We start from the raw sequence: 115,343 nt of genomic DNA on the forward strand, positions 1-115,343 counted from the left end.
ATTTAAAACTGAATGAGATCGGTGCTGCTCGTTGGAGAAATTAATATCTATAACCTATGAATAATAGTGTTCGGTTGTATGTGTTTAGAAATATATGGTGGTTTATATATGTACTGTTGTTAGGCTTTTCTTCCTGTTCAGAGGATAGCGAAGAAAAGCCAAAACAGGAGGAAGTATTATTGGCCCCTCAAAATATTAGTATACAACCGGACATTTCTACTGCAAAGGTGACATGGAATCCTGTACAGGGAGCTGTCAGCTACCACGTGGAAGTTTCTACTTCCAACACTTTTACCACAATAGTAGCGACATCTAGTACTGTAAATGATGTAACTTATACGTTTCAAGCTCTTACAGCTCAAACTACTTATTATGTGCGTGTGCGGGGAATCCAGGATAAGCCTACGCTTATACAATCACCCTGGGCTATCCAAAATTTCATTACAAAGAGCCTACCGGCTGAAGAAGCTTTAGCGTTTCCAGGAGCTATGGGATTTGGAAAATTTGTGACAGGAGGTAGGGGCGGAAAATTAATTAAAGTAACTAATCTAAATGATTCTGGATTGGGGAGCTTACGTGATGCAATCAATCAAACAGGTAAACGTATCATCGTCTTCGACGTATCTGGAAATATTAAATTGCAAAGTCGATTAACTATTCGCAACGGTGATGTGACCATTGCCGGACAGACAGCGCCTGGAGGTGGGGTTTGTTTGCAAGATTATGAGGTGTATGTGGATGCTGATAATGTAATTGTGCGCTTTATGCGATTTCGTCTAGGGGATGTGACTAAGCAGCAAACAGATGCTATATGGGGACGTTATCGCCAAAATATTGTTATTGATCACTGTTCGATGAGTTGGTCAATTGATGAATGTGCTTCGTTCTATGCAAATAAAAATTTCACCATGCAATATTGTATTCTTTCTGAAAGTCTGAATAAGTCCGTTCATGAAAAGGATGATCATGGGTACGGGGGTATCTGGGGTGGGCATCGCGCCTCCTTTTACTATAATTTATTGGCGCATCATAATAGTCGAAATCCGAGATTTGATGGTGGTAATCGGCCAGGAACTGGTGGATTGAGTCCCGTTGGAAAGGATCTAGTAGATTTTAGGTACAATGTATTGTACAATTGGAAAGGAAATTCGATTTACGGTGGCGAAAATGGCGAGTACAATATCGTGAATAATTATTTCAAACCAGGTCCAGTCACGCCGACCAATAGGCAAGCTCGTATTTTGGAGGTGTCGAAAGAAAATAATACAAATTATGCGCCTGGCTATGGGAGATTTCATGTCACAGGTAATTTTGTGTATGGTAATTCAATCATTTCTAAAGATAATTGGGCTGGAGGTGTGGTATTCAGTTCAGGTACGAATCAATCTCTAGTACAGGCTTCACAAGCTTTTGAAAATCTGATAACAGGAAGCGAAACTACTGCTGAGCAAGCTTTTTTGACTGTTTTAGAAAAATCTGGAGCTTCTTATAAGCGTGATGTAGTCGATACACGTATTACAAATGAGGTGAAAACTGGAACACATACTTTTGTCGGATCAAAAACTGGTTTTTTAGGAATTATAGATTCTCAACAAGATGTGGGTGGCTGGCCGACTTTAACAACACAATCAGTGCTTCAGGATACAGATAGTGACGGAATGCCTGATAACTGGGAAAAATCTAAGGGCCTTGATCATACAAAACCGAATGCAAATGGTCGTGATTTAAGTTCGGTGTATGATAATATTGAAGTGTATTTTAATAGTTTAGTTTCTACTTTGTACTAATTCTGAAATAAAAGAATCTATTTTATTGACAGTAGGTGTGAACCAAGGGTGGAAATACCAAAATGTGTGCGGTGAATTTTCGAAATTTAGTTCGTCACAAGGAATATTCCATTTACGATATTGGTCTGTAACATCATTTTTGCCCGCACTGAATCTCTTGTAGCTACTGGTAATAAAAAGTATAGGAGCAGATTGAGCTGTGATATTGTACAAAGGTGAAGCGACTTTCCAGTTGTTAGCTGCGGTAATACGATCGCCATCTAACCATTGTGCAGCCATGGTTCCTTCTTGTGCATCTGGATGTGTAAAAGACAACAGTCCATCGATGTCAATTACGCCTGCTATTTTAGTGTTTAGTAGTTTGTTATTAGTTATGGATTTATTCAAAGTGCCAACAAGCGCTGCTAATTGTCCACCTGAAGAAGTACCAAGGCAAAATACCTTATTAGCATCAATTTGGTATTGAAACGAGTTGTTTTTTATCCATATTATGGCATCTTGTATATCCTCGACAGCAGCTGGATATGGGGCTTCTAACGATAATCTATATTCTACAGTAAAACAGGTAAATCCTTTTTCTGCTAAGGCTAGACTAAGTTGATGCATATGTGTTTTGTCGCCAGAACGCCAGCCGCCGCCATGAATTAATATTATAGCAATGTTATTCTTATCGGCTTTGGGTTCAAATATATCGACATATAATTTACGTTGTTGTAGTTTTTTGTAAGCAATATTTTCATAGATCTTCACATTATCTGTTGCGACTTCCGCCACTTGGATGTCAGGAAATTTTTTTCTTTCCTTTTCGTACGTACCTTTTACTGTAAAAGATGAGTCTCTCGGGATAATCTGGCCGTTCGCAATGGTCGGAAAATACACGAAGCCCCATAAGCTGATCAACAAGAGGTATTGATGCATACTTTATTTTTTAGCTAATGGGTCCCAACCTTTAAGGACATTTTGGATATTATATTTTTTTGCTTCTTCATCAGTCAGCTGGTGAGACCATTCTACACGTTGTGATAGATCTTTAGCGCCTTCTCCTGTATTTTGGTATTCGGCATAGTAGGTGGTTTTGTATTTATCTGGGAAGTTTTTGTCGCCAGCCCAAGGATCCCAAGCTTTAGCTGTGATATGGCTGCCTAAGCTACATTGTAAGAATATTGTCTTGGCATAAGGGCGCCATGGTCTTCCTAAATACACTTTGTTCACATCGTTCCCTTGAGCGATCAAATTACAGTTGTAAAAAATCAAACCAAAGGCATCATGTTGTGTGGTAGAGGCTGCGGTGATATACGAATTGGATAAACTCTCAATAATGCAATTTTGAAAATAGGCCGTTGAGGCACCAAAAATATAGTCTGTAGTACCCTTAATATGTGTGTTATTTACAAATACCCTAGCCCCTGCTTTGGATAAATAGAATGAATCTTGATTCCCAAAAATATTACAATTCAAGACTTTGATACGATCTCCAACGGTATGCAAGGCAACAGCTTGTCCTACACGTCCTGCTGTATTTTCTATAGTTAAATTCTCTACGGCACAGTCATCACCCTCAATGCGGAGTGTATAAGATGTATATGTAGAATGATTTTCTTTGCCATTGATATCTTTTGTAGGCATCTTCTTTCCAGAATAATCATCATATCGGATAATCGTATTTTCTTTGTCAAATCCCCTAAGAATAATATTTCTCTTATTAATTGGAATGATTAATTTTTCAAAATAGGTGCCAGGATGTATTTGAACCACTACAGGGTATTCTGCAAAATCACGTACGTGGTCAATAGCATCTTGTATTGTTGTAAAATCCTCTGTGCCATCAGTACTGACACCTATCTCAAATTTATTGTCAATAGTTTGTCCTTGTGAGCGTAGGGTGAATGGTAGAAGAAATATACCTAATAGGCAATAAATATGCTGAATTTTCATGGATGATTTATTTTATTGGTCATAACAAGAATACTAAATATCCTTTATCACATCAACCGCAATTTATGCAATCGTTCTCGATAACGTTTTCGTATTTATTCTATTGAATACTAGCTTATTGATGGTAAATTGGAGTTGGAAATAACCATTATGAGAAACAGTTTTTACGTAGCTACTGCTTTTTTATTAGCATTCGTGTTGTTGAGTTTTAATCAATTTCAGAAGATAAATGTATGGATGATAGGCGATTCGACAATGGCGATCAAGTCTTTGAATAAGTACCCTGAGACAGGATGGGGTGTTGCATTTGCGACTATGTTTACTGAAAAGGTCGAAGTGCATAATCATGCAAGGAATGGACGTAGCACTAAATCTTTCAAAAATGAAGGCTTATGGAAAGCGGTTTATGATAATATTAAACAGGGTGATTATGTCTTTATACAATTTGGACATAATGATGAAAAAGTAGATAAAGAAGGTGTTGGGTCTAATCCTGTACAATTTGAGGCTAATCTTAGAGAATATGTCGAGCTGGTAAAAGCAAAGAAGGCTAAACCTATTTTATTGACTCCTATTGCTCGACGAAAATTTGAGAACGGTGTCTTGATAGAGACGCATGGTGACTACGGTAATATTGCGTGTCAATTGGCTAAGAAAATGAAGGTACCATGTATTGATATGCGTAGTATTACTAATAGTTTGCTTTCAGAAATGGGAGAAGAAAAGTCAAAATCTTTATTTCTTCATTTAGATAAAGGGCATAAAAATTATCCGAATGGAGTGAGCGATAATACACACCTTAACGAATATGGTGCTTCGACACTTTCTAAATTAGTCGTAAAGGAATTGGAAAGACAGAAAATACCACTTAAAAGGTATTTGAAATAGCAATATACTGACAACGATTGCATAGAATCTACTTTTATTTAAGGTTGGAACACTGTAAAATTGTTGAAATCGATAACCAATTAGATTTAAAATATGATGACGTTAATGAGATTTATGGGTAAGCCTAATACTTTTTTAGGGGTGTTTTTAGGAGTAATCTTTGGATATACTGCTATAGCTCAAACAAAGGAACCTCCTCGTCCTATTATCAAAACCACATCTTTTCGTGCAGATACAGTTAATGTAAAAGATTTTGGTGCTGTAGGTGATGGTCAATTTTTAAATTCAGAAGCAATAAATAAAGCTATTATTACAATAAACCAACGTGGAGGTGGAGTCGTGCTGGTTCCGGCAGGATTGTGGTTGACTGGACCTATTGAGATGAAAAGCAATGTTAACCTACATGTTTCTAGGGAAGCAATCTTGTTGTTTTCTAACAAATTTGATGATTACAAAATCGTAGAATCCAATTGGGAGGGCCAGCCGGCTTGGCGCAATCAAAACCCAATTTCAGGTAAAAATCTCGAAAATATTGCGATTACTGGAAAAGGAATTATCGATGGAAATGGAGGTGTTTGGCGTATGGTCAAACGCAATAAGATGACAGATTCACAATGGAAAAATTTAGTAGCGTCTGGAGGTGTTGTCGATGAGAAAACTAAAATTTGGTATCCCTCTGAGGGATCGTTGCGTGGAGCATTAGAAAATCGTGCTGGTATTAAGAAACCGGGGTTAACGAAAGAAGATTTTTTGGATGTAAAGGATTATTTAAGACCCAATCTTTTGGTTTTTACACAGTGTAAAAGAATATTAATTGAGGGTGTTACGATACAAAATTCAGCTGCTTGGAACTTACACCCATTGATGTGCGAGGATTTGATTCTGCGAGATATATTGGTGCGAAATCCGTGGTATGCTCAAAATGGCGATGGTGTAGATATTGAATCATGTAAAAATGTGTTAGTTGAGGATTGTACATTCGATGTTGGGGATGATGGTATATGTATAAAATCGGGGAGAGATAAGGCTGGTCGTGACCGTGCTATGCCTACGGAGAATGTAATTATCCGTCGTTCTGTAGTGTATCATGCACATGGTGGTTTTGTGATAGGGAGTGAGATGAGTGGGGGTGCGCGTAATATTTGGGTTGAAGATTGTTCATTTATTGGTACAGACATAGGTTTGCGCTTCAAAACTAAAAGAGGTCGTGGTGGTGTCGTTGAAAATATTTTTATCAATAACATCAATATGGTAGGTATACCTGGTGAAGGTATTTTATTCGATATGTATTATGAAGCAGTGGATCCAATCATTCTTTTGGGGGATAAAAAAGAAGAAATTAAGGTGGTAAAGTTACCTGTGACAGAAGAAACGCCCCAATTTAAGAACTTCACAATTAAAAATGTCCATATCAATGGAGCTGACCAAGGTATTTTCTTGAGAGGCTTACCTGAAATGCATGTGAAAAACGTGTCATTTGAAAATATAAATATAGAGGCTGATAAGGGAGTTGAGATAATTTCTTCTACTAATATTTCACTAAAAAATATTAGGGTTAATGCTAAAAATACTAATCCTTTAGTTGTTGTCGAAAACAGTGAAAAGATAGCGTTTGATGGATTACAACCAATGGGCCCAGTAGATTTATTGATGCGTGTGTCGGGCAGCGAGACGAAGGATATTCGTGCTATTAGGACAGATTTAAAAGGAGTTAAAAAGAAAAGTGAATTTGTGTACGGAGCTACGGCAAAGGCACTAAATATGTAGGAAGATATGAGAGGAATATTAGTTACTGTATTGTTTTTTGCGTGGACTGTACAATCTTTTGGGCAAAAACCTGAATACGAGCGTATGGCTAATACGGCGATGGATAAAGTCGTTGTAGAGTCTAAGTTTGCAACAAATAAGGGATTAAAGTGGACATATGATCTGGGTGTACCATTAGAGGGTTTGTTGGAGGTTTGGCGTACAACTGCCAATGGGGATTATTTCAACTTTGTCAAGACGTGGATGGATAAATATGTAGATAAAGAAGGGAATATTCTGAACTACTCTGCGGAGGAATATAATATCGATCATGTTAAAAACGGCAAAGTTCTAATAGCTCTATTTAAAGCTACTGGAGATAAAAGATATTTAAATGCTTGTCATCATTTGTTTGCACAAATGAAAACACATCCTCGAACTAATGAGGGCGGTTTTTGGCACAAGAAAGTTTATCCGTATCAAATGTGGTTAGATGGTTTGTATATGGCACAACCATTCTTGACCGAATATGCTACTTTGCTTGATAAGAAGGAATTGTATGATGATATCGTCAATCAATTCGTGTGGATGGAGAAGAATGCAAGGGATCCTAAAACTGGACTTTTATACCATGGCTGGGACGAATCGCGTGAGCAACGTTGGGCTAACCCGCAGACGGGTCATTCTCCTCATTTCTGGGGCAGAGGAATGGGCTGGTTTGTATTTGCGCTAGTTGATGTATTGGAGTATTTCCCTGAAGATCATGTAGGTCACCAAAAGATAGTTGGGATTTTGCAACGCACAATGGATGCTATTGCTAAATATCAAGATCCAAAAACTGGTGTTTGGTATGATGTGGTGGATCTAGGTCATCGAGAAAAAAATTACCATGAAGCTTCTGCTTCAAGTATGTATACATATGCCATGATTAAAGGTGTACGCAGAGGTTATTTGGGAAAAAAATTCATTCCAAATATTGAAAAGGCTCGTGCTGGATTACATAAAGAATTTGTAGAAGATGTTTCTGCAACACATATCAATTTGAAAAAAAATGTAGCTGTTTCAGGTTTAGGCGGTGCTAAGAAATATCGTGATGGTAGCTTTGAGTACTACATGAGTGAGCCCGTGATATCAAATGATCCTAAGGGTGTTGGTCCCTTTATGTTGGTAGAAATTGAATATGAAAAATTAAAAAAGGCGCAAGCCATAGGCAAATCTCCTTTGGTCACATTGGATAATTATTACAACAATGAGTACAAAGAGTTTGTTCCAGGTCTCAAGAAATCATATCACTATTTGTGGGATGGTCAGGATTTCAATGGTTTCCATATTCTAGGTTCTATATTTGATGGATATGGGGCAAAGCTTTCGACATTACGAGATGCGCCTACAACTAAGAATCTAAATGATACCGACATCTATATTATTGTTGATCCAGATAATGCAAAGGATGCCGAAGCCCCAAATTATATGAATCCGAAAGAAGCACAAGCAGTTGCTAATTGGGTTAAAAAGGGTGGGGTTTTAGTTTTGTTACTCAATGACAAAGGGAATTGTGATTTGGATAAAATCAATTTGTTGAGTTCTAAATTCGGTATCACCTTTAATGATGATAGTAGAAATCGTGTACAAGGAAGGAATTTTGAGCAGGGGGCACTTTTACTTCAACCTAACGAAATTTTCAAGAAAACATCAAAACTGTATTTGAAGGAAATTTCTACTATTAATGTTGCTAAACCAGCAACTGCTTTAGTACAAGATGCAGGGGATGTAATTATGGCAACAGCTAAATATGGCAAAGGAACTGTGTTTGCTTTAGGCGATCCGTGGCTGTACAATGAGTATGTCGATGGGCGGAAATTGCCAAATGATTTTCAAAACTTTTCTGCAGCCAATGAGTTAGTAGAATGGTTAATAAAACAAGTTAAATGATGAAAACAAGGGTATTGATTAGTTTGATAGGGCTGCTAACAGTATGTAGTTGCAAAGCTCAGAAACAAGATTCTAAGCAGACGGATCGATGGGATCGTATATTGGTTTACCAGCTTCCAAATGGAGGGTGGCCAAAGCACTATACAGATGGTAATGCTACAGACTATTCAAAATCACTGACAAAAGATATTCTAAATAAGATTGTCAAGGAGGACAAAGCTGCGACAATCGATAATCGCGCGACAACGAAAGAGATAGAGGAGCTAGTAGAAGCTTATCAAAAAACCGGTAAAACACCATACAAAGAGGCTGTAATTCGTGGAGTAGCCTACTTGCTAGCGGCACAATATGCTAATGGTGGTTTTCCGCAGTATTATCCAGACACCAAAGGGTATCGTAGTCAAATTACCTTTAATGATAATGCGATGATTAATGCCCTTACTGTATTACGAAATGTAAGTAATACCGAAGACGGGTATAATTTCATATCAGAAGAGATGCGTCAAAAAGCTAATCTTGCAGTACAAAAAGGTGTCTCTTGTATACTAAAGACACAGGTCCTTGTGAATGGTGAATATACGATATGGGCTGCGCAGTACGATGAGCACTTTAAACCTGCTCAAGCACGTAAGTTTGAGCCTGTGGCTCTGGCAACTGGCGAATCTGTTGGAGTTGTACGTTTTCTCATGAAAGAGAAACCCACTCAAGAAATCATTACAGCAATAGAAGGTGCTGTAAAATGGTTTGAAAAAAATCAAATTGCAGGTTATTCTTTCGAAATTAAGCAGAATGCTAATGGTAAAGTTGAGCGTAATTTGGTCGTAAATCCTGATGGGGTGGTTTGGAGTAGATTCTATGAAATTGGCACTAACAGACCAATTTTCGGAGATCGTGATGACGCTGTTCATTATGACTTCAATGAAATCTCTGAAGAACGAAAGAATGGATATTCGTGGTACGGTAACTGGGCTTCGAATTTGCTACAAAGTAATTATCCTAAATGGTTAAAATCAATTAATTCAAATACTAATAAATAACTCGAATAAATACATGAAAATATTGTCTACCGAAATACTTCAAGACATATCTGCCGAAAAAGTACAAATTCCAACTACTGAATCTTTTGCATATCCTGAAAAGGTTATTCAATTTGGTACTGGAGTATTATTGCGTGGTTTACCTGATTATTATATCGATAAAGCGAATAAGAAGCAACTATTTAAAGGGCGTGTAGTTGTTGTTAAATCTACAACTACAGGTTCTGTGGAAGATTTTTTAAGCCAAGAAGGACTGTATACGGTTTGTGTGAAAGGAATTGAGGATGGTAAAGAAAGAGAAGAGTACATCATCAACAATTCTATTACTAGGGTGCTAGAGGCTGCTTCTCAGTGGGCAGAAATTTTAAAGATAGCTGAAAGCTCAGACTTAGAAGTAATTATTAGCAACACAACAGAAGTTGGTATTGTTTCGAGTGATGACAAAGTAACCGATTTACCTCCATCATCTTTTCCAGGAAAATTACTTAATCTTCTATACCACCGCTATCAGACGTTCAATGGCGATACATCAAAAGGATTAGTGATTCTTCCTACAGAATTAATCAGTGATAATGCGACCGTATTAAAAGATATAGTGTTAACATTAGCTGAAAAAAATAACTTGGAAGGGAGTTTCATACATTGGTTGTCTGAAGCAAATGACTTTTGTAATACATTAGTTGATCGTATAGTTCCCGGAAAGTTGCCTGAGGAGGTTCAGATGGAAACGAATAAGCAACTTGGTTACAGCGATAATCTAATGATTATGGCAGAGCCTTTCAGGTTGTGGGCTATAGAATCCTCATCAGATCGCGTGAGGGATAAGTTGTCATTTGCTCAAGCTGATGATAGCGTTTTAATTGTTCCTTCGATTGTTAAATATAAAGAGATCAAACTTCGTTTGTTGAATGCAACGCATACATTCACTTGTGCTGCAGCTATATTGGCAGGATTCAAAACAGTGAAAGAAGCAATGCAAAATGAAATTTTCAGATCATATGTGCAGCAGCTGATGAGACAAGAAATAGGTCCTTCTATTGTCGGATTGGAGATTACGGAGGAAGAAGCTAGACAGTTTTCTGATAAAGTTGTTGATCGTTTTAGTAATCCTTTTTTGGATCACCAATGGACAGCAATTGCAATGAATTATAGTTCAAAAGTAGCGATGCGATGCGTGCCTTTGTTAGGGAAATGGTATGCTAAATTTCAAAGTCCTCCAAAATTAATGGCTTTTGGAATAGCTGCTTTCCTAAAAATGCATGTCCAGCAGGAAGGAGTGTCTACAGATGACATTATTAAAGATCAAAAAATATGGGGCGCTGATCTGACAGCTTATCCCCAATTTGTGAATACAATTAACGATAATTTAGAGAAGATTGCTTCGCAAGGTATTGTTAAAACATTATCGGCTATTAAGTAAATGAAAGCAAAGGTATTACGAATTCATCCCCAAGACAATGTGCTTGTTGCGTTGAAAGATTTGAGTAAAGATGAGCGTATTGTATATGACGGAATAGAATATATAGTAACGGAAGAGATTCCTGCTAAACATAAATTCTTTATGCAAGATATGCAATCACAGGACGAAGTGTATATGTATGGTGTATTGGTCGGAAAAGTACAATTTCCAGTTCTCAAAGGATCTAGAATGAACACTGAAAATACTAAGCATGCTGTAGAACCTTATGAATTTAGACCTTTTAATCAAGAAGAATGGAAGGCTCCTGATGTGTCAAAATTCAAAGGAAGAACTTTCAAAGGTTTTGTAAGAGATGATGGAAGAGTAGGGACTGCAAATTATTGGTTATTTATCCCAACAGTTTTCTGTGAAAATAGAAACTTAGATATTATCAAAGAAGCATTATATGATGTGCTTGGCTATTCGGTTTCGGACAAATATAAAAGTTTTGCTAATGATCTACTATCAGCATATCGAGAAGGTCAAGATCTTAATTCATTAAGTTTGGATCAATTAAGTACGCCAGTATATACCCAAAAGCGTGTTTTTGAGAATGTTGATGGGATTAAATTTTTGAATCATCAAGGTGGATGTGGTGGTATTCGTCAGGATGCAGCCGTTTTAGGAAAGCTTTTAGCTGCGTATGCCGACCATCCAAATGTAGCTGGAGTTACAATTTTAAGTCTTGGGTGCCAAAATTTGCAACTACAAGAACTTGTGGATGAAATCAAACAAAGAAATCCAAATTTTAATAAACCATTATACACTTTCGAGCAGCAAAAGTCACTAAGTGAGGAGAGCTTGGTTAAAGAGGCTATTAAAAGGACTTTTGAAGGATTGCAACAAATTAATCAATTTAAAAGACAGGAAGTGCCTATTAGTAAGTTGACACTGGGTGTGAAATGTGGAGGAAGTGATGGATTCAGTGGTATCTCTGCTAATCCAGCTGTTGGTTATGCTTCTGATTTATTGGTGGCACTAGGCGGTAAAGTATTATTAGCTGAGTTTCCTGAGTTATGTGGGGCTGAGCAAAATCTTATTGATCGCACAATTGAGCCCGAAGCTTCTCGCAAATTTATTAAACTTATGAGGGCATATAGTGAATCTGCAGAACGCGTTGGTTCAGGGTTTCACATGAATCCTTCTCCAGGGAATATCCGTGATGGATTGATTACAGATGCGATAAAAAGCAATGGTGCCGCTAAAAAGGGAGGAACCTCGCCTGTGGTTGATGTATTAGACTATACAGAAGAAGCAACGAAAGAAGGCTTAAATTTGGTGTGTACACCAGGAAATGATGTAGAAGCTACCACAGGAAAAGCAGCTTCTGGTGCTACATTAATATTGTTTACTACAGGTCTAGGTACGCCAACAGGCAACCCAATTTGTCCTGTTATTAAGGTCGCTACGAATAATGATTTAGCCAATAGGATGGCAGATATTATTGATATCAACACAGGGTCTGTGATTGAAGGCGAGAAGACCATTGAAGAGATGGGCGAAGAGATTTTAGAATATTGTATTCAAGCAGCGAGTGGCGAAGTTACTCCAAAGGCTGTATTATTGAATCAAGATGATTTTATTCCTTGGAAAAGAGGCGTTAGCCTTTAAATTATAAACGATTATGAAAAATTTTTTGGACGAAAATTTCCTATTACAAAGTAAGTCTGCACAGGAGTTGTATCACAACTACTCCAAATCAATGCCGATTATTGATTACCATAACCATCTAATTCCAGAGCAAATTGCAAATAATACACAGTTTGAAAACATCACACAGGTTTGGTTGAATGGTGATCATTATAAGTGGCGAGCTATGCGCGCTCACGGGGTGAATGAAAAATACATAACGGGAGATGCAACGGACAAGGAGAAGTTCCTTAAATGGGCTGAAACAGTCCCTTATACAATGCGAAATCCATTATATCACTGGACTCATCTCGAATTGCAGCGCTATTTTGGTATCCATGACTTATTAAGCCCTGAGACAGCTGAAGCAATTTGGGAAAAGACAATGGAAAAATTGCAATCTTCAGATTATTCAGTTCGTGGGTTGCTTAAGATGATGAATGTACAAGTAGTATGTACTACGGACGATCCTGTAGATAGTCTTGAGTACCATCAGAAGTTTGCTAGTGAAAATACCTCGTTGCGTATGCTGCCTGCTTTTCGACCTGATAAGGCTATGAATTCAGATGATATTAAAGCGCTAAATTCATATATCAATCAGTTAGAAGCTGTAGTAAGTAGATCTATCGGTTCATTACAAGATTATTTAAGTGCTTTAAAGGAAAGACACGATTTTTTTGCAGCAAATGGTTGTTCAGTGTCTGATCACGGTTTAGAACAGGTATATGCGGAGGATTATACAGATGAAGAAATTGCAGCTATTTTTGCTAAGATTAGATCTAATCAATCGCTGTCGACGCTTGAAAATCTGAAATTCAAATCAGCAATGTTGATTTATTTTGCGGAATGGGATCACGAAAAGGGCTGGGTTCAACAGTATCATTTAGGAGCATTGCGCAATAATAATTCACGTATGCTGCGTGAGCTTGGTCCAGATACGGGCTGGGATTCTATAGGAGATTTCAGTCAAGCACGTGCTTTATCTAAGTTTTTAAATCGATTAGACAATCAAGATAAATTAACTAAAACCATTATTTATAACCTCAATCCAGCGGATAATGAATTGATGGCGACAATGATTGGAAATTTCAACGATGGATCAGTGGCTGGGAAAATCCAATTTGGATCGGCTTGGTGGTTCTTGGATCAAAAAGATGGGATGACCAAACAAATCAATGCGTTGTCAAATATGGGCTTGCTGAGCCGTATGGTAGGTATGTTGACGGATTCACGTTCATTTCTATCTTTCCCTCGTCATGAGTATTTCAGACGTTTGTTGTGTGATATTTTTGGGCAAGATATCGAAAATGGAGAACTTCCTAATGACATCGAGTGGGTAGGAAAATTAGTTCAAGATATCAGTTATAACAACGCTAAAGAGTATTTCAAATTTTAATGTATTTAGGTCTCATACACCTAAAAATAAATAAGTTAGTCGTTAATAATGTGTAAACTTAAAGTGGGTATGGGCATGGATTTGTCCGTACTTACTTTACTTTTTGAAAAAATTTAGGTATACTTACCTAAATTACCTATTTATGTCTTTTGAAAAATATACGCTTAAAGATATTGCTAAAGCACTCAATTTATCTACATCTACTGTTTCCCGAGCTTTAAGAGACAGTTATGAAATTAGTGAAGAGACCAAAAAGAAAGTATTAGCATACGCACAGGAGATTAATTTTCAGGTTAACCCAATTGCGCGTAGTCTTAAAGAACGTAGAAGCAATACTATAGGTGTTATCGTTAGTGAGATCTCAAACAATTTTTTTTCTCAAATAATTGAAGGAATTGAGTCCATCGCGTATGAACGCAATTATCAAGTCGTAATAACCCAGTCGCATGAGATAGTGAAACGCGAAAGAACGTTAGTAGAACATTTATTCTCTCGTTCTGTGGATGGTTTACTAATGACATTGTCTTCTGAAGATCATGAAGCTCAATACTTAGAGCAACTTGTTAATCGTGGTTTTCCAATTGTGTTTTTCGATCGAGTGCCCGAAACATTTAGTGCGCATAAAGTTATTGCTGATAATGCGAAGGGGGGATTAGAAGCTGTAGAGTATTTGGTACGTAAAGGCTGTCGAAAAATTGCTCATATTACAGGTAATCATAATCTTTCAACGAATAGAGAACGATTAGAAGGTTTTAAAAAGGGGTTGAAATCTAATGGGTTTCCATTTGAAGAGAGAGCCGTAAAGTATTGCCAAAGTGGAGGTTCCAATCAGTTGGAGATGGAGACTGCTATTTTAGAATTGAAAGACTACGAATATGATGGGATATTTATATCAGGGGATAGATTGACAACTGGATACTTGCAAGCATTGAATAGGCTAAGCCCACACAGTATTCGTGAGCATAAAATAGTTGGATTCACGAATTCCAAAGTGGTAGATATTTTTAACCCGGCAATTACGGCGATCAAACAACCAGCAATAGAGATGGGTCAGCGTGCTGCACGACTTTTGATTGCGCAAATTGAAGCGAAGTATCCTATAGAAGATTATGAAACGATTATACTTCCAATTGAAATGGTAGATTAATTGTTGGCATTAAAATTGCATAATTCTTAACGTTTTTAAAGAACTTAAATAATGGGAATTGGCACACGTTTTCGTGTGCCTTTTTGTTATCTTTAATGTATCTCTAATGGTTTGAGTATGAAATATATCTGTGTCGTCTGTCTTTTGATTCTTAGTTGTTTTACATTTGCGCAAGAAATTAAAAAATCTAATTGGATTGTAGGTCCCTCTATTGGTTATCAGCATCAAGATAAAAATTTCTTGAAGGCCTCTTTTTGGGCGCTTAAGGATGTGGGGTATGCAAATTATTTGCGGTTTGACGTTGGCGCAAACTTAACTTTTCAAGATAAAAAGGCGCACATAATACCAGAACTTGGGACCACATATTATTTAAGTGCAAAAGGTGTTTGGCCATTTATAAAAGGAGAGGTAACACCGTATACATTAACGCCGAAATTCGGATTAGGATTATTCAATATAATAGAAGTTGCAGCTGGCTATGGATTTGAATTACAACAAAAAAAGAACTTAACTCCTATCAAAGGTTTCAGCTTTAGCCTTGGTGTAAGCCTTCCTCTCAATTATCATTTATATTAGTCAAAATTTAGGTGAATGTTTACATTTGCCCTACAAGTCCTCATAAATGAATTCATTTAGACAGCTACATCAACCGACAAGCCGAATCATTCATCTTCATCAAAAAGATTATTTATTCTTTGGTGGAACAGCATATTTTGGGTTGTTAGTTAGCCAAGAATATCAAGCTTTGATCCAAGAGGGATTTTCTATATATGGCTTGAATAATGGAACCTCTAGATCTAACAACGTACAATTGGGAATTTATGATGAAGGTGAGGCGGTGCTGGCAGGGAGATTTGGACAAGAAGATGCTGCTTTGTTCTCTAGTGGCTATCTTGCTGCACAGGCTGCGGTAAAAGCTTTTGCTAGAAACAGAGCTGTCTATTATGCGCCAAATACTCATCAGGCGCTTTGGATAGACGAAAAGCCTACTGTTTATCAGTCAGACTTTAAGGAGTGGATAAATCAGGTAATACAAGATATAAATGAGTCGACAGAAACTGAAGTTTTGATTATTGCTAATGCAATGGATAATCTAAAACCCGAAGTTTATGATTTTAACCAACTTCGTAATATAATTCCTTCAAAGAATGTTGTGTTGATATTGGATGATTCTCATGGATTAGGTGTCGTAAATAAGAATGGAGTGTCATCCAAAATTGTCAATCTCGCTTATGCACCTCATATCTCTACAATTATTGTTGCCTCACTAGCTAAGGGTTTGGGTACCGATGCAGGGGTGGTCTTAGGTAATAGGCATTTAATTTCAGAAATAAAAAAAACTCCAATTTTTATGGGGGCGTCACCAAGTAGTCCCGCGTTTATATATGCCCTGACTAAAAGTGAGTCACTATATGATGAAGCTTTTGATAAATTACATCAAAATATCAAAGAATTGACGAGTAGATTGAGTGATAATTCGCTGTTGAACTATGAGGAAAATTTTCCTGTCTTTACATCTTCTGACTCAAATTTGTATCAATATTTGTTTCAAAACGAGATGATCATATCAAGTTTTCCCTATCCATTGCCCTCAAGTCCGCTGTTAAACAGGATAGTGCTCTCTTCATTACACACGAAAGCGGATATAGAGAAATTAACAGATGTTTTACAGTCTTATGTCTAATAATAGTTTGAAAATCAACTAAATAATTGTAGATTTGCGAACTATTTTTGATGTGGCATAGGTAGCTGTTGGGCTTAATCGTTTGATTATTAAAAAAATATGTTTGATAAATAGTGCGAATTATTTTTAAACATCATGAAAAAACGATAATTTTGCATCCCCAAATGTGGGTAGTGGAGAAATAAATTATTACAGATTATTAGATATGACTAAAGCAGAAATTATTGCAGAAATCTCTACCAAGACTGGTTTAGAGAAGGTTGATGTACAAGAAACGGTTGAAGCGTTCTTCAAGGTTGTTAAAAATGCGATGATTGAGGGTGAAAACGTATACGTTAGAGGTTTTGGAAGTTTTGTGGTGAAAAAAAGAGCTGAGAAAACAGCACGTAATATATCAAAAAACACAGCTATTATTATCCCTGAGCACTTCGTGCCTAGCTTTAAACCTGCAAAAGTTTTTGTGGAAAAAGTGAAAAATGGAAATAAAGTAAAAAAATAATTTAAATTCGCTTTATGCTTAATACCAAACAAATAGTTGTAGTTGTAGTTGTGATCGTGATGATTGGGGCCTTGTTGGCACAACCTATTAAAGGTTTGGTAGATAAGGATGAGCAAAATACTGCAGCGGTTGCTGAAGAATCAGCTTCATCAATGTATACATTGAAAAGTGTTTCTGAATTAGCTAAACAAGGTATCAATGCTTCATTGGCTCAAGAAATTTCTACTATCGAACAACAGGTAGTAAAAGCTGAGGGAGAGGATAAAGTATCTTTGTTGCAGTCGTTAGCAAATAAATGGGAAGATTTGGCAAAACCAATCCCTCAGGGATTCATCTATAAAGAAATCGCGGAGTCTACTCCAGCGTTGGAATACTGGGTGAAGGCTGGTGATGCTTTCCGTACGGGGTATACTAATCAGCAAGATACAGCTTTAGCTTCTGCCTTGAATAAATTGGCTATTGAATCTTATCAAAAAGCAGTAGATTTGGATGCTAATAACTTAGCAGCTAAAACTGGATTAGGAGCTTCATTGGTAACAGGTTCGGCCAATCCAATGGCAGGTATTGCTTTATTGCGCGAGGTAGTGCAAGCAGACCCCAAAAATTTAGATGCTAACAAAACATTAGGTTTGTTTTCTATGCAGTCTGGTCAGTTTGATCGAGCGATCGATCGCTTCAAGACTGTCATTGAAATAAAAGCTGATGCTGAATCGTATTTCTATTTAGCTACAGCTTACGAAAAAATTGGTCAAAAGACAGAAGCCATTGCTGCTTACGCTAAGAGTAAAGAGATGGCGGCTGATCCGACCCTATCTCAATATATTGATCGTCAGATAGAAGAATTGAGTAAATAATAATTAACAGATTTTTTTAACATTATTTAAAAACATTAAAGCTATGCCAAGCGGAAAAAAAAGAAAAAGACACAAAATGGCTACTCACAAACGTAAAAAGCGTTTAAGAAAAAATAGACACAAGAAAAAATAGGTCTTGTTGGTCGTCTTAAAGATTTATTTAATCTAAAAAGACAGTATACAATCTATGAAAAACTTCGGTTATCTTCATAGATTGTATTTTTTCATTATACAAGTTTTTTATGTTTCATAGGGAAATCATGTTGAAGCGCGAGGCTTCGGCATCCCAAAATTTGAGTAGCTGTTGGTAAAGGAATTAATTATCGATTCGACTCCTGAAAACGGAGTAACTATTGCTTTACTACAGGACAAGCAACTTGTTGAACTAAACAAAGAGCAGGCAGGCAATCATTTTTCGGTAGGGGATATTTATCTCGGCCGTATCAAAAAGATTATGCCTGGATTGAATGCAGCATTCGTAGATGTAGGCTATGACAAAGATGCTTTTTTGCATTATCTAGATTTAGGTCCACAAGTACAATCCTTACTTAAGCTTACGCGAGTAGTAAAGAATGGCAGTTATCAAGAGAATCTGCTAAATAGTTTGAAACTTGAGAAGGATATCGATAAGGCTGGTAAAATTTCAGACGTGCTTAGTCGCAACGTCATGATTCCAGTACAGATAGCTAAAGAGCCGATATCAACAAAAGGGCCTCGATTGAGCTCAGACTTGTCTATAGCAGGTCGATTTGTTGTGTTAGTGCCTTTTTCAAGTTCGGTTTCCATTTCCAAAAAAATCAAAGCAAGTGCCGAGCGTACACGTCTGAAAAAGATTGTGGAAAGTATTAAGCCAGCGAATTTTGGCGTAATCATTCGTACGGTATCTGAAGGTAAAGGAGTAGAAGAACTACAAAAGGACCTTCTGGATCTGATTGCAAAATGGGAATTGTTTACCAAGCGCCTTAAGAATGTAGAGCCTCCTCAAAAGATACTAGGTGAGATGGATAGAGCATCTACCATTTTACGTGATATCTTGACTGATGAGTTTACACATATTCATGTGAATGATTCCTCCATATATGAAGAAGTTAAATCATATGTGCAAGAAATCTCTCCAGAGCTGGAAAAAATAGTCAAATTGTATAAACACAAGGAGCCTATTTTCGATCATTTTGGTGTAGAGAAACAGATTAAGGCGTCTTTCGGCAAGACGGTTAATTTACAAGGAGGTGCATATCTTGTCATCGAACATACCGAGGCATTGCACGTCATAGACGTAAATAGTGGTAACCGAATTGCTAGTAAAGAAAATCAGGAAGATAATGCGCTATTGGTAAATAAGGAGGCGGCAAGAGAAATTGCACGTCAACTACGTTTACGTGATATGGGCGGTATTGTGGTCATCGATTTCATTGATATGCACAAGCCACAGAATCGTAAAGATCTGTATGTCTACCTGAAAGAATGTATGAATGAGGATAGAGCTCGTCATACGATATTACCACCAAGTAAATTTGGGTTGGTACAAATTACACGTCAGCGTGTACGTCCAGAAATGAGCGTCGTGACTAATGAAAAATGTCCAGCTTGTGATGGTACGGGAGAAATAAGATCAAGCATCGTATTGCTTGACGATATAGAGAATAACTTAAGTTTTATCCTCGAGGAACAAAATGAGAAAGGAGTGACACTGTGTGTACATCCTTATATAGACGCCTACATTACGTCTGGTTTGATTTCACGTCGATTGAAATGGTTCTTTAAATATGGGAAATGGATTAAAGTAAAATCAAATCCTGCCTATTATTTAACGGAATTTCATTTCTTCAATCAGAAAGATGAAGAGATTAAGTTGTAAGATGAAAGAAATTGAAAAAGCGGTACCTGATAAAGGTGCCGCTTTTTTTTTGCCTTTTGTAAAAATTTTACAATCATTTGTTATGTATGACATATGATGTGTAAATTGGCAAATCTTTTTAATATTTATGATTTCTAAAATATTATTTACCAAATCATTGTTTAGAAAGATTAATACGACTAACTAACATCTAAAATTTTAAACATAAACCAAGAAAGGTAATCATGATTAAAAGGCTTATAATGCTAACTGTTGTTATGGGAAATATAATTTTTTCTCATGCACAGCAATCCAAACCAAATGTTGTTATTATTATTTCGGACGACCATTCTTACCAAACTATTGGTGCATATGGATCCAAAATTGGACGTACGCCACAAATTGATCGTATAGCGAAAGAAGGACTAATATTCAATAATGCTTATGTGAATAATTCCATCTGTGGACCAAGTAGAGCGACTTTACTTACAGGCAAGTACAGTCACAAGAATGGTTTTAAGGATAATGAAACCTCTCATTTTGATTTTTCTCAAAATCTATTCGTAAAGGATTTACAGCATGTGGGCTACAAAACAGCATGGATTGGTAAAATACATTTGGGTCATCAATTGCAAGGATTCAATTATTATGATATTCTGAATGATCAAGGGCATTATTTCAATCCTGATTTTATTTCAAATAAGGGTACAGAGCGTGTTGAAGGCTATGTGTCTGATATTGTTACAGATAAGGCTATAGATTGGCTGGATTCCATTGATACAAAGGATCCTTTTTGTTTAGTTATTGGTCATAAGGCAACACATCGTACGTGGATGCCAGATCCTAAAGACTTTGGTGCATATGATAATGATACGTTCCCATTACCAGAAACATTTTATGATGATTATTCCACTCGAAAGGCTGCTGTAGGACAGGAAATGTCTATTGATAAAGATATGCGTATGGGTTACGATTTGAAAATGTTCGAATCCTGGGATAAGATGATGGCTGATGGCAACTTTAAGCGCATGAATGAAGAGCAAAAAAAGCAATATGCGGCTTATTACCAGCCTATTTATGAAAAATTACAATCGGATAAATTATCAGGTAAAGCTTTGGCAGAGTGGAAGTACAGAAGATACATGATCGATTATTTGAACACTGCACAATCCATGGATCGTAATATCGGAAGAGTGTTGGATTATTTAAAGGCAAATAACCTGGAGCGAAATACGATTATAATTTATTTATCGGATCAGGGATTTTACATGGGTGAGCACGGTTGGTTTGACAAGAGATTTATGTATCAAGAGTCATTCCGCACGCCATTTATCATGAAATATCCAAAGCTAATAAAGAATGGAGTTCACACGAATGCAAGTGTCGTCAATGCGGATGTTGCACCTACATTATTAGAATTGGCTGGTGTTAATAAACCTAGCGACATGCAAGGTAAGTCTTTTGTTCCAGTTTTAAAATCGGCTAAGAAAGAGCATAGAAAACAAATATTCTATCATTATTTCGAAAATGGCGAACATGCTGTTTCGCCACACTTTGGTGTGAAAGAAGGGCGCTATAAGTTGATTCGCTTTTACAAGCGCGTAGAATCATGGGAACTTTTTGATCTGCAAAAAGACCCACAAGAAATGCGAAATATGTATGATGATCCAAAGTACAAAGGCGTTGTTAAGAAAATGAAAAAGGCTTTATTGAAACAAATCAAAGAATTTGATGACAAAGAAGCTGCGGATATTTTTAACAAGGAAATTTAAAATTTTATTTATAAGAGTGCTTAATGTGAGTTGTGGGTAAAATATAGATTCTATCCACAATTCTTTTTTTAAGTAGTGGTAAAGTCTAATTAATTATCGATGAGTTAGTTATAAATTGTTTTGGTCTTTTTTTTCATAAAACTAATTTGAATACGTATTGATCCCAACTCTATAGGAGTAGGTTCAGAATACGATAATTTCAAATTTGATATAGCAACGAAAAAAAAATATAAAAATGCAACCACTGCTATTATGTATTATGTATTATATATTATATATTTATAACCAAATATAAATTATAGATAACCAGTAATTTATTTGTTGTGAGCAATATAAGTTTCAAAAATTTGGGTGATGAAGAATTGTTGAAGAAATTTAACGATGGGGTTTATGATGCATTTACAGAAATTTATATAAGATATAGTCCTGAGTTATATCGGCATGCACTCAAGATGCTGAAGGATAGAGAATCTGCTCAAGATGTTATTCAAGAGGTATTTACGAATTTATGGATTAATAGGAATTCCATTGTATTCAATAGCTCTCCTAAAAGTTATTTGTATACATCTGTTAGAAATAGAATTCTGGATATAATAGCAAAGGAGAAGTCTGAAAACAAATATATAGCATCTCTTGATCATTTTATTCAAAGTGGAAATTATATTACCGATAATTTGATCAGAGAGAAGGAGTTAGAATCCGTAATCAATCAGGAAATATCAAATCTACCCGCCAAAATGCGTGTGGTATTCGAATTAAGTCGCAAAGAATATAAATCATATGCAGATATTGCGCAAGAATTGGGTATGGCTGAGAATACTGTTCGGAAACATATTACTAAAGCATTAAGTAGACTAAGACCTAGGATCTCTGATTTTTTAATTTTAGCCTTTACTCTTAAATATTTTTTTTAAAAAATATTCCCCTTAAGTACTACTTTCATATTACTTACCCGTCTCATCTAATATAACGGGTACACAACCCTAAATTTATGATGACCAACAAGACAGCAAAGGAGCTTTTAGCGAAGTATAATTCAGGTACCATATCTGATGAGGAATTGGCTGTTTTAGAAAGTTGGTATAATCAACAAGCTAAAGAGAACACTGATCTAGTGCTGTCTGACGAAGAAATTGAAGAGGAGTTAATAAAGATTTCAAAAAATCTTCAATTTTTAAAAAATGATACATCGCATGTTCATATCGGTAGAAGTAAAAGATTGTGGTATATAGCTGCTTCTATCCTAATTGTTTTCACATTTGGTATTTCATATCTATTCATCAATCCTAAATCAGATTCATCTAATCTTGAATTAACAGGATCTATGCCTGAAAACAAAAAAAATGATGTTATAATTCCTGGCGATAAAAGGGCAATTTTGACATTAGATGATAATACACAAATTGTTTTAGATGATGTTGAAGCAGGTGATATAAAGGCAACTAGCAATGTGAAAATAAGCAAAACCTCAGCGGGTCAGTTGATTTACGATGTTAGTTCTGCTCAAGCGGATGAAAATATTCCAAGTGGATATAATACAATAAGTACTCCTGCTGGAGGGGAATATCAAGTAAAATTATCGGATGGCACTTTCGTGTTTCTTAATGCTAAATCTTCTATTAAATTTCCAACCATATTCAGAGGAGATGATAGACGTGTGGAGATATCTGGTGAAGTCTACTTTGATGTGAGTCATAATCCACAAAAACCATTCATAGTTCAAGCGGGAGATCAAACTATAAAAGTATTAGGTACGGAGTTTAATATTAACTCATATTCTAAAATAAAAGGTATAAAAACCACATTGATTGAGGGTTCTGTGCTGGTTCGGTCTAATTTGAAAAATATTAGTAAAGTATTGAAGCCGGGGCAAGAATCGATTCTAGATCAGAATCATAGCAAATTTTCTGTTTCAAATGTTGATTTGGAAAGTGCTGTTGCATGGAAAAATGGCTATTTCATTTTTCAAGACGAGGAATTAGAAGATATCATGAACCAGATATCAAGATGGTATGATGTTGATATCGAATATAGAAATATTAACAAAAGCACACAATTTGGAGGCGCTATTTCGAAATATAGAAAGCTGGAAGATGTGTTGAGTCTTTTGGAATTGACAGATAAAGTAAAATTTAAAATTCAAGGAAGGAGGATTATAATAATGAATTGAAGTTTACTTTATAAAATATGAATTTATAAAAAAAAGTCTTGAAGTGCTGGAACACAACAAGACTAAAGATAGGTTCATTACATTCTCATTGCTTAGATAGAAAAATTATAAACCCGATTTTAAAGTTATGAAATTTAATTGTTTAGTTCCAAATGGGGAGACCTATTTGAGCTATAAAAATTTGTTGATTATGAAATTGACTATAGCACTCATTCTAGTTTGCTTTTTTCAATCGATTGCGAACACTAACGCTCAGCGTATCACACTTTCTGAAAAAAACGCTTCTCTTGAGAAAATAATAAACCAAATACGTAAGCAAAGTAAATTTGATTTTGTATTTCATTCATCTGTAATGAAAGAGGCTAATCCTGTAAATGTTTCTGTGTCAAATGTTAGTTTGAAAGAAGCATTGGATGTAGTGCTTATAAACCAATCTTTAACCTATACCATCAAGGATAGGGCGGTCGTAATCAAAAAAGGCCAGCAAGCAGATGTGATTGATATTAAGGGTACTGTTATCGATGAAAACAATGCGCCTGTTTTAGGTGTAAATGTTAAAGTTAAGGGGGCAAAAGAAGTTACTACTACAGATGTAAATGGAAGTTTTGTGCTGAAAGGCATTAAAAAGAATTCCGTTATTCAATTTTCTTTCTTAGGATATGAAACTCTTGAGATGCCTGCTGCCGTTAATTTAAATGCAGTCCGTCTGAAAAGGATAAATGCTGATCTAGATGAAGTAGTGGTTGTAGGGTATGGTACCATGCGCAGAAGCGATCTTACAGGATCAATCTCAAGTATAAAGCCAGATGAAAAGGACGCTTCAAAATCTCTGTCTGTTGATAATTTAATCCAAGGTAAGGTAGCTGGGGTAAATGTTAGTGGAGGTGTGGCAGCGCCAGGTGCGGCACCAAATATTGTTATTAGAGGAGCTAATTCATTACGTGGAGATAATCAACCTTTATATGTTATTGATAATATCCCACAAGGATCAGTTGGTTCATTTGCAGGAAGTGCATTAGGTGGTGGTGATTTTGATATTCAACAAAATCCGTTAACAAATTTAAGTCCTTCAGATATTGAAGATATTCAAATATTAAAGGATGCATCTGCTACTGCAATTTATGGTTCTAGGGGGGCCAATGGAGTTATCCTTATTACGACCAAAAAAGGTAAAGCTGGAGCACCAAAAATCAACCTTACATCAAACTATACTGTAGCAGAAGCTACAAGATTGAGACCCATGCTTAATATTGAAGAATATGCAGCCTATAGAAATGAAAAAAATGGGGGTACACCAGTTTTTTATAAAGAGGGCAATGAGATGCGTTATGTATTTGGTGGTGAAGTATATGATCCGAATGTAGATTCTACGTACCGTGTAGTGAGAGGAAGGAACTGGCAGAATGAAATTTATGGAAATCCACTTTCTCAATCATACAACTTATCAGTAAATGGTGGTGATAAAGTTAAATACTACATTGCTGGAGATTACAAGGATATAAAAGGTGTTGTAAAAGAAACTGGATTGAAACAGGGAGGATTACGTTTGAATTTAGGAGGAAATTTGACGCAAAAGCTTATTTTCAATACGTCCATATCTGCTAATCTAAAGACAAATAATATGATGGCAGGTGGAAATACGAAAGGTGGAGCTACAGGTTCTATCACACGTTCTGCCATAGATTCTGCACCATTTGAAATGCCAGCAGATGATCCTACTTTAGCACAAAATGATGAACTTCGCACTACAGCGCTAGCTTGGTTAACTGATTACGCAGATTTGGCTGATGAAAAATCAATTCGTGCTTCAGCAGATTTGACTTGGAATTTTGCGAAAGGTTTCTCTTATGTCATGCGTACTGGTGGTAATATTTTGATGCAAGACCGTACAAAATGGTATGATGAAGGCATCTGGTTAGGTTTAAATAATAATGGTTATTTAGGCAATTCAAATCTTAATAGTAATAACTACACAATCGAGAACTTAGTTAACTACAATGGTGATTTGGGTAAGATTGGTAAAATCTCTGCAACTGCAGGTGTTACTTATGATGATTACAACTGGTTAAATAGAAATATTCTAGCTTCTAACTTCGATTTTAAAGGTTTAGGAACTAAAGGGTTGCATATGGCAACCAACCAAACCATAGCGTCACCTAGTCAAAGTGACTATCAATTGTTGTCGTATTTGGGGCGTGTAAATTTATCTTTTTTGGAGAGCAAGTACTTAGTTACTTTAACAGCTCGCGCAGATGGAAGTAGCAAATTCATTCCTGATAATAGATGGTCTTTATTCCCTTCAGCAGCTGTTGCTTGGAGAATTAATCAAGAAGAGTTTCTTAGTTCTGCCACTTGGGTAAAAGATTTAAAACTACGTCTTGGATATGGTAAGACTGGTAGCCAATCCATAAATCCGTATAGCACAATATATAACTATACGCAAACTAGAGAATACACAGGTACTAATGGTACATTGAACAAAGCAATCACAGTTTCTAATTTGTCAAATAGTGACCTTATTTGGGAAACTACCTCAGCTTACAATGCTGGTTTGGATTTTAATTTTTGGAATGGCCGTTTAGGTGGTAGTTTGGAGTATTATTACAAAGAGACTTCTGATCTTTTAATTAATAAAAACTTAGCTCCATCTGCAGGGTTCTCAGCAATAACTGTAAACCAAGGCGCATTAAGTAATAGAGGGTTCGAATTGGCATTAAATAGCGACCTGATCAAAAATGATAATTTATTGTGGCAAATCTCAGGTAATATTGGCACTAATGCACGTAAAGTATTGTCGTTGGGCTCTCCTTTAATGGATTTGGGCACAGTCAAAGGATCGGGGTATTTAGGTAATTCGATAGGGGATCATTTCGGTGTAGCCAACATATTTTTAGTAGGTGAGGCTCCTGGATTGTTCTATGGTTTTAAAACAGATGGTATTATTCAGACTGGTGCGACTAATTTACCAAAGACTACATTGTTTAATATGTTGCCTGGAGAAATTAATGTAGTGGATACGAACGGTGATGGTGTGATAAGTGCGCTAGATATGACGATTATCGGAGACCCGAATCCAGATTTCAACTATGGTTTTCAGACATCGTTGAACTATAAGAAATTTCAATTTTCTACTTCTTTCTACGGTGTAAAAGGTGGTGATATTTTGAATGGAAATATCCGATATGAGGAAACTCCTGCTGCTAATACACCTAATCTTACAAGTGAGGCGTACAATAATGCTTGGCGGGTAGATGCACCTAATAATTTGTATCCTTCGTTGACAAGTTCAGTTAAGAATTACATCTATGATCGATTTGTTGAAGATGGTAGCTTCTTGAGATGCGGCGATATTACATTAGGTTACACATTTGATAGTGCTTCATTAGGCAACAAAATAGGTTCTATAAACATTTTTGGATCGGTGAAAAATGCATTTGTAATCACAAATTATTCAGGATACGACCCTGAGATGAGAACTTTTTCTTTTGATGGTTTACGTCCAGGAGTCGATTTGAATTCTTTTTCAAATCCTAGACAATTTGTGTTTGGTTTTAATGTTAAGTTTTAATGAGTACTGAGATGAAAAAAATTATTTATATATCAAGTCTTTTGAGTGTATTATGCTTGACTTCATGTGAAAAATTATTGGACGAAAAGCCAGAATATACAGTAAATAGTATTACCGCTTTTGAATCGGAAACTTCCGCAAATATGGCATTACAAGGGTGTTATGCCTATTTAACAGAGTATAATCTGTACGGTCAAAATTTCCAAGAGCTTTTAGTAGGTTCAAGTGGTTTGGCATATGGTCAAAATAATAACATTGGTTATGCAGAATTTGTATCATTGAATATTAGTGAAACGAATACCACCGTATCATTAAGTTGGTCTGGCCTGTACAAAGTAATTAGCGAATGTAATTATTTGATCGCTGGTGTTGAGAAAAGTAATTTGAGTGATTCTTTTAAAAGCCAAGCTATAGGTGAAGCTAGATTCTTAAGAGCTCTTTGTTACTTCAACTTGGCAAATCTTTTTGGTGGTGTGCCTTTACGTATCGACCCAACGACTTCAACTACTGTCGATTTACCAAAATCAACTCGTGCGGAGGTGTATGCACAAGCTGAACAAGACTGGAGGTATGCCGCAGAAAACTTAAATATAGTAAAAGCTTCTGGTCGTGCAAGTAAGTATGCCGCCTATGCTTATTTAACCAAGTTATATTGGACACTTGCTAGTGCCGAGGGAAGTTCATCTGCTAATTGGGCAAAAGCTAAAGAGGTGGGTGATCAAGTGATAGCCCTCGGTGGGTACAATCTAGAAGACAAATTTGCCAAACTGTTTGAGAATAAGTCATTAGGTTCTGTAGAATCAATTTTTCAAATTAATTTTTCATCCAATACCAATGGATATGGAAATAGAGGGAATTGGGTGTTCTCGCCGACTAACTCTTCTAATCCAGGTATTTCTTGGGCGAGATATCGCGCTTCGAAAGCTTTCTTTGATCAATTCAAAGGGACGTATCCAGATGACCCAAGGTTAGCGACAACGTTTATGGTTCAATTTAAATTAATTAAAACGAACAATACAGTACATTATACTTACCCATATTTATATGGTGCGGCAACGACAAATACATTGCCTACAGACTCAGTGAATTATGCTACACTGGAAGATCCTACTAATCCAAAAGTGTCAGAATTGTCCGATGCCATGCAGGCGGCTTTTGTAAGAAATGGAGGAAGAGATTATAGCTGGCCATACTTTAAAAAACAGTATGATGCTACTGCTACAGCACAGAATAGTAATAAAAACTTATTGGTTTATCGTTATGCTGACTTCTTGCTTATCATGGCTGATGTAGAAAACGAATTGGGGAATAATTCTGAGGCTATTAGCCATATCAATAAAGTCCTTACAAGAGCACGTAATTCTGCTCCTAATAGAACATATCCCCAGAATGTAATTACGTCTTCACAGTCAGAATTACGTGATAAAATTTTCTATGAGCGCTTGTTTGAGCTGGCAGGTGAATTTGACAATTTCACTGATATCAGAAGACGTGGGGTAGAGTATTTCGCAAAAGTATTGGAAAGACATGATAACCATCACATCACTAGAGCACAGGTTGAGTACAATAAATCTTTAAACAATAATCTAGCCTTTATGGATTATTTGATATTGGAAAACGTTAACAAAAATGAACTTTTGCAAAGAAATTTGCTTTTACCTATTCCAAGAAATGAGTTAAATACCAATGGCGGTTTGACAAACGAAGATCAAAACTACGGTTATTAAAATTTAAAAATGGCAATGTCCAACTACCCAATAAAAAATAGGGTAGTTGGATAATTGATCTTCTGTTTATACGCTAAATAGGAAATTGGCCTCAGAAAAAACTAGCTATGAAAAACCTAATAAGAATATTTCCGACACTACTGTTGGCAATATTTGTATTGAAATCTTGCGCAAATAAAAAAATATTATCTCAGTCTAAAGGTGAGGTTAAAGATTCTACGAGTTTCACACTGATATGGTCAGATGAGTTTGCAAAAGATGGCTCTTTTGATTCTAATAAATGGAGTTACGCCAAACGCGGTAGAGTTGCATGGAATAAATTCATTACACAAGATGAAGCATACGCTCATCAAAAGAATGGCAATCTGGTTTTACGAATGGATAATAAACAGATTCCAGGGGACACAATAGCATATCATTCTGGAGGTGTACAATCATCAACCAAGTTTAATCTTAAATATGGTAAGATAGAAGTCAAAGCGAAATTCACGCAAGGCAAAGGTTCCTGGCCTGCGATTTGGATGATGCCCGAGCCTCAATATGCCAAGGGTACTTGGCCAGAGTGCGGCGAAATCGATATCATGGAGCATGTGAATAATGAACCAGTCATTCATCAGACATTGCATAATGCTGCGCATACTGCAAAATCTGGCGTAAGCACAGCTTCAAAGTCATCCAATTATAACGTAAACGACTACAATACTTATAGTATGATATGGACTCCTGATGTTATCGAGTTTTATCTGAATGAACAGCTGACCTATTCCTACTCCAGATCACAGAACTGGAATAATAAGGAATGGCCTTATGATGTGCCTTTCTACATCATTCTTAATCAGGCTGGTGGAGCTGGATGGCCAGGAAAACTTGATGAATCTGATTTGCCCTTTCAGATGGACGTAGATTATGTACGTGTATATGATTTACCATTAAAAGAAAAAATAAAATTCGGACTACCCAAATAGAAAATACATTATAATATGAAGAAGATAGCAAGCTTATGCGCTTTCGCATTACTATTCTTGAATAGTGTTTATGCTCAAAATTATATAAAACTTAATCCTAGTGATACTGAGGGAGAGCTTGTCCGCAAGGCAGCCTCCGTCAAGCCGACTACACGCCAACTTAATTGGCAGAAGTTAGAAATTACTGGATTCGTGCATTTCGGGATTAATACATTCACAGGTAAAGAATGGGGCGATGGAACCGAAAGTCCTACACTGTTTAATCCTACAAAATTGGATACCGATCAGTGGGTACGCATTGCAAAAGAATCAGGTATAAAACTGTTAATCCTTACTGCAAAACATCATGATGGCTTTTGTCTATGGCCAACGAATACTACGGATTATTCCATAAAAAAATCACCCTACAAGAATGGACAAGGTGATATTCTCAAGGAACTGGCAGAGTCTTGTAAGAAATACGATATGAAAATAGGTGTATACTTATCACCTTGGGATAGAAATGCAAAATCATACGGTAGCGAAAAGTACAATGAAATGTTTCGAAATCAACTTAAAGAGGTCTTAACTAATTACGGAAAGATTGACGAAGTATGGTTTGATGGTGCGAATGGTGAAGGGCCAAATGGTAAAAAGCAAGAGTATGATTGGGCTTCATACTACAGTGTGATTCGTGAGCTTCAGCCTGAGGCTGTAATAGCTGTTATGGGACCAGATGTACGTTGGGTAGGTACGGAGACGGGATACGGTAGAGACACTGAATGGTCTGTAGTGCCTACAAATAACTTGGACAAAAATAAAATCGCTGAAGGTTCGCAGCAGCAAATGAATATTAAACCTGCAGGTGATATGCGTAGAAAAGATGTAGGTAGCCGCGATGTGATTAGAAAAGCTGAAGGATTAGTATGGTATCCTGCTGAAACTGATGTATCCATCAGGCCAGGATGGTTTTATCATGAAAATCAAAATTCGAAAGTTAAATCGCCTGAAAAACTGTTAGATATTTATTTTAACTCTGTAGGTAAAAACGGTGTTTTACTTTTAAATATTCCGCCAACAAGAGAAGGTTTATTTCATGCTATAGATGAAAATAACCTGATTGAGTGGAAGGAACTTAGGGATTCTATTTTCGGGACTAATTTACTATTTCAAAATGGTGACAAGCTTAAAAAGGATAACAACCGAATTCAGAAAAAGGATGATGGCGAAAAGATTTGGACTACAATACAGGAAAATCAACAGTTAGTTTTTGAATATTCTTCTAAGAAACCATTCAAAACAAACATCATTCAATTGGGTGAATATATCAAATGGGGACAACGTGTTGAAAAATTTGAACTTCAAATTTTGAATGACAACAAATGGACTACAGTTGCAACAGGCACTACCGTGGGGTACAAACGTATTGTCACATTCCCAGAAGTAACTACTAATCATGTTCGAATCGTTATAAAACAATCACGAGTACAACCTTATATTGATAAAATTGGACTCTACCACTATGAAGGTGTTGACCGTTTAGAAGGGAACACGGAAAAGAAATAACATTTATAGAGACAACTTCGTCAGCACATTCGCTCATATAGACTTTATGAGCGGGTGTGTTTCGGATTAGTTAATTATTGAGATGGAACCACTTTTAGAAAGGAGGTATGTGACTGCTATGCGATAACACATTCATAAAACGGAATTAAAATAACGTAGAGTTTAATTTAATATAGCTCTTCAACTTATCAATTTAACCAATTAATTTATGATAAAATTTTTAACACCTCCTTTCCATGCTGTAAAAAGGAGAAACGCGTCTGTATTTACAGTTATAATGACTGCGGTGGTAACATCCAGTTTTGCAAATACCTTAAACGTAGATAAGGGAATTGTCAATGCAAATACGTTTAGAAATACTGGAATCAACAGCTCCCAGTTGCTTTTGAATAATAAACAAACTACTATTCGTGGAAAAATAGTAGATAAAGATAATAATGCTTTAGCTGGTGTGAATATATCAGTCGCTGGCTCTAAAGAATCAACGCTTTCTGCTGCTGATGGATCATTTACTATAAAAGGAAATATTGGAACAGAATTAATTTTTTCTTACGTAGGGTATAATAAAGTCGAATATAAAGTTGAATCTTTAGATGACAACATGATCACTTTAATGGAGAATAGTGAAGTGTTGGAGGAGGCTGTGGTTGTAGGTTTTGGAACGCAAAAAAAATCTAGTGTTGTAAGTTCTATTACTAGTGTAAAAGGTTCTGATTTACGATTCCCCACAAGAAATTTGACAAATAACCTTGCTGGTCAACTACCTGGTTTGATTGCTATTCAACGTTCTGGTGAACCAGGTTATGACAATTCAGAATTTTGGATTCGTGGAGTAAGCTCCTTTTCTGGAGGAACGAGTCCATTGGTGTTGGTTGACGGTATACCTCGCGCGATGCAAGATATCGAACCCGACGAGATAGAGACTTTCACTCTTTTGAAAGATGCAGCAGCAACTGCTGTATATGGAGCTGAGGGAGCCAATGGTGTAATCATTATTACGTCTAAACGTGGTATAAGTCAAAAGACTCAAGTCAACTACAGAGGTGAATATAGCGTAATGAAACCGACAAGATTACCAGAGTTTTTAAATTCTGCTGACTACATGATGCTTTATAATGAAGCACTGAAGAATGAAGGTTCAGCGATAATGTTTTCTGATGAATTAATAGAAAATTACCGTAAGGGCGAAGATTTGGATTTATATCCGAATACCAATTGGTTAGATCTGATGCTAGATGATAAAACCAAGAATATGCGACATACACTAAATTTCAGAGGGGGTGGTGATATAGCTAAGTTCTTTGTTTCAGGCGCATATTTTTCAGAAAGTGGGATTTTTAAACAAAATGAGCTTGCTGAATACAATAATAATATTGGACTTAAGCGCTATAATTTGCGTTCGAATATAGACTTGCAGGTCACAAAATCTACTTCACTATTTGTTGATTTAAGTGGTCAATATCTTACCACCAATTATCCTGGTGTTGGTACAGGTTTGATTTTTCAACGAATGACAACAATTCCTTCGTACATCATACCGGCAATATATTCGGACGGAACAATACCAGGCCATCCACGTCCTAGTGGAAACCGTATAAATCCTTATAATTTACTAATGGAGTCGGGCTATGCTAAGGAATGGCGATCAAGTGTACAATCTAATGTGGGAGTGAAGCAAAATTTAAATTTCATCACCGAAGGATTAACAGCGCAAGGTAATATTAGTTACGATGCAGTTATGAATTATTACATGACACGTACGAAAACTCCCAAGCAGTTTTATGCAACAGGTAGGAATCCAGATGGCTCTTTAATCTATCGTGAAGTTGTTGCTGGAAATCCTGATTTTGGAGAGCCTTCTGAAACCAACAATGGGAATAAAAACATCTATTTAGAGATGTCTTTAAGATATAATCGAAAATTTCTTGAGAAACATGATGTAGGAGGGATGTTATTGACTTATCAGAAGGAATCGCAATTGCACAGTGAGGCATTGGCATTTCGTAAGCAAGGTTATGTTGGACGTGTGACTTATGGATACGATAATCGCTATGCGATAGAAGGTAATTTTGGTTTTACGGGGTCAGAAACTTTCGCGCAGGATTATCGTTTTGGATTTTTTCCAGCTGTAGGAGCTTCTTGGACTATTAGTAATGAACCATTTTTAGGTGATAATTTTAAATCCGTTGTAAATAATTTACGTTTAAGAGCATCATTGGGTCGTACGGGTAATGATAATACGGGTGGTGCTAGATTTTTATATAGAGGAACATTTGCAACAGGAGCAGCAGGTTATCCTTTCGGTATCGGTGGATCAGGCACACTGAATGGATTGGCTGGCCTTATAGAAGGACGTTTTGAAGCGCCTTATTTGTCTTGGGAAATTGAAGATAAAAAGAATTTGGGTCTAGAGATAGGTCTCTGGAATAATAAAATCGATTTACAGGTTGATTATTTTGATAACAATCGTTCTAATATTTTATTACAAAGACGTACGGTATCAGCGGTAGCAGGATTTCGTCAAAATCCATGGCAAAACTTTGGGAAAGTTTCCAATCAAGGTGTGGATGGAAGCATAAATATTAGACAGAAAATTGGTAGTGAATTTATTTTGAGTGCACGAGGAAATGTGACGTATGCTCGAAATAAAATAATCGAATATGATGAGATTCCACAATTATACCCATGGATGAACGATACAGGTAATCGCTTAAGAAGTTGGAATTTGTATATAGCTGATGGATTGTATAAGCATGATGATTTCATTATCACAGATAATAATGGAGTCAAATCCTATCAGTTAAAAGATGATGTAGTAAGTTCTACATTAAGTTCAAATATTCGTCCTGGAGATATAAAATATCAGGATTTAAATGGTGACGGTATTATTAATCAATACGATCAAACTAAGCGAGCAGCCAACCCCAATGTGCCTGAATTAATTTATGGATTTGGTTTGTCAGGGGAGTACAAAAGCTTCTATGCAAATGTGTTTTTTCAAGGTGCTGGAAAAGTTTCCACAGTTCTTGGCGCCAATTCGCCAGCTGGATTCTTCCCTTTCCAATGGGGAGTTGATGAATCAAACCTTCGTGTTCAAGCGTTAGACCGTTGGACAGAAGAAAACCCTTCTGATAATGTATTTTACCCAAGGTTACATTCTGCAACTTTTGCAAACAATTCTGTGGCAAGTACTTGGTGGTTAAGGGACGCTTCTTTTATACGATTGAAAAATGTTGAAATAGGATATAGATTTAAAGAAACAGGACTCTCAAAATATGGATTAAAGTCAGGTAGGATTTATTTGAATGGAAATAATATTCACGTGTGGGATAACATAAAAATGTGGGATCCTGAATTAGGTAATGCAAATGAAGGTCTTAATTATCCAATACCATCAGCCTATACATTTGGACTTGAATTTAACTTCTAAAAAATAAATTATGAAAAAGATACGTAATACATATAAAATGATGCTCGTTTTAGCTTCATTAACCTTAACCAACTGCAATAAAGATTTTTTAAACGTTTCGGATGAATTAGCAGGTCAACTGACCATGACCGAAATTTTTGAAAATGCGGGATATACTAGAAATTGGCACCGCAATATTTTTACAGGTATTCCAAATAGCTCAGGATTGATTTTAGATGTTGGCGCCTTAACAAATCCATGGACAGGTTCGTCAGATGAATTAAAAATGGCACAGGGAACCTTAAGAACATTGAATTCAAATGGATTTAACTCGGGAAATGCACCTTTTCATAGATGGGGTGGATTGTACACATTAATCAGACAAGCCAATCTCTTTATAGAAAATGCAAAGGAGATCCCACAATCAGGCGATACAGATTTTATTGATGCCACTGAATTAAAGAAGATGAAAGCTCAAGCGAGATTTTTACGAGCTTATTATCATTACCTATTATTTGAGCAATATGGACCTGTGCCAATTATGGAGTCGTCCATTATTCCTTCATCAACTGAGATTGATTTCGAAAGAAATTCTGTGGATGAAGTTGTAGATTATTTGTATAAAGAATTGACGGAAGTTTCCGCAGAGTTAGACGAAAATTTATCAGATCAAAATTATTTAGCACTACCAAGTAAAGGAGTAGCATTAGCGGTGAGAGCAAGATTATTGATTTATGCGGCAAGTCCTTTGTATAATGGTGGGTATGAAGAGTCTTTGGCTGTTACAAACCCATCGGGAAAAAAACTTTTCAGTCCTGCAGATCCTACAAAATGGAATAAGGCAGAATTAGCGCTAAAGGAATTTATCGATTTCGCAGAATCAGGTAAGTATGAGCTTTATAAGGCATATACTAATGGTGCATATGATCCAGATAAATCGTTATATGAATTATTCATAAAGTATAATCCTGAAATAATTTGGGCGAATCCAAATCATTCGTGGGGCGCAGTGAATGGTGAAGGTGTGGACAGAAGATCAACACCAAGGTCGGAGAATGCCGGTTTTGCGAATATTGCTGTAACACAAGAATTGGTCGATGATTTCTTTATGAATGATGGTCTACCGATAGAAGAATCTCCAAAATACAGTGAAAATGGATTTGCCGTTGCTGGTGATGATGTGACAGGACGCACTGAAGTAGGTACATATAAAATGTGGGTCAATAGAGAGCCTCGATTCTATCAAACCGTTTTTTATCACGGTCGTAAATGGCATTTAACAAATAGAGTAGTGAAATTTAACCGTGGAAATGGAAATGACAATACCGCTGCAGATCACCCGTGGTCAGGGTATTTGTTGTATAAACGAATCTCTCGAAATGTACATAACCAAGGTTCATTCCCTAAAAGTGAATATAGACCATCAGTTATTTTTAGGTTAGCTGAGTTTCAATTGTTGTATGCAGAAGCTATGAATGAGGTTAATCCATCCAATCCTTTGATTATTGATTATGTAGACAAAATAAGAGAAAGAGCGGGTATCCCGAAATTAAGAGATATCAAGCCTAATATTATTGGTAATCAAAATCTGCAACGCGAAGCTATCCGTGCCGAGATGCGTGTAGAGTTAGCGACAGAAGGTCAGCGTTACTTTGATGTGAGACGATGGATGATCGCTGAAAATGAAGTCGGTAAGGGTGGACAAGGTGGACTCTTCTATGGAATGAACATGGGAGCAACAAGTGAAGCTGAATTTTTCAAAAGAACTTCTTATGAGAATAGAGCTTTCGCACGTGAGATGTACTTATATCCAATTCCTCTAGCAGAAATTCAAAAAAGTAAAAAGTTGGTTCAGAACCCCGGTTGGTAACAATTAAATATAAAATTATGAGAAATAATTTTTTTGCAATCCTGCTATGTTTAGTATTGGTGTCAGTCGCATATAGAGGTTCTGCACAATATTACATTGGAGGGTACATTCGCCCAGATCGATTGGAAACAGGTCAGATAGGAGCAGAAATTTTAAATAAACATACCGATCTGATGATTTTGGGCTTTCATCCCAAGGCAAATGGATATTTATTACGCACGGATCATCAAGCCACATTCACATCTGGTATAAATTATGAGGGCAGCTTTCAAGGTCGCGCAGGAGTAATGTCATTTAGTGGTGTATCTAACGCATTAATGAATGGTCAACAGGATTTATTGGTAAATAATAAAACCTTTACGTTTGCTTCTTGGGTCTATATAAATGGGCAATCGACCTATGTGCCGGGCAAATTTTTGTTTAAAAAACAAGAAAATGGCAAAGAAATAAGTTTAAGAATAGGAGGCAACTACGGACAATTAATATTTAGAGTTGTCGAAAACGGTATTACTTATTCTGCTACTGCTAATGCACCTGTTACAGGGATTTTATCTAACCAATGGAATCATATAGCCATTACATTTAATGGAATAGGAACAGCTGGCTCACAAATCAAATTATATGTGAATGGTGTGGCAAAAGTTATGGATTCTTCTGTTGCCTTTCCAACTACATTACCTATTATAAATGGTAATTTTAATATTGGAGAGAATTTTAGCGGCTATTTGGATGAAATATTAGTTAATGACTTAGCATTAGGGCAATCTGACATTACTAATTTTTATAACGGAACTTACAACTTTACATCTTTTAATATAACAAAGACAGTTGCGTTATGGAATTTTGACGATACTAATAATGTTGGTAAAGACTTGCGATCTCATAAAAATATTATAAGTCGGATTAAGTCAATGCGTAATTCTCCAAACATTAAAATTCACTTAACGATATCGGGTGGAGAGTGGCAAACCGCAATTTCTACAGCGACAGGAAGAACAAACTTTGCCAATGATATCAATAATATTATCATTGATCAACAGTTAGACGGGGTGGACGTAGATTTAGAATGGCCAACACAGAACACGGCAGCTGCATTTGCAAATTATAGTGCATTTGTTTTGAAATTGAGGGAAGTTATTGGTAATTCAAAGACATTGTCATTGTCCCTTCATCCAGGCTATTATAAGGCTAGTTTACCTGCTATAGATGCTTCTGACCATGTTGCTATACAGATGTATGGTCCAAGTACGACTTGGTGGAGTTATACCAAGTATGTGGAGGCAGCGCAAGCAGCTTTAGCTTACGGAATTCCTAAAAGTAAATTAATAATGGGCTTACCATTTTTCGCAACAACTGGGGTAGCTGGAGAGCAGATTGGGTATCGAGATATTGTAAGTGCAAATCCAAATTTGAATTTTGGTGTAGACCAAATAATGTTTAACGGTAAGAATTATACGTTTAATGGTGTAAATACTATTATCCAAAAATCTCAATATGTATGTCAAAATCAATTGGGTGGGATTATGGCATGGGATATACCTTTAGATATGTTGGATTATAATTCATCTCATTCTTTAGTTCGTGCTGCAATAGATGCATTGAATAGTTGTGCTACCTCAAGTAATGTCACATTATTTGGTGCAAAAAGGGTTAATGATGACATAACCGTTGATTGGCAATTAAATCAGTCTAAAGAAATAAATTATTGTGTTATTGAATATTCTAACGATAGTACTAACTTTTATCAATTGGATTCTATCGCTATACAAGCAGGTCTTAAAGATAGTGTTAAGACGTTTTCAATGAAGATGAAGTTGGTTTCATTAGTAAAATCAGTAGAGAAGGCGAGTCTATCTATTATTGGGGGCATTGTATTTTTAATTTTTGCAATCCAGTTGACAAGTAGTAAAAAGTTGAGATCCTTGATAGCTATTTTTGCTGTGACATTAACTATTGTATCTTGTCAAAGGGAGGAGTTTGTTGCAGAAGAATCTAGTAGTGAAAAGAACCAATATATACGTGTTAAGGCTGTTGATCATCAAGGGAAAACATCTTATAGTGATATTGTTAAAATAGCACATTAATATTTTGATGACTATTTAAACAATGTATTTAGTCACAGGATTTTGAATTTAAAAGAGTCTATAAATATTCAATATGAATTTTTATAGACTCTTATTTTTTTTAGAATAAATCTCTAAATAGATTTAGTAATGAGGGAATTAACCTCCGAATTCCATTAAATACGATTTTAAGAATTCATCCAAATCACCATCGAGTACAGCTTGCGTATTTGATGTTTCTGTACCAGTTCTTAAGTCTTTAATTAATTTGTAAGGGTGAAGTACATAATTGCGGATTTGCGATCCCCATTCAATTTTTTTCTTTGATCCCTCTATCGCGGCAGAAGCCTCTTGACGTTTACGCATTTCAATCTCATACAATTGAGATTTTAGTAAACGCAACGCATTTTCTTTATTCTGTAATTGCGAACGAGATTCCTGATTTTTGATAATGATTCCTGATGGTTTGTGATGTAAACGTACAGCAGTTTCCACTTTGTTTACGTTCTGTCCACCAGCACCTCCAGCCCTGAAAGTATCAAACTCAATTTCAGAGTCTTTTACTTCAATTTCTATATTGTCATCAACTAAAGGGTAGACATACACTGAAGCAAACGATGTATGTCGTTTGGCGTTGGAGTCAAATGGTGATATACGTACTAAGCGATGAACACCGTTTTCACCTTTTAAATATCCATAAGCAAAGTCTCCCGAGAATTGTAAGGTTACTGTTTTTATACCAGCAACGTCACCCTCTTGATGATCTTGCTCCGTTACTTTACAGCCATGTTTTTCGCCCCACATGATATACATGCGCATTAACATTGCAGCCCAATCACATGATTCTGTACCACCTGCTCCTGCAGTTATTTGTAAGATGGCATCGAGTTGGTCTTCTTCTGCGCTTAGCATATTTTTGAACTCCAGCTCTTCCACTTCAGTACGAGCAATTTGATATTGCTCTTCAGCATCTTGTTCGCTAGCATCTCCAGATTGGAAAAATTCATACATAATAGCAACATCATCAACAGAAGCTACGACCTGATCAAAATGCTCAGTCCAAATTTTTAAAATCTTTATGCCTTGCAGTATTTTTTCTGCTTCTTTAGGGGAGTCCCAAAAAGTAGGTTGTAGTGTAATTGCAGTATCTTTTTCTATCTCTGCTTTTTTCGCATCGATGTCAAAGATGCCTCCTCAGGGAAGTAACGCGATCCCTCAAGTCTTGAATTTGTTCTTTGGTCATATTTCAAAGGTAATAAGTAAAATGCGAAATGAGAAATTCAACGTTTTACCTTATATTTGTTTAATTATTTGTTAATTATAAAACTTAATCATGTTACCCAGTATAGACTTTACACAAACAGATTCCTATAAATACTTAGTAGATCATTATATAACTATAAATGAAAAATCTTTAAAAGAGTTGTTTGTTAAGGACCCCGCAAGATTTGATAAATTTTCTGTTGTTTTTCAAGATATTTTATTGGACTATTCTAAGAATAGAATCAACGAGGAAACTCTTGCTTTGCTTATACAATTAGCAAAGGAGTGTAAGCTGGATGAAGCTATAAATGCAATGTTTTCCGGGGAAAAAATTAATGTTACAGAAGGAAGACAGGTTTTGCATACGGCTTTGCGTAATCAATCAAATAAACCAATATTAGTTGATGGCGAGGATGTAATGCCCAAAGTACGTGCTGTTCTAGCACATATTAAGGATTTTGTAAATGAGATTATTTCTGGAAATTGGAAGGGTTTTACGGGAAAAGAAATCACAGATGTTGTAAATATAGGTATTGGTGGGTCGGATTTAGGGCCAGTAATGGTTACTGAGGCACTAAAATCATATAAAACAAGACTAAATCTTCATTTTGTTTCAAATGTTGACGGAACGCATATTGCTGAGACATTGAAAAATGTAAATCCTGAAACAACGTTATTTCTGATAGCATCAAAAACATTCACTACGCAGGAGACTATGGCTAATGCACAATCTGCTAAAGATTGGTTTTTGCAATCTGGTGCATTGGAGTCAGATGTAGCGAAGCATTTTGTAGCATTAAGTACGAATGAAAAAGGGGTATCAGCTTTCGGGATTGACACCAAGAATATGTTTGAGTTTTGGGACTGGGTAGGTGGCCGTTATTCGTTGTGGTCTGCTATAGGCTTGTCGATCGCCTTGGGTATTGGATATGATAATTTTGAAGATTTATTAAAGGGAGCATATGAAGCTGATGAACATTTTCGTACAGCAGACTTTGAAGAAAATATTCCTGTAATCTTAGCTTTGTTGGGCGTATGGTATAACAATTTCTTTGAATCGGAAAGTCACGCTATTCTTCCATATGATCAGTATTTACACCGCTTTGCAGCTTATTTCCAACAAGGGGATATGGAAAGTAATGGTAAATATGTAGATCGTAATGGCAAGCGTATTGAATACCAAACGGGTCCAATTATTTGGGGTGAGCCAGGAACAAACGGTCAGCATGCGTTTTATCAATTAATTCACCAAGGAACCAAGCTAATCCCTTGTGATTTTATTGCTCCAGCAATATCGCATAATCCAATCGGAAATCATCATCAACTATTACTTTCAAATTTCTTCGCACAAACAGAAGCTTTGATGAATGGAAAAACTGAGGAAGAAGTGATTGATGAATTTATAAAGGTTGGAAAAAGTGAAGATGAGATCCAGCGTTTGAAAAACTATAAAATTTTTGAAGGTAATAGACCTACGAATTCGATCTTACTAAAGAAGATTACACCTAAATCTTTAGGTGCATTGATAGCACTATATGAACATAAAATATTTGTTCAAGGAATTATTTGGAATATTTATAGCTTTGATCAATGGGGGGTTGAGCTTGGAAAACAGTTGGCTTCTAGGATTTTACCTGAATTGGGTGGTGATGTTGAGGTAATTTCTCATGATAGTTCGACTAATGGCTTGATCAACCAATATAAAGCTTGGAGATAAAGCACAATTAAAAATCAAATAAGGGGAATAATCGTGTTTGTTCCCCTTATTTGATTTCAATCTTCATTAGTATAGCTTACCAGATGATCATTTTGTTTGATGATAATAATTTCAAATTCCCGGTTTTTATTTTGATTTTGAAATTAAGCTAATATATTTAAAAGAGATAATGCCTAGATATATAATAATGGTTTTATAGGACAGTTTCAATTGATCAAACTGTAATAGACTTTAATTATTGTGCGATTAACTATAACATATAGTGTCAACATGTCAATGAGTTCAATATTATAAACTAAAATTAGTTTAGTAAGGATAAACATTTATTATGAATTCCATTGTAAGTTGTTATTGCTTTTGATATTATATTTGTGATAAGTTTGCTGCAAATCATTCATCTAGACGGATATCTTTGATTATTATTTTTTTGACTCAGATCCATTAGATTTTGAAAATCCTCCACCGTATATTGTTTATCTAAATTTTCTTTATTTTCATAAATTATTTTAGCAAGAGTTTCATTATAACTTTTTGTTAAGCCTTCTGTTTGATGATTTTTGTTATCCCATAGGTTTTTTAATTCTCTAAAAATAAGATAGGAAAGTCCACCATCAATTAATACAGAAAGAATTAATCTTTTTCTGTCTGAAAGTATACCTTGACTATCGGTAGCTGAATGTTGAAGTTTTGTGCCATCATGTAGTTCAATTAACTTACCTTTTTTAAAATCATCTTGCTGAATTTCTGATAAGGATATGCCATTTACAGATATAATTTGTGGTAGGCGACTTGGGTCGTAGGATACAAAATCTTTGGTTTCTTTATCGTATTCAATATTAATGGAAATGATTTGATCGTTTTTGGTTTTGTGCATTTTGCTTATTACGTTTACCTGTTGAGAAATTAGTGCATCAGTTTCGTCAGTTGTGAGTAAAGGATGTTTTTGAGGTTTATTGTAAATCGGGTGTATTTGCAAAGTGATATTCTCCTGGGTATCTCGATATAGCGAAAGTTTGGCATCGAGTTTCTCGATTTCGATTCCTTCTACCTGCAACCCTTTAAGACTAATTATATCGGTTCTTCGCCCTGAAAGTAGTGACTCAACATCTTGCGGCTTTATTTTTAAATCACCATCCTTATAAAGGCCTAATTTTTCAAATTCTTCTAGGGGAAGGATTTCTATTTTACTTTTTATGTTTTCCATACTAATGAGTTTGAAAGTATTATCTTTTAATTGAAATAATATTATTGTGATCTTCTTTAGGTGATGTTTGCATTGGATTGAGGTTTATGTTAATTATCTTAACAGAATTCTTAGCGGAAAGTAGAGAGGCATATAGTCCATCTGATTTACCGAGAATGAAATTATTCCCTGTAGACAGTTCCTCTACTTTGTAGCGCCCTTTTTTGAGTAAACTGTTAATTTTATAGGATGTATTATTGTAGTCAATAATGTCTCCCATATTTAAAGAGGAATCAGTTTTTTTATCTGTAGATCTCCTGTTTTCTATTTCCTCTTTTGACAGATTTATTTCTCTTTTGATGTCAAATGCCATTATATAATTAACTATCTTTTCAGCATCAGCTGCGGCAGAATGTATTTCATAAGGCTTATCTTTTAGCAGCTGTATCCAGCTCTCCACATAAGCTATATGTTGAGCGGGATCATGTCCTATCTTAAGCTCATGTCCTAAAAGCATTGAAGCTATTTCCGCTCTTAATTCTTCTCGAGCATATCCATCTGTCCCAAAGCGATTAATCATATCTCGATTTAAACGATCTTTATGTGAAGTCCAGTGGCCCATTTCATGTAAAATGGTGGCATAATATTTATCTGCCGAATCAAACTGATTACGTTGTGGCAAAATAATTTTATCTGTATTTGAATTGTAGTATGCTCTATCTTCATTGGTATGAGAAATATCAGCTTTGGATTCAATTATGAGGTTTTCGACTTTTTGTAATCCTTCCCAGATAGAATTTTTATTTTCATATATTTGTATTGGTTGAATACCATTAATCTGTTCTGCGTTAAATACCCATGCTGTAGTAACAAGAGGAGTTTCAAGTTTTTGTAGTTCTTTTACTTGTTTTCCCTCTTGCTTGTTAATGATTTTACCTTGATCATCACGTTGAGTTAAATATTCATGTGTTTTCACATATTGGATTAACGTTGCTTTTTCTCCCTTTTTAATACTATAACCTTTTGATGCGGCTTGTTTAAATGTTAACCATCTGGGGTCATTTCTTTCCGAACATAAAAGGGATAAAATATTGATTCCTTTATAACGATTTCCAGTTATGGCATTGTAAGGAAGAATTAAGGAAAGTCCATTGCTATTCCATGGCATTTGCCATGGTATTGTTCCTTGTTCCAGCTTTTTAATAATATTGTTAGCTACAATTTCATGTAAAGCTTTAGAGTTTTTAGTGCTCATACTCACCTCCTTCCAATGATTCATGATCAGCTATATTATCTGAATATTCTACACCATATATCAAGGCTTCTTCTGATGTAAGCTCCACGCTTTTTACCGAGGCTAATAAGCGTAATTTTTCTTGTAGGCTCATATAATGTTTATCCATTTTATCTTATTTTGAATTGTTTAACATGCGTGTTTGTAATGCTATTAGAAATTTAATGGGATTAATATATTGGTTATTCATTCTTATAGCGAGGTGTAAATGTTCGGCTGTTGCTAATCCTGTTTTTCCTGATATACCTATATTATCTCCAGCAGATAAATAATCATCTTTCTGTACATAGATGTAGTTTAGGTGGCCATAAATGATTTCTATTGCTCCATTTTTTATAGTGATATAGTTTCCTAACAGCCTATTATAACGGGCTTCTATGACCTGTCCATCGAGTATACTTTTTACTGTATCAGCTCGGGATTTGAAATCCACACCGTTATGAAATTTTAGTACACCTAGGATTGGATGAATGCGTTTACCGTAGGGAGATGTTACCTTGAGTTGAGGCAAGGGACTACTCATTTGCAACTGTTGTGCTAGATGGATTTTAGGAAAAATTAAAAGGTATATTCCAATAGTAATTAAAGCAGGGTACATCCCTCTACGCTTTTGGAGGTAGTTAAATAATACGATTAACATATGTTTTAAGTTTTAAGTGTAGGTATTGGTTTGATAGCAGATGTACTTAGTTAGGTATAATTTGGTTAACCATTTGGTTTACCTCTTGAATTATTTGGGAGTAATTTTCCAGTAATATTTCTTCTTGCTTATCTCCAAAATCGTAATATTGCGGCATTTCTATATAGTTTTTTTCTTCAATTTGCAGTTCTTTTAAATTCAGATTTATTCTACAGTTTATTGCTGTTGTCTGAAATTCTCCCGTAAATTTTTCTATTCTATCACGAGCAAGTATACCTACAACCTCCCCCGCTGATAGGGAAGCGATCTTTCCTGCAGGTATTAGAGGTTCTAGTTTTTCATTCACCGAAATAGAAGTTTTTGTCCTATCAATGCTTAAACTTTCCCCTTGCTGCTTTACTTTTCCAAAAAGTCTTTCTAACCATTCTAGGGTATCTTTGCTGCGTACTGCTCCAGAGATTATATTCCCCATGATGGCGATTATAGTATCTGCAGCTTCTTTTCCATATTGTTGTCGAAGCATAGGTAATTCTTGAATACCAAGTACAACTGCCGAAAGGTTTGATCTTGCTTGAGCCAGAAGTACCTCTATCTTATGGATATATACGCTTGGAGCCTCATCCACCACTACACCAACGGGCAGATTTCCTTTCGTATTAATAAGCCTAGTAACTCTATTAAGGACAATTGAGAGACATGCAGAGTTAATACTTTGCGTGCTAGGATCGTTGGCAAGTACTAAAATAGAAGGACATTTAGGGGAGGAGATGTGTAAGTCAAAATCATCTCCTGAAAAAACCCAAAATGTTTCTTTGGTCGCCATTCTAGAAATAAAGATTTTTAATGTTCCTACTTGTCCTTCTAATTGATCAAATGCTTTTGCTTTATAAGCAGACATAAATGGTGACAATAATGAGGCGAGTTCATTGTTACTGAAGAGTACTGTGAATATCTGATCGTATGATAAATTTAAGAAAGCAAGTACATGTGGAAGACTAGAGTATTTGCCTTCTTTATGCTTGCTGAAAAAATAGATGCATGCGGCAAGGAAGTTGATGGCAGATTGGGTGAAAAATTGATCGCTGCCTGCAGATTTATCTCCCTTTTTTAGGGCTTCCACTAATGCTTCTGCTGTCTCGGTTGCATCTGCTAAGGTTCTTAAATACTCACTTTTAAAGGGATTTACTCGACGACTTTTATGTGGAAGGTTAAGATTTATGACATGAAAATTATGTTCATATCCTTTTTCATGCATCTTACTGTAATGGTAATACGCGATTTTACCTAGATCAGGATATTTAAGGTCGTAAAGGCACATTGTAAATGACTTGTGTATCATTTGCCGGATAATAGGCATTATAACGCCGAAGCTTTTACCACTTCCCGGAACTCCACAAACTAAAAGTCCTCTAAAAAGATTCTCTAGGGTTATATAGCCATGGTTGATTTTCCTTTTGTAATAATAAAGCATAGGTATGTTAATCGAATAGGGGGAGTTTGTTGTTTTGGTTTGCTGAAGAAAAGATTCTTGCTCAACATTCCATCTATCTTTTCCAAGGTTAGAATTTATGATTTTAGATATATTACTTAAGGCAATATGCAGTAATATAATGCCTATTAAGCTACATGCAGCATAAGTTATATATAAGATCTTAATTTTATATGTAGTGTTGAAATGTTCATCATTATAGTATGCCCAAATAGAAATAACTAACAGAAAAAATCCTAGAATTAATGGATATAGTATGTGTTTTTGTGGATTAAGATCAACTTTCTTTTTTGATAATGTTCCTATTGAAACCAATGCAACTAAGCAGAGCGTAAATAATTTACTTGTAATGGGGCTAGTATAAATAGGTAAACTTAAAATTTTGTAGTTTAGATTTATCAGAAGTGAATACTTTATTACCAGTATTTCTTTTGCAATTACAATCAAGTAAATTTCAAGTAGAACCGAAAGATATATTGCAAATTGAAGCAATCTGAATAAACTTTTTTGTTCTTTAGATTCTTCCATATTTGTATTCTACAGGATTATAAGATGTGTTTACTATTTTGTTGTTGGAGGTAAAACTTAAATATGCTGAGCATTTAAAATATCTTTAAATTCTACATTTACGTCAATCATACGCCCAGAGATCTGTTTTTCTGTGAGGCTTATTTTCATTACTTTATTATTTGGGAAAATGACTTTTTTAATGACGTAAATATTTCGCTGTTTCGATTTTATTGTGCGAATTTCCCTAAAACTCCATATAGGTTTAATTTCAAGACTTTGGAAGTTGCTTGCTTTTAAAACTTTCTTATCTTCAATAAACACTCTAAACTCATCAATGTCATAGCTCAGGTTGGTTGAATTAGCAAAGCTTATGTCTAAAAACATGTAATCCCCTAGTGCATAAATCTGATTAACAGAAATACTGATTCCCATATCCTTTTTTTCAACAACTGGTTTGTATTTTCTTGTAGATAAAATATTTAACGAGATCTCTCTTTTGTTCATATCTGAGAGCAATTCACCTGTAATATTTAAAGGTTGTGCATGTATCGGGTCAAGTTCTATAAGAGAAGGAATGTCTGCCTGAAATGAATGAAGATAACATAATCGATACTGTGCAATAAAGTCTTCTGCTACAATCGTTAAGGTGCCAAGTTCACTCTCCGTTGGGATTAGGTCGGTAGAGTCATTCTGAAATTTTATACGCAACATATTTTCTAGCGGTAGGTCCCCGTGTACTCGATGGTTGGATATATCAACATATTTAATTGGCTGAGGGGACAGAAAATGTACTGAGTTATCCGCCAAAAGGTATATAATGGGTAATTCCTGCATTCGTGTTTGGCCGCTTGGTTGACTTTGTCCTATTAGCTGCGTGAGTGAGAATACCGGTAATATTATGGATAGTATTATTTTTATAATTTTCATAGTGTTATATTATTGCAAGAGGTTAATTTTTATAAAAATGTCTTAATAAAGCAATGAAATCGTTAATTGATTCGTTTCTGATTAAGGTTTTTTTTTAATACGAGTAGGATGCTATTTCGATGTGTTCTTTGAGCTAGCATCAAATAAATAAACATGGGTATTGTATTTTATTTTTGCTTTATTCTTTCTTATGTGTTTATTTATAGCTGTACTTGTGGATTGAAACATACGCTGGAGCGTGCTCATTAATAGTTGGGAGTTATTTTCTGCTTGCTGATTTATGGTTATTCCTTGAGTTGAATTACCACTTATCTCACGTCCGAACTCTCTAAACTGTGATTCAGGAACAAATAATCCTGCTTGGCCATCTTGATCATATATATCCAATTTCACTGGTAATATTTGATCCATATGCATAATAGACTGAATTGTTAATTGTACTCTTTGGGCTGTGAATCCAGATACTTTGGCATATAGAAATGTACCTTTATCAATTTTATGTTCGCCAATTCTAAGATCTTCAAGGAGTCTTAATCGTAGGCGAGAATCAGCATAAGAAGTCCTATTTTCATCTATTATTGCTTTTATTAAGCTCAGTTGCTCTCCACTTTTTATTGTGTTAAACACATTTTTAGTAGTGGCGAACTTTTCGACACTTAGGGTCGATGGCTGCTGAATTATGGCTGCTGTGGAATTTGCTGTCTGAATATTTTCCTCATTTTTAATAAATTCTGGGTCATTAGCTTTAGCAAAACTGTCTGCAAGAGCCATCTGTTTTCTAAATAGATCCAGAGGGTCCATTGGCTTAGTATGAGTTTCCTCCTGTGGTGTAGCACTTTTGTAAGGTAAGTTATTAAGTATGTTTTGCAGTTCTTGATCCTCACTTTTTGGAACATATTGCTGTTTTGTGTTATAAGAAAACTGAAGGGATGATAATGATTTTTCAATAGAATCTAGTTTTCGTTTTTCGTTTTCATTATACAATTCATCGAATTTAAATTCTGCTTGCTGATCCTGCTTTATCTCACTTATCGCTGTATATCCATCAGCATATTTATATTGATTTTTATAAGCTGCAAGTTTATCGGCTAGCTCTCTTTTTTTTATTTCATCCGACACCTCAGAAATATTCACCTGCAAAGTTTCCGTTTGCTTATCGTTAGTTTTCTCTTCTTGGAAAAAGTCACCAAGTACGTAATAAAATATGCATAAAAAGGGAAATGCTATTAGAGGAATAATATATCGTGGTTTTTTGAAATTAACTTTCATAATGAATTATTGGTTAAGTACAGTATCTGATATTTTAGGCTTTTTCATAGAATTTTCAATCTTTTGCATTCTTTCAAATACATGTAATACCATGATACTGTCTTGATGAGTTAATGAATCTTTACTAACAATATTTTCAATTATACTTTGTAAGGCTAGTAATTCTTTAAGGGCTCCTGCTGAGCTTGCGATACTACCGATGCTTGAAGTTACACTACCAAGCAGGGGAGCGGAAGAGAGTTCATGGTTATCTTTTGGGCTTTTGTATAAATAAAAAAAGCATACTATAGAGATTAGAATGCTTGTTACCATGAATGCGAATATTATTCTGGGATAGATCCTCAATATTGTTATTATTTTAATTTTTATAAAATTTATTTGATCTTCCCATCGGTTATATATCTCCAACCAAATTGTTGGTTTATCTACTTTATCAGATGTTGGTTTTTTGAACATTGCTTATATCTTTATTCTCTACTGTCTTCCATTTTGTAATTAGCACACCATGTCCATTATTTTCTGTTCTTAGGTTTAGGTCGTGCAAGTATCCTTCGGTAATTATTGTTCTAATTACTGTGGAACTTCTTCTGTCTATTGTCTGCTTTCCGTAATAGCGAAAGTATTTTTTTTCTGAGTCTATAAATACAGAATCTGTCTGTATGGTTAACACGGCGCTTGATGAGAGTATAGAGTTAAAGAATCCTTTTTCACGTAAGTTATTGTATTGTAATGCACCAGTTTCATCGATTAGATACATCGCTTTTTTCATTTGATACTCTATGAACTTCTCATCGGGAGCTAGTGTGAAGAAGAGCATATGAAATAAGTTGACGTGCGTGCGGTATTCGAGAGGCCTGTTTACGGTGACATCAAGTTGGTTTGCTTGATATGGCGTAGAATTTTTATCTAAAATATATACCGATTTACGCGAAATTTGAATTTGCTTATAAGCAAGGTAACTGATGCCAAGAGAAATAATTATTGATGTTATGAGGCTAGAAATTGAGATCCAAGAGGCTAATTTTATTTTGTTTTCAATATTTTTAATCATCATAGTATGAGAGTTTTCAGGATTAAACTTTAGTTATAATTTTGCTCGCTGTGCGCAATGCTGAGGAAGAATTTCTTGCTACAGTACTTACTGCAGAGGTGATGCCACTGGTAGATACAATCCACGTACTGATGCTAGGTACGGTGAGCATGGTAAGGCCCCCTATTAAAAACGAAATGATTACAATACCAAAACTAAGTATACCATTTGAGGCAAACCATCCCAATTTTTCCAAGGTATTCTCCGAGTTTGCCAGTAGCTGCTCGTAACGTGTAATCTCCGCTTCAAGGGCATATTGTTGAAGGAGCCCTGATATGTGCATTACTAGATATGCAATTCCAGAATATAGGTTTACACTTACAAACCGAGCTATCCAACTGGCAAAGGAATCCCTAAAGGCGGGAAGTATACTAGTTGATACAGAAAATGGCCCTAAGATTATTAATATTGTAGAATAAATAATTTGAATCATAAAAATTACATAAACGCATATTCTTAAAATCCAAAGGGCAAGTGTTTCCAAGGTAAAAGTTAGTAGTAGCTGCAAATTAACTTGCATTCGGTTTTTCAGTTGTGTTACAGTATTCCATACGTTAGTAAATCCATCTTTTACTGTAGATGTTACGGACTCCCATGCTTTTTCATACCAGGAGTCTGCTTCTTTTTGAGCTACTTCGGTTTGAGCCTGAATGGTGGTTAGCTGATCTGCAATTTTAATCATTAAATCAGCTCGTTTAATACGCAGGGCGTTAATCTGTTGTTGTCCAGAATCAAATAACGACTCAGTCTTAGCGGCAATTATGTCTGTGGGATAAGATATCACTCTGGTAAAGGAGCCCCACCAAATAATAACCATTACTAAAGCGAATGGACGCAGCAGTGGCATAATTTCTAACTTTTTATCACCCGAAATCATTTCATAAGATCGCGTGGCGAATGATATTAACATAAATATAGCTGCTAGGGCTTGCGCATCGGCAATGAAAACGTCGTAATGTGACCACATCGTGTTTTTCATGCCTCTTAAAAAATGCATCACACCTTGTTCGTATACGCCATCACCCTGTAAAAAATTGAAAGTATCTTTAAAGGATTCAGGTACGTTTGAGATTAAAAAAATGATGTTTTCAGCATTGAAAAGGGAGAGGATGTTTAGTGTATTCATAGCATTTTAAAGTTCATTGGGTGTATATACGCATTAAGATTTTGTTGGCTATTTGTATATCCGTCTGCGCTGTAGGGATCTGTGGTGTTCTAAAACTTATGGACTTTTCAGTCGTGTGAAGTCTTTTGGATAGCAGGATATATTTTGTCTGATACTGAACTTTTGCTTTCCAATTATTCTGTAGAAGACGGAACTCCTTGAGTATTTGGTGGTAGCTTAGAATTCTTTTGCCTCTATCTAAAAACACCCCTCTGGCAATTCTTAATCTCTGAATTAAGCTTTCAAACTCTTCTAAATACCAGTCGACTACCCCTTTGTTAATAAGACTCCTTTTTAAATCCTCTGGAAAATCTTTTAGAGGGTCGATATGTTCTTGCAAAAGGGGGGAGAGCTCACTTTTATAATATAAATTCCAAAGAGGATCAAAAGTAGAAGCTTGTGGTGTGTAGTTGTATATTTCGGTAAGTGCTGTCGTGGATAATGTATCGCTATGGTGTTTATATTTGTCGGTAGATTCTTTCATTGCAAGCAGCATGCCCATTCGCAAGGTCTGAGGGCCTGTAGGCGAGAGTGGGCGCCTATCTGTTTTAGGATAGTTGGGATGAAGGCCCCAAGTGATCCAGTACTGTGGGTTCAAACTTAAAAAACCTTTTTTAGGTGTAAATTTATCTTTATCCCATTGTTTATATACCATACGTTCTTGTTGATTGATGATGTGTTTATCATTTATTTTTAAGACAGCTTGCGCAAATAGTGTATGTGATAATAGTATGAAATGGAATAAAAACAGGTACAGAACATTTAATTTTAGCATAATTTTAGATTTATGGTGTGTGAAATGTTTTAATAAACAGGGGATTACTTTAGCATGTTAAAAAATCTTAAAATTTCATCTGCTTTTTGCTTATCCATATTTATAAAGCTTGCATAGGGGTTAACTGATTTAATAATTCCATTTACTTTAGCCCAGTAAATGGAGCGGTGCATGGAGAACATAAGGGCTCTAATTACTTTAAGCTCTAAACTTATTTTTGAAAGTAAATAATCTCTCTTCTGGTAATCCATAAGTATTTTTGCACCTTCTTTTAATATAAAGTCTGAAACTTCTACAGCTAGTTTTATGCTTCTATCTTTAAAAGATCTGGATGCTTGTTCTGCAAATAAGAGTAGCCAAGGTGCTTGTGCTGCTTGCTGCAAAATCTCGTTGCTCTGATTATATATATCTTCTACAATTCTAGTTATACCTACTACTTGTATAGAGGATTTTAAGCCCTCATCAATATGAGTTAGAGACTCATGTATTATATTTTTAACTAAAACCACAGCACTTAAATTTGTATTGATGTCCTCTACCTGAGTCTTTATATGGTTTAATAGTGACTTATGGTAGTTCTCTGAAGCGATACGAACGGAGGCATTTTCGTTAATTACCCGCAGATGATTAGCATCAAAAATTACTGTTACCAAACTTTGTGCGCATAGTGGTTTTAGAAGTATGGATATAATAATTGTTAGATATATATTTTTCATGGCGCAAGGATTTTTATTTTTGATAAGATGCTTTCTACAATACGTTTGTCTTGATTTACAAAGTCAGAAAATACCTCCTGAGATTTTAGTTTTTTGACATAACTAGAATAATAAATGGAGTTGGCAAGACTTCTGGAGATGCTTAATATATTTCTTAACTCACTAATTACATGAGCATATAAAATCCGCCGATCACTTTGTTTCATTTGATTGAGATCTCCAAAGCTGAGCATCAGGCCAAGAATATACTTGGCAAGTAGCTGCGCTCTAGTAATGAATTCTCTTTGAGAGTTTAAGGCTAGAAGTATTGTGCTTGGGTCATCTTGTACATATTGGAATATTTTAGTCTGTTCCTGTATAATTTGCTCTACAATTTGATTAGACTCTATGGAAGTACTTAGGGTGAGCAAAACGGTCCCCAGTACCCCGTAACGCTGGGTAATTTCTCTGTAGCGACTTTTTAAAGAGGCAGTTTGCTGTGTATTTATCTCCTGATTTGTTGAGGCAACTAGCTGCGTTTTGCGAAGCGTTTGCTGTTTATCATATTCTTGTTTGCTATGTTCTACGAGTTGGTGTAATAACGCCACATTCAGTTGTGCTTTTGATTGATAGCATACACTTAGGCAAAGTGAGATAATGAGCATTAGCGTCTTCATTTTTTAACAAGCCTAGAATTCCTTATTATATCATCTGCTATACTTTTATCAATATTTATAAACTTACTATAGGGGTTTAACGATTGGAGTATACCACGCTGCTGTGCCCAGAACATGCTTCTTTGCATTCCGAAAGCTATACCACGAAGGATATTGAGTTCTATACGTATATGGTTTAATATCTTGGCACGCTCACCAGAATCAAGCAAGTTATCTTTACCGCCTTTAAGGACAAATGTTCCTACTTCTAAAGCTAAATTAGTTGCTCTGCTTTTAAACTCTCGGGCACTTTCTTCCGCAAAAAGTAGAAGTATTGGGTTCGTTTTTGCAATAACTAAAGCTTTATTAATATTTTCTACAATATCTGTAGATACCTCTGAGATGTCTTTTACAGCTACAAGTGAGCGCATCACGGCGGCCACTTCGGTAAGTCCTCTATAAATCTGATTTTGTAAATCATTTGCAATAGTTAACTGACCGGTTATAGCGAGTTGTCCACGTTGAATTAATGTAAGGTTGCGGTTCACATCATTTAGTTGGTTGTTTATAACCCCAGCGTGGGTAGCGGTTGCTGCCGCTACGGTAGGGTCAATATAGATTTGGGCTTTGGCAAAATTAATGCTCAAAGCCATTATTATAATGGCAATTTTTTTCATGATAATTGTGTTTTTAAAGAGTCTATTAGATTGAATATGGAGAGTTTGTTAGGTTTACTTTGCTTACAAAATCGTTAAGGCTCATACCGGAACTATTAAAGTCCTCTACTAAAGATGAGAGGGCCTGCGGGTATGTTTTAAAATGACGAACGTATATTTCAACAGCACTCTTCTCAGGCTTTTCAGTTGTAAAAGCCATATGGTGAAATAGACTTACTTCAACTCCATACACTTCTCCAGTGTTTCCTCTTTTGATGTAGAATTCATTAAAGCGAGAGCGGTTTTGTTTGTTGTCAAGGGTATTGATGGTGCTAATTTTTAGCTGCTCTACAGGGCTTAAATTAAGAAGCTCAGCTACTTTTTTTAAATCCGCCTCTTTTTGTTGTAAAAGTATTACCGTATCCGAGTTATTTATGATGCTGTCTTTAATGATAGGGTTACCAATTATATCGTTTATTTCTTGGGTAACTTCTATTATTTCTCCATAAAATTTACGCACCGTTTTATTTAAATACAAAAGAAAATTGGCCATGATTGGGGAGGATATAGCTCTCCATGCCTCCTCAAGTATTAATGTCTTTCTTCTATTTTTTCTATGTCTCATTTTTTGGATGAACATATCCATGATAATAAGTGTAACTATTGGAAGAAGTATCTTGTTGGACTGAATATTGTCTATTTCATACACCACAAATTGCTCATCAAAAAGTGACTTATCTGCAGGCTCATTAAGGATTTGTTCGTATTCACCTCCTTTATAAAATTTCTTTAATACAAAACAGAATTCATCCACATCGAATGGGATATTCTCTTCTTTCATAATATTGGGGATGTTACTTTTTGCAAAAGAATAAAAGCTATTGAAGTTGAGCTCTGTGGAGGACGTCATATGCTTATTTGAGAAGTAGGATATAAAATAGTCTGAAATAACTTTTGCAATCACATCACGCTCAAGAGCAGTTGTTTGTCCATCAGATCCTTTCCATAGCAGACATATAAGTGTTATTAAAAAATCTTTTTTCTCAATATTAAATTCTTCTCTAGTTATGGCGAAGGGATTCATGGTTATGGGTTTATCTTCCATAAAGGTTATATATTTACCATTGTATGTACTACATAGACCTGAATAGGAATGACCTACATCAACAATCACAACATCCATATTATACTGAAGGTATTGTTGCACGATGGCATTAATAGCATAGCTTTTTCCTGTTCCCGAAGATCCTAGTACAAAGCGGTTGCGATTTTTTATTCTTCCTGTTTGCATGGGGAAATCAGATGGGTCAATCGCTACAGGGACACCTTGCCTATCTGTAAAATATAGTAGAAAGTCTGATGGCTCATCTATAAGTAATCGCTCCTTGAAGAACAGGCATAATGCGGCATCACAGGTCGTTAAAAACCAATCGTATTTTTTTAGTTCTACAGCATTTGCGGGAAGTGAAGCCCGGAATAATTCAAGCTGATTGAACGCATTTCGTGAGGCAATGATCCCTTGCTGAAATAGTGCAGCCTCTATATAGTTTGTAGGTTTGTCAATATTAGCAGAATCTGAAGCCACCAAAATACAGAAGTGGGCATGAACCAAAAGTTGGTTTTCACGAGCAACATCAACAAGCAAGCGGTTTATATCTTCTACGCATAGGGTATTGGCAGGGTCTGGTATGCTGGCATGTCTATTTCTTTTAACTTCCAATTTATTGACGAGTTGTCGCTGAGGGGGAATTTCAATTAACTGATTATAGATGATAAGTTGGTAATCGGGAACGTTGTACAGAAAAAAGAAATTGTCAATTGGGAAATTTTGTGCACTTGAATTATTTCTTATAGTACAGGGGCTTACCATTTCTGGAAGATCAATAGACTCTGTGTTAATTAAGGTTATTGCCCTAAGGGCCCGCGATCCCAAGTTTAGTTCAGTGCTTTGTGGTCTAATATTATCTAAAGTAATATGCTCATCTCTAAAATTCATAGCCATTACTCGTTTGACATATTGGTCAATTTCTGCTTTTTTAAGCATTATAGGCTGCAAATTTGCCTGAAATAACAGGTCCAAAATTTTGTGGATGTTAACTATGAAAGTCGCAAGCTGTCTGCTATCATAAGTGTAAAGGGAGCCTTTTTTTACTATCCTAGAAATGGTTAAATAAGTCTGTATTTCGGTATATGGTCTGTCAGCGAAATGCTCCTGATACTTCTGTTGTAAAAATTCTTTTTTTTGGGACGATTTAAATTCCTTGCGAATGAAGATGTCCTGCTTTTGAAGGATGTGGCCTTCACCCAATATTTTAACAATATTCAACAGAATTTGCTGATACTGTATGTAAAGATCTGTATCAGCAGCATACTGCATGACGGGGTTACTAATTTTTAAGATTACCGAATAATCTCCATTTTGGTTGTATAGTATATCTATTCCTTGGTAATTATCTATTCCAACGTATGGGATTTCAAAGAGGCTCTTGCTTGTTGTTTTCATAATGTATCAATAGTTTAGTTTGCTGTACATAAATTCGCCTTTTATTTTTCTTTTGGTGAAGTCCTTTATTTTGTATGTGAAGAATAAGTGCAATACAAGTGCCCATAGTTGCTATTGAACAAAGTCCAGCAATTATAATATTTGTTAAAGCTGCAGCTATTGATCCGATAATAAGCCCAATCAGGAGAGATGCTAGGGCCCAATAGATATATTTTCCTTTGAATCCCTTATACGTTAGGGGTTTTTGAAGCCCCTTATATATAGGATAACTTTTTGCTGTCATACACCAAAGAATGCTTTAATTACTACACTAACAAGTACCAGAAATAAGCAGGAACCTCCCCAGCTCATTAGTTCTTTATTTATATCCTGATCACCGCTGTTCCATTTGATATAAACGCGTATGCCCCCAATAAGTCCTACCACAGCCCCTATAGCGAGGATTAAAGTAGATATTGGGTCGATATAAGCTGTTAGTGATGAGGTTGCAGCATTGATTCCAACGGTGCCACCTTGAGCATACACCATGTTTGCCCAAAGTATTGCTAGTAAAAGTGCTGATAATGGTTTTTTTAGATTTTGTTTCATGATTTAAGGTGTTAGAGTGGTTAGATGTTAATTAATGGTATACCCCTTTTAGTATGGTGCTTAGTATGGTTAGAAAAATACAAGACAAAAACCATCCTGCTATCTGTGCATCCATATTATCCCTGCCTAGTTGCAAGTTATTGTATATGCGTAATCCACCAAATAAGCCGCAGATGGCTCCAATAGCTAGTGCTAGATCTGATAAATTGAAATAATATCGGTTAACTTCATTTGTAAGGCGATAAAACTCATTAATTCCAGGCTGAGCGGTAAGGGTGTCGGCATCTAAGAGGATAAACAGGAAGATGAAAATATAACAAGTTGATTTTTTCATGATGTTGGGGAATTAATAAGGAATTGCTTTTGTATACTCAATCACTTGGTTCTGCATTAGATAGAGAAGTTCTTTTATGTTCACACCCCCAGTTGATTCAAGTGGAGCTGAAGCGAGTACTGCGGAAGAGTTTACTGATGGATATACATTTGTATAATTAGTTTTCACAAGAGTTTCACTGCTGTTTAATATGACTTTAATGGGAGTAGAAGCTTGTGGTATTATTATTTCCTGATTGCTTATTGAATCAGTTTGTTTGCGCCCACTCAAGTATAGGTCGTAAAGAATATTTAACATATAATAGATGACATAGCATATAGCGAGGCTTAGTAAATAGTTAAACCAGTTCATAGATGATAGATGAAATTTGGAGGTTAAAAAATTGATTATTTGTAGATATACTGATGATAAAGGTTATCGAAGGCAGGCAAAAGCATCGTCAAAAGCCTTACGGGAGTATGGATATTTGTAAGATTCTGAAAATCAATTTTATCGTATATAATTGAAGAAATAGTGCCAAAATTGGACAACACCTTTTCAATATCTCGTTTTGACTCAATATTTGCGGTACTTTTTATTCTATTGGGCATATAACATATTGGTGCTCGAGGATTAATTTTGGATATAACTAAACTGAATAGTATGGTAGCATGTGTTGTAAATTGATCATAACTAAAGGGGCATATAATAAGGTCGGCAAGTGAATAATACTCAGACAAATGACTATCTTGGATGTTGCTAGGGGTGTCCACCAGTAAAATTTGATGCGGTTTATCTTCTATTTGTGCTACTAAATTGGCGCTTGTTGCTTGCTCGAGACTGTAAACAGTGTATAATGATGGTGTTTGTAGTATTAGCGTGTTTTTCTGCATATTGACTAAAGATTGTTTGAAATCTAAGTCTAGAACGGTTACAAACTTTCTATGCTCTTGGGAAAGGTAATTGGCTAAGGCCAGTGTTAAGGTGCTTCTTCCAACACCACCTTTAAAATTTGCTATAACAATAATCATAGGTCACCTTTTATTTTACTGCGAGATGGGTTTCTTATTTTTCCTTCTTTGCTTTAATACTTGCGGGTCATTTTCTTCGTAAATCTCGATATTGAAATCACCTATTGAAACTCCTGTGGTATCTTTAAATCCATAATCTATATCTTCCATTTGGATTTTGTTGGTATCTAGCTCAAAGATATTATCAGTAATTGTTTTATAGTTAACTGGTCGAATAAACTCAGCTATTGAACATATTTCACTGCCTTCAAATATAGCTTTGCTATGATGATCAATGATGGAGTAATGTGTAGGTAATAGACGATTGTTACCATGAAATATAAGCTGAATGTTGTAGTTGTTTTTAAGCATCATTATAAATTCTGAAGTACATATTATGGGGGGGGATGAAAGCTTAAAGTTTTTCAAATATTTTTTTTTATGGATCGTCGTATTATATTTATGAAGGTTCTCAGAAAATATTTCTTTGAGTTCCAGTTCCCTTTTTGAAGATCGATCATAGGGAGTAATATTGGTGTAAATTTTTTCAAGAGATACTTCATTTTGTACTCTTCCATAGCGTATTAGTGATAAAAAATTATTTTTTATTTTGCAGTTATATCCCATTGAGTACAGTAGGATTATAAATTCCATGCGTGACGAGTATTTATAGCTCAATGCTTTAATCGAATCCTGAAGTGCTTTTTTTTTAGGGTCTATACCTAAAATTTCATTAAGGTGATTATAAGCTCTAAATACCTCAAATGAGGAGGTGATCCCCTTACCATTCCAATTTACACGGCAGGAAACAATATGTACATGATTTACACGAGTATCATAGTGAAAAAAAATAAGATAGGGTTGGGCCCCATATCCCAATTTCTGGAGCCATTGTTTTGCAATGTCAGTTAATTCCCGTTTATTTTTTTTCTCATGTTCGCATGAAATTACAGCATGGAATTGCGGCTTTTTTATGTTACTAGCGGCTGATATACTCATTAAATAATCAATATAATCTTGCGGCATTATGGTTCTAAGGATACCAAGTGCATGAAAGTTTTCTGCACACATGAATTCTGCTCGATCGTTACTTACCTTAGCTATGTTATAAATCACTCCATTAAAAGATCGCTGACTATTAAATATTATTACTTTCATTTCATTTTCTTAGTTATTTTTAACAATTCCCGAAAAGAATCTTCAATGTTGCAAAGTGTTTGAAAATACTCATCAATGCTTTTAATCACCACATTGTAGCTATGATGATCTGTAGGTCTATGTACTGATTTGGCAAAGTAAAAGGGAAACTCTGGCTCAAGGGTATTTCTAATCTGAGCGATTTGATTTCCAAGAAGATCTAACGTTTTTATAAGTTCCACGGTATTATATAGCATAACGTTTGAGTTCTCTATTACCATCAACTTTACAATTTTGGACTTACTCATACCTAAAGACTTGGTAAGTTCTGTAAACTTATAAAGTTCAGATTCCGTTAGAGAGAGATAGTATCTTCGTTTTGTTTCTTTCTTATCGATAGTATTCAGATGATGATTGTTTCTCATGGTAAGATATTTTTTTAACGTTTTGTATCTTTTTTAAGTGATTGAAATTTACATCCTAGATTGTCTACTAACATTTCATTAAAGTCTTTATATCCTTTGTAGTCAGGAGATCGGTCGTTAGCGTGTGGAATAATATTTAAAGCATGTATTGTTGCCTGCTTACCTGCTAGATCATTATCCAGATATAAATCAATTAGCTTAAAATTTTTGATTCTATCTAAGGTCTTGTTTAATTGGACAATGGAATTTAGTACATATACAGTAGGGGAAGATAAGTGATTATTATTGTGTTTGAGCCAGCTTAAATAATCCATATATCCCTCAAATATGGCAACATGATCTTTATCTGATCCTTGAATTATAGATATTCCTTTTGCTCCTATACTACTTTTAAAGCCTTTTATGGTGCTGAACTCATAATTGTTGTGTTCGTTAATCCAACCTATTGCATAATAGTTAGTTAAGGAGTCTTTGTTGAGGTGGTTTTTATAATATACTTCTTGAAGGTGACCTTCAGCTACGTCAAGTATTCCTCTAGATTCCAAGTATTTTGTAATCAAAAAATTTGTGCCAAGAGGTTTAGTTTTCACCAGCTTAAAGGCATACTCTTGTGGCTTTTGAGCATTTAAATTTATAACTGGGACTTGATTTTGAGACTGGCTGGAGTAGATGTTCAATACATTGCGCATTTCAATCAAAACCTCTTTAAATGATAGCTCTGGCCAGTAGGCAAGTGCTAATTGAATTATACCCCCGCCATAAATTCCAGTGTGGTTGGCTCCACCTCTATCTATCCATTTTCCTCCTTCGTCCCATACGCTTAATGAAGGAGTACTTTGCTTTGTTTCTCTTAGCATACTATGATAAAAAAGTTCTTTCCCTGACTTTTTTACAGGGTAATGACCTAGGGTGGCCAGAAAATCTGAAATGCGTACATCTCGGAAATCTTCGATATTAACATAAGATGACATATTAAAAAGTTTAATTTTTTTATTGATTTATACTCTTGATTATATTTGAATTAAGGATCGTGGATAATTTCAGTTGAAGTACATCGATAAATTATAATTCGAGCAGTATAGCTTTATACCATATCGTGTCGATATTAAAATCTCTGTTTATTATCCAATGTTGATTTTTTTCGGAACTACTCACGTCAATCCATACGGACCGGGATTATACCTGCCAATGTGTTTTCAGTCAAATAGACTTGCTATTTCACTTTCACAAAATTTCCTTTTTATTAAGGTTAATGCTTCATTCCTGGCTGTCAAAGAACTTTTTAAATCATTATCGCAATGATCAATTTCAAGCCACTTAAAGATTTGATATTAGTCTAAAAGGGTTATGTTTCTTGTTTTAATTAGTTTGTAATTTTGATGGTTTATATCGGTAGTAGGGGCTAATTGTAGATGTTCTGGGAGGGCTAAATATTCCAATAGCGGTATAACTTCCTGTTTTGAAACGTACAAGTTATATAGCATTGGTATGTAGTGTTTTGAATACATTTGTTTTTTTGTTGAGTAATTGTTTATTCAAATCAAGTGTTAAATTCTATGCAACAACAGTGAAAGGGGGTGAAAAAAAAGTTTCACTATTCAAATATTCATGAACTTGGGTAGGGATGTAAAACAAACTTTATACTTCAATAAGGGTCATTTTGAAGGTTTATAATTAAATCATCAGTTAGGGGCCAGTTATAATTATTTACACATATTGAAATTTTAAGAAAAAGTAAATTCTTAAAAATGAATTTCATTCATTCCAATAGCAATTAGATAATACATTATGAGAGGGTGAATTGAAATGATTTGTATACGTGTGGATTCGTAATTTACAGGAGGTAGATGTTGTTGAGGTGTTCGTAGAGTAAATTAAAAATGCAACGACTTATCGAGGGGAGAACTTCAAAGATCAGTGGATCCAAAGTTGTTAGGTTAGAAGTGATATTCTTATAACATTGTTTATTATTGCAACCTACGACAGTGAATAAGGGAACTTACAAATAATTGCAATTTTAATCTTTAATGGGTTTAGTTTTTAAGAGAAATTATCAATCTTTCCTAAAAATCATTTAAAATAGACATCCACTTTTCTTGAGCCATAATTTCCATTTTTTAATTTGATGTTTTTTTTAACGGACTTTAATCGCCCAATTTTTACTGCATATTGGAGAGCTTTGGATAATTGATCCCTTACAAATACCCTTTTCATTTCTATTTCACAAAAATCTCTAATTTCATTCAAATATTTATATCCATTATTTAAATAGTCGGATTTTATTAATACCTCTAAAACAAATGTATTTGAGCTTCTATTAGAATTTAAGCTAATAAAATATTCCTTATTATGTGCATTTTCTTTTTTAAATTTTATCAATTCCTCTGATTTATTAATACTACGGGGAATACGTGAATTCAAATTAAAAATTTTTGAACCATCAAAATTTAGTTTCTTGCCCAATTCTGATGCTAGGATATCACTTAACGGTCTGGTTTGATTTAATATTCCGTATATATGAGAAGTTGAATGATTTAAAAATTCTGCTAATCCAACAATATTTAGGTCTATTATTGACATAATTAACTGCAGTCTTTTTGAAATTTGAGTTGAGTAATTATTTCTATCTGGTTTCATATTACCAAATAGAAAAATTTATTTACGCTAATAATTATCATAAAATTGCTTTTATTTAATTTTATGTTGTATATTTGGTAATAATTAGAGGTATTTAAAATAAAAGTCTTGCGGCTGCATTTTCTCAGGCCGTAACGCAGGGCAGTAGTTTAAATATCCACATCTAAGCTTTTATGCTATATTTGCATGTAAAGATAGATGTGGGGCTACTGTAAATCCGTGTTACGTTAGGCCTGAGAACTGAAAAGTAGCCACGGTTTGTAGCTCCACATGTATCTCGTGTAGGTGGTAATACACCAAACAAGACTCGTTAACCAAATAGGCGAGTTATGAAAAAACAATTATTTAAAAACATTATAAGAAATCCTGAGTAGCTCGGAATCTTAAGTGTGACAAGATTTTGTCAATGCTCCGAATTCACGTTTAAAAAATAATTATCATTCTATAATATCACCAATTATAAACGTAATTAAATTCGGCTTTCCCATTTATTATCAATTTTTAAAAGCTTGGTACATAGTAAAGTCCTGCTCAGGATCCATTTACTAGTTATATTTTACTATAAGTGCCAATGCCTTATTTACCAATTTAAACCCATGAAAAATGAAAAATTTTTACAAGGTAGGGGCTTGTATTGCTTTAGTTGTCTTAAAAGAAAGTTTTTTAAATAACATTTTAAAGATGTTTTGCAGGTTCATAAAACCAGCAAAAATCTTATACTTTAAAAGTCAAAATATTTTTTTCTGTTCATTTAAATTAAAACCTTTTGGTTCCACTGATATTGTGAAATTCAACTATCAAAATAGTTTAACAACTACCTGTTTTATTACCAACAAGAGCGAAATATATTTACATGTAGACGAATATGATAAAAAAAAGTATAATAATATTCTCTCCGCTAGCGAAATGAAATCTTATGCTAAACATCTTCTCAATGAAATATATAAACCTCAAGAAGGATTAAAATTTATTTCTGAAGAATTCGATTTTGAAAATGTAATTAAGCGTAAAAGGTTAAATGTAGAAAAAATATGCAATTTTTTTTTACTAGTTCTTTCTCTTGTCAGTTCATTGAAATACATAATGATTTATAGTAAAGCTAAGTCTTATTTAGAATATCTTTCTAATCAGATTTATCAGCATCAATTAAAAAATACTGATATAATAAATAAGAAAGAAATTGTAAGTAGATCAGAAAAGCGATCTAAAGTAACGGAGGTTAAAGAATTGAAGGGCTCTTGTAAAAAAGAAGGGGATAAAATATCATTTTTAAATAGTATCATATTATCCAATTTAAATTTTGTATTAATTCTATCAATATTTGCATTTTCCTCTAATGTGTTAATTGCGCAAGATGTTCAAAATGAGTCAATTCAACTAAATATTGGTGATACTATACCAATGGAGTTATGGACTGCACCATTAAAGTACATTAATAGTAATAATGAGTCTAAACATATGACGCTCAATGATTACAAAAATCATAAATTAATAATATTGGATTTTTGGGCATCTTGGTGTTCTTCTTGTCTAGAAAGTATATATAAAGGAAATAAGCTGCGTAAGGAATTTAATGATGAAATTATAATAATCCCCGTTAATAATGCCAAGTTTACAAGGGATAATTCTGATAAAATTTTAAGCAGTCTGAAAAGAATATCCGAAAAAGATTTCGTACCATTTACTATAGTAGATAACGGTACGATATCAAATTATTTTCCTCATTATTCATTACCTCATCTTGTATGGATAAATTCTGAAGGTGTTATAGAAGCATCCTCTCATTCAATTGCATTAAATTATTCTGCAATAAAAGAATTAATAGTTAATAACAAAAATACAATTCTTATCAAGTCAGATAATTTAGAATTTGATAAAAACAAAAAAATTGTGGAGCAATTTAAAATCCAAAATAGTGATATTATAAATTCTTCGATTTTTTTCTCTTCGTATATTGAAATGCTACCAATAATTGCTGGTAATTTTTATAATAATGGAGATGAAAGTATATATAGGGTGTGTAATTATTCATTAACATACTTCATTAATATTGCATATAGAGAAAAATATCCCTCGATAAATAGAATTAAGCCATATCATTATATTTTTTCAAAAAACTTTAATCCAATAATTGTTGACTTGATAAAGAGTCCTAATTCTAATGAATCAAAATTTACATTTGAATTTAGCAAAAAAGGAAATATAAGTAGAGAAGAAGTTAGAGAGGAATTAATAAAAATATTATCAAATAAATTCAAATTTACGGTTTCTGTTTCTCAAAAGCCTACAAAAGTCTTAATAGTTGAGGATGGTCCCGAAATGAACTTACATTCTTTGATAAGTTCTTCAGAAAACACCTATTTAAGCGTTGATAATGATAATAATGAAAGAATAATGCAAAATTATTCCCTAGAATTTCTTGTTGCACATTTAGGTGGCAGACTTGAAATTCCAATTATTAATAATTCAAAATATAAAGAAAAGTTCACTTTTAGATTCCCACGAAAATTTGATTTCAATAACAAAGATCAAGTGATAAAATATTTATCCGATTTAGGATTTAAAATTTATGAGGATACTAAAATGTACGATTATTTAAAATTTAGTACTATTTGAAAATGATAAATATAAAATATACTATACTCTATATGGCTGCGGCAATGTTGCAATTAACATTAATTTTCGCGCAAACGAAAACATTTAAAGTTTTAAATGAAATATCTCATATTCCAATAAGCGATGTAAATATTATAGATGTAAGGAGCAATATTTCGATATATACAGATTCTGCAGGCTTATTTAAAATTAATTTAGAAAAAAACTATGAATTCAAACTTAGTAAAATAGGCTTTAAAACAATAGTTCTGCATTTAACATCGCAAAGCTCAAATGTTATATATATGCCAAGTGAAGAAAAATTGATTGAGGAAGCAATTGTTATACAAACTGGTTATCAATCATTAAACCCACATCAATCCACAGGGGCTTCTCATAGTTTAAGTTCGTCAGATATTCAGAAACAAATAGGTCGTAATATTTTAGGTCGTATTAATAATTTGTCACCTGGGGTAAGGTTTGATAACAAATCAACAAACTCAGAGCTTCAGAAGTTAAATATTAGCATTCGAGGAATGAGTACGATAGACGGTCCGCGAGATCCTTTAATTGTTTTAGATGGATTTATATATGAAGGGGACATAGATAATATAGACCCAAATTCAGTAGAAAATATAACGATATTAAAGGATGCGGCTGCAACATCAATTTGGGGTGCTCGAGCAGGTAATGGTGTCGTAGTTATAACCTCTAAAAGAGGGATATCCAACGGGAAATTAAATGTAAATTTTTCATCAAATTTTAATATATCAGAAAAGGAAGATCTTTATAGAATATTTCAAATGCCAGCCAAAGAATATATAGCTTTTGAAAAGTTGGCTTTTGATAAAGGATTTTATGATTCTTCCATAAAATTTACTCCATATTTTGCTTTAACCCCAGCTGTGACGATTTTTGAAAAAGTAAAAAATGGTGCATTGTCTATCAATGAGGCTGATGAATATCTCAAAAAATTTTATGAAATCGATGGACGTGATGACTATACTAAATATTTCCTTAGAAATTCAACTCTACAACAAAATATTGTTAATCTTAATGGTGGAAACAATTTTCATCGTTTTAATTTCTCCGCGTCAAATACTAATGAGAGAGGTGGATCATTCTCTAGTTATCGTAAGTTAAACTTAAATTTAAATGAGCGGATACAATTACATGAAAAGTTAGATGTATCTGTTACAGTAAATTTTGCGAAAAGCTTAATGAAACCTGGTTATAATCAGTATGCTTCATATACTGCACTAGGTAGATTTTATCCTTACATGGATTTAGTTAATGATATAGGGGAAGCAAATATTATAGAAGACGTATATAATAAATCTTATACAGATAACTTTCGTAAAGGACTTTTAAAATCTTGGGATTATAAGCCTTATGAGGATTTAAACTTCATTAAATATAATAATAATCTTCAGGAAATATATGCCGTTTTTCAATCAACATATAGAGTCATTCCGTCAATAAGTTTTAATGTTGCATACCAAACGCATAACCAAATTCAAGAGAATGACATTAATTATACTAAGGATAGTCGTCTTGCAAGAAATGAATATAATGCTTTTGCTCAATATAATACTTCTACAAATGCAATGGTTTTCCCTGTGCCCGATGGTGGTATAAGAGATTTTTCTTATGCAAAAACACTATCAAACACATTGCGTAGCCAATTGAATTATTCTCAATCACTTCAAAATATTGAATTGTCAAGTATTCTCGGTTTAGAAATGCGGGAGAAAATCACTGAAAATTCAAATTATAAAACTTATGGGTATCAGGAAGATCCTTTAACCAGCTTACCTGTAGATTTTGTAAATAACTTTCCTTTAGAAATAACTAAGGGTACTGGGCGTATTTCAGGTTTTCCAAGATTTAACAAGGCTGTTAATAGGTTTGTAAGTTTGTATGGAAATTTATCTTTATCATGGAAAAATAAAGTTGGTGTATCGAGTAGTGTGAGAAGAGATGGGGCTAATATCTTTGGAGCTTTAACTAATGACAAATGGAAGCCATTTTGGTCAATTGGTGCTTTTTATGATATTACAAAAGAAGATTTCCTAGATTTCAGTTACTTTAACTATTTTAAAGTTAGAAGTACATATGGGTTTAGTGGCAATGTAGACTTGAGAAAGACTCCATTGCCACTTGCTAATACTTCATCTAATTCACACTCACAGTTTCCTGCAATGGTAATTGGGACAATGAATGATCCATCACTTCGTTGGGAAGAAATTCGCCAATTAAACTTAGGATTAGATTTTCAAACTAAAAATAATGTAGTTTCAGGTAATATCGATTTTTATCATAAAAAAGGGGAGAATTTATATGGTCTTTCTACATATGATTATACTACTTGGGGAAGACAAGGGTTTATTACTAAAAATGTAGCTTCCATGGCTGGAAAAGGTATGGATCTAATGTTAACTGTAAAAAATATCAATCGAAAAATTAACTGGTCTACTAGATATATTTTAGCTCTAAATAAAAGTATTACCAAAAAATATTATCGTCAAAACGTGGTAAACGCTTCTGCTTTCTTGAATGACGGAACGATAATTACACCTGTTGAAGAATTACCACTTTATGGAATTGCTGGATTTAAATGGGGAGGATTGGATATAGAAGGAAATCCAAGGAGTTATGTTGATGGAGAAATAAGTAATAATTATGCTCAAATAATTAAGGAAGCTAATGAAAAGGGAATAGATGGAAATTTAATATTTTATGGATCAACTAAGCCTCAATTATTTGGCTCATTGGAGAACATTTTTACATTTAAGGATTTTTCATTTTCGTTTAATATTTCTTTCCAAGGAAACTATTATTTTCGGAAAGATGCTACAAGCTACTCAACTTTTTTAAGTAATGGTATTGCATTTTCAGATATTTTAGATAGATGGATGCAGCCGGGTGATGAAGTAAAAACTAATTCACCAAGTTTTGTTTATCCTGTACAAAGTCAACGAGATCAAGTGTACCGTCAAGCTGAAATCAATATATTGAAAGCAGATCATATACGGTTTGAGTATATCAATGTAAGCTGGAGAAAAAAAATACTTTTAGCAGAGCATAGTTACCTATTTGATATTTTTCTTAATGCTAGCAATATTGGGTTGATTTGGGTAAAAAATGAATATGGTATTGATCCAGAGTTTCAGAATCGTCAATATCCTTTACGAACCGCCGCTCTAGGCTTCAAATTGAATTTTTAATATAATAAAGATCAACATGATGAAGAATAAAATTCAAAATACTCGATTTTACCTAGTCTTTGTAATATTTTTATGTCTAGGTTGTGATAAATATTTAGATGTTAAATCAAACTACAATTTATCAATTCCTGATAATTATGAAGTGTTTCAGAAACTATTAGACAATGCAACGGTAATGAATCTATCTACCAATACGTTTGGTGAAATATCTGCAGATGATTATTATATTACCGACCAAATTTATAATGGATTTTCTGAACTTAACCAGGGTGATTATGTGTGGGAAACAATTGAATACAAATATCCAAATGATTGGGCAAGTAGTTATCTAATTGTTTATAATGCGAACCTAATTCAAGATCAATTAAAAAAAATTAATCAAAGTAATTATGATAACTTAAAACATAACGAGATTTTAGGAGCATCTCATTTTTATAGAGGGTTTACTTTTTTTAATTTGCTCTGTATATATTCTAATGCTTTAAAAACTGATTCATCAGTTAATGGGTTGGGAATTGTATTAAGAAAAACTGCAGATCCAACGGAACCATCAATCAGGGCGACTTTAGTAGAGAGTTTTCAATTTATAATAAGTGACTTAGTTTATGCAGCGAAATTACTTCCTTTAAATACGGAACATGTTTTAAGACCGTCTAAAAAAGCCGCATGGTCTATATTAGCTAGAGCATATTTATATGGAGGAGAATATGAAAAAGCTTATCTATATGCAGATTCTGTGTTAAGTGTAAAGGGGGATTTGATTGATTACAATAATGATGCAGATGTTAATTCTTCTGCTAGTTATCCTTTTAAACGATATAATAAAGAAACCATATTTTACGCTGAGATGACCAAAAATATTAATTATGGTTTTGTTGATTCCTTATTATATGATTCATATGATACGAAAGATCTAAGGAAAAAATTATTTTTTAAAAATAATAATAAACCTTTCGCATTTAAAGGAAGTTATTCTGGAAGAGCTAATCTTTTTTCAGGAACAACAACTTCTGAAATGCTTCTGATAAAGGCGGAAGCTCTTATTCGAAGAAATGATTATTCAAGTGCAAGGTTGATATTGGAGTTATTAGCTGAGAAAAGATTTATGAAAGATCTAAACTATGAAGTAGTACCTCAAAAAAACGAAGATCTTCAAAACTATCTAATGGAAGAGCGAAGAAGAGAGTTAATTTTTAGAGGACAAAGATGGCCAGATCTGAAAAGGTATAATTTAGATGGACTTAATAAAACTATTTATAGATTTGTTAATGGGAAGAAATATAATCTAGCTCCCAACGATAAACGATATGCATTACCTATACCCAATGATATAGTTATTATAACAGATGTCGCTCAAAATCCTAAGAACTAGATTTGTGGCTGCCGTAATTACGGCAGCCATAAATCTAGTTCTTATTGTGAATAGTAGGCTCTGATCCAGGTCCGCTTAATTTCTCTGGAGCATATTGATTTGATCCGTTGTTTTCCGCTGTAAGTTCTATTTGGCTTCCATTTAATGTTCGAGTTGGAAAAGTGCCGGTGAGGTCTGTATCTTCGACTGTCATTGAGCATGCAATTGTGCCAGTATCACATTCTTCACCATTGGGTTGTTCTCTCCAGTTTGCTGGATTTGTTACAGAGTTTGGGTCGGAGGTGTCGCCATGAAAATACAAAGTAATCGGGGAAATAAATCTAGAAACCTCCAAGTTTTCTTTGAATGACATCAAAGTCACACTGCTTATTGCAATAATTATTGCTGCAAAAGCCATAAAATAATTTTTTAAATTTTTCATTTCAGTAGATTTTGTGGTTAAACTAAGTAACCTAGTGTTTAAATATTTTATTAAATAAGTACTATAGAGAACTCTTTAATAGTTAGATTTCAATTGTTATCAAGATTTACTTCCTTTTTTGTTCGATGTCTAAGTAAAACTAATTGATAATCATAAAAGCACTTTGGCTGGCTCTGCCCTTTACTTTGAATACCTAGATTCAACGATCAGATACTTTTTGTTTTTGATAATTTGATTTTGAAATTTTAAATATTGTGAATTGAGAAATGGAGTCTTTTTTAATTTTTATACCTAGTGTCAGTCCTACTAAGCTGATCACTAAATATGCTATATTAAACATTAAATGTTCTGTCCAATTCAGCCCAGATATAACTGAGCCACAACCACAAGGAAGTTTTTCCCATGTCCCAATTACAGCTAAAGCGACATATGATGTAAATATTGCCATTAATATGCTCGATAGAAACAGTCCTAATAGTCGTAATCGATCTATTAGTAGTAAAGTAATTGTAACTGTTTCTATTATTGGCAAAAAGGATATTACGAAAAAGGTTAGATACCTAGGTAAGGGTTGACGTAATATTCCACTTTGGAAATTGTTAAAATTTATAATTTTATCTAAAGTAACTGGAATCCAAAGTAGTAGTAGTAAAACTATAGTAGTGTGGTAAATGTTCTTTTTCATTTTTAAATAATTCGTTAATTATTGGTTTGCGAATGAAGAATAAATTTAAGTCACATTTTAAGGGATAAATTGTGCTATTGATTATAATTAACTAAAAAATTATTTATATTTTATAATATGGGATTATAGTTCTTTATGTCTAAGAAACTTTTCAAGGGATGAATAGTATTGCCTAGTGTTAGAGAATCCTAGTAAAGAACAAATTTGGTTTATTGTCAATTGATTTTTTAAATCTGGGAAATATCGATAAAAATAAATTAGTTTTTGTTCGTTCTTTAACTGCTGTATGTGGAGTAAATTAATGCAAATTGTAATGTGCTGTTGTTTTAAGATGTGATACATTAAGTTAAATTCAGGAAAGAATTTTATTGCCTCTTTGATATGGACGACATTAATGATAAATGCTTCGCTTTTTTTAAGAAAATGTATATTCTCTGCAGCCCCATTACTGCTATATATGTGTTTAGTTCCTACAAAATAATTTAACGGTGTGATAACCTTGGTTAATACATTATCAAAATTCTTATTGGTTATACTGTTTCCAACCAAGCCATCTAATAATATTCCGAATAAGTTATTGTTTTGATTTTGCTGAACGAATATTTCTTCTTTATCATAGGATTTAATTTTTCCATACTTTTTGAGAAAATCTTCTCCCTCACCGCTCAAAGAAGTGTGTTTAGAAAAGAGTTGTTTAATCCTATGCATTGTTTGATTAATTATTTCAATGTATACTCTTAATAATTGTATTAATGTTCGACCGAAATATTATCAAAGTTCAGTAGACGATATGTTTTTGCGTATTCTATACAAGATGGAATGTCAAATTTTGGCTTTAGTTTTAAAATATCTAATACCTGTTTTAGTCTACTTTCAATACTACCATTGATTATATGAGGAACTATATTTAAATCTTTGTAAGTTTCTAATAATAGACTTTCTGAAGCTTTCCTGAATGATTCTGATGTGGGTCTGTGTCCGTCTGAGATAAAGGGAAATTCAATAGGTAAATGAAAGAATATATCGTATTTTTTCTGGGTGTAAATTTTGGCAATACCCTCAAAACTAGTCAGAAGTTTTTTGAAATCTCTATATGAGCTATAATTAAGGATTTTCCTGAGAAGCATTTTATATGGGTATTCATCTGGATAAGCGCCGGTAATGAGCCTAGTACTTCCATATAACCATTCCTGAAGAGGGCAACCGTCAGATATAAAACTTCCTTTAAGATCTGCCTCTTTTCTTATTCTATCTTCAAATCTTTTTAAACCTAGGCATATAAGTTCTGTATAGCGACAATTTCTAAGGTTTTTTCCCGGAAAAAGCTTCGGTAGGATCTCTCGCATAGTTAAGGCATGTGTCGCAGGAATTCCAGAAGCTTTTTCAAGAGCGAGAGTGAGAGTTGTTTTACCTGTACAATAAGTGCCACTAATAACTATTCTATTCATATTTATTTTGCTTTTGTGCTAATTGGAAAGTTCCAATATAATTGCCTACAGTTCCATTTAACTTGATAAGATTCCATTTTATACCACTTAATGTTATCTCACGTGTGTCTTCAAAAGTTATCGAGGCATTAATCGTTTCTTTAAATAAAGGCCTTTCTTGAAATAGGTGCATTTTTCTGAGCCAAATATTTTGGCTGTTCTTTCTGTCAGAATTTGTTAGCTTATAGAGTAGAGATTGCATTAACTGCCCGTAAATTCTTAAAGCATCTGTAGGAAGTAAATTGTTGCGTGCACTTCCTATGCCATCAAATGTATTTTCTAGTAATAGGTGCTTATATAAAACTGTAGTAGTAATTGTTTTCGAATCTAAATTAATTTCAAGTGGTGCAAAATTTATTTGAGTAGATTTATAACCAATAGAATGAAGTTGCTCATATTCAAGTGAAATTAATTCATCTTTTTCAAGAGATTTGTGGGTAGAGTATCCTCTATGATCTACAGTTACTTTTATTTTAGCATGATTTTCAAATTGAATTTCAAGATGAGAAATATAACCTTGTAAACTATTTTTATCTGATGAAGTACTTAGAATTTTAGCTATGAAATTATATGTAGCAATAGGCATGCAATTGTAGATTTGAATTGAAAAAGTTTTTAGGAAGGCTCTATTGGTGTCAGTAATATTTATTTTGCATAGTCGATTTAATACACTCGTGGAAATACGTAGGCTAAAGGCCATTAATTCTATACTTCCAATATGTATAGGTTCTCCATGAGGTCGTTTTGGACCATTATATTTTACAGCTATTTGACCATAGATTTCTTTGGAGAATATTTCTAAATTTTCAAGATCAATGTTGAAATAACGAAAACCATTACTGAAATATCTTTTTTCTGATTTGCCTAATATCTGCTCAATAGTTGTGGTTGATAATGATTGCATAGTAGTATATTTTACATTATGCGAAGTTATTTACCCGTTAAACAATTAAAAATCCCGTTATTTTATAATTTTTTAACGATATAGAAGAATGTATGTATTTATGTTACAGTTTATTTGTTAATAATGTAAAGAAAAGTAGGCATATTACATGTAGTTTAAAATCATGTAATATTATTACATAAATTTCTTATTGAGAATAAATTTCTCTAAAAATCATGGGGAGTTTCGAGTTTCTAGTGCTTTATATAAGTAAAGGGAAGGAGAATTTATTTCATAAGGAATATTTTAATTTCGTTATACAACCTACATCCATCTTAATTATGAAAACACAAAGAGAACTTTTCGATTTTATTGTAGCAAAAGAATTTAAAAGGAAAAAAGACATGTATACATCTATTTCAGATTTTTTATATGTTAGTGAACATACTGTATCCAAATGGAGTTATGGAACCTCGGTAATCAATTATGACTATTTGAGTAAAATTGTAAAACATTTTAACATAAAACCTGATGAAATATTCAACACAAAATCGGATTTTTTTTGCGCAAGATATAAACCGCTTAATATGCGTGATGTTTCGGAATATCGCGAATATATACAAAGTATAGATAATCTTTTATTTGCAGCTTCAAAAAGTCATAATACTAAAATTTCATTTCAAGCAGATGAAATCCCCATTTTTCATTTTATGCCTTATAAAAAACTCACCTATTTCAAATTATACGTATATGCATATGATATGAGCAAATTGGAAATATCATACGAGCAATATGTTAAAGAGTTAGATTCTTATAAATTGGAGCCGATTTATGATTCCATTGCTTTAAATTACGATAAGATTGAAAGTATTGAAATATGGGATAATGGTATAATTGATAATTTATTAGCACAAATAGAGTACATTGATGAATTGGAGCGATTCGAAAATTTAACTGTTAGATGATTTGCTCGATTTATTAGAAAGATTTCAATCATTAGCTACTGCTGGTGAAAAATCATCGGGTAAGAGATTTGATTTTTTTGTTAAGCCCTTCCCGTTAGGTAAAAGCTTTATGATTATTGATTCTATACAGCAGCAAAGTGTTTCTGTCAAAGTGGATACTATTAATAGTTTAACAATAATTCAAGAAAACATAATTAATGAATATTATACTACTTTCTTATCGTCTAGAGATAAATCACTGGCTTTAGGAATTGGATCTGAGAGGGATAGGTTAAGGTATTTTAGAAACCTTAAAGAAAAAATAGTTAGTATAAAAAATAAGGATAATTGTCTTAATACGAGGGGTGATATTTCCAATTAGATTCTTTTTTATTTACTTAAATATTTAGTTGATAAAATCTGTTTTACTTAGCTTATAAATTTATTATATAGCTGTAATATTCTATTGACTTATCCCCTGGTTATTTAACAAAATCACAATTGTATTTCTTAATATATGAATCTCATCAAATGATATCATGTTTTTCACATTTACTGAATAAAATTCATATAGAATTTTGTAAGTCCGATCAAATAATTACAGAACATCGTTTAAATTCTATAAATGAGGTTTTAGGTGATTTTGAAAAAGATTTAGCGAGCTTTCGCTTCGAAATTATTGAACTTTTGACGAATGAACCAAATAAAGCTGTTGGAAAATTAAATTATTCCATAATAATAAGTAACCAAATATTCGCAAGCCTATTATTAACAGTTAAAATTAGAAGAAGCAATTCTAATGAACGTATTAAATATCTTAAAATATTAAATTTAATTGAGGAAATTTTAGATTACAGAGAGCATGTTAGATGTGATGTAATTGATGAATTACCTGTAACTAATTATAGACTTTCTACGATCAAGTTTGTATACAATGAAAAGTTGAAAATTTTAAGGTTGAATTTGGTCGAATACAATATTAACAACGAGTTAATTGATTTGGTCTTAAATGAATTGCGCAATGTAATTACTAAAAAAGTTATTCTGCAATCTGAGTTGGTTTATGCAATAGAATTAATCTCTATTCTAATGAAAGAACCTCTAACTAATGAAAGGATTTATCAAATTTTGATTGAGTATGATTTTAATTGTACTGTTTTCTTACAGTATTGTTTAAATAAATCTAACGAATTGCTGGTGCAGGATTGTAGTCTGCACCAACAATTAAATGGGATATTTACCTTGGAGGAAAATTTAAATATAATAGTTCAGTTACAAAATGGTAAAAGATTGTTGAAAAACAAGTCTTCTATAGCTGATGAACTTAAAAAATATTATAAACAGAATAAAGAGTTGATTATTCAGCGAATAGATAACAAAAGGGCTGAATTGCTTGATAGTAAGCTTTGGGAAGAAAGTGAAAAAATAACTTTAAATACTTCTGTTTCTCAATTGGCATTATTAATTCGTTTGTTCATTGATATTGGATTTCTGCCAAAAGATAATTTTAGGAAAACTTTCGGCTTTTTTACGAAGCATTTCAGAACAGCATCAACTGTCTTTATGTCAAGAGATAGTCTTCAGAAAAAATCATCAGATGTAGAATTTGCAACTGCTTTAAAAGTAAAATCAATTTTACTTGATATGGTAAATATTGTTAATAAAAATCATAATGCCTCTCACTATAGAGATTCCTAAGATATAATAGAACTATACAAGATTCTAATAAAAAAATCACAGCTTGCGAAATTTTCGCAAGCTGTGATTTTTTTATTTTTTTAATGAAATATAATCCTTCATTACATTTAAGCTTTCTCCTAAGATAAAGTCAAATTCCACTTTGGGTTGTGGCTGACCTTCTTTCCATAATGGCATATTATGTAATTCTAGAAGCTTATTTAGACGATTTCTGTTCTTTGTCTTATTCTCATCTCTTTCTTTCTTTAATTTTGTCTCACTCAAAGAAATTGGTGTTCTAGAATTAAAGTTTTTGGTAAATTCTTCAATATCTTCTAATAAGAACTTGTACTCTGCAGAATTTTTCATTCTAGCAGTGTGTTTAGTTGATAGTTGTGTATTAATGGTTTTCAAATCACCAATTTTATTAAAGTTGGTTGATTTAATCTGATCCCATGGCAGCGCTGCTGGCTCTGAACTTTCTCCGTATTTTTCAGCTGTAAATTGTGTAGGGAAAGTGATGTCAGGATCAACACCTTTATGCTGTGTACTACTACCATTAATTCTATAGAATTTGGCTATAGTAACATTGATTTGACCAAATTCAGGAGCGCCATTAGGTGTGTCCGCATCTTTAGTTTCACCTGCAGCTTTTAATTTTAGTTTATTCACTGAGCTAATGAATCTGGACATATCTACAGCAGACTGTACAGTTCCTTTTCCATAGCTTGAGGAGCCAAGGATAACACCTCGTCCATAATCTTGTATTGCTCCGGCAAAGATCTCAGATGCAGAAGCTGAATAGCGGTTAATAATTACTCCGAATGGACCTTTCCAAGCAACATTGCTGTCCTCATCTTGATGAATCTCTATTTGACCTCTAGTGTCCTTAACTTGCACAACAGGTCCTTTCTCAATAAATAATCCAGTAAGTTCAATTGCTTCTTGTAATGATCCACCACCATTATTTCTTAAATCTAAGACTACAGCATCTACATTCTCTCGATTTAATGTGTCAAGAATTAAGCGAACATCACGTGTAGTACTTTTGTAGTTAGGGTCGCGTTTACGATAAGCTTCAAAATCGATATAGAATTTGGGTAATGTGATCACGCCAACTCTATAGTTCTTTCCGTCTTCTCCTTTTACCGTTTTTATTGTTTTTTTAGCAGACTCTTCTTCGATGACGATTTTGTCTCGTGTCAATTTAACGATTGCAGGTTGTACAGAAATATCCTGACCTGCAGGCAAAATTTTCAGACGAACGACTGTGCCTTTTTTACCTTTTATCTTCGCTACGGCAGCATCTAATCTCCAGCCGATTATATCTTCAAATTCGCCATCACCTTGAGCTACGCCGATGATACGGTCGTCAATTTTTAAAGACTTGTCTTTAAATGCAGGGCCTCCAGCGATAATTTCTTTAATGGTCACCATTTCGTTCTCCATTTGTAATCTCGCTCCAATTCCTTCTAAAGTATTAGACATATCTTCATTGAATCGCTGCGCGAATGAAGGGTTATAATAGGTGGTATGCGGATCAATTGCATTTGTATAAGCAGACATAATCAACTGAAATGCATCATTTGAGTTTGTTTGTTTGGCTTGAGATATCAGGTTGGTGTATCTCTTTTTGAGAGTCTCTTTGTGTTTTGCTGATTCATCTTTGCCTTCAGCCGAGGTCAATTTTAAACTTAATAAGTCAAATTTAACACGTTTACGCCACTGTTCTTTCAATTCAGCATCTGATTTGAACCAATTTAACTTATCTCTATAGTTTACATATGATTCTTCTTTAGTAAGATCATGCGTGGCATCAATTTGTGCTAAAGCATATTGTAAAACTTCCAATGATCTTTTGTTGTACGTATTGAAAATATGAAATGCACTCGACAAATCACCATTTTTGAAATCTTGACTAATTGAGTTGCGATATACTTGAAATTCATCTACATCAGATTGGAGTAGGTAGTTTTTGCCTTCGTCCAAAGTTTTTATGAGGTTATCATATACTATATTAGATATCGAATCGCTTGCAGAGACTTTTTTATAACTGTAATTCTCTAGAATTCCTACTACTTCTTTAGCAATCACTTCATGTTGCAAGGAAGGTTTTAAGTTCACCCCAACTTCTTCTATAATTACACGCGGTTTCGATCCACACGCTACTACAGAAATAAATGCTAAACAAACTAAAAAATTTTTAAACATATAAATTGTATTATGAAATAACATTACTGATTATACTTCTATTCTGGTTTTAATCGAATCTAAAATTAGGTAAAAAATAAATCAAACCACGAATCTTAGACGCTAAATTCCTACAAAGTTTATAGTAATGATGTAATATTTTTGCTAAAATAATAAGTTTCTCAATTCCCAATAATAATCAAGGTACGTTTTCGCTTTTTTGTAATCTTTTAAATAGACAAAACTATGTCCCAATTGCTCAGCTATTGCTAATTGTAAAAATTTATTTGGATTATTTTTATTTAAATCCCAAGCTGTTTGAAGCTCAGCATTTGCTACCTTATAATTTTGCTGGATGAGTTTTGATGAACCTAGCAAATATTCAATAGTTGCAATTTTTTCATCATACCCTTTTTCTTTTGCAAGATCTCTTGCTTGCAATAAAAACCATTGTGCCTCAGTGTGTTTGTTTTGAGTACGGTAGATTTCTGCAAGTGTAATCCAAGCTTCGACTTTACCATCGTAAAATTGCGATTTATTAAATAGAGGAATAGCTTTTCTAATAATTGTATTTTCTGCTATTGAATAATTCTTAGCATAAGCCTGAATTAATGCAATTCTATCTTGAGAAATGGCTTGATCGCCAGTATTTTTATTTTTGGTCGCATGTTGAAGATACGAGTTTTCTAATTTTAACGCCTCTTCTAAATTATTTGACAATATATAAATTGAGGCAAGATTTGATCTAATAATAGCGATATCATCTTCATTGTTTACAATCGTGGCATGCGATAAAGCATTGTTAAGAGCCTCTGCTGCTTCTTTTGTCTTTTTTTGACTTAAAAGATCTAAAGCCAAAGAGTTATAAAGCCCATAAATTGTTGTATGGTTGTTTGTATCGGAATATCTCTGAATGATAGCGTTATAATCACCCTTAAATGATTTATCTAAAATTAGTTTATCAATATCTTTTGCATTAGAAGTTTGCAAAAAGCGGCTTAGCAAACGTTCATATTGATAACCTTTACGAATAGAGTCTTGAAAGTTTTGAATTTCCTTATAAGTATCAATCATTTCATCTTTCAATGTGCGTGGCAAGGGTAAGATGTAAACTTTTGGGCCTATTCCATCAAATTTGATATCATATTTGGTGACAAAACCATACGGGTCTAATGCGCTTTGCTCTAAAGACTGTCCATAAGTAATTGTGCTTAATAGTAAAAATATAGAAAGTGAAGTTGAAAATAATTTCATTTTTGACGCTGCTATTTTTCAAATGTAGCAAATGTAGACAACTATCAAGCCAAATGATTTTATGTAACTTTGTGAAGTATTTCATAATTATAGTAATATGGCGACACGAATACCTTTAGCTGAAAGAATGAGACCTCGTAGTATCAATGATTATGTGGGGCAACGTCATCTGTTAGGTGAGGATGCGGTGTTGTATCACGCTATAGCCCGAAAAAATGTACCTTCGATGATTTTGTGGGGCCCTCCGGGTGTTGGAAAAACGAGTTTGGCCTATTTAATAGCAAAGGAATTGGATCGACCTTTTTTTAGTTTGAGCGCAATAAAATCAGGTGTAAAGGAAGTGAGGGAGGTCATTGATAAGGCCGAACAGTTGCAAAAGTTTAATCAGGAGCAACCAGTTCTTTTCATTGATGAGATACATCGTTTTTCTAAAAGTCAGCAAGATTCTTTGTTGGGTGCCGTGGAACGAGGGCTTGTAACATTAATTGGCGCCACTACAGAAAATCCATCTTTTGAAGTTATATCTGCATTGTTGAGCCGTTGTCAAGTATATGTGTTGGAATCTTTAGATAAGGATGATTTGATCAATTTGGTTAATACAGCTATACGTGAAGATAACTTTCTCAAAAACGATAATATCATTATTAAAGAATATGATGCTCTATTAAGAATATCGGGAGGGGATGCGCGAAGATTATTAAATGTTTTAGAATTGGTTGTTGACGCCGCTGTACCATATAATATTGCAATTACTAATAATTTTGTTTTGAAGCAAGTCCAACAGAATATGTCACGATATGATAAGACTGGAGAGCAGCATTATGATATTATTTCTGCATTCATAAAATCTATCCGTGGTTCTGACCCTAATGCTGCTGTTTATTGGTTGGCAAGAATGATAGAGGGTGGAGAGGATCCTTCCTTTATAGCTAGACGATTATTAATCCTCGCATCAGAGGACATTGGTAATGCTAATCCCAATGCTTTACTTTTGGCAAATAATTGTTTTCAAGCAGTCAATGTTATTGGTTGGCCAGAGTCAAGAATAATATTGTCTCAAACAGTGACCTATTTGGCTTCCTCAGCAAAAAGTAATGCTTCATATGAAGCTATAAATAAGGCGCAAGACTTAGTAAAACAAACAGGTGATAAGTCTGTTCCTATTCATCTAAGAAATGCTCCTACAAAGTTGATGAAAGATTTGGATTATGGAACAGAATATAAGTATGCGCATGCATATTCTGGTAACTTTGTTGATCAAGAGTTTATGCCACTGGGTTTAGAGGGCGTTACCCTTTATATTCCAGGAAGAAATAGTACTGAGGATAAATTGAGAGGCTCTCTGAAAGAGAAGTGGAAAGAGAAATATGGTTACTAATAATTTTAATACATATATTAATTCATTTTTGAATAGACTTGCTAATTAGTTTAATACTATTATTTTTGTCAAATGCATACATTTACATCCATTGATTTTGAGTTAGCGACATCTGAATATAACAGTGTTTGTGCAGTAGGATTAGTTAGTGTTGTAGATGGAGACATCGTGAATGAGTTTTATAGCCTTGTTCAGCCACCAGAAAACAAATACATGTGGCAGACGACTCGTGTACATGGTATAAAAGCAAAGGATACAATAAATGCACCTTCATTTATTCAGCTATTTCCAGAACTGTTACCCTTGGTATATGGGCAAAAAATGGTTGCGCACAATGAGGAATTAGATCGTAAAGTATTAAGGCTTTGTATGCAACATAGTGGTTTGGTGTATGAGGATTTGGGGTTACAAGAGAAGTGGGATTGTACTAGTAAAATCTATAAGGGTTTGGGTTTTACTAAAACTAAATTAAGTATTGTTTGTGAGATTATGGGGATACAATTGAATCCTCACGATGCGCTTTCTGATGCTCGAGCTAGTGCAGAATTGTTTCTAAATAAGGATCTAGCAAAGTTAAAGCTAGAGAAGTATTTGACGATAAATCAATAAAGTGTAGGTATTAATTATTTTATATACAATGGAAGAGGTGAAAAATAAGCATAAGGATTATAATCCTGGACCAAGAGTTGGTATTACATTTTCGACGTTTGACCTTTTGCACGCAGGTCATATTATGATGTTGGCAGAAGCGAAGAGACAGTGCGACTACCTGATCTGTGGATTACAGATGGATCCTACGCTTGATCGCCCTGAAAAAAATGCTCCTACTCAAACAGTTGTGGAACGCTATATCCAACTACGCGGCTGTCATTATGTAGATGAGATTGTGCCATATTCTACTGAGCAAGATTTGGAAGATATTCTACGTTCATTCAAACTAGATATCAGAATCGTAGGGGATGAGTATAAGGATAAAGATTTCACTGGTAGGAAATATTGTGAAATGAAAGGTATAGAATTATATTTTAATTCTAGAGATCATAGGTTTTCAAGCTCAGGGTTGAGAAAGATCGTCGCGGAAAGAGAAGCAGAGAAAAATGTGAAATAGAACTTCATTTTTGAACGAGCTTTTAGGTTCTTGCGTGTCGTTATGGGATATAATTTCTTATTACGCTTGTTTTTTACAAAAAGCTTTGTGTGCTATCAAAGTGTTTTTGTGTTACGATTTATTGTTGTATTTTAGCAATGTGTAATTGTATCATAATCTATGATTTTCTATCTATCTATAAGTTTAGTTGCTATTATTGGCTTACTTGCGTATTTTATAACTGAGTATCGAAAAAGTAAGGTTTTTAATGAATACTTAGATCTAAATGTTTCGTTGGATTTTAATCAGATAACTGGGGTGGGGGCAAAAAGTAGTCATGGTCTTTTATTATTTAATATTTCGGAAATCCGTATAGATGCAAAGGCTATTTGTATAGATAAAATTAAGTTCAACAGTGATAAGGTAAAAGTTCGTTCGTTAAATACCGTTTCCGCAAAACTTCCAATACCAAAAGATGGCATAGTATTGTCTATTGGAGTAAGGAGATCTAAGGGTTTTACCGCTAGTGCGGCTGAGCATTGTTCGGTTAGTATAAGTGGATTCTTGTTGGAGGATAGACATAAAAGAATTTATTTTAAGAAAAGAGTTTCTGTTAATACATTGTCTTCAATAAAATCTACATAGATAGCTTTCCAATAAATATTTAATGTATTTTTGCTCGTAATTTAAGCGAATCAATTTTTTCAACTACATAAAACGTTCTTGAAATTGATTTCTATTATATGCAATTATGAGAAAAATCGCCGTCATAGGACAAGGTTATGTTGGTTTGCCTTTGGCAATATCATTTGCTTACCATTATAAAGTCGTAGGTTTTGATACGGATTTGGATCGAGTTCGTGAATTGGAAAGCGGCTGTGATAGAACTCGTGAAGCAAATATAGAAGCCTTAAATGAAGTGCTGTCTTTAGGTAGGGAGGCTAATTCTTCAAATGGATATACAGTGACCTCGCATATAGACCTTATTAGAGATGCATCAATATACATAATTACTGTACCTACCCCAATTGATGAGTATAATTCACCAGATTTGTCTTATTTAATCTCCGCCTCATCAATTATTGGACAAATTTTGAAACCTAATGATTTAGTGGTTTATGAATCAACGGTTTATCCTGGGTGTACCGAAGAAGACTGTATTCCTATTTTGGAACAAAAATCAGGTTTATTATTTAATAAGGATTTTTTTGTTGGTTATTCCCCTGAGCGAATTAATCCTGGTGATAGAAAAAATACGCTTGAAAATGTAATTAAAGTTACATCTGGGTCGAATCATCAGGTTGCTGAAGATGTTGATAAATTGTATAAGAAAATTATTAAGGCAGGGACATATAAAGCTTCTTCTATTCGAGTAGCTGAGGCTGCTAAAGTTATTGAAAATGCGCAAAGGGATTTAAATATTTCATTCGTAAATGAGCTTGCATTAATATTTGACAGAATGGGTATTGATACAGAAGAGGTTCTGGATGCCGCTTCTACAAAGTATAACTTCTTAAAATATAAGCCTGGATTAGTCGGAGGACATTGTATCTCTGTCGATCCCTATTATCTAACATACAAAGCTTCAAAATTAGGATACGTGCCAGAAGTTATTCTTTCTGGTAGGAGAGTTAATAATAAGATGGGCACATTTGTAGCGTCAAAGACTATTAAGTTGATGCTTCAAAAGGGAATAAATATTAAAGGGGCGAATATTCTTATTTTAGGTTTTACATTTAAAGAGAATTGCCCTGATATACGCAATACAAGTGTAATTAATATTTATGGAGAGTTATTAGAGTACGGTACGAATCCAGTAGTTTGCGACCCTTGGGTCGATAAAATTCTCGCAAAAACTCTTTATGGATTAGATGTTATGGAATATAATGAATTAGTCAACAATAAATATGATGCAATAATTATTGCTGTTGCTCATGATTGTTTTAAAAATATAGCTATTGAAACAATAAAATCTAATAATTCAGTTATATTTGATTGCAAGGGAATTTTTGATAAAAACTTGACGGATGCACGTTTATAATAGAAAAATATGAGGTGTTTGTTGTTTTTAAATAAATCAATTGTGTTGTTAAAATTTTAGTTTAAACATGAAAATAACAATAGTTGGAACTGGGTATGTTGGGTTATCGAATGCGATATTGTTAGCTCAACATAATGAGGTTGTTGCATTAGATATTGTGAAGGAGAAGATCGAGCTTCTTCAAAAAAAAATTTCTCCTATTGATGATGCCGAGGTAATAGATTATTTAAAAAACAAAGATCTAAATCTTTCTGCAACATTAGATAAGCAAAAGGCGTACTTAGGTGCAGATTACGTAATTGTAGCAACGCCTACAGATTACGACCCTAACACTAATTATTTTAATACGGAAAGTGTAGAGGCTACCATATTAGATGTTATCAACTATAATCCATCAGCAATTGTTATAATTAAATCTACTGTGCCAGTTGGATTTGTTGAGGGGATTAAAAATAAAACTGGGTTTAAAAATATTATTTTTTCGCCGGAGTTCTTAAGAGAGGGGAGGGCTTTATATGATAATTTATATCCCTCAAGGATTATAATTGGAGAACAAAGTAGTAGAGCAAAGGTTTTTGCAGATTTGTTGATAGAGGGAGCTATTAAAAAGGCTGTGCCTACGCTTTATACGAATTCTACTGAAGCTGAAGCTATTAAGTTGTTTTCTAATACCTATCTGGCTATGCGCGTAGCGTATTTTAATGAGCTAGATAGTTATGCGCAAATCTACAATTTGGACTCGAAACAAATCATTAATGGAGTCGGATTGGATCCAAGAATAGGTTCGCATTATAATAATCCTTCTTTTGGTTATGGAGGGTATTGTCTTCCAAAGGATACAAAACAGCTTTTGGCAAACTACAATAAAGTTCCTAATAATATTATACAAGCTATTGTTGATGCAAATAGGACAAGAAAGGACTTTATTGCTGAATCAATTCTAGCAAGAAATCCTAAAAAGGTAGGTGTTTACCGGTTAATTATGAAATCGGGTTCAGACAATTTTAGAGCATCGGCTATGCAAGGTGTGATGAAGCGAATTAAGGCAAAAGGTGTGGAAGTTGTTGTTTATGAGCCTGTATTGAAAGACGAGTTGTTTTTCGGGTCAAAAGTGACACATAATTTGGAGGAGTTTAAGCGTGAGTGTGATGTTATTATAACAAATCGTAATTCTGATGAATTGGAGGATGTAAAGTCCAAAGTGTTCACGAGGGATTTGTTTGGGAATGATTAATAGTTAAATTATTGTGCTATAAAAGTTTTTTTTAAGGTGCAATTTTTAAAACACATATAGAATGAGTGTAGTTCATGTATTATTAACAGGTGGTGTAGGTAGTCGATTGTGGCCGTTATCAAGAAAGCAATCTCCAAAGCAATATTTGAATTTATTTGGAGGAAAGTCGCTTTTCGAAATGACTATTCAGCGGAATCAAAATATAGCTGATAAAGTAGTTATTGTTGGGAATAGAGATAATACACATTTGAGTCATAAGGCAATGGATAATTGTGGATTGGCTTATATAAATATTGAAGAAGCTACACCACGAAATACAGCGGCAGCGATTGCTTTTGCAGCTTTTGCTGTTTCACCATCAGATATTTTGATTGTAACGCCTTCTGATCATATGATTTCTGGGGACGAGTCTTATGAATTAGCTATGCAAAAAGGTATTGAAAAGGCAAAGGAAGGTTTTATAGTTACTTTTGGTATTCAACCTACAAGACCTGAAACAGGTTATGGATATATTGAATTTGATCAAGATTTAGTAAAGTCGTTTAGAGAGAAGCCCAATTTGGATACTGCAGAAGATTTTTTGGAAAGAGGTGACTTTTTATGGAATTCAGGAATGTTCTGCTTTCAAGCCTCGGTTTTTTTAGATGAGTTAAAGAAATACGAGCCCAAAGTTTATGATGCAGCTAAGGTCGTGTGGGATGCAGCTAAAGAGGGCGTTTTAGACGAATCGCTTTCTTTACAGATTCCGTCTATTTCGGTTGATTACGCAGTAATGGAGCGTTCAAAAAAGATTCGCGTTGTGCCAACGTCATTCAATTGGTCTGATTTGGGTTCTTTCGAAGCATTATATGATTATTTTGTTTCCAATGGATATCCAAAGGATGATAACGGGAATCTTGTAATCGGAACAGAATTGTTTACTGGTTTTGTTGGATTGAAAAATACGATTTTTGTTTGTACAAAAGACGCATTTTTGATCGTTCAAAAGGAGAAATCACAGGATGTCAAAAAGATTTATAACATGTTGGAGAAACATCAATCTAAACTGTTAGACTAGTCATGATGAGTAAAATGGATAAGGGGGCAAAAATTTTTGTAGCAGGTCATCGCGGAATGGTTGGATCAGCTATTTGGCGTCAATTAGTGAAAGAAGGATACACTAATTTAGTTGGTAAAAGCAGTGAAGAATTGGATCTGCGTAATCAAGATGATGTACGTGGTTTTTTTAACACCGAAAAGCCAGATGTTGTTATTGATGCGGCAGCTCGTGTGGGTGGAATCTTAGCGAATAGCACTTATCCGTACCAATTTTTAATGGAAAATCTCCAAATACAGAATAACCTAATTCAGTCTTCTCTCGATAATGATGTTAAGAAGTTTGTTTTTTTAGGATCATCCTGTATCTACCCGAGATTAGCAGCGCAACCACTGAAAGAAGAGAGCCTTCTGACAGGCAGTTTAGAGCCGACTAATGATGCTTATGCGCTTGCTAAAATTGCAGGTATAAAAGCGTGTGAATCTATTAGGAAACAATTTGGAAAAGATTATGTAAGTTTAATGCCAACAAATTTGTATGGTACACATGATAACTTTGATTTAAAGACTTCACATGTACTACCCGCGATGATTAGGAAGTTTCATGATGCGAAGATGAATGATAATTCACCAGTAACATTGTGGGGGTCGGGTACTCCTTTGCGAGAGTTTTTATTTGTGGATGATATGGCGACTTCAGTAATTTTTGCATTAGATAATGTTCTACCTGAACATCTATATAATGTAGGGACTGGTCATGATATTACGATTAAAGATTTGGCTGAGACAATTCAAAAAATTGTAGGTCATCGTGGTGAAATAAATTGGGATTCTTCCAAACCAGATGGAACACCAAGAAAACTAATGGATGTTTCTAAAATGAATGAATTGGGATGGAAGCATCAAGTAGAGCTTGAGGAAGGGATTCAACGTACGTATGAATGGTTTTTGAAAAATCAAGACAATTTTAAGGAAGTTAAAATCTAAATAAATAATGAAAACAGCATTAATCACGGGTGTAACTGGTCAGGATGGATCTTATTTAGCAGAATTATTGTTAGAGAAGGGTTATATGGTACATGGTATTAAGCGAAGATCTTCATCATTTAATACCCAAAGAATAGACCACTTATATGTAGATCAGCATGAAAAACATGTGAATTTCAAGTTGCACTATGGAGATTTAACTGACTCAACTAATATTATACGAATAATTCAAGAAGTACAGCCAGACGAGATTTATAACTTGGGGGCTATGTCTCATGTGAAAGTTTCATTTGATTCCCCAGAATATGTAGGTAATGTAGATGGTTTGGGGACATTACGTATTTTGGAAGCTGTACGTATTCTAGGGCTAGAGAAAAAAACAAAAATATATCAAGCTTCTACCTCGGAATTATATGGAGGTATGCCTGAAAACAAAAATGAGAATGGATTTTACGATGAAAAATCACCGTTCTATCCACGTTCTCCTTATGGTGTGGCGAAAATATACGCCTTTTGGATAACAAAAAACTATAGGGAAGCTTATGGAATGTTCGCATGTAATGGTATACTTTTTAATCATGAGTCGCCTCGAAGAGGAGAGACATTTGTAACGCGTAAAATAACAATGGCGATTGCTGCAATTGCCCATGGTAAGCAAGAATGTCTTTATCTAGGTAATCTAAATGCCTTGCGTGATTGGGGACATGCTAAAGATTATGTTGATGCTATGTGGCGTATATTACAACAGAATATTCCCGAAGATTACGTAATTGCAACAGGAATCACTACTTCTGTCCGTGATTTCGTACGTTATGCATTTGAGGAGATTGGTGTTGAATTAGTTTTTGAGGGGGAGCAAGAGAATGAAATAGCAAAAGTAGTGAAATGTAATTATCCTGAATACCAATTAGAAATTGGCAAGACTGTAGTAAAAGTCGATCCTGGTTATTATCGCCCTACAGAGGTTGACTTACTGATCGGTGACCCAACCAAGTCTAAAACAAAACTAAGTTGGAAGCCAGAATATAATCTTAAAGCGTTAGTCAAAGAGATGGTAAAATCAGATTTAAAATTATTTTGATTATTATAGTAAATATTAAAAAATATATTTGTAGATATAATTAGACCGAAAAATTCTTATGAGAAAAAAAATATTGATTACTGGTGGTGCAGGTTTTATAGGTTCGCATGTAGTACGTGAATTTGTAACTAAGTATCCAGAGTATAATATTATTAATTTGGACGCACTGACTTATGCTGGGAATTTAGAAAATCTTAAAGATATAGAGGATAATGCTAATTATACTTTTTTAAAAGCTGATATAACTGATGCGGAACATATTCTTTCAATTTTCAAGGAATATCAACCTGATGGTGTAATTCATTTAGCGGCTGAGTCTCATGTAGATAGATCTATTACAAATCCTACGGCATTTGTCATGACGAATGTAATTGGCACGGTAAATCTATTGAATGCAGCTAAAGAGATTTGGAAGGATAATTACGAAGGTAAAAGATTTCATCATGTCTCTACTGATGAGGTGTATGGAACACTAGGAGAGATCGGGTTATTTACTGAAAATACCGCGTATGATCCTCACTCTCCATATTCAGCTTCAAAGGCCTCTTCAGACCATTTTGTAAGAGCTTATCATGATACGTATGGTTTGCCTGTGGTTATTACAAATTGTTCTAATAATTATGGTCCTAATCATTTTCCTGAAAAATTAATTCCACTTTGTATTTATAATATTCTTAACAATAAATCTTTACCAATTTATGGTGATGGCAAATTTACCAGAGATTGGTTATTTGTAATTGACCACGCTAGGGCAATTGATATGGTATATCATCAAGGAAGAAATGGAGATAGCTATAATGTTGGCGGTTTTAATGAATTGCAAAATATAGATTTAGTTAAGGAATTGTGCAAGCAAGTGGATGAGAAGTTGGGAAGACCTGTTGGGACAGCTTCGGAATTAATAACTTTTGTGAAGGATAGGCCAGGGCATGATCTACGTTATGCTATTGATGCGACAAAGATAAACAAGGAACTAGGTTATCAGCCTTCTGTCACTTTTGAAGAAGGATTGTCTAGAACAATTGATTGGTTTTTGTCAAATCAGGAGTGGCTAAACAATGTTACATCTGGAGATTATCAAAAGTATTACGAAACGCAGTATAATAAATAGATCATTCTTTAACATAAAAGGGATATGAAGGTTACGGAAACAAAATTAAAGGGATGTTTTATTATAGAGCCAGCTGTTTTTGAAGATAGTAGGGGCTATTTTTTTGAAGCTTTTAATAAATCAAAGTTTCAAGAATTGACAGGAGCGCATGCAGAGTTTGTTCAAGATAATCAGTCAAAATCAAGTTATGGAGTGGTGAGAGGCTTGCATCAACAAACAGGAGACTTTGCTCAAGCGAAATTAGTTCGTGTATTAGAAGGAAAGGTTCTAGATGTGGCTGTCGATGCGCGTGAAGGATCACCAACTTTTGGCGAATATGTGGCCCTAGAGTTATCATCGGAGAATAACAAACAATTATACATCCCAAGAGGTTTTCTTCACGGATTTGCTGTATTATCTGAAACAGCAACATTCCTTTATAAATGTGATAATGTTTATAATAAAAAATCAGAAGATGGTGTACATCCTTTGGATAATACTTTAGGAATAGATTGGCAGATTCCTTTAGATAGAATTATTCTATCCGATAAAGACAAAGAGGCTAGGTCGTTTTCTACGTAATCTTTATGAAGAAAATTTTAATAACTGGAGCTAATGGCCAGGTTGGGTCAGAGTTGAAGGATGTATTTAAGGACAGAGTTGATTTAGACACTTTTTTTTTGGATCGAAATCAACTTCCTTTAGATCAAACAGCAATTATTCAGGATATATTCGGCATGTATCAGCCTGATGTGATAATTCATTGTGCAGCATATACTGCGGTTGATAAAGCAGAGACAGAACAAGATATGGCTGATAAAGTCAATCATCTTGCTTCAGAAGAGATCGCTATTTATTGTAGATTGAATAACGTTAAGTTAATCGCTATTTCTACAGATTATGTATTCGATGGAGAGTCTAGTCAGCCTATGTTGGAAGATGCTCCAGTAGCACCTATTAATACATATGGAATCACAAAGTTAAAGGGAGAACAGGCAATCAAAAAATGGCAGCCAGAATCTATAATTATCCGTACATCATGGGTTTATTCCGTGTATGGTAATAATTTTGTAAAAACTATGGTTAGGTTGATGAATGAACGGGAAGAGATTTCTGTTATAGATGATCAAATAGGATCACCAACATATGCGCTAGATTTAGCTAAAGCCGTTGCGCATATATTGGATGGTGAACAATGGATCCCAGGAATCTATCACTTTAGCAATGAGGGTGAAATTTCGTGGTATGACTTCGCTGCTGAAATTAAAAATATTAAAGGAATAGATTGTAAAATTAATCCAATACCAACCGCATCTTATCCTACACCAGCCAAAAGACCTAAATTTTCGCTTCTAGATAAGAAAAAAATAAAAGAGACTTTTGGTGTAGTTGTTCCAGAATGGAAAAAAAGTCTTCGTTACATGCTAAATAAAATATAATCATATGAAAGGAATTATTTTAGCGGGTGGATCCGGAACACGCTTACACCCTTTGACATTAGCTGTTTCTAAGCAGTTGATGCCCGTTTATGATAAACCAATGATTTATTATCCCTTATCGACATTGATGTTGGCGGGCATAAATGAAATTCTAATCATTTCAACTCCATCAGATTTACCTAATTTTCAAAAGCTACTTGGTGATGGATCGCAAATAGGGTGTAAATTTTCTTATAAAGAACAGCCAAGTCCAGATGGTTTGGCGCAAGCATTTATATTGGGAGAAGAGTTTATCGGAGATGATAAAGTAGCGTTGATTTTAGGGGACAATATTTTTTATGGATCCGGAATGTCCAAACTACTGCAATCGTGTGCTGACCCTGTGGGTGGCGTGGTTTTTGCTTATCAAGTAAATGATCCTGAACGCTATGGTGTTGTGGAGTTTGATGCAAAAAATAATGTAGTGTCGATAGAGGAAAAGCCGCAACAACCTAAATCTAATTTCGCTGTTCCAGGTCTATATTTTTATGACAATGATGTTGTAGAAATCGCTAAGAATATCAAGCCATCATATCGTGGAGAATTGGAGATTACCGATGTGAATAAAGAATATTTAAAGAGGGGAAAATTAAAGGTTGGAGTTTTTGATCGTGGTACGGCGTGGTTAGATACAGGTACGATTCAATCTTTAATGCAAGCAGGACAATTTGTTCAAGTTATAGAGGAACGTACAGGGGTGAAAATTGGAGCAATAGAGGAAGTTGCTTATCGTATGGGATATATTAATAAAGAACAGTTAACCAAAATTGCAGAACCTTTACGTAAATCAGGTTATGGTGAGTATTTGGCGAAAATTGTTGACAAATAATTGAAAAACGTTGTTTTCACCATCCAGATTTGTAATTTCAAAAACTATCGAGTACTTTTGTGACTCAAAGCTATTGGCCAATGCTGGATTCATTGATTACATCAAAGACGAGACTTAAATTATTAATCAAATTTTTTGTTTCTGCGAATAATCGTGGATATCTTAGGGGTATTGCTGAAGAGTTTAATGAATCGACGAATTCTATTCGTAAAGAACTTAATCACTTGACAGATGCCGGTTATCTCATTAGAGAGGAAGGCGAGCAGAAGGTGTTTTACAAAGCAAATACTGAGCATACGCTATTCGGCTCCTTACAAGGGCTCATTCATAATTTTCTAGGTTTTGATCAGATGTTGGAGCAGGTACTTGGCCGTGATGGAAATGTAGAAGAAGTAGCTCTTTTAGGAGATTATGCACAAGGTATAGATTCAGGACATATTGAAATAGTAGTTTTAGGAAAAAATATTGATTCGTTATACTTATTACATTCAGGGGACAAAGCAGAAGGATTGTTAGATAAGAGAGTGAGCGTGTATACACAAGTACCCGAATGTACAAGAATAAAAATAATTTTATATCAACGGGATATTATATAATTAGAAAAAGGCATAGAGCTGTTTCGATGAGAGTTGTGAATTGGAAGAATTAATAAATATTTAAATGAAAGAACAAGGTATCAAGATTGAAATCTTGATCCTTAAGTAGGGATCATCGGTTTTCAAGCTCGAAGCAGCGAAGGATAACGGCAGACCGCAAGCTGAAGAAAACGGAAAGGGGTAAAGTTGGAAGAGATGGGTTTTTGTGTGAATTTTACATTTAAAATTGTTTAGCGATTTTTATATAGGGATAAAATAAAATATGCATGTTTTAAAAATAGAAAATGGAAAATAAAATAATTCCTTACGGAAGACAACACATAACTGAAGAAGATATTCAAACAGTCATCGAAGCGCTAAAATCAGATTATCTAACACAAGGCCCCAAAATCGCTGAATTTGAATCTAATTTTGCAAAATATGTTGGTTCTAAGTATGCTGTAGCCGTAACTAATGGCACTGCAGCTCTGCATTTGTGTGCCATGGCCCTGGATATTAAGGAAGGGGATAAAGTAATTACCACCCCAATTACTTTTGCTGCATCGGCAAACTGTGTGAGATATTGTGGAGGAGAAGTTGTTTTTTGTGATATTGATCCGAAAACTTATCTCTTAGATATAGATTCAGTACGTAATTTACTACAAGCTTCCCCTAAAGGAACTTATAAAGGTATTATACCTGTCGATTTTGCGGGCAGATCTGTAAATTTACAAGATTTCAGAGCTTTGGCAGATGAGTACAATCTCTGGATTATAGAAGATGCATGCCATTCGCCAGGCGGGTACTTTATTGATGAAATTGGTAATAAACAGTTATGTGGAAATGGTAAATGGGCCGATGTTTCAGTATTTTCATTCCATCCTGTAAAACATATTGCCTGTGGAGAGGGCGGAATGATTACAACCAATAATGAAGAGATTTATAAACAACTTTTGAGACTCCGATCACATGGTATAACAAAAGGGGATGATAGGTATAACAACACCCTTGCTTTTGCAAATGGGGGGAATGAAGAAGCTATTGTTTATCCTGGATGGTATATGGAAATGCAAACGCTTGGATTTAATTATCGCATTACCGATTTCCAGGCGGCTCTTGGAAACAGCCAGTTAAATAGAGCTGATGAAGGTCTTGAAAGAAGGAGAGAGATTGCTCAGACTTATGATGTAGCTTTAAAAACAAAACCGTATGTAAAAGGGCAATCAGGCACTGTAGATGGACATGCTTATCATCTCTATGTGTTAGAGGTTGCGGATAGACTGGGATTATACAACTATTTACGAGAGCAAAACATATTCTCACAAATTCATTATATACCATGTCATCTTATGCCATACTACCGTGATCTAGGTTGGAATGAAGGGGATATGCCACATGCTGAGAATTACTATAAATACTGTTTGAGTTTGCCAATGTATCCGACTCTAACTGAAGAAGAGCAAAAGTTTGTTATTGATACCATTGATAGTTTCTATAAATCAAGATAATGGAAAGGTTATCCACAAGTAGGTTAGATTTGGTTCCTATTAGTCTAGATTTTTGTACGCAACAATATGTTTCTTGGCTAAATGACCCTGAGGTATATAGATACTTGGAAACTAGGGGTAATTATACTCTCGTTGAGCTTAAAGAATACTTATCGAGTGTAATTCAGGGCAATGTTTTAATGTGGGCAATTGTTACTAAGGATTCTAAAAGACACATTGGGAATATTAAAATTGATCCTATCAATAAATTACACGGTTTAGCGGAGTATGGGATACTTATGGGAGAAAAAGAAGAATGGGGTAAAGGATATGCCAAAGAGGCTTCTCAGTCAGTAATTGACTATTGCTTTGGTGAAAATTTGAATCTGAGAAAAATTACACTAGGTGTCGTCAAGGATAACGAAGTTGCTGTAAAGCTTTATGAAAACCTAGGGTTCAGAAAAGAAGGTCTTTATGAAAAGCATGTTGTTTATGATGGTAAGTCATATGATATAGTAAGAATGGCGATATTTAATCCCTCTGTAAATTAAGAATGAAAAGCTTAAGAAAATTAATACTTGGTACGGCGCAATTTGGGCTAGATTATGGGGTAAATAATTCTATCGGTAAAATTTCATCATCAGAAGCCTGTGAAATTCTATGTTATGCTCGTTCTAAAGGTATTCTTACATTAGATACTGCTAGTGCATATGGAGATGCAGAAGAAAAAATAGGTAATTATCATTCGAGCGCTGAAACTTCATTTGATGTTATAACCAAATTTGACAAATTGTTTGATTTGGGGTGGGAAGAATCTATTCAATTAAGTTTAAAAAAAATCAAAGTTCCAATTGTAGAAGCTGCGATGTTTCATTCTTTTTCATCTTATCAGGATTCAAAAGCAGATCTAAAGATTATACAAGCGAAAGGAAAAGGTAAATATTTCAAAAGATTAGGTGTTTCTGTTTATACAAATGAAGAATTAGAAGAACTCCTAAATGACGACAATGTTGAATTGGTTCAATTACCTTTTAATTTATTAGATAACGATAGCCATAGGAATGTGATTCTTCAGAAATTGAAAGATGCAGGAAAAATAATTCATACTCGTTCCGTTTTTTTGCAAGGATTATTTTATAAAAGTTTGACAGAGCTACCTCCAACTCTTATTTCGCTAAAACCTCATTTGCTCGAAGCGAGACAAATAGCTGATGAAGCTGAGGTAGATATAGGAGTCTTGGCTTTACAGTATGTACTTTCTAAGGACTATATTGATGGAGTTTTAATTGGGATTGATAGTAAAGATCAGCTGGAGAAGAATATCCATGCATTAAATCAAAAAATTAATCCTGTTGTTTTTGAAAAGATAGACGCTATAAGAGTAAATAATGTGGATTTATTAAACCCTTCAAAATGGTAAATTCTAAAGTAATTATTATAACACAGGCCCGCATAGGAAGCTCAAGGTTTCCTGGAAAAGTATTGCAGCCTTTAGGAGATGGAACATTATTATCGACTCATCTTTATCGATTAAAAGAGTCTAAGACTGCTGATCAAATTATAGTAGCGACTACTAATGAACCCGATGCTTATAAAATAGAGGAAATCGCAGTAAAAAGTGGCGTCAAAACCTACCAAGGATCGTTGACAGATGTTCTAGATAGATTTTACAACGCTGCAAAACCGTATTCTCCGGATTATGTAGTTAGAGTTACATCTGATTGTCCTTTGATCGATGCAAGTTTATTAGATAATATCGTGAAAAAGACTATTGATGGGGGGTATGACTATGGAGCAAATATTTTTACTGAATCATATCCTGATGGTCAGGATATAGAAGTTTTTACTTTTAGTGCGTTGGAAAAAGCGTGGAGAGAAACAACCCTAATTTCTGATAGGGAACATGTCACGCCATATATTAGAAATAATTCAACTTTTAAAGGTGGAGACCTCTTTGTTTCTTCAGATTTTCCAGCACTAACTAATTTTAACCATGTCCGTATGACAGTGGATGAACCGAATGATTTAGATGCCATAAGTATTTTGGTTGATCGACTTGGGGTTAATGATACATGGTTAAATTACGCAAATTTCATACATAATAATATAGATTTATTTTCTAATCAAAGAATTTTAAGAAACGAGGGATTTTTGAATTCCATAAAACAAGATTTTAATATGGGAAAAGGCCAAGAACTATATAAAAAAGCCAAAATGTTAATTCCAGGAGGAACTATGCTTTTGTCGAAACGTCCCGAAATGTTTCTTCCAGATTTTTGGCCTGCTTATTATTCCAAAACTGCAGGATGCCGAGTGTGGGATTTGGATGGAAAGGAATATAGGGATATGAGTATCATGGGAGTAGGAACAAATACACTTGGTTATAGTCATATTGAAGTAGATGAAGCTGTCATGAATGTTGTTAAGACAGGAAATATGTCAACTTTAAATTGCCCAGAAGAAGTTTATTTAGCAGAAAAGCTCATTGAAATTAATCCTTGGGCCGATATGGTACGATTTGCTAGGAGTGGAGGCGAAGCTAATGCAATTGCAATTCGAATTGCAAGAGCAGCAGCAGGTAAGGACAATGTAGCTATTTGTGGCTATCACGGGTGGCACGATTGGTATTTATCTGTCAATCATAATGATTCGGCAGACGGTTTAAGTAATCACCTTTTACCTGGTCTGAATCCAATGGGGGTCCCTTTAAATTTGAAAAATAGTGTTTATCCATTTCACTACAATAATTTTGAAGAGTTGAAAAAGATTGTAATGGAGAAAAATATAGGTGTAATAAAAATGGAAGTTGTTCGTAATATGGGGCCTGAAGATGATTTTTTACATAAAGTGCGTAAACTTGCAACTGAAAATGGCATCGTCCTCATTTTTGATGAATGCACTTCTGGATTTCGAGAGACCTATGGTGGACTGTTTAAAAAATATGGTGTTGAGCCTGACTTAACTGTATTTGGAAAAACTATTTCAAATGGATATGCTCTTACTGCAATTGTTGGTAAAAGAGAAATAATGGATGCAGCTCAAAAGACATTTATAAGTAGTACCTTTTGGACGGAAAGAATAGGTCCCACTGCCGCATTAAAGGCGTTGGAGGTTATGGAACGAGAAAAATCTTGGGAGGTAATAACTGCAATCGGTAATGGAGTACGTGAAGGTTGGGCTGAGATTAGTCAGAGACATGGTCTTGAAATATCTATTTCGGGTTTACCTGCGTTGAGTACTTATAGTTTCAATTCTCCTGACAGTCAGAAGTATAAGACTTATCTAACTCAAGAAATGTTACAAAAGGGATTCTTAGCAAGTACGAATTTTTATGCATGCATGGCACATAAAGAAAAAGATATTGAGGAATATTTTGATGCTTTAGATGGCATATATCATATTATTTCAAAATGTGAAAAGGGAAATGAAGATATTGATCGTTTGTTATGGGGGGGCGTTTCTCATTCAGGTTTTTCGAGATTGAATTAGTCTATAACAAGGTTTATGAAGAAATTTCCATCTAAATACAAGTGTATTCGCCAAAATGAATATAGTATTGGTGAGTACGCCATTGTGCCCATTCGATATGAGGATCGATTGGATATTATGAAGTGGCGTAATGAACAGATATATCACTTACGGCAGAATGGACAATTGACTCCGGATGATCAAGACCGGTATTTTGATGGAGTGGTCTCGAAATTATTTGAGGACCACCAGCCTAATCAACTTTTATTTTCTTATCTAGAACGAGGTCATTGCATTGGTTATGGCGGCTTGGTTCACATCAATTGGGTTGATCGTAATGCTGAAATCTCTTTTATAATGGACACTTCTTTGGAGGATCAATATTTTCGAAAGCATTGGCAGAATTATTTGAGATTGATTGAGAAGGTCGCATCCCATCAATTGGGTCTATACAAAATATACACTTACGCTTTTGATTTAAGACAGGAGCTTTATTCAGCTATAGAGTCTGTGGGATTTGAACGCGAAGCAACCTTACGCAATCACTGTCTGTATGAAGGAATATTTAAAGATGTGGTTATTCATTCGAAATTTTGTCAATCTATAAATTTTCGGCGGGCATCGAAAGACGATGTAAAGATTACTTTTGAATGGGCTAATGATGTATTAACACGCCGAAATTCATTTTCTTCAGAGGTTATTTCCTTTGATGAACATAAACAATGGTGGTATAATAAGATGATTGACGAAAATGCAAATTATTTTATTTGTGAGGAAAACGGTATTCCAGCAGGTTTAGTAAGGTTTGATAAGGCTAGTGAATCCCCAAATCTTATAATTGGAGTAACCTTAGCACCAAGCCATCGAGGTCGGGGCTTAGCAGAAAAGTTCTTGAAACTAGTTTGTAAAGAAGGTTTAGAAGAAACAAAAGACATTATCCACGCCTATATTAAAGAATCTAATTTACCTTCGATACGAGCATTTGAAAAAGCTGGATTTGAGCTTGTAGAGGAGACGGAAATAAATGGAGTAGTATCCAGAAAATATCAATTGAACAAAAATGAAGAATAAAGTATTTATAATCGCTGAACTCTCTGCCAATCATGGAGGGAAGATTGAAACCGCTATAGAAACGATTCGGGCTGCTAAGCGGGCGGGCGCCGATGCTATTAAGATGCAGACTTATACTGCTGACACTATTACATTAGACTCAGATAAAGATGATTTTATCATAAAGGGAACTATATGGGAAAATCAGAAACTCTATAATCTTTATCAGGAGGCTTATTTACCGTGGGAATGGCATGCGGAGCTTTTTAAAGTAGCCAAGGAAGAAGAGCTAGTGTGTTTTTCCTCTCCATTTGATAAAACAGCCGTTGATTTTTTGGAAACATTAGATTGCCCTATATATAAAATTGCATCATTCGAAATTACCGATATTCCATTGATAGAATATGTAGCCGCAAAAGGAAAGCCAATTATTATTTCAACTGGTATAGCAGATTACGATGATATAAAACTGGCAGTCGATGCTTGCCGATCTGTAGGGAATAATGATATTACGCTTCTAAAGTGTACATCGTCATATCCAGCTCCAGTCGATGAAGCGAATCTTATTATGATGAAGAGATTCGAAAAGGATTTTGATGTGAAAATAGGTTTGTCAGATCACACTTTAGGAACTGTAGTTCCTGTTGTTTCAGTAGCAATGGGGGCAACAGTAATAGAAAAACATTTTATACTTGATAGATCCATTGGAGGGCCAGATGCATCCTTCTCCTTAAATGAAAAGGAATTTACGGAGATGGTTACTGCAGTTCGACAAGCAGAAAGTGCAATCGGTAACGAAAGTTATCTCCTAACTCCAAAACAACAATCTGGTAAAGCATTTTCGCGATCACTATATGTCGTTGAAGATATACGGGCAGGTGAGAAAATTACTGAGAAGAATGTGCGTTCTGTTAGGCCAGGCTTTGGACTTCATCCTAAATTATATAAAAAAGTTTTAGGAATGGTTAGCAAGGTAGATTTAGAAAAAGGTGATAGGCTTTCAACAGAATTTTTAGAAGGCAAAATCTTTTTATAACTGCATAATGCAAAATAAAAAGACTTTGGTCAAAATAGGCATGTTTTATATGCTTAGTAATTCTTTACAAAAAGGGATAGGATTTGTTGTTTTTATGTATTTGGCAAGTTTATTAAATACGGCCGAATATGCTCAATTTGGATTGGATTATTCTTTGCTAACTATATTAATGGCTTTGTCATATGCTGGTATCTATGAAGCACAAATTAGCTCTTATACCGAGTATAAAGACAAAGAGTTATCACAAAAACTTTTTAATGGGGGTAATACTATTTTTATTATTTCTTCATTAACCTCTTTGGTATTTTTTCTAGTATTTTATCTATGCTTGTACGGAATTGACTCTGCTCTAAATTTTTTCGTGATTGGAATTGGTGCGCTATTTCTGTCTTTTTTCACCTATCAATCTATTATTATTCGCATGCGTGACGAGCAGATTGTATCTGTGGTTTTTTCCTTTCTACCCATGGTCATGGCATATTTAGGAGGCTTTGCGTTTGTTTATTTCCATCGGAGCAGTGATTCATACTTTCTTGGCAGTCTTATTTTTGTAATTATTTCGACATTAATACTTTTACCAGTGTTAATAAGAAAAAAAGTCTATTTTACATTAGATGGTGATGTATTAAGTGCCATTAGTGAAAAATTGCTTCCATATATCGTTATTACGATATTGTTGTGGTTGTCTGGATATGGTAATACATACTTAGTTAAATATTTATTTACAGAAGTACATGTTGCTACATTTGTGTTTCTATACACACTGTCTTCAATTTTGCAGTTGGTAGCGACTTCTATGAATCAAGTCTGGGTTCCTAAATTCTACAAAGACTATAACTCACAGTCTGTTAGTGTATTAGAGGTTAGTTATAGGAAATTTACTATGTTTTTGGGGGCTGTAGTTGGGTTCGTAGGTTTTTGTATTATATTGATTCTTCCGTTCATATTTGGCGTGTTTCGAGAATTTGACAAGTTCAATGGAACTTCTATTGAGCTCTTTTTTCTATTCGCTGGGTACGTGGTGTCAATACCTTGGTGGCATTGCCAAAATTATTATATGATAAATAATAAAGGCAAAAGCTTAATGAAAATTTCCTTGTACTCATTTTCTTTAGGCTATATATTATGGATAATTTCTATGTTTATTTTTGGAGAGATGGGAATTTATATTGGTTTTTTTATCCAAATGGCTGTGAGGACTCTTTTCATATATATGCGAACAAAAAAAGAGTTTGAAGTTAAATCAGATTGGGAAGGGATAATAATAGGGATGAGTTTCCTTTTCTTAGCAATATTAATTATTAAATATGTTTATTAATGGATTATAAATTATTAAAAAAAATATTTCTGGATCTCTTCAAAATCGATAAAGTAAAATATAAGAAGATTCCGGTTTTAACAGTTGCTCATGATAACGATAGAGGTTATCTTTATAATGGTAGATATTATTCTCAGTTAATCGATAGTATTGAAGACGATCTTAAGCAAAATGGAATCCAATGTCTTTCAGTCGCAAGAATAATATCTAGTATTAAAGGCGATATTGCTTATGGAGATGTAGTCTCTCCAGAAGGAGCTTTTGCAAGAGCACTAATTACAAAAAGACTAAAAGGTCTTTTTAACGGCAAAAAATATCCTTATTCTCACATGGAAGAGCGTATCTGGGGACATATACTAGATGAAACTGGGGCTAAGAAAGTGATTGCAATTTTGCCATCTAGAGAACTATGTGTTGCATGCCATAAGCGGGGAATTTGGGTAGCTGATGTGCAACATGGCGTAATCGCTAATCGACATTATTGGTACGGAGTTGATTTTAGAGGAAATGATCCAAAAAATTATTTACCAAGTGCTTTTTTAGTTTGGGATGAACCTAGTGCACAAGTGCTTGAAAAATATTGTATTGATAAAGATGTTGATGTTATTCGAGTAGGAAATAGGTGGGTAGCTCGTTTCGTGCCAATAAAACCTGCTGACAATATGGCAAAAGAAATTTTTCATAAAGAGAGGTTAGAAGATACGGAGAAAAAAACTATTCTTGTAACTCTCTCTTGGGGAATGATGGACGTGGTAAATGGTATTATTCCTTCTTCCTTGGTTGAACTCATTAAGGAGACATCTAAAGAATATAGATGGTTGTTAAGATTACATCCTAATCAACTAAAGGGTTTTGCTACCAATGAATTTAAAATCTTTATAGATTTGTTCAATGCTGAGTTAAAAAACCACGCTGAATGGGAAAGACCAAGTTATATGTCTCTTCCAGTTTTGCTTTTGCAAACAGATCTACATATATCATGGATTAGTTCAACAGCTATAGAGGCTTCTCAAATGGGGATTAAATCCGCTATGTTAGATTCTAGATTGCGTACAGGAGAGTTTCAAGATGATTATTATGAATATTATCGAAATAAGGGAATGGTAGACTTTATTGAGAATGATAAAGAAATAATTAAGAAATGGATTGAGTTGAATGTTTCTGTTGATAAAATTCCAGACGATTATACTGAATTTAATGAAAACTATAATAAAGTATTATTAGCAACAGCAAATGTGGAGTAAAATAAAAGAACATAAGTTTTCTATCTTTTTCCAGTTAAGTGTCATTGTTGCGATGTTGAGTGTAAACCGAATGTTGTTTTATATTCCTTTTTTTTGGGGTGTTAGTTATATTTTTTTTAAGAACATTAAGGAGCTCAAAAAAGCAGATAAATTACAAAGAACTTTTATGTTCTTTTTATTACAAGCTATGATATTTGGTTTAGTAATTAATGTTTTTTGGGAACCAAGTGTGTTATTCCATTTTATTATCTCATTGGTTACTTTCACATCAGCATTTCTATTAACGCGAAATGTTGAAGATTATTACATAGCTAGTAAATATTGTTTAGTTTTTTATCAGGTTTCTTTTATACTCGTTGCACTTTCACAAGGTTTCAATAATTTTCCAATTGAGGTTCCATTTGAGGAAATAATTCCTGGTGGTAGTGCAAATGGCATTACTTCTTTTGCAGTTCTTTTACAAATAAATTTCACGATTGTTTCATTACTTGTTAAAAATGAGTCGACCGTAAGGACTTCTCTTTTAACCTTAGTGATAGCATTAATCGGTTTTGGTAGAGGTTCAATTGTCTCTTCATTTTTATTAGTAATTATTTCAGTCTTCATATCTCTTGGCCTACAAAAAAAATTTAAAGCAATAGGTATAACTATTTTTCTAATTATCACCACATCTTGGATTTTGACGAGTTATTTTGAACAAGTAACTTATTTTATAGAAAGTAAAACTAAGTTGTCTCAGGGGATGGTGGATCAAGCAAGATCTGATATGATTAATGTATATTTATCTAGGATGGATTTTCCTGCGATTTTTATTGGTGCAGATTATGATAATAGTGTTATTGAAACAAAGTATGGAGGGAACCCTCATAATTCGTTTATTCGTGCCCATCATATTTTCGGATTGTTTTATTTAGCGTTTATAACTATAATTCCTTTGTTTCTTGTCTTAAAGATTAAGGAAAATTGGAAAAAGCTTATCTTATGGATGTTATTTGGTATTTTATTTTTTCGGGTATTCTCAGAACCCTTAATTTGGCCAACAGTTTTTGATTTTTATTATTTTTCTATATGCATTATTATGATGAGAATGAAAAGAACAAGGTACCATTACTTAATTAAATAATATTTATGTCAAACACAATTTATAATAATAATTTTAATTTAATTAGGATCCTAGCTGCTACTCAGGTTTTAATTATTCATACATGTAATCATTACGGCTATGATTCCTGGTTTATCAATGCACTTCGATGTTTCCCTGGAGTTCCAATATTTTTTTTTACAAGTGGGTTCTTAATCGGAACCACTTTTATTAAAAATCAGGAGAAAGGCTTAAAGGTTTTTTACATTAATAGATTCTTACGTTTATATCCCGCTTTATGGTTTTGTATTATTTTAAGCTTGTTTTCAGTTTATGTTTCAGGATACTTTGATGAAGCATCTTTTAGTATTTCAAATTTTTTGACTTGGATTTTAGCTCAGGGTACCTTTTTACAATTCTATAATCCTGAATTTATGAGAGATTATGGGGTTGGAGTACTAAACGGATCTTTATGGACAATTGCTGTAGAAATACAATTTTATCTTCTTACTCCAATTCTTTATTTTTTTTCAAGATTAAGGTTTCCATTTAACTTTATGCTTTTTATTATTTCTATCCTTATAAATGTTTGGTTAATATTTAACAATAATTGGGATAATTATTTTGTAAAACTTTTATTTGTTTCTTTTATCCCATGGATTTATATGTTTTTAATAGGTTTTTATATAGCTAAAAACAAAAGCCTTACACTACATTGGGTGAAAAAAGTTAATATTTGGGTTGTTTTACTTGCATATATCGTAAGCATGAATTTCATTGGTAATTATAAAGTTAATTCAAGTGATGCAATTCATCCAATCGCAGTAATTCTTCTCTCAATCTTAGTGTTTAAATTTGCTTATATGAATTTACAAATGCCACAAAAGATTAGAGATTACTTAAATAAATACGACCTCTCTTATGGAGTATATATCTATCATATGCCAATAATAAACCTTTTGTTGTTTAATTTTTCTTATTTTGGAACCGTAAATAAGATTTTCATAACTATAGCCTCAACTTTTATTCTTGCACTAGTGTCATGGGTATTTTTAGAAAGTAGAGTTTTGAAACTAAAAAAATAATAATAATAGACATTCTAGCAAAAAAACTATGAGACCATACCAAATATGTACAAAAACAATAATGGATACAACAGATCCGAATATTGTTTTTAATGAACAAGGAGAAAGTGATTATTATACGAATTATATAGAAAATATAAAGCCGAATTGGCATACAGATAATCGTGGATACGAGGAGCTGATGCTAATTGCGGATAAAATTAAGAAAACAAGCAAGAACAAAGATTTCGATTGCATCATTGGATTGAGTGGCGGATTGGATAGTTCTTATGCGGCATATGTTGCTAAAGAGATAATGGGTATCCGTCCATTGATATTTCATGTTGATGCTGGCTGGAATACGGATAGGGCTGTAGGTAATATAGAAAAATTGATTAATGGATTGAATCTTGATTTATATACTGAAGTGATTAATTGGGAGGAAATGAAAGATTTGCAAGTTTCCTTTCTGAAATCTCAGATTGCGGATCAGGATTTGCCTCAAGATTATGCTTTCTTTTCAGGGTTGTATAAGTTTGCGAAGAAGCATAAGATAAATTATGTTTTGACTGGAGGAAATTTTTCTACAGAGTGTTGCCGTGAACCTGAAGAGTGGGGTGGATTTCCGGGTATTGATGTTCGATTAGTTAAGGATATCCACGGTAAATTTGGAAAAAGACCATTAAAAACGTTTCCATTAGTTGATATTTTGTCTTATAAAATCTATTATAAGTATGTTTATGGGATGGAAGTCTTCAAGCCTTTAAATTTGATTTCTTATATAAAAGAGGATGCAGAGAAGTTGTTGCAGGAGCGATTTGGCTGGGAACCTTTCCAACACAAACATCATGAATCGCGTTTTACACGTTTTTACGAGGATTATTGGTTGCCAAGAAAATTTGGATTTGAAAAACGTAGAGCGCATTTTTCTTCTCTTATTTTAACAGGTCAGATGACTAGAGAAGATGCTTTGGATCGTATTTCAACACCAGAGCTTTCAGAGGAATTCTTGCAAAAGGAATTTGAGTATGTTGCAAACAAGTTAGACCTGACAAAGGAACAGTTGCAAGAAATATTCGAAGGTCCAAATAAGACTTTTATGGACTATAAGAATAAAATGGGCATTATTAAATTTGGAGCTCAAGTAATGCAAAAATTGGGTATGGAAAAACGTTTATTTAGATAGATGATTACATTAATTGATTATGGGGTAGGCAATATTAATGCTTTTGTAAATGTTTACAAAAGAGTAGATGTTCCAGTTAAAATAGCTAGAACTAAAGATGATTTAGTAGGAGCTGAGAAGTTAATATTACCAGGTGTCGGGCATTTTGATCATGCCATGACTCAGCTTAATAATTCCGGGATGCGTGACACTTTAGATAAGATGGTGTTGGAAGATAAAATTCCTGTAATAGGTATTTGTGTTGGAATGCAAATGATGGCAAACCATAGTGAAGAAGGTAAGTTAGAGGGCTTGAAATGGATTGATGCTTCAGTGCGTAAATTTGATGAATCAAAAATTAATCAAGTTACTCGTTTACCACATATGGGATGGAATGATGTTAAACCTGTTAAGGGTATTTCTCTTTTTAATGGATTAGAGAAGGATGCTATTTTTTATTTTCTACATACATATTATTTTGAGTGTAATCAGCAAGAGGATATTATGGCAGTTACTGATTACGGTGGTGAATTTGCTTCTGCAGCTCATCATGAAAATAAATATGGGATTCAATTTCATCCTGAAAAAAGTCATCAGTACGGGGAAATTTTATTGCATAATTTTGCTAAAATATAAGGATTTATGTTAAGACCAAGAATTATCCCTAGTCTATTAATCCAAGACAACGGATTAGTAAAGACGGTAAATTTTAAAAATCCGAAATATGTTGGTGACCCGATCAATGCTGTAAGAATATTTAACGAAAAGTCAGTAGATGAATTGGCTATTTTTGATATTGACGCGACGGTGAAAGGCTTGGAACCAAATTATAGCTTGATAGAACGTATTGCTAATCAGTCAAGAATGCCTTTGTGCTACGGTGGTGGTGTTAAGACGGTGGAGCAGGCACAGCGAATTTTTGGATTAGGTATTGAAAAGATTGCTTTATCATCTTCAGTATTACAAAATCCTCAGTTGATTACGGATATTGCAGATCGCGTTGGTGCACAATCTGTAATTGTCGTCCTCGACGTTAAGAAAAAGTTGTTTGGAGGATATGAAGTTTTTACGCATAATGGTAAAAAGGGAACCGGAATTAATCCATTTAAGTTTATTAAGGAGGCTCAGCAAAGAGGTGCTGGAGAGATAGTAATAAACTCTATTGACCAAGATGGCGTGATGAAAGGTTATGATCTAACTTTAATTGATAAAGCAAGGGAACAAACATCATTGCCGATGACTGTCTTAGGAGGGGCTGGCTCCCTTGAAGATATTCAACAAGTTATTAATAAGCATAAAATTATTGGTGTTGCAGCAGGAAGTCTCTTTGTTTTTAAAGGGGTGTATAAAGCTGTATTAATTAACTATCCTGTAAAGGAAGAAAAGGAAAAATTGTTTTAAATCTGAATACATGGAAATTAAAGATAAAATCTTATTAATAACCGGTGGTACTGGTTCATTTGGCACAGCGGTGTTAAATCGTTTTTTACAAACAGACCATTTTCGCGAAATCCGTATTTTCTCTCGTGATGAAAAGAAGCAAGATGATATGCGAAACTTATATAAGGATAATAAAATTAAGTATTATATAGGAGATGTACGTGATTATGCGTCTGTCGAACCCGCTACTCGAGGAGTAGATTATATTTTCCACGCTGCTGCATTGAAGCAAGTTCCTTCATGTGAATTTTTTCCAATGCAAGCGGTAAAAACAAATGTCGAGGGAACACAAAATGTAATACGTGCCGCTGCATCGAATGATGTTAAAAAGGTTATTTGTCTTTCCACAGATAAAGCTGCATATCCAATTAATGCTATGGGAATATCCAAAGCTATGATGGAAAAAGTCGCGGTAGCAGAAGCACGCAATTTAAAGGATACTGTTGTGTGTTTGACACGTTATGGAAATGTTATGGCATCTCGTGGATCAGTAATTCCATTATTTCTAAATCAAATTCAAAAGGGAGATCCTATTACGATTACAGATCCAAATATGTCTCGTTTCTTTATGTCATTAGAGGATGCTGTTGATTTAGTGCTGTTTGCTTTTGAACACGCTAATCCAGGGGATCTTTTCGTAAACAAAGCGCCAGCGGGAACTATTGGTGATCTGGCTCAAGCTTTAATTGAGCTAACAGGAAAGCAAGTTCCAGTCAAAGTAATCGGTACTCGACATGGAGAAAAATTGTATGAAACATTATGTACGCGTGAAGAAATGATGAAAGCAGAAGATATGGGCGATTTTTATCGTGTACCTGCTGATAATCGTGATTTGAACTATGCTAAATATTTCTCTGAGGGAGAGCAAGATGTTTCTAAGATAGAGGATTATCATTCTCACAATACGGAGCAACAAGGAGTCGAAGGTTTGAAGAAACTAGTATCCTCGTTACCTCTAATTCGTAAAGAAATTTTTGGTGAGGATGTACTACAATACCCTTAAGAATTACTTGTCATGATGAACTTTATTGAGGGAGGAATAGCAAAAGATCAACGCGGGCAAATAAGATTTGTTAATGATTTCGATATGAGCCTAGTAAAGCGTTTTTATATAATTAAAAATGATGACTTAGAATCGATTCGTGGATGGAGAGCTCACCGAATAGAGCAGCGCTGGTTTTATGTGCTTTCGGGAGCTTTCTCTATTGATATTGTGAAAATAGATCATTGGGAAAAAGTATCAATAGACTTAGAAGTTAGAAATGAAACTTTGAGTTCCTTAAGCAATAATGTTTTGCATCTTTCACCTGGTTATGCTACAGCATTTAGAGCATTAGAGCCTAATAGTGAATTACTTGTTTTTGCTGATTATGGAATAGAGCATGCTTCTGAAGATGATTATACATTTCCGTTAGATTATTTTGTTAACAGAATTTAAGCATGAAAAGAGTAGGGATTACAGGTCAAAATGGTTTTGTAGGAAAACATTTATATAATACTTTAGGATTATTTCTAGAAGAATTCGAAAGAGTGGATTTTCAAAAGGATTTCTTTGAAAATGAGACGAAATTAGATGAATTTGTTGCACAATGCGATGTTGTTGTACATCTGGCAGCTATGAATCGTCATGAATCAGAACAGTTTATCTACGAAACTAACGTTGGTTTAGCGAATAAACTGGTTGAATCTTTAAAAAGAACGAATTCTAAAGCGCATGTGTTGATGTCTTCTTCTACTCAGGAAGAAAAGGATAATCTTTACGGGAAGTCGAAAAAAGAAGGTCGTGAAGCGATTGTAAATTGGGCGAAGGAAAATGGTGGAAGTGCTACCGGATTAATTATTCCTAATGTTTTTGGAGCCTTCGGAAAACCATACTATAATTCTTTTATTGCCACATTTTGTCATCAGCTTACGCATGGCGAGATTCCTACGATTGCTAATGACGGCGAAGTTAAGTTGATTTATGTTCAAGAATTGGTTAATAGAATTATAGATGAAATCCACATTGGCCAATCAAAAGCAGAATGTGTCGTTGAACCAACGGCTACTAAAAAAGTTTCTGAAGTTTTAGCCCTATTAAACTATTACAAAGAAAAATACTTTGACAGAGGAGAAATTCCTGAGTTAAATAATAAATTTGATCATAATTTGTTTAATACCTATCGTACATATATTGACCATAAAGATTTTTTTCCAGTTAAATTCACGCAGCATACAGATTCTAGAGGAGCTTTTGTAGAGGTTATTCGTTTGGGAATTGGAGGTCAGTGTTCGTTTTCTATATCCTTGCCAGGGATTACGCGTGGTAATCATTATCATACGCATAAAATTGAGCGTTTCGCAGTTATTAAAGGAAAGGCATTAATCCAGTTGAGAAAAATAGGTACGGATGAAGTTCTTGATTTTAATTTAGAAGGAAGAGAGCCTGCTTATGTAGATATGCCAATTTGGTATACTCATAATATTAAAAATATAGGAGATGAAGACTTATATACCATTTTTTGGATTGATGAACCGTTTAATCCAGAAGATGCAGATACCTATTTTGAAACTGTTTAATATCTAAACATAAAGATGAAAAAATTAAAAGTAATGACGGTTGTAGGTACACGACCAGAAATCATTAGATTATCACGAGTATTATCAGCTTTAGATGCTTCTGAGGCTATCGATCATATCATCGTCCATACAGGACAAAATTACGATTACGAACTGAATCAAATTTTCTTTGAAGATTTAGGGCTTCGTAAACCAGATTATTTCTTAGAAGCAGCAGGTAAAACAGCAACAGAAACGGTTGGAAATATCTTGATTAAAATTGATCCACTTTTAGAAGAATTAAAACCTGATGCTTTCTTGGTTTTAGGGGATACAAATTCATGTTTGTGTGCAATTCCTGCTAAAAAGCGTCATATTCCAATTTTTCACATGGAAGCTGGAAACAGATGTTTCGACCAAAGAGTTCCTGAGGAAACGAATCGTAAAATCGTAGATCATACTTCAGATATTAATTTAACGTATTCTGACATTGCTCGTGAATATTTATTACGTGAAGGATTACCTGCGGATCGTATTATCAAGACTGGTTCGCCTATGTATGAGGTTCTTACTCATTATTTGCCTCAAATTGAATCTTCGAATGTATTGGAGAAATTAAATCTGAGAGAGGGAGAGTTTTTTGTCGTATCTTCTCATCGTGAGGAAAATATTAACTCAGAAAAGAACTTCCGTGGATTAATGACATCTCTAAATGCAATAGCAGAAAAGTATCAATATCCAATCATTGTTTCGACACATCCACGTACACAAAATATGATTGATAAGATGCAAATCGAAATGCGTCCCGAGGTACAATTTTTAAAACCTTTAGGCTTTCATGATTATAATGCACTACAAAAACGTGCTTATGCCGTATTATCTGATTCAGGAACGATTAATGAAGAATCGTCTATTTTAAATTTCCGAGCATTAAATATCCGTCAAGCACACGAACGTCCCGAAGCTATGGAAGAAGCTTCAGTAATGATGGTCGGGTTGTCTCCTGAACGTATTTTACAAGGATTGACTCAAGTTTTACAACAGAAAGTTGGTGAAGAGCGTAATTTCCGTCCAGTAGCAGATTATTCCATGCCAAATGTTTCTGAAAAAGTGGTACGAATAATCATTTCTTATACGGATTATATTAAAAGAACAGTTTGGTCTGAGGAGATATAATGCACAAAGGAAAAAAAATATTAATTCATAGTATCGCTTTTAGTCCGGATGGAGTGTCCACAGCATATTTGTATAATGACATTGCAAAAGGATTCAAAGAAAAGGGGTATGAGGTTGTGGTTCTAACGACTACCCCTCATTATAATGTTGTAGAATCTGAGCTCAAGAAGCAACCATTAAAAAAGCGAGCACTGGGCCTATTTTATGAAAGTAATTTTGAAGGAATTAAAATCTTGCATGTTCCTCAAAAAAAATTTAAATCGACTATTCTTCGTTTATTTGGCTTTGTATATTGGCATATAATGGCTATTATTTTGGGCCTAAATGAGAAGAATGTTTTAGCATTATTGTCGCCATCTCCACCATTAACAATAGGATTTATTAATCTTTTAATAGGAAAAATTAAGGGGGCTAAAGTTGTATATAATGTACAAGAAATTTATCCCGATTTTTTAATAGAACAAGGAGGTTTAAAATCAAAAATTTTAATTAAGATTTTAAAATGGCTGGAACGATATGTTTATAATAAGTCAGATGCAGTAACGACAATTGATGAGATTTTTTATAAAACGATTGTTAGCCGTTTTGATGACAAAATTAAGCTTCATATTATTCCTAATTTTGTTGATACTGATTTGTACAAACCTCTTGATAATTCAACGATAAATTTGGATCCACACATTTTCCCTCAGAATAATGATATCAAACTTATGTATGCAGGGAATATTGGTCATGCACAAGACTGGGAACCAATGGTTCAATTGGCTATTTATTTAAAAAATGAGCCCTTTGAATTTTATGTAATTGGTGAAGGTGTTATGAAATCTTATGTAGAAGATAAAGTAAAGGAAAATGGATTAAAAAATGTTCATATTTTACCTTATCAACCACGTGAAACTATGCCTCAGCTATTGGATTATGCCGATTTGCAATTCATATTTATGTCTAAAGAGATGGAAGGGCATGGGTTTCCATCTAAAGTATATACGATCATGGCTTGCGGCAAACCATTATTGGTTTGCTCAGGAGAGAAGTCACCTATAGTTAATTTTTTAAAACCTATTGATTGTGCTGCTTTAATAACTACATCACGCTTTGAAGTAAAAATTAATGAAATGGTTAGTTTTTTAAGGAGGCAGAGTAAAAAAAGCCTGCAGGAAATGGGAAAAAAAGGTTTAGAGGAAGTAGATAAATTTTATTCAAAAGATGTTGTCGTGAATAAATATGTTGATTTAATAGATAATTTATTGGATTGATGAAAGTTGCTATTACAGGTGCCTCAGGTTTTGTTGGTCAAAATTTGAGTTCTTATTTTGGGAAAAAGGCTGTTGATGTCCAGAATTTCAGTTTAAGAACTGATGATTGGAAGCAAAATGCTGTTTTTTTTAATGTTGATGCTATTATTCACTTGGCGGGTAAAGCACATGATACATCAAATACATCATCCGATGCTGAGTATTTTCAGGTCAATAGAGACCTAACTATTCAGCTTTTTGATAAATATCTAGAATCTAGTGTTAGAGATTTTTTCTTTTTTTCTTCTGTTAAGGCAGTAGCTGATACGGTAGATACAATCTTATTTGAAGGCGCTGATTCTAAGCCTAAAACTGCTTATGGGAGATCAAAATTCGAAGCTGAAAAATATATTCTAAGTAAAGAATTGCCAATCGGAAAGAGAGTTTTTATTATTAGACCATGTATGATTCATGGTCCTGGTAATAAGGGAAATCTTAATCTTTTATATAAAATTGTCGAAAAGGGAATCCCATGGCCTCTAGCTAGTTTTGAGAATGAGAGGTCTTTTTTGGGTATAGATAATTTATCTTTTCTTCTTTTTTCTATGGTAAAAAGGGCGGATTTGCCATCTGGTATTTATCATTTTGCAGATGATGAAATGTTGTCAACGAATGAATTAGTAACACTAATTAGTACAGTTTTGAAAAAAAAGGTGAAGTTAATGCGTATTCCTCGTAGTATTGTAAACAATTTAGTTAAAATTGGAGATGTTATTTCGCTTCCGCTTAATTCAGAGCGCTTAAAGAAACTTACCGAGTCTTATGTAGTGTCTAATGAAAAGATAAAAAATGCGTTGGGCATTGAGCGTCTACCTTTAACTGCTAAAGAAGGATTAGAGATTACTATATCATCATTTATAAAAAATAAAAATCAATGATATATTTTACTGTATTCATAATATTGTTTGTGTCAGAACTTCTTTATTTTAGGATAGCAAATTACTATAACATAATTGATAAACCAAACGAACGTTCGTCACATAACTCAATTACATTACGAGGGGGGGGGATTGTATTTTATTTTGCTGTATTAAGCTATTTTATTTGGTCAGATTTTCAATATCCTTGGTTTTTTTTAGGTTTAACATTAATGACCATAATTTCATTTATCGATGATATTATCTCACTTTCTAATAAATTACGATTAATAGTTCATTTTTGTGCTGTATTATTAATGGCTTATGAGCTTCAGATATTTGATTTGCCGTGGTACTATCTGTTGGGTTTCTTCTTTATTATAATAGGGGTAATTAACGCATATAATTTTATGGATGGGATTAATGGTATTACCGCAGGTTATAGTCTTGTTGTTTCAATATTATTGATTATAGTCAATTATAATATAAACTTTATTGCTAACGATTTACTAATATTTACAATATTAGGCTTAATCGTATTTGCATTTTTTAACTTTAGATCTAAGGCAAAATGTTTTGCTGGAGATGTAGGATCTGTGGCTATTGCATTTATATTATTGTTTTCGTTATGTTCTCTAATTCTACACACAGGGAATTATATTTATATATTATTTTTGACTGTTTATGGATTAGATGCTGTATGGACAATTTTACAACGTTTGGTTAGGGGAGAGAACGTATTTAAGGCGCATCGTTCGCATTTATATCAATACTTAGTAAATGAAAAAGGAAGTAACAAGTTAATGGTGTCACTATCATATAGTGTCATACAATTCATGATTGGTATTGTGACTGTATATTTTTCACATGAATCAATTAAAGTCCAGTTAGCGTATTCACTCTCTACAGTAATTTTTGGTAGTTTCATTTATTTATTAATAAAGTCTACTATTTACAGGAAATATGTATTGAAAACAACTTCTTCTTCGTTATAAATAATTATAATCCCTATTTTTAGACCATTAAATATATTGTTATGAAAAGAATTTTATATCTTGTAATACTAATCCTTGTTTTGGGATCATGTGCATCTCGAAGAGAGGTCGTGTATTTACAAGATTCAAATGTAGTCCCCGAAAATATTTATATAAAATATGCACCTAAAATACAACAGGAAGACTTGTTGACAATTACTGTTTCTGCGGCAGATTTAAAAGCAGTTTTACCATTTAATCAGCTGAATCCATATCAAGTGCAATCTGCTAATTCTACAGATTTTGCATTTAAACCTACATATCTTGTCGATAATAATGGGGAAATCGATTTTCCAGTGATAGGTAAGTTAAAATTGGGGGGACTTAGTCGTTTGGAGGCTACGCAAGTCCTGAAAACACAATTAACAGAATACATTGTCAATCCAGGAGTAAATATAACATTCGCTAATTTTAAAATAACAGTGTTAGGTGAAGTAAATAAACCCGGGACCTATAATTTATCACAAGAAAGAGTAACTATATTAGAAGCACTGGGGTTGGCTGGGGATATGACAATCAAAGGAGTAAGAAATAACGTGTTATTAGTTAGGGAAAAAAATGGTGAAAAAGAAATGCATAGATTAAATCTGTTAACAGATTCTATTGTTAACTCTCCATATTTTTACTTGGCTCAAAATGATGTTGTTTACGTAGAACCAAATACCTCGCAAGTTAGAAATTCTAGATTTGGACAGGATACTAACGTCTGGATTTCAATCTCAAGTTTATTAATAACCATAACAGCTTTAATAGTTACAAATATTAAAAATTAACATGAATAACTCATCTGATTCAAAACATAACATTAATTCTGAAGAAGTTCAAGAACTAGATTTAAAGCAGCTATTAGAACAATATTTCTTTTATTGGAAGTGGTTTGTTCTTTCAGTTGTTATCCTAGTATTATCGGCTATTGTCTTTTTGAGATATTCAACATCACAATACAAAGTTGATGCAAAAATACTTTTGGAGAGAGAAGATAAAGCTTCAGGTGAACTGTCTGGATTAGCTGAGTTAAGTTCACTTACTGGAGGATCAGGACAATCTGCTTTTGTATTAGATCAAATAGATGTATTAAAATCAAGACGGTTATTGCGTAAGGTAATCGAGGGAAATAATTTTCAAAACACTTATTTTGTAAAAGGGAAAATCAAGGAATCTGAACTTCTAGAAAGTGAAAGCCCAATAAAAATCATAACAAAAAAAATAAATGTAAAAAAACCTACTGGTAGTTTAAAGTTTGAAATTTTAGATAATAATACGCTTTCTATTGAAGAATTAAATGGAAAAAAAATTGATAAGTATTCCTTGGGTAATGTTTTAACAACTTCATTTGGTGAATTTGTTATTTTACCTAATAAGGAATTTGTGAATAGCATTGGTAGTACTGTTAAAGTTAATGTTATTTCGGTGGATCAAGCTATTGATAATTTACAAAAAGTAATTTCAATTTCTCCCAATGCTGAGAAGCAATCTTATATTGTTAACTTTTCTTTAACAGGTCCAGTTATTGAAAAGTCAAAATTGATTGTTAATGAATTAATTAAGCAGTACAATCAAGATGTATCTGATGACAAGAATAAAGTTACACTTGCCACGTCACGATTTATTAGTTCTCGTTTACAATTGATTGGTCAAGATTTAGATAATGCAGATAAAAAAGTTCAGGATTTCAAGTC

At 34.2% G+C, this 115,343-nt stretch carries 100 protein-coding genes (2 of these 100 cut by a window edge); 68 read left to right on the forward strand and 32 right to left on the reverse strand.

Features of this window, described 5'->3' with window-relative positions:
* A protein-coding gene (locus IPZ78_RS02425; RefSeq protein ID WP_225551339.1) for a DUF4957 domain-containing protein crosses the window boundary here: on the forward strand, nt 1-44 show its end. 1,501 nt of this gene lie to the left of the window's left edge; only the last 44 of its 1,545 coding nucleotides appear in the window; its start codon lies beyond the left edge, outside the window; the stop codon is at nt 42-44.
* A gap of 12 nt (nt 45-56) precedes the next feature.
* Nucleotides 57-1,787, forward strand: coding sequence for a fibronectin type III domain-containing protein (locus tag IPZ78_RS02430; RefSeq protein WP_225551340.1), 1,731 nt, complete (start codon nt 57-59; stop codon nt 1,785-1,787).
* Here IPZ78_RS02430 and IPZ78_RS02435 read toward each other — a convergent pair.
* Nucleotides 1,767-2,705, reverse strand: coding sequence for an alpha/beta hydrolase (locus IPZ78_RS02435; protein ID WP_225551341.1), 939 nt, complete (start codon nt 2,703-2,705; stop codon nt 1,767-1,769). The two genes, IPZ78_RS02430 and IPZ78_RS02435, sit on opposite strands and share 21 nt — an antisense overlap.
* Nucleotides 2,706-2,708: 3 nt before the next feature.
* Nucleotides 2,709-3,722 (reverse strand): pectinesterase family protein, encoded by a 1,014-nt coding sequence (locus IPZ78_RS02440; RefSeq protein ID WP_225551342.1) that lies wholly within the window; start codon nt 3,720-3,722, stop codon nt 2,709-2,711.
* A 150-nt stretch (nt 3,723-3,872) separates the two neighbouring features.
* Between IPZ78_RS02440 and IPZ78_RS02445 the strand changes: the two genes are divergently transcribed.
* The 23 genes from IPZ78_RS02445 to IPZ78_RS02560 all read left to right on the forward strand — a co-directional run bounded on the left by IPZ78_RS02445 (nt 3,873) and on the right by IPZ78_RS02560 (nt 38,940).
* Complete coding sequence (locus IPZ78_RS02445) at nt 3,873-4,610, forward strand: rhamnogalacturonan acetylesterase (protein WP_225551343.1); 738 nt, start codon at nt 3,873-3,875, stop codon at nt 4,608-4,610.
* A 93-nt stretch (nt 4,611-4,703) separates the two neighbouring features.
* On the forward strand, nt 4,704-6,377 hold the full coding sequence (locus IPZ78_RS02450; RefSeq protein WP_225551344.1) for a glycoside hydrolase family 28 protein: 1,674 nt from the start codon (nt 4,704-4,706) through the stop codon (nt 6,375-6,377).
* Nucleotides 6,378-6,383: 6 nt separating this feature from the next.
* Entirely contained in the window at nt 6,384-8,288 is a 1,905-nt protein-coding gene (locus IPZ78_RS02455) for a glycoside hydrolase family 88 protein (protein ID WP_225551345.1), read from the forward strand.
* Entirely contained in the window at nt 8,285-9,325 is a 1,041-nt protein-coding gene (gene pelA / locus IPZ78_RS02460) for a pectate lyase (protein ID WP_225551346.1), read from the forward strand. Before IPZ78_RS02455 ends, pelA begins: the two co-directional genes overlap by 4 nt.
* 13 nt (nt 9,326-9,338) lie before the next feature.
* Nucleotides 9,339-10,745, forward strand: coding sequence for a tagaturonate reductase (locus IPZ78_RS02465; RefSeq protein WP_225551347.1), 1,407 nt, complete (start codon nt 9,339-9,341; stop codon nt 10,743-10,745).
* Nucleotides 10,746-12,395, forward strand: a complete 1,650-nt coding sequence (locus IPZ78_RS02470) for a UxaA family hydrolase (RefSeq protein ID WP_225551348.1) — start codon at nt 10,746-10,748, stop codon at nt 12,393-12,395. It abuts the gene before it with no gap.
* 13 nt (nt 12,396-12,408) lie between these two features.
* The gene (gene uxaC, locus IPZ78_RS02475; RefSeq protein ID WP_225551349.1) at nt 12,409-13,809 is read left to right on the forward strand and encodes a glucuronate isomerase; all 1,401 of its coding nucleotides are present in this window, start codon (nt 12,409-12,411) and stop codon (nt 13,807-13,809) included.
* Nucleotides 13,810-13,951: 142 nt separating this feature from the next.
* Complete coding sequence (locus IPZ78_RS02480; RefSeq protein ID WP_225551350.1) at nt 13,952-14,956, forward strand: LacI family DNA-binding transcriptional regulator; 1,005 nt, start codon at nt 13,952-13,954, stop codon at nt 14,954-14,956.
* A gap of 117 nt (nt 14,957-15,073) precedes the next feature.
* Nucleotides 15,074-15,532 (forward strand): hypothetical protein, encoded by a 459-nt coding sequence (locus IPZ78_RS02485; protein ID WP_225551351.1) that lies wholly within the window; start codon nt 15,074-15,076, stop codon nt 15,530-15,532.
* Nucleotides 15,533-15,578: 46 nt separating this feature from the next.
* Nucleotides 15,579-16,640, forward strand: coding sequence for an aminotransferase class I/II-fold pyridoxal phosphate-dependent enzyme (locus tag IPZ78_RS02490; protein WP_225551352.1), 1,062 nt, complete (start codon nt 15,579-15,581; stop codon nt 16,638-16,640).
* Between the two features lie 205 nt (nt 16,641-16,845).
* Nucleotides 16,846-17,139 (forward strand): HU family DNA-binding protein, encoded by a 294-nt coding sequence (locus IPZ78_RS02495; RefSeq protein WP_132777778.1) that lies wholly within the window; start codon nt 16,846-16,848, stop codon nt 17,137-17,139.
* Between the two features lie 14 nt (nt 17,140-17,153).
* Nucleotides 17,154-17,993 carry a tetratricopeptide repeat protein gene (locus IPZ78_RS02500; RefSeq protein ID WP_225551353.1) on the forward strand — a complete coding sequence of 280 codons (840 nt, stop codon included), beginning with the start codon at nt 17,154-17,156 and terminating at the stop codon, nt 17,991-17,993.
* Between the two features lie 304 nt (nt 17,994-18,297).
* Entirely contained in the window at nt 18,298-19,851 is a 1,554-nt protein-coding gene (locus tag IPZ78_RS02510; protein WP_225551354.1) for an Rne/Rng family ribonuclease, read from the forward strand.
* A gap of 257 nt (nt 19,852-20,108) precedes the next feature.
* Nucleotides 20,109-21,602, forward strand: a complete 1,494-nt coding sequence (locus tag IPZ78_RS02515) for a sulfatase family protein (RefSeq protein WP_225551355.1) — start codon at nt 20,109-20,111, stop codon at nt 21,600-21,602.
* A gap of 323 nt (nt 21,603-21,925) precedes the next feature.
* The gene (locus IPZ78_RS02520; RefSeq protein ID WP_225551356.1) at nt 21,926-22,516 is read left to right on the forward strand and encodes an RNA polymerase sigma factor; all 591 of its coding nucleotides are present in this window, start codon (nt 21,926-21,928) and stop codon (nt 22,514-22,516) included.
* Nucleotides 22,517-22,593: 77 nt separating this feature from the next.
* The gene (locus tag IPZ78_RS02525) at nt 22,594-23,772 is read left to right on the forward strand and encodes a FecR family protein (RefSeq protein WP_225551357.1); all 1,179 of its coding nucleotides are present in this window, start codon (nt 22,594-22,596) and stop codon (nt 23,770-23,772) included.
* Between the two features lie 127 nt (nt 23,773-23,899).
* Nucleotides 23,900-27,340: a TonB-dependent receptor gene (locus IPZ78_RS02530; protein ID WP_225551358.1), complete on the forward strand. Its 3,441-nt coding sequence runs from the start codon at nt 23,900-23,902 to the stop codon at nt 27,338-27,340.
* A gap of 11 nt (nt 27,341-27,351) precedes the next feature.
* Nucleotides 27,352-29,067: a RagB/SusD family nutrient uptake outer membrane protein gene (locus tag IPZ78_RS02535; RefSeq protein WP_225551359.1), complete on the forward strand. Its 1,716-nt coding sequence runs from the start codon at nt 27,352-27,354 to the stop codon at nt 29,065-29,067.
* A 107-nt stretch (nt 29,068-29,174) separates the two neighbouring features.
* Entirely contained in the window at nt 29,175-30,032 is an 858-nt protein-coding gene (locus tag IPZ78_RS02540; protein ID WP_225551360.1) for a glycoside hydrolase family 16 protein, read from the forward strand.
* Between the two features lie 15 nt (nt 30,033-30,047).
* Nucleotides 30,048-31,577 carry an alpha-L-fucosidase gene (locus tag IPZ78_RS02545; protein WP_225551361.1) on the forward strand — a complete coding sequence of 510 codons (1,530 nt, stop codon included), beginning with the start codon at nt 30,048-30,050 and terminating at the stop codon, nt 31,575-31,577.
* A gap of 208 nt (nt 31,578-31,785) precedes the next feature.
* The gene (locus tag IPZ78_RS02550; RefSeq protein WP_225551362.1) at nt 31,786-35,007 is read left to right on the forward strand and encodes a SusC/RagA family TonB-linked outer membrane protein; all 3,222 of its coding nucleotides are present in this window, start codon (nt 31,786-31,788) and stop codon (nt 35,005-35,007) included.
* A gap of 10 nt (nt 35,008-35,017) precedes the next feature.
* A complete protein-coding gene (locus IPZ78_RS02555; protein ID WP_225551363.1) occupies nt 35,018-36,856 on the forward strand; it encodes a RagB/SusD family nutrient uptake outer membrane protein in 1,839 nt (612 codons plus the stop codon).
* 17 nt (nt 36,857-36,873) lie between these two features.
* Complete coding sequence (locus IPZ78_RS02560) at nt 36,874-38,940, forward strand: glycosyl hydrolase family 18 protein (RefSeq protein WP_225551364.1); 2,067 nt, start codon at nt 36,874-36,876, stop codon at nt 38,938-38,940.
* A gap of 138 nt (nt 38,941-39,078) precedes the next feature.
* Here IPZ78_RS02560 and prfB read toward each other — a convergent pair.
* A protein-coding gene (gene prfB / locus IPZ78_RS02565; protein WP_225551365.1) for a peptide chain release factor 2 occupies nt 39,079-40,162 on the reverse strand; the annotation gives its coding sequence in 2 pieces (ribosomal slippage) (nt 39,079-40,101 and nt 40,103-40,162; 1,083 coding nt in all).
* A gap of 90 nt (nt 40,163-40,252) precedes the next feature.
* Here prfB and pgi point away from each other — a divergent pair.
* A complete protein-coding gene (gene pgi, locus IPZ78_RS02570; RefSeq protein ID WP_225551366.1) occupies nt 40,253-41,899 on the forward strand; it encodes a glucose-6-phosphate isomerase in 1,647 nt (548 codons plus the stop codon).
* A gap of 394 nt (nt 41,900-42,293) precedes the next feature.
* Here the strand turns inward: pgi and IPZ78_RS02575 are convergent, their stop codons facing one another.
* From IPZ78_RS02575 to IPZ78_RS02680, 22 genes are all read right to left on the reverse strand, one after another.
* Nucleotides 42,294-43,103: a DUF4099 domain-containing protein gene (locus tag IPZ78_RS02575; protein WP_225551367.1), complete on the reverse strand. Its 810-nt coding sequence runs from the start codon at nt 43,101-43,103 to the stop codon at nt 42,294-42,296.
* Between the two features lie 19 nt (nt 43,104-43,122).
* Nucleotides 43,123-44,361, reverse strand: coding sequence for an ArdC family protein (locus IPZ78_RS02580; RefSeq protein WP_225551368.1), 1,239 nt, complete (start codon nt 44,359-44,361; stop codon nt 43,123-43,125).
* Nucleotides 44,327-44,485, reverse strand: a complete 159-nt coding sequence (locus IPZ78_RS02585) for a hypothetical protein (RefSeq protein ID WP_225551369.1) — start codon at nt 44,483-44,485, stop codon at nt 44,327-44,329. The genes IPZ78_RS02580 and IPZ78_RS02585 overlap by 35 nt, the downstream gene beginning before the upstream one ends.
* A gap of 6 nt (nt 44,486-44,491) precedes the next feature.
* Nucleotides 44,492-45,016, reverse strand: coding sequence for a M23 family metallopeptidase (locus tag IPZ78_RS02590; RefSeq protein ID WP_225551370.1), 525 nt, complete (start codon nt 45,014-45,016; stop codon nt 44,492-44,494).
* A 46-nt stretch (nt 45,017-45,062) separates the two neighbouring features.
* Nucleotides 45,063-47,033: a type IV secretion system DNA-binding domain-containing protein gene (locus IPZ78_RS02595; RefSeq protein WP_225551371.1), complete on the reverse strand. Its 1,971-nt coding sequence runs from the start codon at nt 47,031-47,033 to the stop codon at nt 45,063-45,065.
* Nucleotides 47,034-47,090: 57 nt separating this feature from the next.
* A complete protein-coding gene (gene traN / locus IPZ78_RS02600; protein ID WP_225551372.1) occupies nt 47,091-47,942 on the reverse strand; it encodes a conjugative transposon protein TraN in 852 nt (283 codons plus the stop codon).
* Nucleotides 47,943-48,053: 111 nt separating this feature from the next.
* Nucleotides 48,054-49,211, reverse strand: a complete 1,158-nt coding sequence (traM, locus tag IPZ78_RS02605; RefSeq protein ID WP_225551373.1) for a conjugative transposon protein TraM — start codon at nt 49,209-49,211, stop codon at nt 48,054-48,056.
* A 6-nt stretch (nt 49,212-49,217) separates the two neighbouring features.
* Nucleotides 49,218-49,667 carry a hypothetical protein gene (locus IPZ78_RS02610; protein WP_225551374.1) on the reverse strand — a complete coding sequence of 150 codons (450 nt, stop codon included), beginning with the start codon at nt 49,665-49,667 and terminating at the stop codon, nt 49,218-49,220.
* Entirely contained in the window at nt 49,645-50,265 is a 621-nt protein-coding gene (traK, locus tag IPZ78_RS02615) for a conjugative transposon protein TraK (protein ID WP_225551375.1), read from the reverse strand. The genes IPZ78_RS02610 and traK overlap by 23 nt, the downstream gene beginning before the upstream one ends.
* 19 nt (nt 50,266-50,284) lie before the next feature.
* Nucleotides 50,285-51,427, reverse strand: coding sequence for a plasmid transfer protein (locus IPZ78_RS02620; protein WP_225551376.1), 1,143 nt, complete (start codon nt 51,425-51,427; stop codon nt 50,285-50,287).
* A 13-nt stretch (nt 51,428-51,440) separates the two neighbouring features.
* On the reverse strand, nt 51,441-52,241 hold the full coding sequence (locus IPZ78_RS02625) for a hypothetical protein (protein ID WP_225551377.1): 801 nt from the start codon (nt 52,239-52,241) through the stop codon (nt 51,441-51,443).
* Between the two features lie 44 nt (nt 52,242-52,285).
* Complete coding sequence (locus IPZ78_RS02630) at nt 52,286-52,957, reverse strand: hypothetical protein (RefSeq protein WP_225551378.1); 672 nt, start codon at nt 52,955-52,957, stop codon at nt 52,286-52,288.
* Nucleotides 52,954-53,613 carry a hypothetical protein gene (locus IPZ78_RS02635; protein WP_225551379.1) on the reverse strand — a complete coding sequence of 220 codons (660 nt, stop codon included), beginning with the start codon at nt 53,611-53,613 and terminating at the stop codon, nt 52,954-52,956. The genes IPZ78_RS02630 and IPZ78_RS02635 overlap by 4 nt, the downstream gene beginning before the upstream one ends.
* Nucleotides 53,610-54,269: a hypothetical protein gene (locus IPZ78_RS02640; RefSeq protein WP_225551380.1), complete on the reverse strand. Its 660-nt coding sequence runs from the start codon at nt 54,267-54,269 to the stop codon at nt 53,610-53,612. Before IPZ78_RS02640 ends, IPZ78_RS02635 begins: the two co-directional genes overlap by 4 nt.
* 25 nt (nt 54,270-54,294) lie before the next feature.
* Nucleotides 54,295-56,751: a TraG family conjugative transposon ATPase gene (locus IPZ78_RS02645; RefSeq protein ID WP_225551381.1), complete on the reverse strand. Its 2,457-nt coding sequence runs from the start codon at nt 56,749-56,751 to the stop codon at nt 54,295-54,297.
* A 279-nt stretch (nt 56,752-57,030) separates the two neighbouring features.
* On the reverse strand, nt 57,031-57,339 hold the full coding sequence (locus IPZ78_RS02650) for a DUF4134 domain-containing protein (protein ID WP_225551382.1): 309 nt from the start codon (nt 57,337-57,339) through the stop codon (nt 57,031-57,033).
* A 31-nt stretch (nt 57,340-57,370) separates the two neighbouring features.
* Nucleotides 57,371-57,673: a DUF4134 domain-containing protein gene (locus tag IPZ78_RS02655; protein ID WP_225551383.1), complete on the reverse strand. Its 303-nt coding sequence runs from the start codon at nt 57,671-57,673 to the stop codon at nt 57,371-57,373.
* Between the two features lie 386 nt (nt 57,674-58,059).
* Nucleotides 58,060-58,683: a ParA family protein gene (locus IPZ78_RS02660; protein ID WP_225551384.1), complete on the reverse strand. Its 624-nt coding sequence runs from the start codon at nt 58,681-58,683 to the stop codon at nt 58,060-58,062.
* Nucleotides 58,684-58,698: 15 nt separating this feature from the next.
* Nucleotides 58,699-59,820: a relaxase/mobilization nuclease domain-containing protein gene (locus tag IPZ78_RS02665; RefSeq protein WP_225551385.1), complete on the reverse strand. Its 1,122-nt coding sequence runs from the start codon at nt 59,818-59,820 to the stop codon at nt 58,699-58,701.
* A complete protein-coding gene (locus IPZ78_RS02670; protein WP_225551386.1) occupies nt 59,817-60,224 on the reverse strand; it encodes a hypothetical protein in 408 nt (135 codons plus the stop codon). The genes IPZ78_RS02665 and IPZ78_RS02670 overlap by 4 nt, the downstream gene beginning before the upstream one ends.
* 14 nt (nt 60,225-60,238) lie before the next feature.
* Nucleotides 60,239-61,195: a toprim domain-containing protein gene (locus tag IPZ78_RS02675; RefSeq protein ID WP_225551387.1), complete on the reverse strand. Its 957-nt coding sequence runs from the start codon at nt 61,193-61,195 to the stop codon at nt 60,239-60,241.
* A gap of 1,099 nt (nt 61,196-62,294) precedes the next feature.
* Complete coding sequence (locus IPZ78_RS02680) at nt 62,295-62,861, reverse strand: hypothetical protein (RefSeq protein ID WP_225551388.1); 567 nt, start codon at nt 62,859-62,861, stop codon at nt 62,295-62,297.
* Nucleotides 62,862-63,464: 603 nt separating this feature from the next.
* On the opposite strand from IPZ78_RS02680, the gene IPZ78_RS02685 reads away from it, so the two are divergent.
* Genes IPZ78_RS02685 through IPZ78_RS02695 form a run of 3 tightly spaced genes read left to right on the forward strand, consistent with a single transcriptional unit; the run spans nt 63,465 to nt 70,055 of the window.
* Nucleotides 63,465-65,477, forward strand: a complete 2,013-nt coding sequence (locus IPZ78_RS02685; RefSeq protein ID WP_225551389.1) for a TlpA family protein disulfide reductase — start codon at nt 63,465-63,467, stop codon at nt 65,475-65,477.
* Nucleotides 65,478-65,479: 2 nt separating this feature from the next.
* Nucleotides 65,480-68,683, forward strand: coding sequence for a SusC/RagA family TonB-linked outer membrane protein (locus IPZ78_RS02690; protein WP_225551390.1), 3,204 nt, complete (start codon nt 65,480-65,482; stop codon nt 68,681-68,683).
* A gap of 16 nt (nt 68,684-68,699) precedes the next feature.
* Complete coding sequence (locus tag IPZ78_RS02695) at nt 68,700-70,055, forward strand: RagB/SusD family nutrient uptake outer membrane protein (protein ID WP_225551391.1); 1,356 nt, start codon at nt 68,700-68,702, stop codon at nt 70,053-70,055.
* 34 nt (nt 70,056-70,089) lie between these two features.
* Here IPZ78_RS02695 and IPZ78_RS02700 read toward each other — a convergent pair whose 3' ends face one another.
* From IPZ78_RS02700 to IPZ78_RS02720, 5 genes are all read right to left on the reverse strand, one after another.
* Nucleotides 70,090-70,476 (reverse strand): hypothetical protein, encoded by a 387-nt coding sequence (locus IPZ78_RS02700; protein WP_225551392.1) that lies wholly within the window; start codon nt 70,474-70,476, stop codon nt 70,090-70,092.
* Nucleotides 70,477-70,675: 199 nt separating this feature from the next.
* Nucleotides 70,676-71,161, reverse strand: coding sequence for a MauE/DoxX family redox-associated membrane protein (locus tag IPZ78_RS02705; RefSeq protein ID WP_225551393.1), 486 nt, complete (start codon nt 71,159-71,161; stop codon nt 70,676-70,678).
* 123 nt (nt 71,162-71,284) lie between these two features.
* Nucleotides 71,285-71,869: a cyclic nucleotide-binding domain-containing protein gene (locus IPZ78_RS02710; RefSeq protein WP_225551394.1), complete on the reverse strand. Its 585-nt coding sequence runs from the start codon at nt 71,867-71,869 to the stop codon at nt 71,285-71,287.
* A gap of 41 nt (nt 71,870-71,910) precedes the next feature.
* Entirely contained in the window at nt 71,911-72,609 is a 699-nt protein-coding gene (locus IPZ78_RS02715; RefSeq protein ID WP_225551395.1) for an ATP/GTP-binding protein, read from the reverse strand.
* Nucleotides 72,602-73,552, reverse strand: coding sequence for an AvrD family protein (locus IPZ78_RS02720; RefSeq protein WP_225551396.1), 951 nt, complete (start codon nt 73,550-73,552; stop codon nt 72,602-72,604). The genes IPZ78_RS02715 and IPZ78_RS02720 overlap by 8 nt, the downstream gene beginning before the upstream one ends.
* A 320-nt stretch (nt 73,553-73,872) precedes the next feature.
* Here IPZ78_RS02720 and IPZ78_RS02725 point away from each other — a divergent pair, with 320 nt between their 5' ends.
* From IPZ78_RS02725 to IPZ78_RS02735, 3 genes are all read left to right on the forward strand, one after another.
* Entirely contained in the window at nt 73,873-74,496 is a 624-nt protein-coding gene (locus IPZ78_RS02725; protein ID WP_225551397.1) for a hypothetical protein, read from the forward strand.
* Between the two features lies 1 nt (nt 74,497).
* Nucleotides 74,498-74,857 carry a hypothetical protein gene (locus IPZ78_RS02730; RefSeq protein ID WP_225551398.1) on the forward strand — a complete coding sequence of 120 codons (360 nt, stop codon included), beginning with the start codon at nt 74,498-74,500 and terminating at the stop codon, nt 74,855-74,857.
* Nucleotides 74,858-75,006: 149 nt separating this feature from the next.
* A complete protein-coding gene (locus tag IPZ78_RS02735) occupies nt 75,007-76,173 on the forward strand; it encodes a PH domain-containing protein (protein WP_225551399.1) in 1,167 nt (388 codons plus the stop codon).
* A 72-nt stretch (nt 76,174-76,245) separates the two neighbouring features.
* Here the strand turns inward: IPZ78_RS02735 and IPZ78_RS02740 are convergent, their stop codons facing one another.
* Together IPZ78_RS02740 and IPZ78_RS02745 are read right to left on the reverse strand one after the other, a co-directional pair.
* The gene (locus IPZ78_RS02740) at nt 76,246-78,363 is read right to left on the reverse strand and encodes a carboxy terminal-processing peptidase (RefSeq protein ID WP_225551400.1); all 2,118 of its coding nucleotides are present in this window, start codon (nt 78,361-78,363) and stop codon (nt 76,246-76,248) included.
* A gap of 144 nt (nt 78,364-78,507) precedes the next feature.
* Nucleotides 78,508-79,596 carry a tetratricopeptide repeat protein gene (locus IPZ78_RS02745; protein WP_225551401.1) on the reverse strand — a complete coding sequence of 363 codons (1,089 nt, stop codon included), beginning with the start codon at nt 79,594-79,596 and terminating at the stop codon, nt 78,508-78,510.
* A 97-nt stretch (nt 79,597-79,693) separates the two neighbouring features.
* Between IPZ78_RS02745 and IPZ78_RS02750 the strand changes: the two genes are divergently transcribed.
* The 36 genes from IPZ78_RS02750 to IPZ78_RS02925 form a co-directional block, all read left to right on the forward strand.
* Nucleotides 79,694-80,974 carry a replication-associated recombination protein A gene (locus IPZ78_RS02750; protein WP_225551402.1) on the forward strand — a complete coding sequence of 427 codons (1,281 nt, stop codon included), beginning with the start codon at nt 79,694-79,696 and terminating at the stop codon, nt 80,972-80,974.
* A 72-nt stretch (nt 80,975-81,046) separates the two neighbouring features.
* Nucleotides 81,047-81,583, forward strand: a complete 537-nt coding sequence (locus IPZ78_RS02755) for an exonuclease domain-containing protein (RefSeq protein ID WP_225551403.1) — start codon at nt 81,047-81,049, stop codon at nt 81,581-81,583.
* 28 nt (nt 81,584-81,611) lie between these two features.
* Nucleotides 81,612-82,082 (forward strand): adenylyltransferase/cytidyltransferase family protein, encoded by a 471-nt coding sequence (locus IPZ78_RS02760; protein ID WP_225551404.1) that lies wholly within the window; start codon nt 81,612-81,614, stop codon nt 82,080-82,082.
* A gap of 159 nt (nt 82,083-82,241) precedes the next feature.
* Nucleotides 82,242-82,706 (forward strand): hypothetical protein, encoded by a 465-nt coding sequence (locus IPZ78_RS02765; protein WP_225551405.1) that lies wholly within the window; start codon nt 82,242-82,244, stop codon nt 82,704-82,706.
* A gap of 106 nt (nt 82,707-82,812) precedes the next feature.
* Nucleotides 82,813-84,102, forward strand: a complete 1,290-nt coding sequence (locus IPZ78_RS02770) for a nucleotide sugar dehydrogenase (RefSeq protein ID WP_225551406.1) — start codon at nt 82,813-82,815, stop codon at nt 84,100-84,102.
* 67 nt (nt 84,103-84,169) lie between these two features.
* Entirely contained in the window at nt 84,170-85,336 is a 1,167-nt protein-coding gene (locus IPZ78_RS02775; RefSeq protein ID WP_225551407.1) for a nucleotide sugar dehydrogenase, read from the forward strand.
* A gap of 61 nt (nt 85,337-85,397) precedes the next feature.
* Nucleotides 85,398-86,393 carry a mannose-1-phosphate guanylyltransferase gene (locus IPZ78_RS02780; RefSeq protein ID WP_225551408.1) on the forward strand — a complete coding sequence of 332 codons (996 nt, stop codon included), beginning with the start codon at nt 85,398-85,400 and terminating at the stop codon, nt 86,391-86,393.
* Nucleotides 86,394-86,407: 14 nt separating this feature from the next.
* On the forward strand, nt 86,408-87,358 hold the full coding sequence (locus IPZ78_RS02785; protein WP_317197566.1) for a GDP-L-fucose synthase family protein: 951 nt from the start codon (nt 86,408-86,410) through the stop codon (nt 87,356-87,358).
* Between the two features lie 7 nt (nt 87,359-87,365).
* Entirely contained in the window at nt 87,366-88,439 is a 1,074-nt protein-coding gene (gmd, locus tag IPZ78_RS02790; protein WP_225551409.1) for a GDP-mannose 4,6-dehydratase, read from the forward strand.
* Nucleotides 88,440-88,497: 58 nt separating this feature from the next.
* Entirely contained in the window at nt 88,498-89,550 is a 1,053-nt protein-coding gene (gene rfbB, locus IPZ78_RS02795; protein WP_225551410.1) for a dTDP-glucose 4,6-dehydratase, read from the forward strand.
* Nucleotides 89,551-89,574: 24 nt separating this feature from the next.
* Nucleotides 89,575-90,111, forward strand: coding sequence for a dTDP-4-dehydrorhamnose 3,5-epimerase (gene rfbC, locus IPZ78_RS02800; protein WP_225551411.1), 537 nt, complete (start codon nt 89,575-89,577; stop codon nt 90,109-90,111).
* Nucleotides 90,112-90,116: 5 nt separating this feature from the next.
* Nucleotides 90,117-90,968: a dTDP-4-dehydrorhamnose reductase gene (gene rfbD / locus IPZ78_RS02805; RefSeq protein WP_225551412.1), complete on the forward strand. Its 852-nt coding sequence runs from the start codon at nt 90,117-90,119 to the stop codon at nt 90,966-90,968.
* A gap of 4 nt (nt 90,969-90,972) precedes the next feature.
* Nucleotides 90,973-91,836 carry a glucose-1-phosphate thymidylyltransferase RfbA gene (rfbA, locus tag IPZ78_RS02810; protein WP_225551413.1) on the forward strand — a complete coding sequence of 288 codons (864 nt, stop codon included), beginning with the start codon at nt 90,973-90,975 and terminating at the stop codon, nt 91,834-91,836.
* Between the two features lie 59 nt (nt 91,837-91,895).
* Nucleotides 91,896-92,432, forward strand: coding sequence for an ArsR family transcriptional regulator (locus tag IPZ78_RS02815; RefSeq protein ID WP_225551414.1), 537 nt, complete (start codon nt 91,896-91,898; stop codon nt 92,430-92,432).
* A gap of 284 nt (nt 92,433-92,716) precedes the next feature.
* Nucleotides 92,717-93,919 carry a UDP-4-amino-4,6-dideoxy-N-acetyl-beta-L-altrosamine transaminase gene (pseC, locus tag IPZ78_RS02820; protein WP_225551415.1) on the forward strand — a complete coding sequence of 401 codons (1,203 nt, stop codon included), beginning with the start codon at nt 92,717-92,719 and terminating at the stop codon, nt 93,917-93,919.
* On the forward strand, nt 93,919-94,449 hold the full coding sequence (locus IPZ78_RS02825) for a GNAT family N-acetyltransferase (protein WP_225551416.1): 531 nt from the start codon (nt 93,919-93,921) through the stop codon (nt 94,447-94,449). The genes pseC and IPZ78_RS02825 overlap by 1 nt, the downstream gene beginning before the upstream one ends.
* A gap of 2 nt (nt 94,450-94,451) precedes the next feature.
* Nucleotides 94,452-95,318, forward strand: a complete 867-nt coding sequence (locus IPZ78_RS02830; protein ID WP_225551417.1) for an aldo/keto reductase — start codon at nt 94,452-94,454, stop codon at nt 95,316-95,318.
* On the forward strand, nt 95,312-97,387 hold the full coding sequence (locus IPZ78_RS02835) for an aminotransferase class III-fold pyridoxal phosphate-dependent enzyme (protein WP_225551418.1): 2,076 nt from the start codon (nt 95,312-95,314) through the stop codon (nt 97,385-97,387). Before IPZ78_RS02830 ends, IPZ78_RS02835 begins: the two co-directional genes overlap by 7 nt.
* 15 nt (nt 97,388-97,402) lie before the next feature.
* Nucleotides 97,403-98,437, forward strand: a complete 1,035-nt coding sequence (locus IPZ78_RS02840; protein WP_225551419.1) for a GNAT family N-acetyltransferase — start codon at nt 97,403-97,405, stop codon at nt 98,435-98,437.
* Nucleotides 98,427-99,452, forward strand: coding sequence for a pseudaminic acid synthase (pseI, locus tag IPZ78_RS02845; RefSeq protein WP_225551420.1), 1,026 nt, complete (start codon nt 98,427-98,429; stop codon nt 99,450-99,452). The genes IPZ78_RS02840 and pseI overlap by 11 nt, the downstream gene beginning before the upstream one ends.
* A gap of 7 nt (nt 99,453-99,459) precedes the next feature.
* Nucleotides 99,460-100,770 carry a lipopolysaccharide biosynthesis protein gene (locus IPZ78_RS02850; RefSeq protein WP_225551421.1) on the forward strand — a complete coding sequence of 437 codons (1,311 nt, stop codon included), beginning with the start codon at nt 99,460-99,462 and terminating at the stop codon, nt 100,768-100,770.
* Nucleotides 100,770-102,014: a hypothetical protein gene (locus IPZ78_RS02855; RefSeq protein ID WP_225551422.1), complete on the forward strand. Its 1,245-nt coding sequence runs from the start codon at nt 100,770-100,772 to the stop codon at nt 102,012-102,014. Before IPZ78_RS02850 ends, IPZ78_RS02855 begins: the two co-directional genes overlap by 1 nt.
* Nucleotides 102,004-103,137 (forward strand): hypothetical protein, encoded by a 1,134-nt coding sequence (locus IPZ78_RS02860; RefSeq protein ID WP_225551423.1) that lies wholly within the window; start codon nt 102,004-102,006, stop codon nt 103,135-103,137. The genes IPZ78_RS02855 and IPZ78_RS02860 overlap by 11 nt, the downstream gene beginning before the upstream one ends.
* Before the next feature lie 5 nt (nt 103,138-103,142).
* Nucleotides 103,143-104,180: an acyltransferase family protein gene (locus IPZ78_RS02865; protein ID WP_225551424.1), complete on the forward strand. Its 1,038-nt coding sequence runs from the start codon at nt 103,143-103,145 to the stop codon at nt 104,178-104,180.
* A 28-nt stretch (nt 104,181-104,208) separates the two neighbouring features.
* A complete protein-coding gene (locus tag IPZ78_RS02870) occupies nt 104,209-105,345 on the forward strand; it encodes an N-acetyl sugar amidotransferase (protein WP_225551425.1) in 1,137 nt (378 codons plus the stop codon).
* Nucleotides 105,346-105,960, forward strand: a complete 615-nt coding sequence (gene hisH / locus IPZ78_RS02875) for an imidazole glycerol phosphate synthase subunit HisH (protein WP_225551426.1) — start codon at nt 105,346-105,348, stop codon at nt 105,958-105,960. It abuts the gene before it with no gap.
* A gap of 6 nt (nt 105,961-105,966) precedes the next feature.
* On the forward strand, nt 105,967-106,725 hold the full coding sequence (locus IPZ78_RS02880) for an AglZ/HisF2 family acetamidino modification protein (RefSeq protein ID WP_225551427.1): 759 nt from the start codon (nt 105,967-105,969) through the stop codon (nt 106,723-106,725).
* 10 nt (nt 106,726-106,735) lie between these two features.
* Nucleotides 106,736-107,767: a polysaccharide biosynthesis protein gene (locus IPZ78_RS02885; protein ID WP_225551428.1), complete on the forward strand. Its 1,032-nt coding sequence runs from the start codon at nt 106,736-106,738 to the stop codon at nt 107,765-107,767.
* 12 nt (nt 107,768-107,779) lie between these two features.
* On the forward strand, nt 107,780-108,202 hold the full coding sequence (locus tag IPZ78_RS02890; RefSeq protein WP_225551429.1) for a WxcM-like domain-containing protein: 423 nt from the start codon (nt 107,780-107,782) through the stop codon (nt 108,200-108,202).
* Nucleotides 108,203-108,204: 2 nt separating this feature from the next.
* Nucleotides 108,205-109,323 carry a polysaccharide biosynthesis C-terminal domain-containing protein gene (locus tag IPZ78_RS02895; RefSeq protein ID WP_225551430.1) on the forward strand — a complete coding sequence of 373 codons (1,119 nt, stop codon included), beginning with the start codon at nt 108,205-108,207 and terminating at the stop codon, nt 109,321-109,323.
* Nucleotides 109,324-109,338: 15 nt separating this feature from the next.
* A complete protein-coding gene (wecB, locus tag IPZ78_RS02900; protein WP_225551431.1) occupies nt 109,339-110,478 on the forward strand; it encodes a non-hydrolyzing UDP-N-acetylglucosamine 2-epimerase in 1,140 nt (379 codons plus the stop codon).
* Nucleotides 110,478-111,734 (forward strand): glycosyltransferase family 4 protein, encoded by a 1,257-nt coding sequence (locus IPZ78_RS02905; protein WP_225551432.1) that lies wholly within the window; start codon nt 110,478-110,480, stop codon nt 111,732-111,734. Before wecB ends, IPZ78_RS02905 begins: the two co-directional genes overlap by 1 nt.
* Nucleotides 111,734-112,651 (forward strand): NAD-dependent epimerase/dehydratase family protein, encoded by a 918-nt coding sequence (locus tag IPZ78_RS02910; protein WP_225551433.1) that lies wholly within the window; start codon nt 111,734-111,736, stop codon nt 112,649-112,651. Before IPZ78_RS02905 ends, IPZ78_RS02910 begins: the two co-directional genes overlap by 1 nt.
* Nucleotides 112,648-113,625: an MraY family glycosyltransferase gene (locus IPZ78_RS02915; protein WP_225551434.1), complete on the forward strand. Its 978-nt coding sequence runs from the start codon at nt 112,648-112,650 to the stop codon at nt 113,623-113,625. Before IPZ78_RS02910 ends, IPZ78_RS02915 begins: the two co-directional genes overlap by 4 nt.
* Before the next feature lie 41 nt (nt 113,626-113,666).
* Nucleotides 113,667-114,437: a polysaccharide biosynthesis/export family protein gene (locus IPZ78_RS02920; protein WP_225551435.1), complete on the forward strand. Its 771-nt coding sequence runs from the start codon at nt 113,667-113,669 to the stop codon at nt 114,435-114,437.
* A gap of 1 nt (nt 114,438) precedes the next feature.
* On the forward strand, nt 114,439-115,343 hold the 5' end (the start) of the coding sequence (locus IPZ78_RS02925) for a GumC family protein (protein WP_225551436.1). Its footprint extends 1,483 nt past the window's final position; only the first 905 of its 2,388 coding nucleotides appear in the window; it begins with the start codon at nt 114,439-114,441; its stop codon lies off the right edge, out of view.

Source organism: Sphingobacterium bovistauri, assembly GCF_020295405.1.
GTDB lineage: Bacteria > Bacteroidota > Bacteroidia > Sphingobacteriales > Sphingobacteriaceae > Sphingobacterium > Sphingobacterium bovistauri.

Coding starts and splice junctions, on each gene's coding strand:
- IPZ78_RS02465 (WP_225551347.1), top strand. CDS start 9,339: ATGAAAATATTGTCTACCGAAATACTTCAAGACATATCTGCCGAAAAA.
- IPZ78_RS02715 (WP_225551395.1), bottom strand. CDS start 72,609: ATGAATAGAATAGTTATTAGTGGCACTTATTGTACAGGTAAAACAACT.
- IPZ78_RS02920 (WP_225551435.1), top strand. CDS start 113,667: ATGAAAAGAATTTTATATCTTGTAATACTAATCCTTGTTTTGGGATCA.
- IPZ78_RS02430 (WP_225551340.1), top strand. CDS start 57: ATGAATAATAGTGTTCGGTTGTATGTGTTTAGAAATATATGGTGGTTT.
- IPZ78_RS02455 (WP_225551345.1), top strand. CDS start 6,384: ATGAGAGGAATATTAGTTACTGTATTGTTTTTTGCGTGGACTGTACAA.
- IPZ78_RS02700 (WP_225551392.1), bottom strand. CDS start 70,476: ATGAAAAATTTAAAAAATTATTTTATGGCTTTTGCAGCAATAATTATT.
- IPZ78_RS02760 (WP_225551404.1), top strand. CDS start 81,612: ATGGAAGAGGTGAAAAATAAGCATAAGGATTATAATCCTGGACCAAGA.
- IPZ78_RS02860 (WP_225551423.1), top strand. CDS start 102,004: ATGTGGAGTAAAATAAAAGAACATAAGTTTTCTATCTTTTTCCAGTTA.
- IPZ78_RS02670 (WP_225551386.1), bottom strand. CDS start 60,224: ATGAGAAACAATCATCATCTGAATACTATCGATAAGAAAGAAACAAAA.
- IPZ78_RS02765 (WP_225551405.1), top strand. CDS start 82,242: ATGATTTTCTATCTATCTATAAGTTTAGTTGCTATTATTGGCTTACTT.
- IPZ78_RS02655 (WP_225551383.1), bottom strand. CDS start 57,673: ATGAAAAAATCAACTTGTTATATTTTCATCTTCCTGTTTATCCTCTTA.
- pgi (WP_225551366.1), top strand. CDS start 40,253: ATGTTACCCAGTATAGACTTTACACAAACAGATTCCTATAAATACTTA.
- IPZ78_RS02435 (WP_225551341.1), bottom strand. CDS start 2,705: ATGCATCAATACCTCTTGTTGATCAGCTTATGGGGCTTCGTGTATTTT.
- IPZ78_RS02750 (WP_225551402.1), top strand. CDS start 79,694: ATGGCGACACGAATACCTTTAGCTGAAAGAATGAGACCTCGTAGTATC.
- IPZ78_RS02450 (WP_225551344.1), top strand. CDS start 4,704: ATGATGACGTTAATGAGATTTATGGGTAAGCCTAATACTTTTTTAGGG.
- IPZ78_RS02575 (WP_225551367.1), bottom strand. CDS start 43,103: ATGGAAAACATAAAAAGTAAAATAGAAATCCTTCCCCTAGAAGAATTT.
- IPZ78_RS02825 (WP_225551416.1), top strand. CDS start 93,919: ATGGAAAGGTTATCCACAAGTAGGTTAGATTTGGTTCCTATTAGTCTA.
- IPZ78_RS02500 (WP_225551353.1), top strand. CDS start 17,154: ATGCTTAATACCAAACAAATAGTTGTAGTTGTAGTTGTGATCGTGATG.
- IPZ78_RS02855 (WP_225551422.1), top strand. CDS start 100,770: ATGGATTATAAATTATTAAAAAAAATATTTCTGGATCTCTTCAAAATC.
- IPZ78_RS02915 (WP_225551434.1), top strand. CDS start 112,648: ATGATATATTTTACTGTATTCATAATATTGTTTGTGTCAGAACTTCTT.
- rfbD (WP_225551412.1), top strand. CDS start 90,117: ATGAAGAAAATTTTAATAACTGGAGCTAATGGCCAGGTTGGGTCAGAG.
- pseI (WP_225551420.1), top strand. CDS start 98,427: ATGAAGAATAAAGTATTTATAATCGCTGAACTCTCTGCCAATCATGGA.
- IPZ78_RS02680 (WP_225551388.1), bottom strand. CDS start 62,861: ATGAAACCAGATAGAAATAATTACTCAACTCAAATTTCAAAAAGACTG.
- IPZ78_RS02555 (WP_225551363.1), top strand. CDS start 35,018: ATGAAAAAGATACGTAATACATATAAAATGATGCTCGTTTTAGCTTCA.
- gmd (WP_225551409.1), top strand. CDS start 87,366: ATGAAAACAGCATTAATCACGGGTGTAACTGGTCAGGATGGATCTTAT.
- hisH (WP_225551426.1), top strand. CDS start 105,346: ATGATTACATTAATTGATTATGGGGTAGGCAATATTAATGCTTTTGTA.
- IPZ78_RS02735 (WP_225551399.1), top strand. CDS start 75,007: ATGATATCATGTTTTTCACATTTACTGAATAAAATTCATATAGAATTT.
- IPZ78_RS02485 (WP_225551351.1), top strand. CDS start 15,074: ATGAAATATATCTGTGTCGTCTGTCTTTTGATTCTTAGTTGTTTTACA.
- IPZ78_RS02690 (WP_225551390.1), top strand. CDS start 65,480: ATGATAAATATAAAATATACTATACTCTATATGGCTGCGGCAATGTTG.
- IPZ78_RS02850 (WP_225551421.1), top strand. CDS start 99,460: ATGCAAAATAAAAAGACTTTGGTCAAAATAGGCATGTTTTATATGCTT.
- IPZ78_RS02720 (WP_225551396.1), bottom strand. CDS start 73,552: ATGCAATCATTATCAACCACAACTATTGAGCAGATATTAGGCAAATCA.
- IPZ78_RS02630 (WP_225551378.1), bottom strand. CDS start 52,957: ATGAAAAATATATATCTAACAATTATTATATCCATACTTCTAAAACCA.
- IPZ78_RS02665 (WP_225551385.1), bottom strand. CDS start 59,820: ATGAAAGTAATAATATTTAATAGTCAGCGATCTTTTAATGGAGTGATT.
- IPZ78_RS02675 (WP_225551387.1), bottom strand. CDS start 61,195: ATGTCATCTTATGTTAATATCGAAGATTTCCGAGATGTACGCATTTCA.
- IPZ78_RS02830 (WP_225551417.1), top strand. CDS start 94,452: ATGAAAAGCTTAAGAAAATTAATACTTGGTACGGCGCAATTTGGGCTA.
- IPZ78_RS02880 (WP_225551427.1), top strand. CDS start 105,967: ATGTTAAGACCAAGAATTATCCCTAGTCTATTAATCCAAGACAACGGA.
- IPZ78_RS02710 (WP_225551394.1), bottom strand. CDS start 71,869: ATGCATAGGATTAAACAACTCTTTTCTAAACACACTTCTTTGAGCGGT.
- traK (WP_225551375.1), bottom strand. CDS start 50,265: ATGATGATTAAAAATATTGAAAACAAAATAAAATTAGCCTCTTGGATC.
- IPZ78_RS02740 (WP_225551400.1), bottom strand. CDS start 78,363: ATGTTTAAAAATTTTTTAGTTTGTTTAGCATTTATTTCTGTAGTAGCG.
- rfbB (WP_225551410.1), top strand. CDS start 88,498: ATGAGAAAAAAAATATTGATTACTGGTGGTGCAGGTTTTATAGGTTCG.
- IPZ78_RS02755 (WP_225551403.1), top strand. CDS start 81,047: ATGCATACATTTACATCCATTGATTTTGAGTTAGCGACATCTGAATAT.
- IPZ78_RS02705 (WP_225551393.1), bottom strand. CDS start 71,161: ATGAAAAAGAACATTTACCACACTACTATAGTTTTACTACTACTACTT.
- IPZ78_RS02840 (WP_225551419.1), top strand. CDS start 97,403: ATGAAGAAATTTCCATCTAAATACAAGTGTATTCGCCAAAATGAATAT.
- IPZ78_RS02695 (WP_225551391.1), top strand. CDS start 68,700: ATGATGAAGAATAAAATTCAAAATACTCGATTTTACCTAGTCTTTGTA.
- rfbC (WP_225551411.1), top strand. CDS start 89,575: ATGAAGGTTACGGAAACAAAATTAAAGGGATGTTTTATTATAGAGCCA.
- IPZ78_RS02865 (WP_225551424.1), top strand. CDS start 103,143: ATGTCAAACACAATTTATAATAATAATTTTAATTTAATTAGGATCCTA.
- IPZ78_RS02890 (WP_225551429.1), top strand. CDS start 107,780: ATGATGAACTTTATTGAGGGAGGAATAGCAAAAGATCAACGCGGGCAA.
- IPZ78_RS02775 (WP_225551407.1), top strand. CDS start 84,170: ATGAAAATAACAATAGTTGGAACTGGGTATGTTGGGTTATCGAATGCG.
- IPZ78_RS02530 (WP_225551358.1), top strand. CDS start 23,900: ATGAAATTTAATTGTTTAGTTCCAAATGGGGAGACCTATTTGAGCTAT.
- IPZ78_RS02785 (WP_317197566.1), top strand. CDS start 86,408: ATGGATAAGGGGGCAAAAATTTTTGTAGCAGGTCATCGCGGAATGGTT.
- IPZ78_RS02640 (WP_225551380.1), bottom strand. CDS start 54,269: ATGAAAAAAATTGCCATTATAATAATGGCTTTGAGCATTAATTTTGCC.
- IPZ78_RS02585 (WP_225551369.1), bottom strand. CDS start 44,485: ATGGATAAACATTATATGAGCCTACAAGAAAAATTACGCTTATTAGCC.
- IPZ78_RS02540 (WP_225551360.1), top strand. CDS start 29,175: ATGAAAAACCTAATAAGAATATTTCCGACACTACTGTTGGCAATATTT.
- IPZ78_RS02525 (WP_225551357.1), top strand. CDS start 22,594: ATGATGACCAACAAGACAGCAAAGGAGCTTTTAGCGAAGTATAATTCA.
- IPZ78_RS02470 (WP_225551348.1), top strand. CDS start 10,746: ATGAAAGCAAAGGTATTACGAATTCATCCCCAAGACAATGTGCTTGTT.
- traN (WP_225551372.1), bottom strand. CDS start 47,942: ATGAAAATTATAAAAATAATACTATCCATAATATTACCGGTATTCTCA.
- IPZ78_RS02610 (WP_225551374.1), bottom strand. CDS start 49,667: ATGTTCAAAAAACCAACATCTGATAAAGTAGATAAACCAACAATTTGG.
- traM (WP_225551373.1), bottom strand. CDS start 49,211: ATGAAAGTTAATTTCAAAAAACCACGATATATTATTCCTCTAATAGCA.
- IPZ78_RS02745 (WP_225551401.1), bottom strand. CDS start 79,596: ATGAAATTATTTTCAACTTCACTTTCTATATTTTTACTATTAAGCACA.
- IPZ78_RS02770 (WP_225551406.1), top strand. CDS start 82,813: ATGAGAAAAATCGCCGTCATAGGACAAGGTTATGTTGGTTTGCCTTTG.
- IPZ78_RS02885 (WP_225551428.1), top strand. CDS start 106,736: ATGGAAATTAAAGATAAAATCTTATTAATAACCGGTGGTACTGGTTCA.
- IPZ78_RS02650 (WP_225551382.1), bottom strand. CDS start 57,339: ATGAAACAAAATCTAAAAAAACCATTATCAGCACTTTTACTAGCAATA.
- IPZ78_RS02440 (WP_225551342.1), bottom strand. CDS start 3,722: ATGAAAATTCAGCATATTTATTGCCTATTAGGTATATTTCTTCTACCA.
- IPZ78_RS02590 (WP_225551370.1), bottom strand. CDS start 45,016: ATGTTAATCGTATTATTTAACTACCTCCAAAAGCGTAGAGGGATGTAC.
- uxaC (WP_225551349.1), top strand. CDS start 12,409: ATGAAAAATTTTTTGGACGAAAATTTCCTATTACAAAGTAAGTCTGCA.
- IPZ78_RS02835 (WP_225551418.1), top strand. CDS start 95,312: ATGGTAAATTCTAAAGTAATTATTATAACACAGGCCCGCATAGGAAGC.
- IPZ78_RS02910 (WP_225551433.1), top strand. CDS start 111,734: ATGAAAGTTGCTATTACAGGTGCCTCAGGTTTTGTTGGTCAAAATTTG.
- IPZ78_RS02725 (WP_225551397.1), top strand. CDS start 73,873: ATGAAAACACAAAGAGAACTTTTCGATTTTATTGTAGCAAAAGAATTT.
- IPZ78_RS02905 (WP_225551432.1), top strand. CDS start 110,478: ATGCACAAAGGAAAAAAAATATTAATTCATAGTATCGCTTTTAGTCCG.
- IPZ78_RS02560 (WP_225551364.1), top strand. CDS start 36,874: ATGAGAAATAATTTTTTTGCAATCCTGCTATGTTTAGTATTGGTGTCA.
- IPZ78_RS02480 (WP_225551350.1), top strand. CDS start 13,952: ATGTCTTTTGAAAAATATACGCTTAAAGATATTGCTAAAGCACTCAAT.
- IPZ78_RS02495 (WP_132777778.1), top strand. CDS start 16,846: ATGACTAAAGCAGAAATTATTGCAGAAATCTCTACCAAGACTGGTTTA.
- rfbA (WP_225551413.1), top strand. CDS start 90,973: ATGAAAGGAATTATTTTAGCGGGTGGATCCGGAACACGCTTACACCCT.
- IPZ78_RS02550 (WP_225551362.1), top strand. CDS start 31,786: ATGATAAAATTTTTAACACCTCCTTTCCATGCTGTAAAAAGGAGAAAC.
- IPZ78_RS02445 (WP_225551343.1), top strand. CDS start 3,873: ATGAGAAACAGTTTTTACGTAGCTACTGCTTTTTTATTAGCATTCGTG.
- pelA (WP_225551346.1), top strand. CDS start 8,285: ATGATGAAAACAAGGGTATTGATTAGTTTGATAGGGCTGCTAACAGTA.
- IPZ78_RS02870 (WP_225551425.1), top strand. CDS start 104,209: ATGAGACCATACCAAATATGTACAAAAACAATAATGGATACAACAGAT.
- IPZ78_RS02595 (WP_225551371.1), bottom strand. CDS start 47,033: ATGGAAGAATCTAAAGAACAAAAAAGTTTATTCAGATTGCTTCAATTT.
- IPZ78_RS02620 (WP_225551376.1), bottom strand. CDS start 51,427: ATGAATACACTAAACATCCTCTCCCTTTTCAATGCTGAAAACATCATT.
- pseC (WP_225551415.1), top strand. CDS start 92,717: ATGGAAAATAAAATAATTCCTTACGGAAGACAACACATAACTGAAGAA.
- IPZ78_RS02895 (WP_225551430.1), top strand. CDS start 108,205: ATGAAAAGAGTAGGGATTACAGGTCAAAATGGTTTTGTAGGAAAACAT.
- IPZ78_RS02685 (WP_225551389.1), top strand. CDS start 63,465: ATGAAAAATTTTTACAAGGTAGGGGCTTGTATTGCTTTAGTTGTCTTA.
- IPZ78_RS02625 (WP_225551377.1), bottom strand. CDS start 52,241: ATGCTAAAATTAAATGTTCTGTACCTGTTTTTATTCCATTTCATACTA.
- IPZ78_RS02515 (WP_225551355.1), top strand. CDS start 20,109: ATGGGAAATATAATTTTTTCTCATGCACAGCAATCCAAACCAAATGTT.
- IPZ78_RS02660 (WP_225551384.1), bottom strand. CDS start 58,683: ATGATTATTGTTATAGCAAATTTTAAAGGTGGTGTTGGAAGAAGCACC.
- IPZ78_RS02535 (WP_225551359.1), top strand. CDS start 27,352: ATGAAAAAAATTATTTATATATCAAGTCTTTTGAGTGTATTATGCTTG.
- IPZ78_RS02580 (WP_225551368.1), bottom strand. CDS start 44,361: ATGAATCATTGGAAGGAGGTGAGTATGAGCACTAAAAACTCTAAAGCT.
- IPZ78_RS02780 (WP_225551408.1), top strand. CDS start 85,398: ATGAGTGTAGTTCATGTATTATTAACAGGTGGTGTAGGTAGTCGATTG.
- IPZ78_RS02545 (WP_225551361.1), top strand. CDS start 30,048: ATGAAGAAGATAGCAAGCTTATGCGCTTTCGCATTACTATTCTTGAAT.
- IPZ78_RS02635 (WP_225551379.1), bottom strand. CDS start 53,613: ATGAAGACGCTAATGCTCATTATCTCACTTTGCCTAAGTGTATGCTAT.
- IPZ78_RS02645 (WP_225551381.1), bottom strand. CDS start 56,751: ATGAAAACAACAAGCAAGAGCCTCTTTGAAATCCCATACGTTGGAATA.
- IPZ78_RS02490 (WP_225551352.1), top strand. CDS start 15,579: ATGAATTCATTTAGACAGCTACATCAACCGACAAGCCGAATCATTCAT.
- wecB (WP_225551431.1), top strand. CDS start 109,339: ATGAAAAAATTAAAAGTAATGACGGTTGTAGGTACACGACCAGAAATC.